This window comes from Mycoplasma sp. 2261 (assembly GCF_053851575.1).
In genome coordinates, this window is record NZ_JBSQAX010000002.1 from 1 (window position 1) to 96,949 (window position 96,949).

The window sequence follows — 96,949 nt, forward strand, 5'->3', positions numbered from 1 at the left end:
AACAAACACTAAGACATATATGAATTACAAGAACTATTTTTTGTTCCAGCAATTAATTTTTCACTTTCGTATTTTTTCCCATAATTGATAATTAAATCATTACTGTAAATCTTTTTTCTATCGCCTCATTGATTGCCATGTGCTAAATTAACCTCTTTTTTGCATAATTTAGCATTTCTTAATTTTTGTTTTAATCTTTTTATGGTTGATATTGAACATTTTGCTTTTAAAGATAATTGCTTATTTGTTAAATTAGAATATGTAGTTATAACATCTAATTTTCGTTTTCTATTTAATTGAAAATAGTTTAATTCTATTTCATGCATAATAAGACCACCTATAACATTTTACTATATATGTTAGGTGGCTCATTTTTGTTGCAATTTAACGAAATAATTGTCCGCTGTAGCGATATATTTTTTAAAGAAGGGTGTTTAATAATTAACATATAATTATTGAAATTTTTATTGATAAGCTACATTGGAATAAAATTATGATATTTACAAAATAATTTATAAAAAATTATCTTTCTTAAAAACTATAATCAAAATTCTTAAAGTATTTAAAGATAAAGTCTATTTAAATTTTGCTATAGATTTTTTGTATTTCATCTTTCGGACTAAAAAAGTGTGTTTTAATTTTGTAATTAAATATATTTGTAACCTTAATATCCCCTATTGCAAAATCTACTATAAAAAAATATAAATATAAAACTTTTTTTACATCATTAATAAACTGTTAGTGTCTATAATTATTAAATATGAAAAATATTAAGCTAAGAATAAAGTCAGCAATGATTTTAGCATTAATTTTATTGCCTTTTTTATTTATAACATATTTTGGAAAAATACCAGGAAAAGTTATTGGCTTCTCCTTCTTTGCTATCATTTCTGCATGAGCAACTTATGAGATTCTTTCTCATAACATTTTAAAAAGATGGGAAAATATTCTTATAGCTATTTTAACAGTATTAGTTTGGGCTTTTCCGTTGGATTGGTTCTCGGCGCAACCAGAACATAGTAATTTTATAGGTCTCGCAAAAACAACTGGTTCAAATATATTGATAGTAACAAAACAAATAAAAAAATCAATTTTTTTTGGATATGATAGTCTATCTAAATTTAGAGCATTACAGCTATTGCTAATAATTCTCTTTATAACTTGCATATTTCTAGTAAATCTTTTTATTACTAAAACCATAAAAAGAGACTTTATTTTTTCTTATTTTATTGCTATTTTTTCAACATGATTTATTCCACTTGCTTTTAAAAGCTTGTTTATATATAATGCTGCAAATTTATATTTTGTCTTCGCCATTATTATAATACCAGTTATCACTGATACGATGGCCTATGTCGGGGGTTCTTTATTTGGAAAAAAATTAATTAAACGAGGGATGGCTCCTAAAATAAGTCCAAAGAAGTCATGAGAGGGCGCTTTTGTAGGTTTTATATTTGGATCGATTTTTGTATTTATAACAATGTATTTAGGCCATATAACACAAAACAAAACATTTTCTATTTTTACTAATTGAAAACAATTAATAGCTGGCATATTCCTTTTACCATTTATATCTATTCTAGGCGATCTTGTTTTTTCGCTAATCAAAAGATTATATAAAATAAAGGATTTTTCAAATTTAATACCAGGGCATGGTGGTTTTATGGATCGTTTTGATTCAACTTCATTTGTTGTAATCATGACTTCAATAATATTATTTATTAATTAGATTTGGAGGTAATTCATATGATGGATGAATATTTTAAACAACTATGTAAAGAGGTAAAATTTGAGCCATCTAATGAATTTGATGGTGCTAAACTTTTATTAGTACATCCTGCTATTAAAGAGGGATTTGAAAACTGAGTTTTTGATGTACAATTTGATCAACATATTAACATCAATGAATATAAGAAATTTCATAAAGCTGTCGAGTCTCGATTTCCAAAATGCCGTATTAATTTAATTATTCAAAATGTTATTTTAGATAAAAAAAACATTGCTGACTATCTAAAATATGTTATTGATAAAAGTTTTCCTTCATTGAATGACATTTCTGGTTTTATAAATTCGGCTCATATAGAAGTGACTGACAATGAAATAAATTTTCTTATTCCATTAAAAACTGCATATGAGAAATTCAAACAAAATAATAACCTAATTGTTCAAGGACTAGAAAAAATAGGATTTGAATTTCTTAAACCTATTTATAAATTAGCTGATAATTCAAATAATAGTAAGAAAAAAACCATAAACAATTTAATAAACTCCTACTCAATTCAACAAAAAGAGGAATTAAGTTTTTCACAAAAAAATCCAGATAAAAATATAGCAAATAGTAGCGGTCAAAAATATTACGCAAAACCTAAGGCTAAATTAGTTGAAATGGATATTGCTACCGCCTTAACAACATTTGAAGAACTAAGAGTTATTGTAAAAGGGGAAATTTATTTTTTAGAATGGAAATCGTTAAAAAATAACAAACGCCTTTTAACATTAAAAATTTCAGATTATAACGAAGCTATTTCTGTCAATTTTATTCAAAACGAATCAGAAGAAAAACCTTCTATCAATGAAGGCGATACGATTTATGTAACGGGTATGCTAACTGATGACAAATTTACACAAGCTAAGGTTATAATGGCATACGGTGCGCAAGCATTTACCAAAACAGAGCCAATAACTTCATTAGCTGAAGATAATGAGGTTGAAAAAAGAATAGATTTAGCCACAAGAACACACATGAGTGTTCAAGACGGAATTTCTTCCCCTAATGAATATATAAAAGCTGCCATAAAATATGGCCATGAATTTATCGCAATTACGGATTTAGATAATGTGCAAAGTTTCCCATCTTTCTATAATGCCTTAAAAAAAGAAAAAAGAATTAAACCTATATACGGAGCAACACTATCTACAATTTCAAAGAAAAATTTAATTTTTAAAGGATATGAAAAATTTAAGGATTTTAATTTAAAGGAAGCTGAGTACGTTGTTTTTGACCTCGAAACTACAGGACTATCATGCCGCTTTGACGATATTATTGAGTTTGGAGCTACAATAATTAAAAATGGCATAATAGTAGAAAAAATTCAGTTTTTTATCAAAACAAAAAAGACACTAAGCCAAAAAATCAAAGAACTAACCAAAATAAATGAACAGCTTTTAGAAGGGGGGCTATCCCCTGAAGAGGGAATTAAAAAAATCCATTCTATTTTAAACGGGCGCATTGGTGTAGCGCACAATGCTGCGTTTGATATAAATATGTGTATGGAAAAATTTAGACAATTAGGTCTTGATACAAGCAATCTAATTTGTGTTGACTCCTTGTGGGTTTCATATTTTTTAGATAAAAGTGAAGCAAGGCATAAAATGAATTATGTATGTAAGAGACATAATGTTATTTATACATTTAGCGACGCTCATAGGGCTGATTATGATGCTCATGCTTTGGCTCAAGTCTGATTAAAAATGATCACAAGATTAGCCATTGAAAAAAACATCTTTAGTGCATCCGAGCTGTTAAATGTTGATGCTACACAATGATCAAACAGAATAATGTCTTCCGAAATAAGAGTATTAGCAAAAAACCAAAGAGGCCTTAAAGAGTTATTCAATATTCTATCTTCATCACTAACAAAAAATTATAATGACGGTCCAAAGTTTTACATTGAGGATAAAATAAAATACAATAATATTTTGTTTGGTTCGGGGACACATCGCTCAAAATTATGGGACAAAATAATCCTGGGTACAAATGAATCAATAGAAAAAGAAATCATTAACTTTGATTATATTGAATTGCCACCGATTTCATCTTTTGTGTATTTAGTAGAGGGTGAGGAACTTATCTCATGAGAAAATCTTAAATTCGCATATCATGACTTAATCGAAAAATGCAAAAAGCTTAACAAAATGTGTGTTGCAACATCTGATTCAAGATATGTTTATGATTTTCAAAAAACTATTCATGCCATTTACATTAACGCTCCTTCGCTTGGCGGTGGGGTACATTGATTAAAAAGAAAAACACAACCAAAGTTGCAATATCTAACAACTAGACAAATGTTAGATGAATTTGCTTTTTTAGGTGATGAAAAATTAATTAAAGATATTGTTATTTATAATCCCAAAAAAATTGCTAATCAAATTGAGAACATACAAGTTATTAAAGATAAATTGTATGTTCCAACCTTTGATGATTCACCAACTAAATTGCGTAATTTAGTATATGAAAATCTTTATAAAAAATATGGAAAAAGTCCTGATCCAATAATCATTGAAAGAATAGAAAAAGAGTTAAACCCTATTATTAAGTATGGTTACTCAGTAATTTATTGAATTAGCCATAAATTAGTTAAACGTTCAAATGAAGATGGTTATCAAGTGGGTAGTCGTGGCTCGGTAGGTTCCTCGATAGTGGCTAACCTATCAGAAATATCAGAAGTCAATCCACTTGAACCACATTATTTATGTTTGGAATGCAAATATTTTGAATGAAATAATGATCCCAATATATATTCAGGGTGGGATCTCCCTAATAAGAATTGTCCAAATTGCAATAAAAAACTCTCAAAAGATGGGCATAATATACCTTTCGAAACCTTTTTAGGTTTTGAAGCTAACAAAGTTCCGGACATTGATTTAAATTTCAGTGGTGATTATCAACCAAAAATTCACAATTTAGTTAAGGAATTATTTGGTGAAAATCATTCATTCAGGGCCGGAACTATATCTAAAATTGCCTTAAAAACCGCGTATGGTTTTTGCCGAAAATATATGGAAGAAGTGCGATTAAGTGAAACACCGTGATCAAGAACTTTTCTTGATTTCTTAGCAAATAAATCGGCCGGGGTTAAAAGAACAACAGGGCAACACCCGGGAGGAATTATTATTATTCCCAAGGAATTTGATGTTGAGGACTTTACACCTGTTAATTATCCCGCAAATGATGTTAATAGTTCATGAAAAACTACACACCTTAATTTTGAATCCATTCATGATAATGTTTTAAAACTTGATTTACTAGGTCATGATGATCCAACAACAATAAAAATGCTTGAAGATTTAACAAAAACAAATGCCAAAGACATACCAAAATCTGATCCAGAAGTTATGAAGTTATTCTATACAACTGAATCGCTAAAAATCGATCCAAAAATGATTGATGGTGAAACTACAGGTGCTTATGGTTTGCCAGAGTTTGGAACAGGTTTTGTTAGAAACATGTTAAGAGAAGCGCAACCACGCACATTTAATGATTTAATCTTATTAAGTGGTCTAAGTCACGGAACTAATGTGTGGGCCGGAAATGCTGAAGAGTTAGTCAAAAAAGGGTTTAAATTAAAAGATTGTGTATGTTGTCGTGATGATATTATGCAAGAATTAATAAGAAAAAATATCGAGCCATTAAAAGCTTTTGAAATAATGGAAAAAGTCCGTAAGGGTAAGGGCTTATCCGCAGAGCAAGAGGAACTATTAATAAAAAATAATGTTCCAGACTGATACATTAATTCACTAAAAAAAATTGAATATATGTTTCCTAAGGCTCATGCAACGGCTTATGTTATTATGGCCTGAAGAATTGCTTGGTATAAACTTTATTATCCTCTACAATTTTACGCTTCATATTTTTCAATAAGACCAGATGCAATTGATATTGAAACAATGTCAAAAGGGTATACTAGCGTTGATATAAAACTAATGAATTTAAAAAAGAGAAAGAACGATATAAGTAATGCGCTTTCAACAAAAGAGTCAGCATTAATTACCACATTTGAAATAACAAAGGAAATGTATGCTCGAGGGTTTAAAATCCAAAACGTTTCTTTATCAATATCTCATTCCAAAGATTGAATTGTTGATGAAAAAACCAAATCCTTAATACCGCCATTTATTGTTGTTGATGGACTAGGTGATACCGTTGCAGAACAAATAGTTAATGCTCGAAATCAGCAAGAATTTTTATCTATCGAAGATCTTTGCCAGAGAGGAAAAGTAAATTCTAAGATTTGTTCCGAACTAAAAAAACTAGGTATATTAGATAATTTAAATGATACAAATCAAGTTGAATTATTTTAACAAAATAACCTTAATTATAATTAAAAAACGTCTTGTATGTATTCAACATAAAAGACGTTTTTATTTATTTTCTTCTTAATTTTTTCAGCGCATTAATTGCGGCATTGGTTTCGGCTTCTTTTTTAGATTTACCATAACCCTCGCCATATCTTTGAGATTCATGCAACACAATAGAACCAAATTCATTGTTAGGAAGCATTTCGGTAACATACTCAATTCTAGAATGACTAAATTGTTGTAGCAATTCTTGCAACTCGCTTTTAGGATGCACATGGGTCTTGTTACATTGCAAATTAAATGATTCTCATAATGTTAGGTCAGTAATTTTCTTTACCCCCTCAATACCATAAACCAAATATATAGCACCTATAAATGCTTCATAAAGATTAGATTTTGTTTTGATATTAGTTCCATTGGAAAATGCAGAATTACCATATCTTAATCATTTAAATAATGAGTACTTTTCAACAATTTTGGCAAGGTTATTTTTATCTACTATACTACTTCTTAATTTACTTGCTAAACCTGCCTCATATTGCGGAAATTTATTGGCAATTCAACTTGTTACAACAAATTGTAATACACCATCTCCAATGAATTCAAGATATTCATTATGAGGTCTTGTCTTATGTTCATTCGTAAAAGATTTATGTGTAAATGCAGTTATTAAAATAAACAAATGTTCATCACTTAATTCTTTTGTTTTTACTCCCAATTGTTTTAAAAAGGGCAAGACACTATCTAGGATTTTTAAATCACTACCATTAAATTTCATTATTTTCAATATCCCCCAATTGCTTTGAAAGGTTCTTTATAAAATCTTCCTTTTCTAGCAAAAGCTTAATTTGGTTTAATGCGTTTTCAAATGCTAATTCATCAGAACCGCCGTGAGCTTTAACAACAATTTTTTCTAAACCAATTATATATGCACCGCCAATATTTCGGTAGTCAAATTTTTCTTTAAATTTTTTCAAATCATTTTTCAAAAAAAGACCCCCTATCTTTGTTTTTATATTTTTATAAATTATTTTCTTGAGAAGTTTCCCAAAATTAATAAATGAAGATTCAAGAGTTTTTAGAAATATATTTCCTTGTTGTCCTTCAGCTAAAATAATATCAACCTTTCCGGCAATAGCATCGTTAGGCTCAATAAATCCATAAAAATTAATTTTCTTATTTTCCTTTAATAGCGTGTAAGCGTTTTTGATATTTTGGCTACCCTTATATTCCTCGGTGCCAACATTTAACAATCCAATACTTGGGTTAAATTTTTTAAAAATTAATTCAAAATATTTACTAGCTACAATAGCTCAGTTGTTAATATATTGAGCTGGTGTATCAATATTTGCGCCGGCATCTAATAACAGGGAAAAATGGTCAGACATTGTAGGCAATATAGGCATAAAAGCAGGCCTAAAAACGTTTGGTAATCTTTTTGTTTTTAGGGTTGCTAATGAAATAAAAGACCCGCTATCACCACTGCTCAAGATTGCATCAAAATCATTCTCATTTAAATAATTAAAAGCATCCAACATTGATGATGGCTTTTTTAAAACGTCTCTTATCGAAGAATTGATGGTTGCTAAATTGGGCGAATCAATAATTATAAAATCTTCTTTTTTTATTAAATAAGTATTGTTTTTAATTTCTTTTTCAATAAGTTTTTTATCGCCAACTAAGGCAATTTGATAATCCTTATTTTTACTCATAAAGGCTAATGCGCCTTGGATTGCTTCTTTATAGCCATTATCATTATTCATTACATCGAAAACTATTTTTTTCATTTCAATTCTCCTATTCCGCTGAAATTAAATAAGGATAAATACTTTGACCACCATTGTGTATTTCGATATCTACATCAAAATTTATTTCAATATAATTTTGTAATTCATCTATATCTGACTCAGTAACATCTTGGCCATAAAAAATGTTAACTAATTGCGTTTCGGGAGTAATTAATTCATGAAGTAATTTTATTGCTGCACCATTAAATGTTGAATCTGTATCTTTCAATCTTCCTTCTTTTATAGCCATAAAATCACCGGCTTTAACCTTAATACCGTTGAGTTTAGTGGTTTTAATTGAAGGTGAAACCTCGCCATAATGAATATTTAAAAGAGCATCATTCATTAGCTGTTGATTATCAGAAACACTATTTTCCTCACTATAGTTAAATAAAATACTTAGTGTTTGGGCCTGTGATTTTGTTGGAATTACTATAATTTCTTTATCTTGCACGATAGTTGAGGCTTGTTGGGCTGAGAGGATAATATTTTTATTATTTGGAAGAATAAAAATAGTTTCAGCTCTTACGGCGTTAATAGCGGATACAATGTCATTTATTGATGGGTTATTAGTTTGCCCACCTTCAACAATATACGAGACACCATTTTCTTTCAAAAGATCAATAATGCCAGTTCCAGAATTGCACGAGATTACAGCAGTCTTTTTTATTGGACCGCAATCATGTTGATTATCGTCACAACATTGATCATTACTATTATTATCATTTTTATTTCTTTTACTATCATTAGCTTGTAAGGTCATATTTTCAATCTTAATTTTTATAAATTGTCCCAAGCTGTTGGCAATATTTAAAACATCACCAGGTCTAGTGACATGAATATGAACCTTTAAAAATGAGTCATCCTGCACAAGAACCATTGAACTACCATGTTTCTCTAATTTCGAAATTAATAAATCCTTTTTGAATTTTTTCTTATTTTTTAATTCGACAATAAACTCGGTGCAATAACCAAACTCACCATCAAAAACTTCATTATCAGATATAAATTTATTTACCTCAGTTTGTTTTTCCAAAAGCGTAATAGGTTGACCTTGAAAGTATAAATGCATTCCCTCAAGAATAGCATACAAACCTTCACCTCCTGAATCAGTAACCTCAACTTCTTTTAAAACCGGTAATAGATCAGGTGTATGATCGCAACTTATTCTAGCAAGTTCCACGGCAACACGTGAAACGTCAGTAATATCACTATCAATAAGAATTTTTTCTTTCAACCCTTCTGATGTTTGTCTAATAACAGTTAATATTGTCCCCTCAACAGGTTTTAAAACAGCTTTGTAAGCGTATTTATAAGCTTCCTCAAACCCTTTTACCAAATCATAAGAATTTATCTCTTTTTTATCCTTGAAAGCAACTGCGAAACCTTTAAAAATTTGGCTTAAAATTACCCCAGAGTTACCTCTGGCTGAAAATAATAATGATTGACCTATTTGACTGGAAATATCAGAAATATTGTTAAATTCATCTGCCTTAATATTTTCAACTGCAATAATTGTTGATGTCATATTCGACCCTGTATCACCATCAGGCACAGGGAAAACATTCAATGCATTAATAAGATTTTGTTTGTTGCTTAAATTATAAGCACCAGACAAAATAGCGCCCAGCCATTGTTTTCCGTTAATTTTTTTCATTACTTATTCCTTTTATAAAAACACAAAGTTTTGATAATTTTATATTTTCGCTTTTTAGTTTGTAGGTTAAGATTTGGTATATTTCTTCCACTAGGTTTTTTGCATTTAAGTTTATCAAAATTATTAATCCAATAGTTACAGAAATTCCGTTTTTTTGTTTCGGCATCTTTTCCACAACTATTCCCGTATTAGCAAAATTAACCATATTTGTTTCATCCAAAGCCTTAAAATCAACTACGCCAGCAATTGAACCAATTCAGTTCTTAATATCTGTTTCTAATTTTTCTAACATTGAAACCTCTAACATTAATTTTTGATGTAACTTCTTTTTATTGGAAACATATTAGTTAGTTTAGCTACTTCTTTTTTAATAACTGTTTTTAAATTCTCATTATTTGGATCTCTTAACAACTTATCCATTAGGTTAGCTAAAATGATAAATTCATCTTCGCCAAAACCACGAGAAGTCATGGCGGCCGATCCTAATCTAATGCCGCTAGATACTAATGGTGTTTCTGTATCGTTCGGTATTGAATTCTTATTAACGGTGATATTGCATTCTTGTAATACTCTTGATGCTTCTTTGCCAGTTAAACCATATGTACTTTTAACATCAATCATAAAAAGATGATTTGCTGTCAAACCAGAAATAACTTTCGCCCCTTTATTCATAAAAGTTTGACAAAAAACTTTTGAATTAATCAATAACTGTTTTTGATAATCAATAAATTCAGGTTGAAGCGCTTCATAAAAAGAAACAGCTTTACCAGCAATTTGATGAAACAAGGCTCCACCTTGGCAACCAGGAAAAACTGCCTTATCAATCTTTTTAGCCAATTCTTCATCATTTGTTAGAATAATTGCACCTCTTGTCCCTCTTAGTGTTTTATGAGTTGTTGTCATAATCACATCGGCATAACCTACTGGTGATGGATGCAATTTTGCTATCACTAACCCCGAGATATGCGATATGTCTGCAAATAAATATGCACCTACTTCATCTGCAATATCTCGAAATCTATCAAATTCTACAATTTGCGAATAGGCTGAGTATCCGCATATAATCATCTTAGGTTTAACCTTTTTAGCTATTTTTAAGACTTCATCAAAGTCTATTACTCCATTTTCGTCAACTGAATAAGTATATGATTCATAAAAAATTCCGCTAAAAGAGATTTTGTAACCATGAGTCAAATGACCTCCCGAATCAAGAGAAAGACCTAATACTCTATCGCCTGGTTTTAACAAGGCCATATAAACAGCGGCGTTAGCAACTGATCCTGAATATGGTTGAACATTTGCAAATTTAGTACCAAAGAGTTTTTTTGCTCTTTCCTGTGCTAATGTTTCAATTTGGTCAATAAATTCGCAACCTCCATAGTATCTTTTATTAGGGTATCCTTCACCATATTTATTTGTCAAACACGATCCAACAGCATTTAGTACTTGCTCAGAAACGTAATTTTCTGAGGCAATTAATTCAATATGGTCAGTTTGTCTCTTTGCTTCATTATTGATTATTTCTGCAACTTCTTTATCAATTAGCGAAATTTTCTTATACATATAATCTCCTTGGAAAGTAAATATTTTATTTTGGCTTAATTTAAAACTAATTTAGATATAAAATAAAAAACTAAACTTAATTTAGTCTAGTAATGTTCTTTTTGCTCTTTCTTCTTGTTCAAACTGTAATTTTTGTTTTTCTTTTTTCTTTTTTTCAATATGTTTAAACACAAGCAATATTGGCAACGATAAAAATGCAAGACCAACAGCTGGCATGACTCTGTAAGGCCACTCTTCAACGCCTGATGAAACTAAGAACGAAGCCATAGCAATTGCAAATGGAACTAAAAAAACGAATGAACTACTGCTATAAACCTTAAATTTAAAAACTATTAAAGAAACAACTGCAGTTTGAATAATAACAATACCAATAGCAATAGGCAAGAGCATAGACCATCTTTCCATTTTTTTTGTTATTTCAAATGCCCATCCGTCTCGGCCGAGCAAAATAAATAAAATAAATGAAGGAATTGCTACTAGGAATAAACCAGTTAAAGCTATCCTTCAAGAGCTAGATAATGCTTTTCTTTGCTTTTGAACCTCAAGTGTTCTATAGTTATTAATGTTAATTTTTTTATTTTTTCATTTTTTATTATTGGACATATTGGTACCTCAATACTAATAAAGCTTTATTTTTATTAATTTTATCAAAATTAAAAAAATATTTAACTATAAGGCTTTTTACAATAAACTTACACTTCTTTTAAAAACTAATTTTATATGTTTTAAGGATTAATTTTTATTCTTATTTTTACTCTTAAGATTTTAATAAAAATCACTAACAAACTTGTATTGTAAAATGAATAATCATGCTTAAAATAAAATGAAAACAATTTATTAATTCATTATAAATTTATTATCAAAAATGGCTTTTATAACAACAACATTGAAAAAAATATTTTTTGCTAAGCCTTTTTAAAAATAGTTATTATAATAATTTATATTATTATTTTTAAGTCTTCATTGAAAAACGGAAAGGAAAATAATGAAATTAATTCAAGTTGAATCACATGGTTTTAAATCCTTTGCTGATAAGGTTACATTAAAATTCGACGGCGGTGTTGTTGCAATTATTGGACCAAATGGCTCAGGTAAATCAAACATTAATGATGCTATCAGATGAGTTTTGGGTGAAACTAGTTCAAAAGTTTTACGTGGTGATAATATGGAGGACGTAATTTTTGCGGGCTCAAAAACAGAAAAGGAAATGAATCGCGCAGAAGTCATACTTACTTTTGATAATCGTGATCGTGCCGCTAATATTCCCCATGATTTTTTTACAATTTCTCGTGTCTTAAATAGAGGAAAAGGTGCCAATGAGTACTATATAAATGGCGAAGTAGCAAGACAAAAGGACATTAAAGAAATTGCTATGCAAAGTGGCATTTCAAAATCATCATTAGCAATTATAGGGCAAGGAACTATTTCTGATATCGCTGAGGCAACACCTGAAAGAAGAAGAGAAATTTTTGAGGAAGCATCTGGAACATCGATGTATCGCTCAAAAAAACAAGAAGCATTGCGCAAATTAGAAAGAACGCAAGAAGCCTTAGATCAAATAGCAATTGTTGTACAGGAATTAGAAAAACAAATAAAACCTTTGCAAAAACAGGCTGAGAAAGCAAAGAAATATAAAATAATGAGCGAACAACTTAAAGAAGTTGAAGTCTCATTGTTAGTTCACGATTTTATGGCTCATTCAGAAAAGTTAGATGAACTAAACGCTAATTCAATGATTTATAGTCAAAAAAAAGAGGATCTTGAAATAAAAATCAAACTTTACAATGATATAACAAAGCAAAAAAACGATCTCATGGTTGAACTCGATGCTGCGATTATTAATCTAACTTCTCGCATTGATGAAATAAGTAGAGAAATTAATGATTTAGAAATAAGATCTGCTAGGGAATCAAAACAACGTGAAATGCTTATTAGTGGAAGTATTGAAGCAAACGTAGAGCAAAAAAGAGAAGCCCTAAAAGACGAATTAAGTAGCCTAAATACAAAAATTTCACTTTCTAAAAATTTTATTAAACAACAAAAAGAAAAAATCAACACCATTAATCAATCTATCTTAAATATATCAGCTCAAAAAAATGACCTTAAAAGGGAATTAGATAACGACAAAGAAAAGCTACAAAAAATAAATTCAAAATTAGATTATATTCATGAAGTAAAGCAAAGCAAAAGCAATTTACAAAAAGGGACAAAAAATATTGTTGAAAACTCGCATTTATTTAAAGGATATAAGGCTCTAGTTTCAGAAATTATAAGCGTTGATGCTAAATTTGGCCTAGCTATTGAAACAATTCTAGCAGGAGCCTTACAACATATAGTTGTTGATAATTCTGAAACAGCTGTTAATGCTATTGAATTCCTAAAAGAAAATAATGGTGGTAGAGCAACTTTCATTCCATTAGCATCCATAAATCCTAAATACGTTTCGGAACATCATATTGTTGTAGCCCAAACTCAAAAAGGGTTTTTAGGTATTGCATCAGAGTTAGTTTATACTGAACGTGAGTTTGATATTTTAAGAAAATTTTTATTAGGCAATATCTTGATTGCGGATAATATTGAAAATGCTAATAGATTATCACAACTACTTGAAAAACGCTATATGGTTGTCACTCTTGAAGGAGACATAATTAGAGTTGGTGGTGTTTTAAGTGGGGGGCAAAAAAGCGACAACATATCAGCATTTGGCCTTGATGAGCAAATAAAAAAGATTGAATCACTGAAACCAGAACTGTTAAAAATAATTTCTGAACGACAAACAAAATTAAATGATCTAGAACAAGAAATTCAAAAATTACTTAGTTTATTCTCAAACTTAAGCCTTAATTTATCAAAACAAGAGCTTATACAAAACGATGATTTGGCAAAATTTGATGAATTAAGAATTCAATATGAAAATATATCAAAAGAAAAAATAGAAGAGCTAGAGACTGTTAACATTGCATATGAAATTCAAAAACTAGTACTTGAAAGAAGCCATCTTTTAACAAACAAAACTTCTCAAAATGAATTATTACAAGTTGCTAAAAAAGAGTTTGCAGAAGCAAACGCAAAACAAAGCGCGGCTAATAATGATTTAAATAAACTCATTAGTGAAAATGCTATCCAAATAGCAGAAAAAGCAAAATCAGAAGCAGCTATTAATTATGCAAAACAAAGACTTTCAGAACAATATAATATGCTTTTTGAGACAGCAAAAGAGTTTTATATAGCAGATTTAGATTTCGAAATAGCAAGAAAAATTGTTTCTGATTTAAAAAATGATATAAAAGATCTTGGCCATGTAAGTTTAGACTCAATCGAACAGCTCAAAGAAACAGAGGATAGATACGATGAAGTCAAAAAGCAAGAAAAAGATATTGTTGAAGCAAAAACAACAATTGAAGAAGTTATTAGCGAAATGGATAAGATAATAATTGAAAGAATAACCAACACCGTTGATCTTGCGAATAAGGAAATAAAGTTTGTTTTCTCAAAAATGTTCGGTGGTGGAATGGCAGAAATTAGATACACAGATCCAGAGAATCTTTTAGATAGTGGAATTGATGTTGTGGCACAGCCACCTGGCAAATCTATCAAAAATTTAAAACTTTTTTCTGGCGGTGAGAAAGCACTTATTGCAATTTCACTATTATTCTCCCTATTAAAAGCAAAGCCATTGCCATTATGTATATTAGATGAAGTAGAAGCCGCACTTGATGAAGCAAATGTAATCCGTTTTGCAGAATTCTTACAAAATCTTAAAGAAAAAACACAATTTATCGTTATCACTCATCGCCAAGGCACAATGGAAAGGGTTGATAAACTTTATGGTGCAACAATGCAGAAAAGAGGTGTTACAACTTTCTTTAGCGTAAACCTAGCCGAAGCATCAAGATTAATTGAAAAGAATTAAATTAAGCAATTAAAAAAGATGCAATATAGGTTTGTTATGTACAAAAATAGCAAGATAAAAAAGTAGACATTCCTCTTATGAGGGTGTCTACTTTTTCCTATGTTTTCTAATTAAATCTTAAACTTTTTGTGGTTTTTTAACTAAAACAAGTTTATATTGATTTTTCGGTCCCGTAGATAATTTTTATTTATTTTTATTTTGCGTTTTAGGCATTTTTAGAAATCCAAGATGACCAACACCTGTTCGATGAAGAAATGTATATTTTATTAAAAATTCATCTGTTTCTTTATTGTCAAACGTTATTTTGGTTAAAAGAAAAATTCCTGGTTTAGTTTGGTTTTTGTATTTATGAACTCAAGCCTTAAATTCCAAAATATAATTTTTATTTCTATCTCATCTTGTATTTTTTTCTTTTGGGTCAAAAATATTTGTAAAATGTTTATCTTTATATTGAGCATAAAAGGCAGCTTCTGTTTGTTTTTTTGTTTCAGGTTTTTTTAGCATTTCAATAACTTGATCTTCAGTGTACATGGTTGTTTCTAATTTTGTTTTATCTATTTTTATTAGATTAGCACCATTTTTTAGCTCATCAATAAATGTTCACAATTGTGTTAATGCAATATTGTAATCGTGCATTTTATGAATATCTAAATTTGTTGACAAGGTATAGTAAGCATCATTTTGGTTTTGTAACCAAGTTTTATATGTGATTTTTTCTCCTAATTTTTTAATAGCGTTTTTACGATATTGAATTAATTTGCCAAAATCTCCGTGAGTGATTTTTCTTTCATCTATTTGTTGTTTGGTTATAAATTTATTTTGTTGAAAAAGTGGAAATTTTTCTCCGAATTCTTTAAGATCTGCAAAACTAAATAGCAAAATGTTTAACGTTCTAAAATAATTATTAACATCTTTTTTGTCTTGTAATAATTGTCTTATTGTTCTTTTTGATAGATCAATTTGTTTGTAATAGTTATTTATGCTATTTTTAATACCATTAGCAGCGACACCGTTAGACGTAAATAAAGACTCATCATAAATATTATTCATCTTTTGTCATTCTTTATTTATATATTCTTCAAAAGTATCTAGGATTTGTTTTTGCTTTTGTTTTTCAAATGAAGATATTAAAACCTTACTATATTTTTCACTTAAATATGTTTTACTGTTATTTTTTAAGGCAAAAACTATCTCGTCTGCTAATGAGTTTAAATGTTTTTGTTTGTTTTCGTCTACCTTAATCTTATTTACATTAATATCTTTATTAAAGATATATTCTTGCCCTTCTAATGAAAAAGAAAATCTAATTCCCTTTTCCTCTTTTGATGGGTCGTATTTTTGGTATAGATATTGATTATAATAATTATTAACTATCTTTTGAATTTGTTCATTTGAAGGCTCATTATAATCAAAAATAATATCTGGAGCAATGTTTTTGAAAGCATTCTCGTCTAACTTTATAGATGGTTTATGAGGTTTTTTATCATCTGTTGAAGGATTCGTTTGTTTTTGTGAATTTTGTTTTCCTATTTGTCTATTAAAATCCTCTTCTGTAATCGATTTATCGATAGAAGGCTTATTTAATTCTTCTTTATCAAAACCTAACAGTTCAATTGATGAAGGTGTTTGGGGTGTCTTTTTTGGTTTTTGAGAATCTTGCGGATTAACTGGATTTGATGGGTTATTTGGTTTATTTGGTTCTTTTTTTGTAGCACAAGATATTGTCATAATAGGAACTAATAATGCAGATGAAGTTCCTAAAAGAAAAAGTTTAGATTTTTTTGTCATCTTATTACTCCTTAATATAAAAAATATTTATTGTAATATTATATATATATATATATATATATGTTGCATTTTTATGCAATTTTGATACGTAAGACATAACAAATAAAAACAATTCATTTTTTAAAAAGATTTTAAAGTCAATAATCAATTATTAAAAATATATTCTTATCTATATTTTTTTAACAAAAACCCATATTTATTGAAGCTATTTCCATGATTTACTTTGCGTTAATATTTTTTTAAAAATTAATAAAAATAAAAAAAACTTGAATTCAATAAAACTTTCAAGTCTTTTGTTTCATCAGGTTTTTTAATTTTCTTATTAATTTTTAAATTTAATAAGAAGTAACTACTTTTTTAAGGGTATATTTTTAAGGGTAATGGTGGTATAATTAAATATATATTTTTTACATTATAGAGGTATATATGTACGGTCTTGTTTTTTATCTAAAAAAAGAATTATTAATTAGAGAATATGGAGTCGGCGAAGAAAATTATAAACAAGCATATGAAGAAATAAGGGATATTTTAAGACACTATGGTTTTCACTGATTGTCAAACAGCTTTTATTTCTCGCGTTCAATAAATAATTTATTACAAATTACAAAAGCCTTACAACATATAAAAACTATTCCTTGATTTAAAAAATCACTCGTTTCGCTTCATGTTTTTAAAATGGAAGACTTATCAAACTTTACTGAATATATAATTGATGAAAAGTAAGTTTTTAACTTACTTTTTTAAATTTAAATTTTATTAAGATTTCTTTTCTAGTAAAACTAGAGTTTCAATATGTTGAGTTTGTGGAAACATATCGTAAGGCTGTACTTCTATTAATTCATATCCGAAACTTGTTATATTCTGTAGATCACGAACTAATGTTTTAGGCTCACAACTTAAATATATTATTTTCTTAATATCAGAATCCTTAATTGATTTAATAGTTTCTGAATCTAAACCTTCTCGAGGCGGATCAAAAATCACTAGATCAATTTTTTCTTTATTTAAAATAAGCCACTTATTTGCATCATCATTTATTACTTCGATATTAGAAATTTTATTTTCTTTAATATTTTCAATAGCCATTAATGATGATTTTTTGTTTATCTCAACCGAATAAACCTTACGACATTTATGCGCAATAAAGCAAGCGATTGTACCAACTCCACCAAAAGCATCCAAAACGTTCAATTCATTACTAGGTATTCAATCACTTATCTTTTTATATATATTATTCATAACTGTTTCGTTTATTTGATAAAAAGTATCATTAACAACATTAAACACTAATTTTCCAAGTTCATATTTTATACCATTATGATTTAGCAAATTAATCCACTTATTAGAAGTTGTATTAAAGAAAGTTACTTTATAGCTTAGATTGTCCTTTAATAAGGCTTCAAATAATTTTATATTTTCAGGACTTAAATCTTCCTTAATATGAAGAATGATTTCAATACAACAAAATGAGCTTTTTGGCGATCTTAAAGTAATTTTAAATGGTTTAACCTGAAATATAAGATTTTTAAAATCTTTTTCAAAATCTGTTTTTGGACTAATTAGCACTTTTTTATAAAATTCCCTAATTGCAACAACCGCAAGTTCCATTTCTGTTTGCTCAACTAGATCATGGCTATATTTTTTAAAAAAACCTATTTTTGGACCTTTTTCATCATATTTTATTTGCAACGAAATTTTATTGCGGTAAAACCATTGGCAATTTGATTCAAGTATAGGTAAAACTTTTGTGTAATTTAAATTTCTTTCAAATAAATTCTTAATAATATATTGCTTAAATTTTAACTGGTTTTCATAATTAATCCCAGCTAGTGGAGTAGAACCTGTTTCATACAACAAAACTCTCGAAGGTTCCATTTTTTCTCTCAATAATGAACAAGTTCTATATTTTTTTACTTTTGCAAAACAACATTTTTTAGAGCAATATGTTATTTCGATATCGGCTTCTTCATCAGGCAGTAAATTATAAACAAATATAGGAACTTTAAAATCTCTTATTATCCCTAAACCTTCATATGAAAGGCCTAAATAAAAGGGTTTTGATTCATTTTTAACCCATTTCAATATTTGGCCTTCTTTTAGTTCGACTTTTCTGCTATAACCCATTTTTCACCTTTTTTTTACTTTCCTAAACAAAATTTATTAAACATATTATCCAATAGAGATTCGTTATCATGCTCTTTGTTTAAAATTTCTCTAAGTAGTGACCACGCTTTATTAATATCTAGTATTACAATCTCAGGGCCGAAACCTTTATCCATGCTTAAAATCGCATTATTTAATTCAATATAGCATTGCTTTAACAAACCTAATCTTCTAGTATTATAAATTAATTCCCTGTCATTATAATCAAGATTTAAATAGTTTTTTACCAAACTATTCTTTAACTCTCAAATATTTTTATTTTTTGCTGATGTTAATATATAATCAGATGAAACTTTATCATTTAATAAATCACTTTTATTCAATACTGGAATATATATTTTTCCTTTTGACATTTCTTTTATTAATTCATCTTCTTTGTTTTCTTTTTGACCTGGGTTAAATAAATGGACAATAATTTTTGCTTCTTTAATTGCATTTAATGAACGATCTATTCCGATTGATTCTATTTTATCTTGAGTTTTTCTAATTCCTGCAGTATCTATTATTTTAAAAGGAATGCCATTTATTTCATAATCACCTTCAATAATATCTCTTGTTGTTCCTTCGATATCTGTGACAATTGCTTTTTCTTTATTTAATAATAAATTTAAAATTGAAGATTTCCCGGTATTAGGTCTTCCGACGATAGCCACTTTTATTCCATTATATACATCAGTTGCAAATTCTGATTTTTTTATTATTATTTCAATATATTGTTTTAAATTTGTTATTAACTTTAAAAGTTTTGTTTTATCCATTTGTTCAATATCATTATATTCTGAGTAGTCAATATTTATTTCTATAATTGAAATAATATTAATTAGTTGTTCTTCTAATTTATTAATTAATTCATTATCTTTATCTTCAAATTGATTAATAGCAATTTCTGCTTGTATATTAGTTTTTGCATGTATAAGAGAATTTATAGCTTCTGCTTTTTCAAGACTAATTTTGCCATTTATGAATGCTCGTCTTGTAAACTCACCGCGAGTTGCTAATCTTGCTCCATTCGAAATTATTAAATTTAAAATTTTATTCGTAACAATTATCCCGCCATGAGCATTTATTTCAATCGTATCTTCTCCTACATAGTTTTTATTACCGATAAAAAAACTAACTAATACTTCATCTATTTTTTTATTGGTTATTGGATCTATTATAAATCCATAAGTTATTGTTTTATCTTTCCCGATTTTTCCTGTATAAATTTTTTTAATTATATTTATTGCCTCAGGTCCCGATATTCTTATAATTGATATGGCTTGATTAATATTGCCAGAAGAAATAGCTGCTATAGTATCATTATAATAATTAATATTCATAGAATTTTAATTATATTAAAATTATCAGAAAATAATTTAAAATAAAAAAATATATGTTTATTCTTTTGTTTAATTAATAATAAAAATAATAAATGTCGATAAGTAGAAAAATATAAAAAAACCTTAATTTTAAAAGAAAAAAAGTTTTTTTAGTGTCAATTGTTTTGTTTTTAATTTACTATTTAATAACATTTCTATTCTTTGTTACTTTATTGCTAAAAAACAGAATTATTTTTTTAAAAAGCATTTTGTTAATTAATGCTATACTAATATAAGCAATGTGAAAAAAATGTAAATATTTTTTGTATGTTTTTTTGATAATAAGTATTATGCTATTTATCTTAAGTTTTTCGATTATGTTGCCAATAATTATTAAACCTTTTTACTATTATCATTTATCTAATCTGGATTACAAAAATATCAAATTTAATAATGGTGAACTAAATTATGATCAACTTAAATTAGCATATAACGAACTTTTTGATTATTTAGTTTTATTTAAGAAATTTGGAACTGGGAAATTAGATTACTCATCTTTAGGGATGGCGCATTTCGCAGATGTGAAAAGACTGATTTTAATAGATTTTATTATTTTGGGTTTTTCTTTATTTACAATTCTTTTAGTTTTTTTAATATCAAAATTTACAAAAATAAGAATAAAAATTATTAAATCTTGTTTTATTGCTTCGACAATTTTACTAGGGGTGCTGATTATTGTTATAGGGTTGGTAATTAGTAATTATGATGTTGCTTTTCGTAAGTTTCATGAATTATTTTTTGCTGGTAAAACAAATTGAATATTTGAACCTTCAAAAGATGAAATTATTAAAATTTTACCTTCTACTTTTTTTAAGAACAGCGCTATTTTTATAGCATCAGTAATTATTTTTTGAATTTCGCTTTTTGTTTTTTTACAATTGATTTTATTTTTAAAACGAAAAAGAAAACAATCCGTTTTGTTGCATTAAAAAAACCTCCTTCTTTTTTAAAATACAAGAAGGGGGTTTTAATTATCAAATTTTTACTCTTTTTTTCGGGCTTAGGAACATTTGGTCAGACTCTGATATTTTAAAAGTCTTATAAAAATCGTCAGAGTTTTGTACCTGAATGTTTGTTCTCAATATAGCAGGAGCATGAACATCAGAAGCTAATAGTAATTTTTGAAGTTCAGGTCTTTGTTTAGATCTTCAGGTGATAGCATAGTTTATGTAAAAATGTTTTGGGTTGTAATCTTTTTCGCTTTTTGCTGCTTCAAGGGCACATAATAACCCACCTGCATCTGCGATGTTTTCGGATACTGTTAGTCTTCCGTCACATTTACCAACTTCTGTTTTTTTATTATCAAATAATTTAACCATTTTTTCAGCTCTTTTGTTAAATTCTTTTTTATCATCTTCGGTTCACCAATTTACCATATTACCTACTTCATCAAAGTTAGCCCCATTATTATCAAAGGCATGTGATATTTCATGAGCAATAACTGCCCCTATACCACCGTAGTTTGAAGAAGAGGATTGTTTTGAACTATAAAATGGAGATTGTAAAATGCCTGCTGGGAAAACTATTTTATTACTTGAAGGGTTATAATAAGCATTAATTATAGCCGGAGACATTGACCAAAGATTAATATCTTTCTTTTTACCATATTCAGCAAATTTGGCTTTTTGAACAGCCATTGTGAAATTAAGGGCATTTGTTATTAGATCATCATAGCCATTATACTTTTGAACAATAAATTCCTTATAAAAATCTTCAATAATTTCTGGGTAGCCTACATAAACGCCGATTTTAGAAAGTTTTAATATAGCTTTGTCTTTTGTTTGTTTTGATAGTCAGGTGTTTTCTTTTAGGCGGTCCTCGTATATTTTGACCATTTTATGAATCATTTGCTCGACATTCTTTTTGTTTTGGGGACCAAAATATGTTTCACCGTAATATTTACCAAAAGGCATAGAAAAAACATTATCAACAACAAATTTTACGGCTATTTTTTTCTTGCTAAAAGGTTTTCTTTGACCACTTAAAGCTCTTGAAAATTCCCCAGAAATTACTAAGCTTTCATAATCTAATAAGCGAGATAATTCAATTAATGATGAAATATATAGAAAAGCTTTATAAAGTTCAAAATTTTCTTTTGTTAATAATTTCGAATAATTGTCAACTAAATCTTTCGAAACGCAAATAACTTCACTAATGCTATCATTGATTAATGAATTTAAAATATTAGATAAATTTATTTCTTTTATTTTTTTATTGAAATCATCAACTTTTCTAGGGTGATAAATGTTAGTTATAATTGCTCATTCTTGTGCTGAAAGAATATATTTTGATGCCTCGTTATCTCATAGGAGAGCTTTGTTAACTAAATCATTTGCTCATTTTTCATCATTATTTACTTTTAACAGCATTTTTTTAACCATATTAACTCAAATTCTATAAAATGAGTTCTTTTTTTCTTCATCATTATAATAACTTTTTTCTGGAAGGATAACAGAAGGGGTCGAAACAAAAAGGGTTTGTTTTTCGTGGTTTTTAAAATCTGTGTGTATAAAAAAAGGAATAGGAACTTCAAAATTTCTTAAGCATAAGCTAGTATAGTTATTTTCAATATCATTTCATGATTGATATGACTCTATTTCTTTTAGTATTGGAATAATAGGTTTTATTGAGTGTTTTTTTCTATCGTTTCAATTATTAACTAAATTATAAAATTTAACCATTTCTAGAAGAATTTTATTTTCAGTTATTTCAGATGAGTCGATTGATCATTTTGTTATAAGTTTAGTTTTTAATCTTGTTAAACTTTCATCTAATCTTTCAAACGTGCCGACTGAGGTTTTGTTATCAGCAATTTTATGCTTATTTAATCATTCTCCATTAATTGCCTCAAAAAAATTTTCTTTAATCTTAGCTTTATTCATAATTTACCTTTCAAATTTAATGTTATTTTTTTCTTTCGCTTGAGTAAAACATTTTAATTTTTTTGTTAAATAAAACTTTTTTATAGTTTTTGAAATCTAAATTCTCAAAAACAATTGAGATTTTTAAATGCTCTGCCTTTTTGAGTATAAGACCAATATATAACATTGTTTCTGGGTTATTAAGCATTTTAGTAAGCGACTTATCAAATCATATAATTCCCACTCATTTACCAATTAGTGAAATAATATCATTATTGATTTCGGTTAATTTTATTCCTATAGCCGCCTTTGGATAGTTTTCTTTAATTTGTTCTATTTTTTTCTTAACTCTTAACATACTTTTTTTTGAATTAAGTGAAACTAATTGAACAAAGGAACGATCAATTTTAATAGAATTTTCAATACTTTTATTATCAATATAATTAAAAATAAAATCTTGTATATTTAAAACTTTTCCATGAATATCTTGTGATTTGATGTTTTCATATATTTGCATAAAAAAATTTTTATAAATGTCTAAGGAAGCTATGATATTCTCATCTTTTATATTTAAAATTTCAAATTTTCTTTTAATTAATAATAAATTGAGTTTAGTGTTTTCATCGCCAAAATTATTTATAGACACAGTTTTAAAATCAATATTATTGCTTTGTTTTATTTCGTCAAGTGTATATTCATATTTTTCTTTAAAAATTTTAAAATCTTTGTTATCTTCTATGTTATTTGGAATTCAATAATCAACCATAGGTGTAAGTGTTTTGACAAAGTCAAAGACCGTTTCATAATACAATTGATTTTTGTTGGTTAAAAGCTCATTGTTAAATGAAAAAAAGGTAGAGTAAAGATTTTTGTAAAGAGTAGCAGTGTTTGCAAAGATTTTAGTTGCATAGTAAGAATGACCGCTTTGAAATTTATCAGAGGGAAAGACGAAAAAGATCTTATTTCAATCAAGAAAAACTTTGACGCCTTTTATTTGATTATAAACGCAACTATCTTGGAAAAGCTTTATAAAGTTATTAATACTATTAATATTTTTTATATTTAAAATGAAACCACATGCTATATATTTGTTGTTTGGCAAAAAAAGGTAAGAAATGTTGGTGTTTAAAGCCTCGAAAACTTCATTTTTAATAGTATCATTTCTGTTTCAATTAACTGTCATAAAAGCTTTTTGATCATTTATGAAATTTATTTCAAAACTAACCTTTGTTTTGAATGTTGAATGCTTGTTATGTGTTGTTTCAAAACTAATAATCGTATTCTCTTTATTTTTTAAAGCACTTAAAAAAAGAAGTTTATATTTTTTTTCTAAAATCTCACATAAGTCATCTAATTTTCTTCATTTATTATTTAGAAGGTTTAATTTTTTTATAAATGTGGGTTCATTTGAAATGTTGGGAATACCATTCAGATGTTTAATTCTATTTTGTTTCAAATCAATTTCTAAACAGAGGAAACCACTTTCGTTTTTAATATTATTTTGTGTTCTTATTAAAAATAAAATAAATCAAAAAGAAAAAATGAATATTATGGAAGAGAATGCAATAATTCAGATTAGCAAATTAAATTAACTCCTTAGTCATTAAGGTCACCATCTCATTTTTTAATTGAGTGATGCGATTTTTCAAATTGTTTTGTGGTTTTTTGTTGTGGAAAGGTTACAGTAATTATTGAGTCAACCATATCAATGATTTCACCGCGTCCATAGATTTTATGCATTATATAATCTCCGACAACTAAATGGCTATTGTTTTGGTGATTTTCTTCAGCAATAGAAAAATCATTTGCAAGTGTTACAGAACCATTTTGTTCTTTTATACCTGCCTCTGATAAAAACCTGCTACGTTTAGTAAAACCAGATCTATTAATTGCAAATGAAAGGAAAAGCTTTTTCTTAGCTCTTGTAATTGCAACGTATGCAAGCCGTCTTTCTTCTTCAAGACCTTCAATATTTTCTTCATGTGTATTTGAATTAGTTAAAAATGTAAAATCTTTACTTGGTGAAATAGAAATTGCTCTTTTTAGAGGGAATAAACCTTCAGCAAGCCCACAAATAAAAACATAATCAAATTCTAATCCCTTAGCATTGTGCACTGTCATCAATGAAACAAAACTTGTTGCATCGTTTTCGACGTCTCTATCTGTTATTAGTGTAATTTCTTGTAGATATTCATCTATAGTACCGTGGGAATTGTTTTTTTCCCATAACTCAATAGCGTTTATTAAACTTTGAAAATTTTCTTGTTTTGATTCATAATCTTCTTCGGAAATTTTAAATGTATCAAAATAGTTTATTTTTTTATACATAAACTCTTTGAGCGTGCTGCTTATTGAATTAGTTTTTAAGGCTGCTCTCGCTCACCGAATATCATTAATTAGTGAAGCTAATTTTTGAAGTGTAGTTGTTGAAATACTTAAAGTTTCTTGCAGCTCATCAATATGTGCTTCAATTGCATTGAATAATGTTGTACCCTTATTTCTTGCAAATTCAATTAACTTATCAACGGTTACCTCCCCAATTTTTCTTGAAGGTTTATTTATGATACGTAGAAGCATAATTTCACTACCATCATGAATAACTCTTAAGTATGCTAAAGCATCTTTAATTTCTTCGCGTTGATAAAATTTGATTGAGCCAAAAAGCTTGTATATTGTACTTTCTCTAATCAAAGCTTCTTCAATTGCTCTTGAGTAGCTATTGGTTCTAAATAAAATAGCAATATTTTTTAATTGCACTCTCGAACGTTTTAATTCTGAAATTTTTCGCGCTATTCACCGGGCTTCAGCTTCTTCGCTATGACCACAGTAAAATTCAACATCTTCTCCTTCTTCATTTTCTGTGTATAAGTTTTTTTCTAGTCTTAATTTATTTTTAATGATTAATTTATTTGCGTAATAAAGAATTTTTTTAGTTGATCGATAATTTTCTTCAAGTTTAATTGTGATAGCATCTGGATAATCCTTGTGAAAATTAATAATTATATTGATATCAGCATTTCTTCAACTATAGATTGTTTGGTCGGGATCTCCTACAATTGTTAATTTATTTGTTGAACAAAGTTTTTGTAGTATTTTGTATTGAATAATGCTTGTGTCTTGAAATTCATCAATTAATAAATAGTCATATCGTTTAGCCCATTTGTTGGCTATATGCTCATATTTTGGGTCATAAAAAAGTTTGTAAACAAAAACTAGTAAGTCATCAAAATCAAGCGCTTTTGATCGTTGCAATCTTTCTTGATAATGCTTGTAAATCAATTCCTTTGTTTCGATAGCTTTTCTTTCTTGTAGAGATAAAGATGTGTCAATATTTTCGTTTTCAATATTTAAAAATTCAAATAATGAATTCTTTTTGTTTTGAATGAATGAAATGATTGAACTATAACTGAATTCATTATTAGATATTTCCAATTCATTATAGACTGATTTAAGGATTGCTTTTTGGTCTATTTCATCAATAATTTGGAAATCGTTTTCATAACCTAGCAAATGAATTTCATATCTTAATATTTTTGCACAAATAGCATGGAAAGTACTTATGACAGGAAGTTGTTCAGGATTATTCACCATTGTGATAACACGTTGTTTCATTTCATTAGCTGCTTTGTTTGAAAAAGTTAGAGCTAAAACGCGTGAAGGTTTTATTCCCAATTCATCAATTAAATATGATATTTTATATGTTAAAACTCTTGTTTTTCCTGAACCTGCACCAGCAATTATACGAAGTGGTCCGTCATTGTATTCTACTGCTTCTCGTTGTTGTTTATTTAGTTTTTCTAGTTCTATCATCTTCACCCCTTATAATTAAATATACTTTATAATTATAACCTAATTAAACCTATTAATATTTAGTAATAAAAAATAGCCTTAATTTTTGGCTATTTTGTGATATTGATTTTAGGAAGTTCACGTTTTTTTGGTTTAATTTTAAACGTTAAATTTTCATCTTCAATAATATCTTCATATCTATTTTTTCAAACGGTTTTTGTTCGCGATAATTTATCATTTCAACTTAGTCTTGTTGATGAAATACCAGAAATAATTAGCAGTATTTGAAGATTTATAGAAATCGTAGCTAGTGCTGTTGGTAATATAACAACAAGCTTTTCAACATTATTTAATTTTCCACCGCGAGCAGCTTTTAAAAATGCATCAGTAGACATTAACATGAAACTCATAAAAACAAAAATTCATAAGAATGCAAATAGTCTTTGCCGATCAAAAATAAATTTGGAAGTTCTTCTTTTTTCTTCATCGGAAAGAATTTTGATTTTACATATTAACATTCCAATTGTTTGGCCTTTTAGTATTGTTGGAATAACAATGTATTCAAATATACATAAAAAAATCATCAATAATAATCAAAGGCGAAAGTATATTTCTTTCAGTGTGGTACTTTGTGTGCGAAATTCAGCTTTTTTGTAATTGAATATTATAAAAGAAGTCGCTACAATTAAAACTATGAAAATAAGAAGATCAATTAATGTAGCTAATAATCTTATTCAAAAATTAGCCTTAACATTTTGCTTTACGGTCATATAAATTTTTTAATAATGTGGTCTCATTTTTTACTAAAACCAGACGTTAAATCATAAAGTTTTTGAATATTAAATTCTTTAAAAAAATGATTTGCTTGGAGTTGCTCTACTCAAAAGGGTCTTAGTATTGAAATTTCTTGAATAAGAGAGTTTTTAATGCTAATTAGTGTTTTTTCATCTAATGGATTCTTATTATGTTTTAATGAGCCGACAATTGCAGCAATATAATAGCAATAATTTAGACATTTAGCCAATTCGAGAGCATTTTTAGTTTCAATATCTATTGTATTAAAGGAATTGAATATATTATTTCAATTGCGAGTCAAGGATTTAGGGTTAAAAATTAGTGGATTATCATTATTATTAATGATTCATGTGTCTTCAAAAAAAGCATATGTTTTTGAATAAAGAAGGCTTTGAAAAACAGGATTGGGTGAATATTCTAGATTGAGATCCTTTGTTTTAGGTAAGAAAAAAACTTTCTTTAAAATATTTGTCTTAACAATTGAATTGAACATAAAAGGACTGGTTAATATAAAAGGTAGTTTATTGGTTTCTAAATTGACTAAACCTAACATTGGTAAGTGGGCTGACTTGAATAATAATTTGTTTATTACTTGGTTATATCCGGGAACTTGTATGAAATCTGCTTTTTTGGGCGAAGATTTAATAAAATTATCAAATCTTTGAATAAACTCATTTTTTAAATTGGCATATGAGTAAAGAATGAACGTATAAGGGGTTTCAATAAGATCTAAAGCTTGTTTTATTACAACATCAAAATGTTGATGGCCCGAATTAAAGATAATTTTTAATCTTTCGCCTAGCTTTGATTGTAGTTTATCAATTTCTATATAATCCTTTTCTTTCGGTCTATCAAAGGTCAAAATGATATTAAAATTTTGTGATTTTTGTTTATAGATATTGTAAAAAATTTCATTTAGAGGTATTTTTACGTTGTAAATAGGAATAATTATAGTTAGATTTTTTTTCATTAATATCCTTGTTACATTTTAATTTGTCCAGCAACTCTTGGGAAGGGGATGACGTCCTTAATGTTAGCAATACCTGTCACATACATCACCAGTCTTTCAAAACCAATGCCAAAACCACTTGATGGTGCATATCCAAATCTACGCAAGTCTATGTATCATTGTAAGGGTTCTTGTGAAATTTTTAAGTCATGCATTCTTTGAACAAGTTTGCTATATCTTGATTCTCTTTGACTACCGCCAATTAATTCCCCTATCCCTGGAACTAATAAATCAAAAGCTGCAACAGTTTTGTTGTCATCATTTTGGTACATATAAAAAGCTTTAATATCTTTTGGATAATTTGTAACAGCGACTGGCCCATTTACAATTTTTTCAGAAAGGAATTTTTCATGTTCTGAAGCTAGATCCATACCAAAAAAAATGTTTTTTTCTTCAAATTGGTCGCTAAAAGGTTTAAGTTTTTCAACCACATCTTTATAATCAATAACTGTTAGTTTGTTATCAAGAAATCTGTTTAATGTTTCTAGTAGATCAGGATTGTAAGATTGCAATACCTTCATTTCATCTAAATGTTTGCTTATGGTGTTTTTAATGACAGTTTTTAATAAATCATCTGCAAGGTTAATAATATCCTTTAATTCATAAAAAGCAACCTCAGGTTCAATCATTCAAAACTCAGCTAAATGGCGTGATGTGTGCGAATTTTCGGCTCGAAATGTAGGCCCAAAGGTATAAACCTTCTTAAAACTAGCCGCATATGCTTCAGCATGAAGCTGTCCTGTAACTCCTAGGAATGCTTTTTGCTTGAAAAAGTACTCTTTTGTTTCATCATCAACCAACAAAGTTTCGCCAGCTCCTTCACCATCATTTGAAGTGATAATCGGTGATGCCATGTAAAGAAATTCGTGTTCTTGAAAATATTTGTGGATTTCAAAAGAAAGAGTATTTCTTATTAACATTATACTTTTGAATAAGCTTGTTCTATTTCTTAAGTGAGGAATTTCTCTTAAAAAATCAAGTGAAGTTTCTTTTTTTTGTATAGGAAAATCGTTGTCAACTTGATTGATAACAATTAATGTTTCTAAAATAAGTTCAAGCGGTTGTTGGGCATCTGGTGTGAGGTGAATAATTCCTCTAGCAATTAATGAGGTTCCTAGTGAAATTTGCGCGACATTGAGTTTTTGAATCATTTCTCCTTTAACTACTATTTGTAATGTTGCAACAGTACTCCCATCATTAATAGTTAAGAATCTAATTTTTTCATTTCCTCTGTTAGAAACTAATCAACCTTTAACCTCAAACTTTTCATTTTCTCTTATTGTTTCAATGTTTTGTAATAACTTTTTAATTGTCATAACATTGCTCCTAACCAATTCTTTTAATCTAATTTATAATTTATAATTATACTTAAATTTTGTTACTATTTAATTTTTGATAACATTATTAAATGTTTAAATGTTTTTATTCTTAAATTTAAAAGAAAAAATAGGATTAACCTATTTATGATTTTGTTGCTTCGAAATAGTAGGCTGCAATCTTTGTTCGCAGGTTGTTTTCGATAATTGGATATGTGAATAAATGATAATTCTCATTTGTCGAGGGTTGCTTGAAAATAGATTTGGCAATTTCATCATTTCCAAAATACCATTCATCTAAAAATTTATATGTTAAAAGATCTGTTGGTGTATATGAAATATATTCAAAGTTTATTAGTTCACCTAAGTCGCTTTTAGTAAAAACTTCTTCAAAACTATCTGAAAAAATATCTGTTCCCTTATCAGAATTATTTCTTATAATTCGTAAAAATTCAATATTATCCTCAGTAATTTCACTTTTAAAACTTCTTAAGAATTTTTTTCAATTTTCCAGATTGTTTCAATCAATACTTTTTAATTTTTGTGATTTTGAAAGAAGTTTGATAATTTCTTGTCTGCTATCACTGTTGAAAATTAACGTTAAAGTATCGATGGAACTATTTAGGTCTTCATTGGTCAGGAATTTTTTTAATGTTTCAAAGAAACGCTTTTCTAGTAATTTCAATCTTTTTTCAATGCTCTCGGCCGATCTGATAATAACGTTGTTGTTATTATATATCAAAGAGCTAATGCTATCTAAAAATTTGGAAGTGTCTTCATCACTTAGTTTATGGGATATAATTCAACCATCAACAAGGTAATAATTGTTTTTAGGGCGCACAAATCTAATTGTTCCTTCTTCAACTGAAGCAAAATTATCTTCTGAATAATAAGCATCTAAGGCATCGCCATTATAAATAACCGATGAATCTGAACGTCCTTGTTTTGGTTCAATAAGGTAGTTAAGCAATTCTAATCCATCGCCACTTAGGTGATTATATGCTGTGTTTTTAATATCATAACCAGAAGAATTTTTGACAAATTCTACGAAAGAATCAATTGCTAGCTTGTAATTATTCTCGTTAAAGTCAAAGAGCTTTCCTTCTCCATTGAAGGTGAATAATTGTTTTCAATTTTTGTTGTCTTGCGATTTATAATTAATGGCCCCAATCATTAAGTTATCAACAAACGCATTAGTTCAACCAATGTGTTGATATTTATTTTCTTTTAGGGTATCAAAAATTTGATTTCAATCGAGTTGCATTGATTTGTTTTCTAATTCTTGAATTGAGGAATTGTTTAGTGTTAAATTAGGTCTACTATTTTTATTAACATTATATGCAACTCCTTTGTCTTGCGCATAATACGGTATAAAGAAGTCATAAAAATGTTCTCATTGGGTGCTAGTATTACTTTTTCAAAGTTTTTTATTTTTGTCTAAAATAAAACCTTTTGAATCTAATTCGCGTTTAGGCAGGTTTACTAGCTTATTGTATATTAGATTATCAAAGTTTTCAAGGTGTTTTCTAACATTTTCTGTGTAAAAAAACTTTCTAACATTTCAGTCATTGGCATCACTTTTTCCGTATAATCTAGCAAAATCAACTTTTCTGACTTTTTTTTCTATAATGAGTTGTGCTGTTTGAAAATCACTTCCAACACCAGCAATCGCTTTGTCTTGGGTTAATGCTTGGGTAAATTCGTTGATTTCCTTGAATTCTTTATAGTTGTAGTCTTTTTTTAGTTTTTCTTTTATAGAAGGCGCTAAATAAGATTCGTAATTATAAATACTTGGTCGGTACTTATTTGAAAGTTTAATTGAGATTGCAAAAATAAAAATTATGGTTATAACAAAAAAGGAAAGTATAAATATTAAGACCTTAAAAATTCTTTTGTTCAATTTATAAGACCTCCTTATAAAAATCCTTTTGTGCTTGTTTTTTACTTAAAACTAGGGATTTTTTAGCTAATTTATTTTGTGTTCCTTTAAAAATAATATATAGTGTATTTATAAATATTACTATTAGAAGCGATATTGCACCAATAGCCAGCGATCATGCCTGAAATTGACCTTCATACAATTGTGTTCCTAACGTTTCCGTATTAGAAACAATTCTTGTAATAATAAAATCATCAAATGACAAAGTCATAGTCATAACAAATGTAAAAATTATAGATCCTAGCATATAAATAAAATATGTTTTAAATCATGTTCTAAATTTTGAATATCCTAAATCCTGACTTGCTTCAAAAATATTTTTGGAAAATTTATCACTTTTAGGTAGCATTATTAAAATTCCGTATGGAAGACACATAACAGTATGTCCAATAATAGATCTAAAAAAACCTTCACTCGTTGCTTTTAGGGTTCCAAAAAATAAGAAGTTTAGAACAATAGCAAGTGTCAATCCTGTAATAACATCAGGATTTATCATAGGCACATTTGAGGTTGCTTGCACAAAAGATCTTGCCCCTTTATTCTTGTGTCTTCATAGAGCAAAAACAGTTAGTAAGGAGATACTAATAACAAGGACAGAAGTTGCGATCCCAAGAAGAAATGAGTTAACAAATGCTAGACTATGTGATTTAGAAAACAGTTCCTTGTATGCATCAAAAGAAGTTCTATTTCAAGTTGTTACTGAAAAAATTCCTTTATCTGAAGGAGAATTAAAACTGTAAATCGTTCCAAAAATTATTGGTATATAAAGAAAAGCAAGAATCACAAAAACATATGAATATTTTAAAAAGTTTTTAAATTTAGTCATAATTTCCTCCTTGTCTTTTTTTTCTAATTAAGAATGGTATTCCATAAATGATTGCATATATTGATAATAGGACTGCAAGAGTGATAATAACTAATGTTGAAGAATTTGCTAAATCAAACGGGTTGGCTGTGTTGGCAAACTGGTTTATTAGGTTACCAATTAGTTGTTTTTGACTGCCATTTGGTAGGAGTTTGTCTGAAATAATAATAGAGGTTGCAGATATCATTAAAACAATTCCGAAACCACTTAGTATTGCTTTGGATGTGTAAGGAATTATAACTTTAAAAACTGTTTTAAATTTTGAATACCCTAAATCCTCCGAGGCTTCCAAAATGTTATTTGGCATATCTTTAATAACCTGGTACAATGGTAGAACCATGAATGGTAGATAAAGATAAACCATACCAAAAACAATAAAGAAATTGTTATTTAACTGATTTTCATCGAAAATTGCCGAGAATAAACCTCTAACTGCTAAAGCTTTTGATATTGTAAAAATAGCTAAGGGACTAAGAATTAGAGTTAAACCCAATATTTTAATAATCTTATATTTAGATCTTGAAACAATATATGCATACGGGAAACCGATTATTAGCGATACAGTTGCAGCAAATAATCCAGTCAGCAGAGACCTTCCTATTATTACCCATGTTGAAGGTTTTAGAGCAATTTCTCAATTTTCTAGTTTTGTTTGTCCTTCTAACGGTTTAAATGCATAAATGCATACAAACACCATAGGTAGGATAATAAATAAAACTGCAAAAACAACATATGGAACTATAAATGTAAATTGCAATTTTGACATCGGTGAAGAAAGTTTTTTGATTTTTTTTACATTTCTTGTACTAGACTTCATTTGTTTGACCTAATTCATTTTCTAATAATTCAAGTTTTTTATCTTTCTTCATTAGGTGGATAGCATCAATATCCCAATCTAAAAATACCTCTTTGCCTACAGCGTATTTTGAAGAAGTTTCTACATAAATAATTTTATCCTTACATTGAATCTCATAATTATAGTAGCTGCCTCCGTAGGTTGATTTTATAATTTCTCCCGTTAGCTTAGCTTTTGATTTTATTCTTGTTATAATAATATCTTCTGGTCTTATTAGGGCATCCAAACTTTCCCCGGGCTCAAATTCGTCATGAATAGTGTCAAAAGTCTTTGACATAAATTTTACCTTGTTTGCTTTTATGAAAGTAGCGTTAAAAAAGTTTGAATCTCCAATAAAGTTTGCTACTCATTTATTAACTGGAAAATCATAAAGTTCCTTCGGAGTGGTAAATTGTTCTACTTTTCCATCACGAATAACAGCAATTCTATCGCTCAGTTGCAGTGCTTCATTTCGGTCATGAGTTACAAAAATAAAAGTAAGTTTCAGCTTTTGTTGAATGTCCCTTAAAAGAGTTTGCATTTTTTCTCTTATTTTAGCATCAAGAGCACTTAACGGTTCGTCTAATAAAAGAATTTCAGGTTCAATAACTAGTGATCTTGCGAGTGCTACTCTTTGTTTCATACCACCTGATAAAAAGTTAACGTTTTTCTTTTCGTTGCCGCTTAAGCCAACGAGATCCATAATTTGTTTAACTTCTTTGTCCATTTCTTCATTAGTAATTTTTCTAGTTAGGTATCTTTTTTCAAATGCCTCAGTTTTTAAGTCAACATAGTTTTCTCAATATGAATATTTAAAATCCATATCATCAATTCATTGTTGGTATTTTTGTTTCTTTCTTTTTGAAAGCGATGAATTATTATTTAATTCTCTTTCATATAATTCGAATTCTTTGTCGAGATTTTTCATTTTTTGATCGGCAAATTTTCTTCATTTTCTTCTTTGCAGTGTTAATTTATTATGAAATGATTTTGGAAGATTTTCTTTGTTAATTCTCTTAAGTCTTAGACCATATTTAATATTGTTTTCAACATTTAAGTGTGGAAATAGAGCATAGTCTTGGAATATAGTAGAAACATCCCTTTTATGTGGGGAAAGGTCCTTAATATCTTTGCCATGAAGTTTAACTTCTCCACGAGTAACCCATTCAAAACCACCAATAATTCTTAAAATGGTAGTTTTGCCAGATCCAGAAGGTCCTAAAAGAGTAATAAATTCACCTTTTTCGATACTAAGATTGACATTGTCTAAAACTAGTTTGTCTTCAAACTCTTTAACAACATCAACAAGTTCAATGATTGCTGAGTTTGTCTTTTTAACTTTCTTTTTTTCCATAATTATTCCTTTCACCATTATGATTTGGTTATTTGATAATAGTAATCAATCATTTTTGTTCTCAATTCAGGATTGAGCGGCTGATATGGTCTAAAATTTATGTCTTTGTTTTCTTTTATATCAAAAATAGAAATTGCTTTTTGATCTTGATTTTTATTGCTATCAATGAAATAAGTTTCTAATAAAAAGAACTTTATAGTCTTAAAACTAGGTGTGTAATTTATTACATCAAAGTTTGCAACATTTTGTAAATTTTCGTTTGAAAAGGCATTTCTAAAAAATCTATAGTATTTTTTATAAAATGATAAATCAATGTCTTTTAATGATTTGGCAATTTTATTTTTATCTTTTTTGTTAAAAAGATTTTTTTCTATTTCTTCTTCTGAAATCCCACTATTTTTAATTTCTTTATAAACATTATTTATGTATTTATTATATATTTGTTGGTAGCTTAAACTAACATCCCCAAAAACAAGATTTTTTAGTGTTTCTAGAAGAGCGTCTGATTCTTTATCATCTGTGTCTTGTGAAATGATTCATGCATCAATATTTTTATATGTATTTTTAGGCCGAACAAACGATATATTATTACTTTGATTTAAATTTGCAAAGTTATCCTTTCCATAATAAGCATCAAGTGCATCGCCATTATACATTATTGCAACATCAGCTTTTCCATGTGCTGGCTCAATTATGCCCGATACAATTTCCTGTCCATCAGTTATAAGTTTATTTCTTTTTGTGTCTTTTATATTGTTGCCAGTTGAAACATTGACAAATTTTGCAAAGTGATCAATAATATTTTTGTAGTTCTCTTTGTTTAAATCTTTTCATTTTCCGAATGAGTTTTTTTGGCTTCCATTGTCAATTAGATTTTTATAAAATTGACCAATCATGGCATTGTCAAGAAATCAATCAGTTCAGTAAAATTTTGGATTTTTATATTTTTTTGATAATGAATTTATTAGATCAAATCAATTTTTTCCGTCTTTAATATCACTAAAATCAGCATTTTCCTTAATATTATTTCTTGTAGATTTTGAAATTTCTGAATTTTCAGGATTATAGGCTATACCTTTGTCAAGAGTAAAATAAGGAATTAAAAATTCATAAAAATGGTCCATACCTTCTTTATTATCTGCTTCAAAGCCAATAACTTCTTTATCTCTATAATAAAGAAAAGGTTTAAAGTTTAACTTGTCAATTTTATTATTTGGATTAATTCTCTTTATTTCCTTTATTATTCAACTATCAAAAAAATCAAATTGTTTTTTTACGTCATTAGTATAAAGATTTAATATGATCTCTTTTTTATTTTTTGCATCATAATTAACATCAAAAACTTTTTTAAAATTAATCTTTTTTAATTTGTTTTCAACGATAAGTTGAGCTATTTGATAATCAGAATTTACCCCTGCTACAGCTTTTTTATTTTTTATTGCTCTTGTAAATTCATCAAGATTCTTAAATGTATGATATGAATAGTTTTTTTTGATCTTGTTAATAGTATTTTTATTAAGGTATGATTCATAGTTATAAATACTTATTTTATAAGGGTTGCTTATTTTTAAAAAAAGTATAATAATAAAAACTACAAAAATAATGCTGATTAAAATAAAGAGGAGTGAAAGCTTTAATTTATGAGTTATTTGAATTTTCATTTTAATATCCAGCTTTCTTAATTTTTTCCTCTTTATCCACTCAATCCTCGTCAACTTTAACTCTTAAAAACAAATTAATAGGATGTTTTAAAACACTGGCGATTTTTTCTCTTGAGGACATTGAAATTGTTTTTATTTTTTGTGCCCCTTTACCAATTACAATACCTTTTTGTGATTCGCTTTTTACATAAATAGTAGCTGAAATTGTATACGGAATTGTTTCGCTATCATTTTCTTTAAATTCATCAATTAGCACAGCGATTGAATGCGGCACTTCATGATATAAATTTTTAATTGCATATTCTCTAATAATTTCTTTAGCTATAAATCTAAGAGAGACATCGCTTAATTGATCTTCCTCAAAAGGCAAATCATCTTCATAAGAATATTTTTTAATTTCATCAATTAAATCAATATAGGATTGCTTATAATCTTTGCCAATACCCAAAACGGTATTAATTCCCAAACTTTTTAATTCATGAGCTTTTTCATCTAATTTTATTTTGTTATCAATTAAATCAATTTTAGTTATTATTGCTATTATTTCGCTATCTGTTGTTTCCTTAATTTTGTTAATAATAAATTTATCGCCTTTTCCTATTTCTTCATTAGCTGGCGTTAAAAATAAGACAATATCAACAGCTTTCATTGTTTCATAACTTTTTTGATTTAGCTTTTCTGATAATAAGAATTCTGCCTTGTGGACTCCAGGGGTATCAATAAAAATTATTTGGACTTCATCATCATTGTATATACCTTTAATATTATCTCTTGTTGTTTGGGCAACATTGGAAACTATTGCTAACTCAAAATCTAAAATGTTATTTATTAGCGTACTTTTTCCTACATTTGGTCTTCCTACTAGACCAACATAACAAATTTTTTTCATTTATAAACCTCATAAAAATTTTATTAATATCTAGTGATGTTTAAACGTTTCATAATGTTTTCTACATGTGTATTCATAACTAAAGTTTCTGCTTCTGTTTGGTGGTCAAAACCAAAAAGGTGTGCAACTCCATGGGCAAAAATATAGCAATATTCTCTTTTTAAACTATGATTAAATTTTTTTGCTTGTTTTTTAATTTTTCATGGCGAAATAATTATTTGACCAAGCTCTAAATTTTCAAGAAAATCTAACTCATTAGCTGCTTCTAGTGGGAAGCTTAAAATATCAGTTGTATAGTTTTTGTTTCTATGCAAATTATTAAGTTTTTTCATTTTGAATCTATTAACAAAAAGAAGGTCAACAGACAAATCTTTTGTACTATTAAACTCTACCTTTGCTTCATTGAGTATATTGCAAAAATCTTTCTCAAATTTAAACGTGCTAAAACTGTTATTTTTAATGGTTAATTTATTCATAAAAATAATTATAAATTAACACAAAAAAAATGAAAAAAATTGAATTTTATTTTTTTAGAAAAATAGTTGGGGAATTTTTCAGTAAAAATCTTTTATTATGGCTTGTTTCAATAATAATGCAATTTTCTTGTTTTTTACATATTAATCTAGATATAAGTTCAAACATTTGCTGTGATAAAAATTCAAAACTTTCATCTAGCAAAACCAATTGATATTTTTTTATTAATAGAGGCAATAATTTTATAATTTGTTTTTGCCCCATAGAAAACTTATTTGAGTTTAAAAGTAGATTAGAAAATATATTTATATTTAGCGAATTTATAACACTGATGAAATCTGTATCTTTTAATATTTTTTCTTTTTCCTTATTATTAACATCTGAAAATAAATATGTATATAAATCAATGTTTGGCATATTAAATTCATTACCTGAAAAATAAATTTTTTCCTTAAATCAAGACTTATTTATCTCTTTGATTTCAATATTATTAAAAATAATTGACCCTTTGTAATTTAAATAAAAACCACTTAATAATTTAAACAAAGTACTTTTTCCGGAACCGTTTGGTCCTTGCAATTTCGCACCTTTATCAATAATAAAATTTAAATCATTAATTATATTGCGATGTTCAAATCCAAAGCAAAGCCCTTTGAATTTAATTGTTTTTAAATCTATTATATTATTAATAGAATTTCTTAATCTTGATTGTGGAATATTGATTATAAAATTTAATCTAGTTGAACCGTTCTTAAAAATTTTTCATCCTATAAAAAATTCTTGAAGATTATTGCTTGGTTCAGAAATAATTGTTTGTATTTGCAATATGAAAAATAATTGGCTTAGGTTAGATGTTTTTTGTAATAAAAAAAAGCAATAAATTATTATTGTTGTCATCAAATTTAAAAACCTTAAAATTAAATTTTTTATTGAACTTAATTTATTAATATTAAGATCAACATTTTTATAACTTTTTATATTGTTTAAAAAACTTTGTTTTTCAAGATTTTCTCACAGCATTAGTCCATAAGAATCTTCATTTTTTACTATAAACGAAAGTTTATTTATTTCTTCAACGCTTTTCTGTGTTAGCTTTTTTGATAAAAGGCTAATTTTATTGTTTATAAAATAGCTAACCAAGGTCTTGATTATATTAACAAGTATTACTATTAATATGAATTTTATTTTTATAAAAAATAATAAAGGTATAACTAAGATAATAGAAAATAAAAAGGAAGAGATAAAAGAAATCATAAACGATAAAAAACCGGCTATTGATTCAATTGATAGATATCTTAAGAGAATTTCATTCTTACTAATTTTTAAAATTTGTTTGTATTCCGCTCCTTCAATGCTATTTATAAATTGTTCTTTTATTGTTGCTGATATTAAATTTTTTAATTTTGTTAATAAAAAATTATTTAATAAGGAAACAACAAGCAAAACCATTGAAATTCAAAAGAAAAACATTATTGTTTTTTGTCCTTCTGATATTTTTATTTGTTGAATACTTGCAAATATATTTTTATTAATAAATGAAAGTAAAAAATTTAAAAAGATAGTAATGAAACTAAATAGGACGCCAATGACTAATGACTTTAAATTAAGTTTAAATTTAAAAGAAAAAAACTTTTCATAAATATTTTTTTGATTACATTCTTGCTGTTTTTTAACTATTATAATTAGGCCAGTAAATTGTTTTTTAAATTGCTTAATCTCTATTTTTCTTTTTCCTTTTGTTGAATCTAAAGTAAATACAAAATTATCACTTATGTTTTCAATAATTACATAATGTAGAAAATTGTCTATCTTTGAAATAGCAATTAATGGAAAAGAAGTTTTGAGTTTTAATATTTCTTCTCATTCAATTTTAAATGCTTCTGTATGGAGGCCAATTTTACTAGCCAACAAACAAAGATTGGTAATATTAATTCCATCCTCAGAATAGGTTGATTCATATTTTAAAAAATTTATATCAACTCATTTTTTTCAATAAAATTTGTGTAATGATTGTAATACATAAAGTCCACAATCTTTAATATCTTCTTGGAACCGAATTTTCATATATTCAATTGTTTCATTATTTAATTTTAACTATGTCTAAATAAAGAAAAAAAGAGAAATTCTAATTACTTAACAACATTAAAATTTTAAATTTTAGTAAAATTAATAATTATGAAAAAATCTAAAATTAAAAGAAAAATGTTAATTTTTTCTTTATTAGGATCATTGGGCGCGATCTTAGCTCCCTCTGTTTTATCAGCGGCTTGCACGTTTGATTTACCGGTTATATCAATTGTTGATGATCCAAATTTTGTTAGCATAAATGAAAAAGGAGAAAAAATAATTAAAAAACGTAGTGCTAGTTCATTTTACGAATTAAATTCAAAACGTTTATTCAATCCAATTAGCCAGTTTGATGATAAATATAGGCTATTCACAAATGATAGGAAATTAAATAATACACATGATACATCTCATGTTTATAAGATTAAACCTGATTTTCAGTTTTTAAAATTTGCTAATTTATCCGGTCAATATGATTATCGCCTTTTTTCATTTAGATATGATGAATTAGTCGCAAACATTCCTGGCGCTGCTATTCCCAAATATTCTCAATATAAACATAACCCTAAGGCAGTTTTTATTATGTTGTATTGAATTAGAAAAAATGTTGAAGCAGCACCTAATTTTATTAATGATGTTATTAGTCCATCAAAATCTCGATTTCCAGAATCTCGCCCTGAAATCGAAGAAGCACCATGAGCTTTTGTTAGAAATACTTCACCTTCGTTAAAAGGTTTTTGACAAGATGTTACTGAACCATTAGTTTTACTTTTTGAAGAGGAATAATTATGAAAACAATAAGAACAAGATACGCCCCAAGTCCAACAGGTTATTTACATATTGGCGGTGCTAGAACCGCTCTATTTAATTATTTATTTGCGAAACATTTTAATGGAACTTTTATTTTTAGATTAGAAGATACTGATGTTGCCAGAAATGTCGAGGGTGGGGAAGAGAGTCAGCTTGAAAACCTTGCTTGACTGGGTATAATACCAGATGAAAGCCCGCTAAAACCTAATAAAAAATACGGCAATTATCGACAATCTGAAAAATTAGCAATTTATAGAGACATTGCTAATAAGTTAATTGCCAAAGGTTTCGCTTATAAGGCATATGATAATTCGCAGGAATTAGAGCAACAGCATAAAGAACAAGAAGAAGCTAAAATTGCTTCGTTTAGATATGACCCTAATTGATTGAAAATTTCTGATGAAGAAAAGAAACGCAGGGATGAGAATAATGAATATTCAATAAGGCTAAGATTGAAAAAAAATACTATTTATGGATGAAGCGATTTAGTTAGAGGTTGAATAGAAGTTAATAGCGATGATATTGGTGATTTTGTTATTATTAAGAGCGATGGTTATCCGACATACAACTTTGCTGTTGTCGTCGATGATCACCAAATGGAAATTAGCCATGTTCTAAGAGGCGAAGAACATATAACAAATACTCCTAAGCAATTAGCAATATATGAGTCTTTAAATTGAACTCCTCCTGTATTCGGACATTTAACCATTATTACTAATATGGAAGGTAAAAAACTTTCAAAAAGAGATAAAACTTTGAAGCAATTTATTGAAGATTATAAGAATGAGGGATATAACAGCCATGCAATTTTTAACTTTTTATCTTTATTAGGTTGAACTTCAAAAGATAGCCAGGAAATAATGAGTCATGAGGAATTAATTGAAAAATTTGATCCAGAAAGGTTATCTAAATCACCTTCTAAATTTGATATAGTTAAGATGGATTGATTTTCAAAACAATATATGAAAAAAGTGGAAAACCAAGAAATTATAAAATTAATTAATTCACCATTTTCTGACGAATGAAACAATTTATTTGTTGAAACTTACAAGCAATCAGCGTCAACAATCGATGAGATCAAAAATAATTTAAAAATATATACCAAGCCAAAAGATAATACTACATTGGTGATATCTAATATAGATGTTGTAAAAACATTTAGTAAATTATTACATCAAAATGATTTTGATATTCAAAACATTCAAATGTGTATTGAACACACAAAGCAGGAATTAAATGTAAAAGGTAAGGATTTATTTATGCCTATTAGAATTGCTGCAACATATGAGGAGCATGGACCAGAATTAGCTAAGGCTATCTATCTTTTTGGCAAAGACATTGTATTTGAAAGACTAAAAAAATGAAGCTAAAATATATTTTAATTTCAGAACAAGAAGGCGAAATATTAAGCAAAGTGGAGACTGATTTTGTCGATTTTAAAGAAAGTAATAGCACTGAATTTACACATATTGAATTTACTGATGAAAAAGTTATGGACTGTATTTTAGATATTAAAAATGATGAAGTAAGAATCTCATATGCCGGTCAATATTTAGAAATGAAGCAGAATGAATTTGTGCCCAATAAACTTATTGTTTCATTTGATCCAAAGAATAAGACAAATAACATTCAGCAAATTCATATTGATATATATTTAATTGAAACAAAAATATCTAATAAAGAAATATCATTTATGTATGACATTTTACAATCAAAAAAAATTCTTGTAAGAAACACTGTTAAACTAGTCTTTGAATAAACAAAAAATCTAATCGATAATTCCGATTAGATTTTTATTTTTTTATACTTAAAGTGGGAAACACAGGAATAAATTAAATGTGATTCCTAATAATTAGGGTTAATTTTAGAAATTCTACAATATCTTAAGAATTTGAAAATTAAAAACCTTGATTTTGATGATAGTTTTAAAAAGTTTATAAGGGGGATTTTGTATTTTTTTGATAATCCTTATGTAAAAAGAAACTATACACCGTTTTCAAATAAAACCGTTTTATTAAAACCTTTAAAGAAATCATCTTGTTCAGATAAAATTTTAAGATTTTGTCTGAAAGATTTTTCTTGGTTTGGATATAACTCTTTATTACTTCCATCTATTAAATTATGTTTTGGTCCATAGAATAAATCATTTGAATTTTGAACTAAGAAAGTAAAGGCGCCTCATTTTGTTGTATCTTTAATGTTAGGGGTTAGTGCTGAAAGAGATGAATATATTCCAACAGGCATTCCAAATTCATTTACAGCAAGAGAACCACTTGCCCCATAATATAAACTGCTATTTAGAACTTGTGCCTGTACACCGATGCCATATGATATGGTTTTTTCAGATAATAGATTTTCAACTGGCGCACTACTTAAGAAGCTTTTATTTGTGAAAGTGTAATCTTCAATTTTTATGTTCTTAGGATAGTTTTTTCAGAAGTATTGATTATTTCCACTATCATTATCAGAAGGAAAGCCTGCTATATATATTCTTTTTGCATTTGGACTTAAAATTTCATTTTCGCTATCAAAGTTTTTATATTGTTCCTTGTGAAGATAGGCTGAGTAGTAGTCATATGCAATATAGGGAACTTTTGATTTATCATGGTTAGGATATTGCTTTGATGAAAATAATGTTACATCATTATTAATGCTGTTGATGCCTTTATTAATATGTTCTAGTAATTTCTTTAAATCTTGATTTGTTTCGGCTTGTTTTTTAAGTTCGTTGAATTTAATTTTTATAGCAAATACAGCAAAGTCTTTTCCAATTCTTTGGGTTTTATTGATATTAGGTTGATAGTTTGGATGCTTCTTTAATATTTCTTCATTTGTTTTCTTATCAAAGAAGTCCGTTGCGACAAAAACAGTTTTTGGATTTGAAAAAATTTGATCTCCAACAAGTTTTACATCTCTTACATCTTTTTTATATTTTTGATCATTTGAATTTATAAAATAGCTAACAATATTTTCATTGCCTTCGTGTTTTCCTGACTCGATAGGTTCTAAATTAGCATCACCCAAAGGTATGCCAATACCAAATGAAACAACTCTAGCATCTTTTTGCTCTTCGCTAGTAAAATATTCCGGAAACGTTTCTTTTAATTTATTGTCTAATGCATTGTATGCATATTGATATACATGAGCATTTGTTGCTATATATAACATTAGTTCTTCAGAATTTTCAACTCCATTTTTTCAAGCATAATCAAGTATTCAACCAGTTCCAGTTGATAAGAAAGGAATTTCATCTTTATCTCTTTTTCCATCATCAAGACTTTGTGTAATGGTATTAAATGAAATAGCAAAAGATCTGTCTAATATTTTTCTATATGCTTCAGTTTGTTTTATCTCTAACTCCGGTTTATTAATTGCTGGTTTTGGTTTTTGCAATCCTGGGAAGTTTGGCGGTATTATAGGGAATTGAGGCAATTGCGGGGTGCTATTGTCTTTTTTACTATGCGGATTTAATGGATTTTCCGGCGAAGATTGCTCTTTAGAAATTTCGGGTTGCTTAGGTGTTGGCAACGGTAACGGAATTGGCTCTTGGTTTTCTGACTTTTTGTTTGAATTTATAGAATCAGTATTTGTATTATCATTATTTTCTTTTTTATTATCATCTTCAGACTTCGGTTCATGGTTTGGTTGTTTAGTTTCGATACATGAAGTGGTTAACAGTGCTAATGTAGGAATTCAACTAAGTAATAATAATTTCTTTTTCATATTGCTCCTATTTTTACTTATTATTTTTTACAATAATTTTATATTATTTTTTCTAATAAAATAATTTAGGTTTCCTTAATTTGGTCAATCTTGTTTTTTTACACAATAATTGATAAAAATATTTTAGTATTTAAAAATTATTTAAATAAAAACATAAGTTGCTCTTTTTTAAAAAAATAAAACATAATTTTTTGTTGTATTAAAATATGTGTTATGAAATCAATAATAAGAAAATCTTTATTTAATAAAAAATTAAGTTTTTTATCGATCGGGTTATGCATAGCAATTAGTCCTGTTTTGATATCATGTGCTAATTCTAATAAAATAGATGATAGTCAGCGACAAAAACCTATGTTACTCAATGCTTCGCAACTATCAAGCATTAGAAATGAATTTGTTTTTAAGTTATCTGATGAAGCACAAAAAGAATATAATGCCGAGCAAGATAATGCAATGGCGAGATTTATTCAAGTAATAGAAAAGCTTAACAAAAAATACAATAATAAGAAACATGATGATGGTGATAAGATTGCTAATGATGTTGAATTTAAAAAGTATTTTTTTCTTCATAAACCCGATATAACAAAAGTTAGCAAATCTCATCGGATTGATATTAGATTTAAGGTTGATACTATTACGAGACAGATCGATTTATTTTATGATGTAATTTGTTTTGATTTACGTGTTAACGAGGTAGTTAATGCAAAAATCCCAATGGAAATTGATTAAGTTTTTTCTCTTAAGTTTTTTATTTATTTTAATAGCTTGTAGTCAATTGGACTACAAGCTATATTTAATAAATTTTTTTTAAACCTATAGTAGAAGTTAAAAGAATTCTTGTTGGTTGTTTTCTTCAAGATTAGAAATTATTAAATCAATATTAACGTCAAGATTTACATGGTTGATATTGTCATAAATGAAAATTTTTGCCTTGTGATATTCATTTAAGAAGTTTTTAAGTTCTTGTTTCTTTATCATGGTTGATATTTGCGCTAGTTTTTCTTTTAAGGCAATCATTAAATTTTTAATTGGTATTTTTTTAGCTGCGTAAATGTTATCAGCAAAATCCTTGTTATAGATATATTGTTTAAAATCATCATCTAGTTTGCTAGTATATTGGTCTTTTGTTAGTTTTTTTAAGTTATCATTATCAAATTTGAATTGTTCTAAATAAAAATTAAGATTTGATAGAGATTTAATAGCTGAATTAAAAAGATTGTAAAAATCATCAAGTAGCCTTGAAAAATCATTGAGTAATTTAGGATTTTTGTTATGTCAAAAAGAATTGTAATATTTTGTTAGCCCATCCTTATTTTGACTTATACTTTGCTCTTCAATTAATTCTTTTAGTTTATCCTTGACTATATCATAGTTTTCAAAAAAGGTATAGTAAGCATAATTAAAAGTCCGCATTGTTTTTTTTATTTCTAAAGCAGTTTTTGTTATTTTTTTATCAAATTGCATTTCTAAGGGATTGAGATCTTCATTTGCCTTAAAACCTTGTACATTTTTTGATGATTTTATTTCGATGCTGCTTGTTGCGTTGCATGAGATAGTTAGTAACCCGATTGAAGGAATTAAAAGGGAAGCTAAAATATTATATTTTTTCATTATAGTGTCCTTTAGAAACAATTGTAAAAACTGGTGTTTCGTTACTAAACTCAAATAAATTTTTTACTTTTATATCTATATAATAAAAAGGTTTCTCGCCCTTGTTTTTGTAAAGAAAATCTTTTTCTGAGTTAAATTTGTAAAAATAAAATTTTAAAGTAGTTTCATCTCCAACGGTTTCATTTTTGGCTAATTCTATCTTTTTGATTCCGCTATTAAGATTTGAATTTTGAATTTCGAGAGCATATGCAAGAAGGTAATTGTTTAAATAAGCAGTTAAGAGTTTTAATTGATCCTGTGTATTGCTATTCGGATTAACAATGTGTTTTTTTCAATTTATTAAGGCATAATTTATTAGCAAATTAAATAAGGGGTTATTAACAAAATCATCTAGTTTTATGCCGTTGAAGGTTGGTTTTTTTTCTTTTCTATATATTGCATAGTCGCTACTTTCTAATTTATCAACAGCTGCCAGCTTAGTTGATATAGCCTTTAAAAAGTGTCCATGGTCGTCAAAGTTTGAACTTAATAATACATAGTCTTTTGTTGTTTTATCTTTTTTAAAAACTCTAATAATCATTTTGATTAATTGGCTAGTTTCATAGTAATTTGTAAATTGAATATCTATTACTTTATATTTTTCATCAATATTTTTATATATGTCTGGAATATCGAATTCTAGGTAATCTTTAAAATTAGAAAATAAATATACCAAACCTCTCGAGTTTCAATAATCGATGCTATTATAGCCTTTGATAAATGAATTTATATCCTTTCCAAAGTTTATGTTTTCATTTTGTTTTATGATTAAAAATGGATTTTTTACATAATCATTAAATAAAGGTAGTGTTTCGCTAAGGCCATTATTGCCAACACCGAACTTTTGTTCAGTGGCATAATTTCTAAAACCATTAATATAAAAGGTTTTATTTTTAATTGCATTATTTACAATGCTTTTATCATCAAAATCAATAATGTCTTCAATTTGAAAACTAATAAAACTTTGGTTTGAAAAATCATTTTCCTGAACTCTTGCCTTTGTTCAATCTATGTTAATTTTTTTAATATTAAGATCAAATTTATTTAAATATAAAATAAGAAAATTAATAAATGTATTTCTAAAAATTTCATTTTCAGGCCTTAATCAAGAACTGGCTTGAATGAATTCATTGTTAAAAATATTACGCGTAATAAAGGCTTCACCTGCTTTATTTAAAAGGGAATTTTTATTCATTAATCCACTGTTTGTTTTTATATCGTTAACAAGGCGAAATATTACTGTTTGAAAATCAAAAAAATATGGATCATAAACGCGGTAATAATCTGTATCTTTGTTTTTGTTAGCAAGATAATAAAATCAAAGGTTAGAATATCCTCCTGCTTTTCTTATTTCCTTAAAGTCATATTGAGTAAATAAGTCATCAAAATTTTTAAAAGCAGAGTTATTTGTCCGTTCTATTTTGTAATTATCATATTTGGTTCTTATTTGTTTTCACGATTTTTGCAATTTGAATTCTGGTTTAAATTTGAGAGTGGGGTTAAACTCTAATTCATTGTTATTTGTAACCTTTTTAACTTGACCCAAATATTTTAAATAAGTTTTGCTAGATTGGTTTTGATTAATAAAAATGGGTTCAAAATTGTGCAGTGATGCTAGTTGTTGAGCGTTTAGTTTTGATAAGTATTTAGTGTTAATTTTTGATTCATCAATTAGAATTTTTTGTTGTCTTGCGCATGATATAGAAATAATTGGAAGCGCTAAACTTCCAATTATTCCGGCAAGTATTAATTTACTTGTTTTCATATTATTTATCAATAGGTAGTGTTAAATCTACAAAACCATGCCCTTCAGTTTGCTTTCCATCCAAACATTTAATTTTAAAGAAGTAAAAAATATTTCTTTTTTCGCTATTATAACCGAAGTAGCATTTTACATTATGGTTTCCAGCAAAATATTCTAAATTAGGAATATAAACTTTTATGTATTCATTAAAATCTGCGTTACGTAAGTCTTCAGGTGTAAAAAAGAATTTATCTTTATCATCTGAATCTTGATTTTTAGAGAATCATTTTATAATTTTTTCTCATAAACCATTAATATATTCATCTCTTGCAATATCATCAGTAAGATTGCTATACTCATCCCTAGCCTTGTCAGTCATAGTGAAGTTAGCGTTAGCAATTGTATCATTTACTTTAGCTCGCAATTCTTCCCCAATTAAAGAACCATCGCGATTAATAGAAGCATCAATGCTATTGCTTTGTTGAACGCCGCTATCTTTTTCTTGTTTATTTGTAGTTTGACTGCAGCTAGTTAGCAAAATAGCTCCTGTAATAATGGGCGTTGCAGATAAAAAAAGTTTCAATATAGTCTTCTTCTTTTTAAATGTTTTCATAATTTAATACCTCTTTTAACATAATTATAAACTTTTTAGAAAAGATATATAAAAAAATAAAACACTGAAATTTTGGAAAATATGCATTATTTATTAAAGCGTAACTAGATTATATTTGTCAAACTGTTAATATTTTTATTATGTAAATCTTATATCAGGAAACGAATATTGCTTAATTCGATTAAGAAATTTGTATCATGCTTTTTTTAAAAGATATCTTAATTTTAATTGAAAAATTGTTATTATTAATATATTTATTATAAATATTTTTTTGTTTAATCTGGTCGATTTTGTGTATAAAAAAATAATATAGTTTAAAATATATTTATATTTTACAAATTGCTGAATGTTATTTTGTACAAATATAAAACAATTTAAGAAAGGAAATAGTTTATGAAACGTTCAATTAAGGGACTAATTGCCATGGGGGGGGCACTAACTGGCATTGCACTACCAATAATGGCAATCTCATGTTCAAATCCAAATAATCCAAAATCCACTGATGAAGTAGGGCTAAGAAATACATTTACAAATTTCTTGACTACTGTTCATGGTAGAAAAGCAGGAGATGATAATAACTTTAAAAAAACGTCATTAGCGACAACAACTCTTAAGTACAGCCCTAAAAAACTTTTGAATGATGGAATAAAGTTAGAAAAAGATAAAAGATTAACAACAGAAATAGTTGAAAAGAATTTACTATACAAATTTGGCGAAAAAGTAGATCAAAAAGTTAATAATTATGGTAGCTATTATGCATATAAATATTTAGTTAAAGAAATCGCAGATATGGGTTATACTAATTACACTCCAAATGGAATCACATATCCTGAATATGCTCATGCAAGAACTGTGCAATACGATGAAACCAAAGATAAAGCAATAGTTGATTCCATGAAGCAAAATTTAAAGAATGATGGCTTCTTTACACAAGGTTTTTTATTTGCAAATAATGGATACAATAATGTGGGTAATAATATTGTGGTAACAATTAACCCAAGTGCCAAATTAACTGATAATGGTAAAAGAAATATTAAAGATTTTTACATTGTTTCTCACTACGACTCAATGAATAATGTAGGACCAAAAGGCGTTTCATGAGGTGCAACCGATAATGCTACCGGTGTTACTGTTAATTTAAATTTATTAAAGTATTTCTCAGATCCTAAAAATAGAGATAATTTAAGTGTTAGATTACATTTAATTTTTGTTGATGGTGAAGAGCTTGGAAAACTAGGTTCAGAAGCATTCGTAAAACAATTCTTAACTGGCGAAAAAAATGAATTACGTGATAATTCATTAGGAATGATTAATATGGATACAGTTGCAGGCGGTGATTATATGTATATTCACTCTCCTAATACTGTTGATGCTCTGAATGACAATGGCGAGGTTAAAAAGAATGAATGAAATTTATCTCCATTACTACGTAACCACATCAACATGCTTTCAAAAGAAAGAGCTAACAAAATAAAGGATGCTGATCAAGAATTAAAAATTCATCCGCAATTTGTTAAAACGGAATATAAAGAAGGCGAAACTGGAGACTGATCAGACCATGCTCCATTCTATCAAATCGCTAAATTACCAGTGGCTTATGTTGAATCAACAAACTTTGCAATTAAGGCAAAATCAGGTTTATATGATGGTTATGCTCAAACTATTAATCCTAAGGCTTGAGTATTAAAAAACGGTAAAACAATAGAAAAATTAAAAGAAAGAAAATTGGAAAATGGCCAAATTGTTCATGATTGACCTGATGGATTAAAGAAAGAAGATTTTGCGATCCTTGGAGATATTTGACACAGTGATTTAGATACTCTAAAATGGGTTAATGATAACATTGGTCCAAAATTTTATAAACAACTAGATACTGTATTTCAAACTTTAAAGGCAACAGTAACATCATTACATAAAATTGAAGGAAATAACTTTAGTTACATTAAGCTATAAGCTAAAAATCTTTGTTTTCAAAAAACATTGCCTAATTACTAAGCAGGTAATGTTTTTTGTTTAATTTTTTGGTGTATACTTGTCTTAATTTTGAATAATGATTTACTAAAATAATGTATTATTTTATTTATGTTCAATTGAAAATACGTGTGAGTTAATTTAATAATTTTAATACTAGGCTACTTAATTGGCTCGATTAATATTAGCATAATTATTTCAAAAAGAAAAAAACGTGATATTAGAAATTTTGGTTCAAAAAATGCAGGTGCGACAAATGCTTTAAGAGTCTTTGGTTTTAAATTTGCATTACTTGTTTTTTGCTTTGATATTTTTAAGTCTTTTATTCCCACAATCATTGTTTTTGCTATCAAAAAAGGGGTAAATAGTAATTTTATAATTCCTTTATTTGCAGGTTTGGGAGCATTGATTGGGCATATTTTTCCTTGTTACTTTAATTTTAAAGGTGGCAAAGGTGTTGCTTCATTTTTTGGAATGATTTTGGCATTTGATTTTCCAACATTTTTATTGCTTGTACTGGTTTATATAACCTTAGTTTTAATCATAAGATATATTTCGATTTCATCCGTGGTTATATCAATTATTTTTGCTTTTTATTCATTTATTCCTTATTTTTATACATCTTGAATTCTTTCGTTTATAAACCATAATATTCCATTATGATCACATAGCTACATTTTAGTTTTTGCTTCTATATTAATTTTGTTGAAACACATTCCAAATTACATTAGATTATCAAATAAAGAAGAAAAGAAACTTAACTTATTTAGTAGTAAAATTAGCAATTAACTTTATAAAGTGCTAAAATAGTGCTAAAATATATATTATTAAATTTTAAGGAGGTGTTTTTTGTTTTATGGAATTAAAGGCACGCCACATAGAAATTTTTAAGATGATTGTTGAAAAATTTTTTGAGACAGGAGAACCTGTTGGATCTAAAAAATTAGTTGAATCAAAACACTTGACTTCTTCATCTGCAACTATTAGAAATATTATGTCTGATCTTGAAAAGATTGGTTTTCTAGAAAAACCGCATGTATCCGGTGGAAGAATACCTTCAACTAAAGGCCTTGAATACTATACGAAATATATTGCATATAATCCAAAAAAGTTTTTTAATAAAAGTTTGAGTGATATTCTTGTAAAGAAAAGATTGAGTGTAGATTCTACATTAGATGAAGCTGCTAATTTGATTAGTAAAATGGCACATTTTACTGTTGTTGCAACTTCCAATAATAAAGATGAAAAATTAAAAAGTATTCAATTGACACCTCTTGATACGTCTTCAGCAGTTATTGTTATTGTTACCAGCAGTGGTAATGTGCAAAATAAAATTTTTGATTTTAGCGATGATATTGCTTTAAATGATTTGAGAATTGCCGTGAGACTATTTAAAGAAAGACTAATTGATACGCCTTTAATTGAATTGGCCGAAAGAGCTAAGGCTTTGTTACCTTTATTTAAAGAAAGAATAGGCAATTATGAAAAAATATTAGAAAAGTTTGTAAAAACTATTTTCGTTTTTGAAGAAAAGATTCAAAATAAAACCTATAACAAAAACGCAATGATTTTATCAAAAGATATATCTCGTGAGGAATTGGTTGACTTATTAGATCTCATCGAAAAACATTCGGTATGATCAATGATTGAAAATAATTTGGATGAAGACAATAAAATTAAGCTTGATTTTTCAAGAGAAAATTTAAATATTATTAGTAAAAAAATTGACTTTGAGAACGATAAAAATATTAAGGAAATCTCAATTATGGGGCCTAAGAATATTGATATTGATGAATCATTAGAAACGTTAGACATATTGGCAAAAATAGTGCAAAAAGGAGATAAATAATGTGAGATTTTAAAAAATACGAAAAAGTAAATTTTGAGCTATGTGAGAAAGAAAATCACAAAGAAAAAATAACACACTTTTCATACGTTTGAGATTATGATGATGTTGATCCTATTATTAATGAAATATTAAACAAAGGTAAGAGTGAAGCTGATGATTTACTTAGTTATAGGATTAAGAAAAAAAGTTATGTTCTTAAATTGGTTTCAGTCGTTGGTCTAGATGATTGAACAAAAAAAGTAATTGAAAAAAATGCCATTCTTACAAATGAACTTTCAGAAAAAAAAGATAGAATTAAATCTTTGGAAGAAACTATCGAAAAAATTAACAACGAAAAAGAGGAGTTAAGAGTTAAATCAATAATCGAAGCTAATAAATTTAAGGATGAGGTTATTGCAATTCAAAAGAAGGCCCAAGACTTAATTAGTGATCATAAACAAAAAAATAATGATCATCAAGAAAAACAAATTGCTGAAGCAAAGAAATATGCACTTCAATCTTTTATGGAAAATATAATTCAACCTATAAATAATTTTGAAAAAGCAATTCTTGCTGCTAAAAAAATTGATAATGATACATTGAAAAATTTTATCGTCGGATTTCATATGTTATATAATCAGGTTGAAAATATTCTGTTTGATTTTGGATTGAATAAAATTATTCCAAATGTTGGTGATAAGTTTGATTCTAATATTCATCAAGTTTATGAATTGGTTGCATCAGATTTAGAAAAAGATACAATTTTAGAAGTAAAAAATATTGGTTATAAGCTAAATGATAGAACTATTAAACCGGCATTAGTTATTGTTTCAAAATAATTCGCTATTTTTTCCTAAATTAGCAAATAAAAATAATAACGTAAATAGAATTTAATAAAATGAAATGAGGAAAAAAATGCAATTACCTTTTATACCAGTTAAGAAGCAGATAATACTGCCACAATCAATGGATGAAATAAGAGTGGGAAAGAAAAATTCGGTTCTTGCCTTACAAAGTGCATTGGATAGTAAGGAATCTAATAATAAGATATTAATAACTTTTATTAAGGAGCAATATATAAATGCCGAAGTAATTACCTCTTCGTCAATGCTAGAAGATTATGGCATTGTAGCTCTTATCAAAGAATCATCGGAAAATAAAGGTGTTTATAAAATAAGCCTTGATGCAGATAAAATTGTTAAAATCAATGAAATTCATTCGTCTGATACCAACCCGGAAGCACCGCTAATATATGCTTCATTTGAATACAAAAACGAAAAAGGGCAAAAGGTCGATATTGAAAAAATAAAAAATTCTATTGAATACTTAAATAATTTTGTTTTAAAACTTGAACCGCAAACAGATAAAAATTTTTCGTCAATTTCTAAACAGGTATTTAACTTTGAAAAGGTCAAAGATTTTGCAATGCAAATGAATTCACTGGTTAAATATAACAAGGAAGAAAAAATCGATGAATTGATATGAAAAAATTTCGCAATTATTAGAGAAGCCTTTACCCGAGATGAACTATTAGGTTTTTTGTCTTTAGATATTTACGATCTTATTAAAAATATCGCCGATAGATTAGCTTGAAAAAAAGAGTCAACAAATATTGACATAGAAATAACTAAGAAATTAAATGAAGAAATGGAAAGCTCACAAAGAGATTTTCTTCTTCGTGAAAAGATGAAGCAGTTAAGACAAATGCTTAATGATGAATCACAAAATAATGCCGAAAATATGGAAAAAGACCCAGAAACTAGCCGCAAGTTTCCTAAATATGTAATTGAAGCATTAAAGACTGAACAAGCTCGCTTGGCTGCCATGATGGCTTCGAGCCCAGAGGCAAATATCTCTAAAACATACATTGATTTAATTTTAGCATTACCATGAAGAAAAGTAAGTAAAGAATTAATTGATATAAATCATGTTAGAGAAGTTTTAAATAAACACCATTTTGGACTTGAAAAACCAAAAAAGAGAATTTTAGAATTTATTTCAGTTCTTACTCACAAACAAAATCAAAAAGAAACTGGTGATTATTTGCCTATTAAAAATGATTCTGACCATTTTATTGATACAAAATTATTCGTTCATAAAACTGGTGATACCTTGAATAATCCAGTTAATAATATTCCTATTTTAACCTTGATTGGTCCTCCAGGAACAGGAAAAACCACATTAGCAAAATCCATTGCAGAAGCCTTAAAAAGAAAATTTATCAAGGTATCGCTTGGTGGTGTAAAAGATGAAAGTGAAATTAGAGGGCATAGAAAAACCTATGTTGGGGCAATGCCTGGGAAAATTATCTCCGCTATTAAAAAGGCAGGTGTTTCTAACCCAGTTATTCTTCTTGACGAAATAGACAAAATGTCTTCTGATTTTAGAGGCGACCCAACTAGCGCTATGTTGGAGGTTCTTGACCCTGAACAAAATGCTAATTTTCAAGATCATTATCTTGACCTTGAATATGATTTATCAAAGGTTTTATTTATAGCTACTGCCAACTATTTTGATTCGATCCCACCTGCATTAGTTGATCGTGTTGAATTACTAGAATTGTCAACATATACCACTGCCGAAAAATTAGAAATAGCTAAAGCACACTTAATGCCCAAAGTTTTAGAACAGAATTCGCTTAAGGAATCGCAAATCCAAATTGATGATGAGGTTATAAAATTTATAATTCTTTCATATACAAGAGAAAGCGGTGTCCGTGAGCTTAAACGTTTATTAGATAATATAGCTCGTAAAATAGTTGTGAAAATATTAGATAATGAAATTAAGGATGAATTTAGAGTTTCTAAAGATGTTGTTGTTGATTTCTTGGGCCCAATTAGATTCGAAGATGATGAAAACGAAAATAGAGATCAAATCGGTGTTGTTAATGGCCTTGCATACACAAGCTTTGGTGGTTCTACACTAGCCATTGAGGTTACTACATTTCCGGGCAAAGACGGGATAAAATTAACCGGTCATTTAAAGGAAGTTATGAAGGAATCTGCACAAATTGCCTTAGGTTATGTGAGAGCAAATGCTGAAAAATTTGGAATTAATTTTGATTTTGATAATAAGGCAATTCACATTCACGTACCAGCGGGCGCTATTCCAAAAGACGGACCATCAGCAGGTGTTACATTTACTACTTCTATAATTAGTGCGCTAACTAGAAAACCAGTTCCCGCAAACATTGGTATGACTGGCGAGATAACGTTGAGAGGTAAAGTATTACCAATTGGTGGACTGAAAGAGAAATCATTAGCTGCATGTCAATTTGGAATTAAAAAAATATTTATTCCATATGACAATATTAAAAATTTAGTTGATGTACCAGAGGAAGTTAAAAAAGAAGTTACTTTTGTACCTGTGAAGTATTATGAAGAAATATTTGATGATATCTTTAAGACAAAATAATTAGAAAAAAAACCTGCTTTAAAGCAGGTTTTTTATTGTTTATTTTATGTTAACTAAATGCTTTAATGTTCTTATATATTGATTAACAAACGACGATTCGTTATCATATCATGCATAAACTTTGTATAATTTTTTGCCATCAACTTCTAATGCTTGAGTTAATTGAGCATCAAATATTGAACCAGCGGTTGAACCAATAATATCACTAGAAACAATAGGATCTTCAGTATAGAAAAAAGATTCTGAACTTGCATTTTTCATTGCCTTATTAATTTCCTCGACAGTTGTATCTCTTTTAAGCTCAACAGTAACATCGATAATTGACCCTGTAATAGTTGGAACTCTTAAAGCAATACCATTCATTTTACCCTTTAGCGTTGGGATAACCTTACCTATCGATTTAGCCGCACCTGTTGTGGTTGGAATCATATTTGAGGAAGCAGCTCTCGCTCTTCTTAAATCTGGATGAGGTGCATCTTGTAATCTTTGGTCCGCAGTGAATGAGTGTACAGTGGTCATGAAGCCTTTTTCAATACCGAATTCATTTTCTAAAACATTTAGAACAGGTGCTAGACAGTTTGTTGTACATGAGGCCCCAGAAACAACAACATCGTCTTTTGTTAAAATATTTTCATTAACTGAATAAACTATAGTTTTTACATCCGCACTTTTTGAAGGGGCCGTAATTAAAACTTTTTTTGCTCCAGCATTAATATGTAGTTGGGCTAGTTCAGTTGTTAAGAATCTACCTGTACCTTCAACAACCACATCGACTGCCAATTGTTTTCAAGGGAGTTGAGCAGGATCTTTTTCACTAAATATTGGAAACTCTTTACCCTCCACAATTATTGATTTTTCAGTGTTTGAAACACTAAATGGAAACACGCCATGAGCTGTATCGTATTTTAATAAGTGTGCTAATGTTTTAGCATCAGTTAGGTCGTTGATTCCAACAATTTCAACATCTGCATCATTTCATATTTTTCTAAAGATTAAACGGCCTATTCTACCAAAGCCGTTAATTGCTATTTTTGCCTTCATTTTATTTATACTCCATAAAATAATAAAATAATTAATTTAATATTAATAATTATAATTCTAAATAATTCTAAAATAACTTAAAAAAACAAAATATTAGGGATTTTTATAATATAGATAATTCCTTAAATTGTGTTATATTCTTAAACATTAAAATTTAACAAAATTAGCAATTTTGTCTTAAAAATTATAAATTCTATATTTTAAAAGAAAAAAATATTTTGTTTTTTGTTATTAAGTATTTTATTATTACAAATAATTATTTTTCAACTTAAATTAAGCTCTAAAAAAAAAAAAAAAAACATTTTTTAACCCAAAAATTAATTATTTTTTTAAAAAAAGCGCTTAAAATAAGCAAAAAAATGCGAACTTAAATAAGTATTTATTTAAAAAATATGTTTTTTAGTTTAAACTATTAAATGAATTTACAAAAATTTTATTGTATTCAATAACAGTTAAATTTTCAATTTAAATAATGGAGGAGGGCAAAATTATGGACAATGTAAAGCCTGTTCATTTAGCAAGCGGAAAAGCCATAAATCGAAAAATAAAGGTATCAATAATCATTGGAACAATTTTTATTCTTTTATTTCTTGCTTTGTTAAGTGTAGCAATAGCATATTTAGCAGATTACTTGGTTTACATGAATACAGATAGTGATGGGCTATTATGAACCGTAGCACAACGCAGTAAAGGTTTATTTAACTTGTTTGGTTAAATAATAAAGGAGGAAACATGAATGAAAGAAATTTAGATTTAGAAAAGAAGCATAGAAAAGTAAAAAAAGGTGTTATTGTAACTTCTTTATTAACTGCAATACCGGCTATTACCTTAGCTGCTATTGTTCCTTTTCTTCACAATACTGAATATAAGTCAATAGATACAAAAGCTCATGATGACTTGGTTCAAGAGCAAAAGAAGGCTAGAATATTTTTAAATAAGTATGATGAAATGCTTTCGGAGCAATCAAAAAATAAATTACAAACAGCAATTAACTATGCAAATCAATTAATCGCAAATAAAATTAGCAATCAAACAGCTGATGCTGTCTCGGCCATTAGAAATATGCTTGATCAAAGAAATATTTTAAGAAGAATGGTAAGCAGTTTAATGCTTGTTGATTCAAACAGTACAAAAGTAGCGCGTGATGCTATAGAACAACTAGGCAATTTAGTTAAGTCACCAGATTTAAAAAATGAGTTTAATAAACAACTAGACATCTATAATGCTAGTCAGCAAACTTATGATGATAAACAAAAATTTGTTGATGAGGTTGAAAAAATAATTGCTAAGCAAGACAAGATAGCATTTGATCTAGAATTAAAAATGAATGTTTTTGTCTTAAAGAATATTCAAAAAACAGATAGACTTAATATCAGTATTAAGAATGTTAAGGTTCTAAAATTAATTGATTTTATCAACGGCAAACTTGAACAAAATGTTTTATCTAGGGATAGTGTTGTTGATGTCTTGGATACATTGTTCACAACACAAAGTAATGATTTATTTAAAGATGAATCAATTAATAATGAAGCTGAAATTCAAAAAATTTATTCACAAATTGTTGAGGCAAAAAACCAAGTTGCAACAATGGATTTAGACCAGACAATAAAACAAATCATTTATGATGAACTAGATGCTATTAAGAAGTTTGTAATAGAAAATAAAGGAAATCTATCATTTGAAGTTATAGGACTGCAAGATTCAAAAAAAATAACGGCTTCACAAGTTATAAGTGACTATATATCAACAATAATCAACAAAACATCAGACTATTTTGGCAGTGATGAAACTACCTTAAACAAGGTAAAAGACTTAATTGCACAAGCAGATAAAATTAAACAACAGGTTGATAGCAAGTTTATTGGTGCTATTGATTTTGCTATTATTCAAGCAAATAATAAGGTTAAAGATACAGACCCTTCAACCAACAAATTAAAAACTCCAGCATATAAAATTCATTCCGATTTGTATAGGGCGTTAAATGAAATAGCTATTGCGAATAAATTACTTAATGATGCGAAGGAAGAAATTAATAAAATTCAAGATGCAAATTTTAAACAAGAGCTTATTGACAAAATTGAAAATCAAGAATTCAAAAGTAGTGCTGGTTTCTTTGAATATGTTTCAACTATAAATCAGATATTAAGTGATATTGACACTAATAATACCCTTAAAAATTTCTATAAAGAACAATTCAACATATTATCTAAACAGTTGAAATTTACATCTGGAAAAAATAGATACAACAAAATTTTTGTAAATGATGATTCTACGCTTTTAAATGTGCAACAAGCACTTTTAGCTATTAATGAAATTGACTTTGAGAATACTGCTCTTGCCGATTTAAGTAGTAAATTTGAGGAATATAGCGAATATGAAAGAATTGCCAACAAGAAGGAAATTGAAACTATTATTGAAGGAATCGAAGGCGAAGTTTCAAAAATCGTTAATATAAATAAATATTATCCAACCATCAAAAAAACATATGATAGTTTAAAAACTAAATTATTAGGATTCGCTTCAATTTATTCAACTGCAACACGTAAGGAAATGTCTGTTTTTGAAGATGAAAAGGCTATTTTACCTAATGGTCAAAAAGCGATAGCGGGTGGTTTAATCAAGGAAGCTCTTGATTTCTTTGATGTTTCTAAACTTTCACATCAATCAAGCCCAATTTTTGAAGATAATAATAAATTATTAGATGATATAAAAAATGAATGAAAGGATAATCCTGATTCTCCTGTTGCAAAGGATCTTGCTTTTAAAACGGCCCGCATTTCTGCCGATATTAAGCTAGTGACGGAAGATGATAAGCTAACATTAGAACAAAAAGAAGCAGAAATTACTAAATTAAAGAAGTTACAAGATGAATATGCAAAGAAGGTTGTAAGTGCAAAAAAATTGGAAAATACCAAAGATGAAACTGCTCAAATTTTAGCAATTGTGAAAAATAAGGAAAAGGTTAAAACTTATCTTGGTAAGGAATTAAATGAAATTCAAAAACTTAAAAGATTATCTGATGAAGCACTAAAAAATCCGACAGAATATGATTTGGATGATATTCAAACCAAATTATCAATAGCATTAAAAGATTTTGAAAATAAGCGTTCAATTTTAGAATCATCAACACAATCCTCAATTATTGCACAGTTAATTGATGACACATTTTCATCTCGTCGCGAAGAAGGCAAAACAACTCCTGTTGAAGCTAAATTTTTAGCCAAATTAGCTGATTTGCAAGCTGAGGTAGATGCTATTAAAAACGAAAAGAATTTATCGGAAAAAGAAAAGAGCGATAAACGTCAACTTTTAGCTAATAAGTTTGATGTTTTGCGTGAATCAATTGAAGTTGCGGCAACATTTGAGCTAGCTATTAAACAACTTGAAATTGAAAATAAAGAATCTAAGAAAGTTTATCAATCTTTAAAAGTCGATTCAACTAATGATAACTTGTTTAAAACTATAGAGGCTAGAGATCAAATTAGAACCATTGTTGCTAAACTTGGGGTTTTAAATACGGAAACTGATGGATTAATTGGAAAATATCACAATATTGTTGATAAGGAATTATACAATCCAGAAATACATAATAAGACATGATTAGCAAAACAAAATATAGATATCGCTGGTCGCACGCAAAAGATTAAATTAGAAGTTGCTAAGGATAAATTAATTAAAGAAAAAATATTATTAGCAAACAATAAACTTGCAGACGCAGAATTATCTAATAATTTAAAAATTAATAATGATCCATTTGCATTAATAAATGGTGATATTGAAATATTTGAAAAAGCTAGTCAAGATGGACTTAATAACATTGATAAGGTTCAAAAAAGTATTGATGAAATGAGTGCAAGCATTACATCTATTCAAGATGAACTTAAAGTATTGTATAGTGATTTGATTAAAGAATCAGATGAAGAAAAAGTTAAAGATATTAGAAGCAAAATTGAATCAAAAAATTTCCAAATTGAAGGTATTTCGCAACGCATTACCTTTGCTTATCAAAATATTATTAACGATACAAATCGAACGGTTGCAAAAATTGCTTCACAACATGATTTACACGAAAAAACTAAATCATCAGCAATTGAATTATCAAAAGTTGATAAAAACAAATATTTGGAACTATATACAGCTTTTACACAAGTTATCAATGTTAATAGAGGTTCGCTAAATGATGCATTAGCAGAAATTAATGATAAGATTATTGCCTTAAATGAGATAAATGCAAAAATAGAAATTTCTAAAGAAGTTAAAGATGCTATTGTTCGCCTGCAAGCCGTAAGAGATAATCAATATAAAAATGAAGCAAATGATAAGTCACAAAGATATATTTTTGAAAAAATAGATAAAGAAATTGAAGAGGAAATTATTCAATTTAGTACCTATATTTCTAATTATCGAACCACCAAAGCAGATCTACTCAATCAAAAACAAAGAATTGAATATTTAATTAATCAACATACTGTTAAGAAACAAGAAATTCATAGTCAATTTGAAGATGCTAAGGCTCGTTTAGAAAGACAAATCAATAAGTTCCTAAATGATGAACAAACTGAAAAATTTTCAGTTTTGGTTTCAAATCCTAGCCTAAATAGTGGCTCAGAAATTCAAAAGTTAAAATTTAAATTTGATGAATTAGTTAATAAAACAAAACCTATTCCATCAGATCAAACAAGTAAATCTAATTATGATAAAGCCAAATTTGAAGACTTAAAAGCATTATCTTCGAAAGTAGATATTAGTTTTAGAAAAGATGAATTTAAACATACCAAGTCATTAGTAGATAGCAAACTAGATAATTTAAAAAATAAGATGAATGAATCGCCAACTATAACTCTACAAAATAACATAACTATTGAGAATTTTATTTCAAATATTAATGAAACTATTCTTCATGCTGATAATGAGGTAACACCGAGAGTTAATGCTATTGATGTGAATGATGTCTTATCTGAAACTCGTAGAATTGAAACCTTAGGAAACTTGATTGATGAACAATTAGCTGTTTCAAAAAGATTATTAGAACTAAAAAATAATAGAAGTACTGATGCATACAATCGTTTAGTAAGTGCGCTTGTTAAGTCAATTCCTGGACAAAGTGACTCGACAGCACTAATTGAGGATAAAATAACAGAATTGCGTAATGCTTTTGTTGAGTCCGTACCTTTTGAACAATTAAAACAAAATCAAAAGGAAAGATTTGATGCATTTAAAAAGGAAGTAGAAAGCAAGGTTAATACACAAATTCACGATGTTAAAGTAAAAGAATCATTAGTTGGGACTGATGGTTTAATTTCGAAATATGTTAAAGAACTTGAAGCAATTACATACGTAGATGATAAGGCCAAATATATTGGAGAAGTTAATGAAGTTAATAAAAAAATGCAAATTGTAAGAACTAATTTTAAAGCAATTTTATCATTAGCTGAATCCGTAAAAGAAAATGAAGATAAGGTAGCAAAATTAATAGTAGCAGATGGTCCGATTAAGGATGTATTTGATAACCTAAAAGAACAGTTTAAGAAGCAAATTGATGATGCCAAAGCTTCATATAATGATCCTACAAAATATTCAATTTTAAGTCAAAAGAAAGCCGATATATCTTCATTGGTTGTAAGACTAGAAAAGGTTATTGAATTAAATAATAATATTAAAACCTTAAAAACAGAATCAACTCAAATGGCCTATAGAGAAGGTAGAAATACTAATGGTGCTGCTGCTGCTAAGGAAAAGCTAACTAGATATGTAGGAAAATTAGAATCATATGCAAAAGATGCAAAGGTAAATAGTGATTTAAACCAAATGCAAATTTTGGATGAAATAGTTACTAAATTCAAGAGATTAATTGCAAAACAAAAAGACATTTTATCAAAATATGATTCACTTGGTGAATGAAATTTTGACAGTCAAAAATATGGCTATGATATTGATCAAAAGAATCTAGGTCAAATTGTAATTGAATCAATTCCAGAAATACCACAAGATACATTTGCTCCAATAACTATAACTTCAAAAATTGATAATGCAACCAAAGTACTTGAAAGCCAACACCTTGCCTATCAATCACTTTATAATACAAGAAAATCTGCATATGAAGAAATTAAAAAGGCTTTTGATAATGAAAATAATATGCTAACAACTTCTTATAAGTATAAAAATCAAGATCAGAAAATATTTGATGAACTTAAAAAAGATAGAACGCAAAGATTTAAAGAAAGATTATTAACCATTTCCCAAATAATGAATGCCACTGATATTAATGCAATTGATAATATAAAATCAGAGGTTTTATCATCACACTCTTTATTTGATAAATATGCTGATTTAGCTGTTGTTGTTGCACAAGCTAAAAAACAAGTAGAAACTGGCCAAAAAGCCACAAATAAATCTGATGCTTTAAATAAGGCAATTCAAGTATTGGAACATGAGTTTAATATTGTGGAAAAAACATCAGCTACGCAATCAAAGGATAATTTTTACTTTGGCGTTTTAATCGCATTAGAAATTGAGGCAAAGCACAAATTAATTGAAAGTAATGCTAAAAAGATAGATATTTTAATTTCTTATTCTGATAAATTGAGTAAATTGAATAGCACAAGCGAAATTAGTGAGGAAGCTAAAAAACCATTAAAGAAAATTCTAGATGATTTGTTAGTTGAATTAGGTAACCGGGATGCTATTGATGTACGTGGTTTAGAAGCATTAAAAGAAACATATTTAGATGTTGGAAAAAATAGCTTTGAAATTAGTTTAAAAAATAGTATCGAACTAAAAAAAGCTATCACCTCTGCTGAAGCATTTATTCCTACAAACGGTGATAATGATTATAAAACTAAGGAATCGCAAGCGATGCGTAATTTATATCAAGCATTGCAACAAGCTGTTGATGAAGCTAAAAGTAATATAAAAGCTGAACATCATAATGAAGAAAATAAATTAGCTTCTATATTTAAACTTACTAATCAAACGGAAAGTGTAATTCAAAAACTTAAAGATCAAAAACGTGAAGAATTACGAGAATTAAAGGCGCAAATAGATGAAGCAAATAATTTTATAACATCATCATATTCTAATGCAGGTAGCGATAAAACAAAAACTCCTTTACAAGATACATTTACAAAGGATGCTGTTTCATTATCGGTCGATATTACTTTAGATACACTAGACAATATTAAAGATGCTAATAAAAAATTATTAAAGGCCAAAAAAGCTCTTGAAGATCAAATTAAGGCAATTGTTAAATATGAAAAAAATCATCTAACTCTTGTTAAAGATAGATTAGATTTATATGTTAAATTATTTAAGTCACAACAAGTTTCGATAGATAATTCAAATAATAAGCAATTAACCCAAGAGCAATCAAAAAAACTTAGTGTTCTATTTAATCTTGATAAACTAATTGATAGCTTTGAACGTAATGTTCAAAAAGCTGGCCAAATTCTAAGCAAGGATACTTCAAACTATAAGCTAATTTCACAAGAATTAAGAAATACAACTAATACCCTCGAAAATGATTATCAAACAATTAAGACTTTAACCAAAAGTGCATCCGAACAATTAAAAACGCAAATTAACTCATTTAACGAGGAAATGAATCAAAATAGTTCAAATACGAATAATGTCTTTGGAATTGTTAAATTATTAGATGAAAAATTAAATACCTCAAGTAGTGATAATATTAATGGCATTAATGAAATAAAACAAAATATTCAAAAAGTCGAAGAAGCAAATAGCGCACTTCCTGCTAACTTTAATGATCTTGCAGTTCAACAATTGAACATTAATTTTAATAATGATATTAATAGTTCGAATAATACAACAATAAAAGATGATTTTAAAAAATACTATGAGGCTATTGAAAAATTAATCAAGGCTTTAGAAGCTATTGATACATTGATTTATGGTTCAAGTGATTTAAATACAGCCAAGAGCTCACAAGGTAATTTAATTAACTTTTACACAGAAGTGGTATCAAAATCAGATTTTAAAAATATGCTAAGTTTAATTGCTGGAGAACATTTTAAACAGAATAATTCATCAAATACTGTATTTGCCAATATTATTAATTCATACAATACCATTCATAATTCCGCTAAGACACAAATGCAAATTACTGATACTGCTTTAACCAATAAAAATGCCTCTATATCCTTAAAACAAGAAGCATTAAAAGGTATTTTTGCAAATTTAAATAATTTAAATACGTGAATAAATGATCAAGGAAATAATATTTTCTTATTTGATTATATCAACCGCAATGGTGAAGAAAAAATTAGAGAAGTAGAACCTAAATCTACAACATTATATGAAGATTTTATTGAACAAATTAATAAAATTAGTAATCATTCTAGTGCCATGGAACTTGATATAACACAAAATAATAACCTATTAGGTTTATTTGATAAATTTGGAATTTTAAAAAATATCGGCGATTTACCTTATAACACAACTAACGTTAGAGTATATATTACTAGGGCTGCCACATCAAACTCATGAGCTCCTGAATTCTTGCAAACCGATACTTCAACAAAAAAGACAAAAATCAATTTAAAAGTTGTATATAAAAAGCCAACATCACATTCAATGCAGAACTTCTTTAATGATGTAGCAGATAGAACGCTTACATATAATGATGTTTGAATTACATTTAAGACACTATCTTTATTTAGAGTTACTAAAAACGATTTGGGAAGTGAAACTAAAACAAAAGAACAAAACAAACAATTTATTAATAGCCACAAAATATTCGAGGCCAAAAAAGCCGGATGAAATAATAGAAATATGAATGTTAACTTAATGAATGCTATTGCGGAGGGAGCAAATAAACATTTAATTAACCACGATATTAAGTATATTCGCGAGGATGTCACTTTTACTGGTCAACAATGAGATGATTCATTATTTAACAAAGTACAAAAACCAGAAAATCTAGATTTATATAAACTTTCATTAGAAGATGCTATGAAAAAAGAATATGCAAATTTCGATCTTTCGAATTCGCATCCTAATGTCAAGTATAAGATTAAACTTGATAATTCAAAAGGGTTAACTTTTGCAGCTAATGGCATGGGCAGAAAATTTAAACATGCTATGTTGCCAAACGGAAAAATGTTCTCGTATTGAACACAAACAGGTGCTGACCTAGATTTTACATCCGATTATTTTAGAAACTGGATACCATTTGGTTATACAATACCAGTTGTCTTTGAAGAAAATGGAAAAATGGACTTTGGTGTATTACATACTTGATACGAATTAAAAATTGATAATAACATAAACCAAACCGATGCCTCATTTAAGATGACGTTATCCGGTACTGCAAAATGGCATTTTTATCCTCCAAAAGATAATACTGAGGAAGAGCAAATTAATATGAATTCATTGGTTAAGGCAAACCCCAATGATGCAAATATTAAGGCTTATGTTTTTGCTGAAATGTTTGCAGCAAAATGAACTGATAAAACTAGACAAGCAAACAATATACAAAACCATGGTTATAGAGATTATAACAATAATAATCCTAATGGTAAACGTGGTGGCACTGAATGAAATGAGCCACAAATTATTAATGCATATGATCATTTTGATTTCATGGTAAGGATTCATGAGGATAAAGAAGGGGATAAATAATGAATAGAAGAACAAAAAAAAGAACAACCGCCGTTGTTATGGCTACAATTGCCACGGCATCGACATTAGCTGCGGTATTTTTAACCAAGCATCATAATGATTTTGTGGCCTCAGAAACCAATAATAGATTATTAAAACAATTTGAAAAAAGTAATTCACTTTTTGAAAAAGTTGTCAAAAAACTTTCTCCAAGTCCAAAACAAATGAAGGAACTTGACAAATTAATTGATGCGGTAAAATTAACATTATCTAACCCTAACTCAACTGCTGTTGAAAAATTTATTGCCCTAGACGACATAAAAAATGTGCAGAAAGATTACATTATTAAGTATGTTAAAAGACTAATAAGCAATAATGAAATCAATAAATATAGTATGAAAGAAATTGAGGAATTATTAAAGGATCAGGCATCAAGAATTAGAGAAATAGACATTAAAAATCAATTTGATTCAATTGATCTTACTGATTTAAAAATCGGTCTTTCTTCTTTTGCAAAATTAAACAAAGAACAACAATTTAATTGAATTAATAGATACAGTGAAACATTAACGATTAAAATTGAATTACAAAGAAGTTTGATCGAAAAATATCTTTTAATACCAAGCAATAGCTTTGATGAAAATATTGTTGAATTAAAAAAGATGCTTCCTACAAAAGCATTACGTGGTGATATTGAACAGGTTATTAATCAAATTGAAAATGACTTGTTATTTAATGATTTTAGAATTAATGATATAGCTATTAATAAACAATTAGTTGAAAATAAAATAATGGATACAAGAAGTACAACTAAGCATGGAGAATTCAATGATTTTTATCAAAAAACAATTAAAGATATTGAAAAAAGTATTGATGCAAACATTTTATTTATAACTTCTGAAATTCTTAAAAAATCTATTAATAGACAAACTGACAAAGATTTATCTGAGCAGTTAGAGCTATTAAGTAACAAAATACTGTTAACTAATTCTGTTTTGCAAAATAAAAATGTTTTTGATCAAATGATTACATTTGTTATAAAAAATAAAATGATTTTGCAAGAAGAATTAAATGAAATACTTAATTATCAAGTAACCAAAAATTATATTAACTTGGTTGAATATTACAACAATATAGTTGCAATCAAAATTGATAGTTCATTAACCATAGCTGATTTGCGATTAGCAAAAGCTAATTTTGATATTTATGAAAAAGCCTTAAATGATCAACAATTATCATCGGAACAAATTATTAATGAATTTAAGCTTTTTGTTGAATATGTAAAAAATGTAAATATCAATAATTTAGGCAATCATTTTGGAGCAATTCTGAATGAAAAGGACTATAAGGTTTTAGTTAATACAAATAACTTTGAAAAAAATAATAAACAAGAAATTATTAATAAAGTTATTGATTTCATGAATCGAATTAATCATATTCAATATTTGGATAGTTATATCACAAATATTATTAATGAATATTCACAAGTACATAAAAACAATCCTAGATTATTAAATGAACAAGAATTAAATATTGTTTTAAATCAATTAGCAGAGGTAGATAATGCTAATATTAATGATGTCCAAGATAAAATATCAAATATTAATGATTCGGTTTCTACATTAGTTGAAACTAGATTGGAACTTGCAAATATCGCCAAAGAAATTGATGATACTATTATTAATATCAACGGATTTAATAGTAAGAATAAAGAAAAATATTTAAGCAAAGATGTATTGCAAAAAGCAACGGATTTAAAAAATCAGATATTAAGCGAAAATATTATTGCTAATTTAACAACACAACAAATTATTGAAAAAAAATATAGTATAAGAGAACAACTAAGAACCCTACAAAAGGCTCAGTTAGATTATTTGCAAAAAGCGACATCACTTGAAATTGCAAGATTAAAGGATTATGATTTATTAAGTATTACACAGTTAACTAGTGATAAACTGAATCAAGTAAAATCGCAAAAAGTTGATATTACCTTACTTGCTAAAATATTTGATAAATTAAACATTGAATCTAAAAAAATTACATCAATTAATTACAATCCAATAATTTCAAAAGATATCCTTAATCAAATTCAAAAATATAAATTAATTGCTATCCTCGAAACGACGTATCTGCAAAATAATGCTGCTCAATCACGTATGGATGTTGAAGATTATACATTATTAACATTTAACCCAACTAATGAGCACCCGCATATTTATACTGATTATGAACAAACACAACTGGATAAATTAAGCAAAACTAAACAGGATCTTACTGATCGAGCTACAGAAATTAATAATTTATTAAAAGAACTATCAAATGGTAATAGTGTCGATACACAAAAAATAAACTCATTTAGTAATACTAAATGAGTTGAAGATGTTATTGAAATAACAAGTAATATTCAAGAAAGTGCCAAAATAATCAGAAAAGTTAATTCCACTCTCAATGATCTTGATAAGCTCATTGATGAAATTAATGGTGATGATGATATTAAACATCAATTTGTGCAGGATTTTGCAGAAATCGAACAAATTAAAGCAGATATTAAAAAAGCGCTATCTGCTACACCAGTTGATTTTGCTTTGGTTAATAGATTAAGCCAGGAAGCTGATAAAAAACTTGTAAACCTAAGAGACAAGCGAAAAGATAGTAGTCTTGAATCGCAAATTAAAAGTATTGAAAAATTAATTAATAAAAATTATCCACACCAGGATGCATCGGAACCTGTTTCCGAGGGAGAATCATCGCTACGTTATGCCTATAATGAACTGTTAAATCAGTCACGTCAACAAGGTTTAACAAAATCGGAAAAAGATGAGATTCTAGATAAGGCTAATAAAATTAAAGCAATGATTCCTTATGTAAAGGGTATTGAAAATAATATTGCAAGATATGAAAAAATATCAGATGAATATAATGCCCATATTGATAAACGATCACGTGTTCCTCAAACAATCGCTTCCGCAGAAGGAACCAAAAATGAAATTGATTTGGTAATTAGACAAATTGCTAACATTAATAATTTACCTGATGTTGCAAAAGTAGCTGATTCGGCAAGACTATCAAAATCTATTAATGATGACCTCGATCTCGCTTTTCATAAAGATCAAATTCGTGCACGAAACGAAGCTATTCAAGCCAAAACATATCCGATATCTGCTAATTTAAAACCAATTGAAACAAAAATAAATGATGCTATTAAACAATTGGATGCATATGCTAAAAGCAAGGAAACTACAACATCAGATGTCACTGCACTTGATGCTGTAAAAGTCTTAACAGGACAATCTGAACTTGTTGATATTACTAAACGTGCTATTTTAGAAGCTGATAAAATCAAAAATTCACCTTCATTAGTGGAAACAGAATCAGCTAAGGATGCAAATGCTTTATTAGATGAAATTGAAAAAAATTTACCTGATCATTCTGACACAATTGAATTAATCGGAAAGAAAAAGAAAGCTATTGAGGATGCTATTGTTATTGCACAATCAAAACACGAATTACGTAAGATTGTAATTAATGATTTAGTTAATGTTTTAAGTGAAGATCAACAAAAGTATAGAATCCTTGAAGTCGTTAAGAATAAAGTTAATGCTGCTAAGGAAATATATGAAAAAATTCTTTCGGTCAATTCTTCATCAGGGGGTGAAGCTTATACTCCCGAAAGTCTTGCGTTGAAAGTTGAAGAACTAAATGAATTAGTTAAGAAACTTGCTATCGAACGTGATGATCTCATTAATAAATATAAGGAAGAAAAAGCAAGAATTGAACTCGAGGTTATTCAGTATGATAAAAAGTCATATCATAATCTAGCTAAGCCCGATGCCTTAACAACCTTTGATAATTATGAAAAAGCCCGTCAAAAATATGTAATGGATATTAATGATCCTATTAACTCAACCATTGAATCAATTAGAGAAAATGAAAGAATGATGGCTGCGGGTTATCATAAGGATATAGTTTTAATCACTCTGGAAAAATATAAAAATTTTGTAAAAACAAATGTAGACGCCCTTCATTCTTCATCGGAAAAGAATTTTATTAAAACTTATTCTGATAGATTTTTAGCAAGAATAAATAATCAAATATCAATTGATATCGATTTTCCTATAGCTCAAAATTTAATTGTCAATATTAATGAGATGCTAAAATTCCATGTGTTGCAAATTGACGTAGCGACAGAATTAGATTTATATCAAAAGGATTTAGATTCAGATGTCAAAACACGCGCCATTGCTGAACTTAAGGCATTATTAAGCGGTGAACACGCACCATTAGAAACATTAAAAATTAAGCAGCAAAATGAATATGTTCTTAAGGAATTGACTCGTATTAAAGAAGAAGCTGGTCTAAGAGCAAGAAACAAACAAAAGGCCATTGGTTTATTGCAACACTTTGAAAACTTCCGTGCCCTTCCTGGATTGAATAATGGCCAAAATCAAAATCGTGTTTTAGTCAATGAAATTGCTAAGCAAATTTTTGGCACTAAAATAATTGAACTGGGAGATCTAGCTGATAATAGCCTAGCAACAAATTCTAAGGAAGCTATTGATCAAATACTATCATCAAACTTGCAATCAACGACTAAGGCTCAACTTTTGCAAGTTAAAAATCGAATTGAAACTATTGAAAAAATCAAGGAATATTATGACATACTCGCTTTAATTATTGGTTCTGCCGAAACAATAATTAGCGCTGCAGGTTCTGCGATTAATGATACTGTTAATTCATATATAACGCAAGATTTAAATCCTTTATTATCACAAGCGAGAGATTTATTTAAAACAGTAAGTACAGATAATACAAAAACATCAGATGAATTGGCTGAAATAAATAAACAAAAATTTGTTGATTTAATTAAAAAAATTCAAGTATCAAAAGAACGTATTTTAGATGTTATCGAAGTCACAGAAAAGATTATCGGTAAGATTAAAGATATTAATAGTGATCTTACATTTTATGATCTTGAATCAATCAGTGGAACAAGAAATAATGACAAAATTGACAGTTGATTGAACTCATTATTGGCCGAAGCTGCTAACAATCTATCTGAAACAACGGATTTACAAAAGTCTCAAAGAATTCAAAAAGTTAAATCAAAAAGTGAAGAGACATTAAAATTAGTTCAATTGTTAAAACAAGTATCTCAAACAGTGGGAATATGAAGACTTGAACGCCAAGGTTCATCAAATTACGATGCAACGCAATTTGATGAAAATAAATTAATCCAATTTATGTGAAATGCCTTGCCTAATATTGGACAAAATCCTGAAAAAGAACAGATTACTAAATATATTAATGAATTAACTACTAAGGTTAATGAACAAACGAAAATACGTCAAACTCGTAAAGACTTATTTGATGCTATTAATAACATTAAGGGTTCTGCAGTATATCAAAACGCTAAACAATATCTGCCCCTAATAACATCATTAAATAATCAAATAGATGATATTATCGATGCATCAACTAATAAAGAGGAAACAAATAGCGTAGAAAAGTTAAATGAAAATCTAAATAAGGTTAATAACCTAAAAGCATTTTTATCTAAGTTAGTCGAACTCGCCTCAAAAGCAACGGAAATTGAACAGTTTGTTAGTGCTTTTGTTCCTTTGGATGTCACTGTGAATACAAATAAGGCTGAGTTAGAAAATGAATTAGCTACTGTTAAAACATTATATGAAGCCAATATTTCATCAGCAGACCAAACTGAGGAAGCATCAAATAAAATTGATAAGAAAATCAAGAAACTTGAACTTCTTAAAGCACGTTTAGAAGTTTATCAACAACTAGCAAGTGTTAAGTTAAAAATTAAGAATGATACTGTTATTATAGCGAACGAAAAAGCAGTAATTAATAAAAAAATTACAGAATTTGAAAATGAATTAAAACAAGTCCAATTAGATGAAAATACTGATCCTAATACATTTGCAAACTTAGCACAAAAGTGATTGAATGGCACTGGTAATGATTCAATTGAATATGTTTTTGCCAATGCTAAAACATTAGCATACAAATACCAAGACGCCCAAAATATTCTTTCTTATAAACAAACAGGATTAAATGAATTACTTGATTCTGATGCTGTTAAGGAAGCTTATAATCAGTTGCAGACATTAATTACAGAATCAAAGCAGTTAAACTCTAATACTAATAATGATGAATTAGCTAAATTAGCTCAGATAAAGAAGATTCAAGATAAAATTGATGGTATTGTTAATGAAAAAGTTAACTCAGCAAGATCTCTTCGTACTAAAACTAGCGAGCTTCATACTAAATTATCAAAACAAGGCCAAAACGAAGTACAAAGTGGTGTATTATTATCAACATTCGAAGCAAATGCTGTTAATTCATTAAACATTAATAATGTGAAAACCAAAGATAATACTTATTCTGAGGCAGTAGAAGCAATTAATAAAACTAATACCGCTTTGAGAAAAGCACTTGATGAATATAAGAAGCAAATTGTTGCTACCTTTGATACCCAACAAACGCTTTTAAATACCGAGTTTCAGAAGTTTGTTGATTTCAATGCAAATATAATTAATGATACATTATGGACACAAGGCGCTAAAGATAAACTAATAAATCTAAGAAAACTAAAAACCTCTATTGAAACGTTTATTAATCAAAATAAAAACTTCAAAAACACAGTTGATAGTAAATATATTTCCATCGGTTCAAAAAATTCTTTTATAAATGATTTTATAAATTTAAACCTTGAAAATATCAAACTAGCAAAAGAAGCAAAGCAAAATCTAACACAAAAAATAAAAGATGATATTTCTCAAATGATTGAAGATGGCACTGGTATTATTTCAAAGCTAACTACTACTTTTGATAAATATAATTCTCAATTTTCTAATAATGTTTCAACTAAATTGTTTGAAAAAGCAGGGTTTGAAAATTCTAAGAAATTATTTGATGAATTAAAGCCAAAATTTGAATTATTAAAACAAAAAATTTCAACAATAAAAACTACTGAATCGGCTCCTGATTTACAAACTTATGCATTTGATACAAAACAATTGATAAATGGATATGATGAATTAATTAATGAATTTAAGTTAGAATTCAGTAGCCTTTTAAATAAACGTAGAGATTTAACAGAAATTTATCAATTGTTATTCAAAACATCAGTTAAGTGAAAAAATAATAACAACAAACTTACTGCTCTTGAAACTAAATATTCACAGGATTATGAATCATTAAATAGTGAAAAAGATAATTTAGTTAAGGAAAAAAGTGGAGATATTATTAATGACTTATTCTTAGTTGAAAAAACTAATAACGCATTAAACAATATTGAATCTAAGCTAAAAGTTTTATTAGATTGAACTAATACAAATAGCAAACTATTTTATGAAACTATTTTAGGTGAAACTAATTCAAACGATCAAAATGCTAATAAAACTAAACCATATTACCAAATTTCTGCTAAACCAGGAATTACTAGGGAAGAATTTGATAAGAAACTTGAAATAATATTACCTAATAATTCATCAAATGAACTTGATATTACAAACCTTGATGGATTTCTTGAATTATTTGATACATTTGCATTTACCAAAATTGATAGTAATTCAATCTATAATCCCTTAAACTTTAAGGTTAAATTAGTCAAGGATTCATCAACTAGCAAATTTATTAAACCTGGTAGTTCAAGTATTACCGAAAAAACCAATAATCTTAAATTACGTTATGAATTTAAACCAACAAATTTAGAAGTATTTAAGGAATTTTCAGGATTTTCTGTTGAAAAAGATGTAGATATTACATTTAAGACAAAGCAAGATTTACAACTTCAAGCGAGAACCTCAGGATTATTCTTTAAAGATTATAATAAATCTAATCTAGGTAAAAATACTAAACAAGTTATTGGTAAAGCTGATGAATTAGGTTGAATGCAAACAATTGCTGAAGAAGTTAAAAAACAAACTATTAAAACATTTAAAGAAGCATTAGGCCTTGAAAATTCTAATGATGCTGTAATTATTAATTACAAAACTAAGGAAATATTTGATTATAAGAATGCCAATAATGCAGTTAGTGCCACCGTTACTAAGCGTGATGGTTGAATAGATAAAGCTAACTTTAATATTAAGTTTCAATTCCCTGAATTTGATGTTTATCAACAATCTACATCAGTAACATGAGAATCGGAAAACCAAATTTTAAGAATAAGAGTTATTAATGATAAATTAATTCAAGTGGAAGCGATATTACCTGGAAAAATATTAGTCGGACCACAAAATTATACTCAAAATCAACATACCATCGTGGACACACAAGGAAATAAAATCACAAATGCAAGCCGTCAAACCTATGATCCTTCGAAAACGATGCCTGTTGCTGCGATATATACATTAAGATTAGATGTAGATTATGATCAAGATAGTAAGGATGTTTCATTATTTATTAATCGTTATGAAAGTTTTAATGTTGCCAAAAATAAAGCATTACAAGATAGTTCAATAACACCACTTTCTACATTTACAACTAATTTTAATAATAATAAAATGGAATCTACCATGGCATATGTTTGATCAAATTATGACTTTGCCAAATGGCTGTCTACTCATCCTACAAGTTGGCAAACACCAGATAATGCTGATAGTAGTAATAAATCACCATTAGATTACCCTAATAACGGATTTAGACATAGTGTTGGCTCAAATAAGGAATGAGATCATATGTTAGGCAATGACCTTTGAGTAAAAAATACAAGATCATCAGGGACTTATATATGAACAAATAATGATCAACAACAAATAATTCAAGATAGCGAAATTGAAAAACTCGCAGTAGTTTATAACTCTGGTATTATTAATTTTGAATTTAAAGATTTAAAGAAATAATGCTTAATTTTAAACCAAAACCTATAAGCTGTAAAGGTTTTGGTTTTTTTGTTTTAACTTTGTCAATAGATCCCTAAATGTCTAAAGAAAAAAAATCAAATAAAAAAATTACACCAAAATTTGGTGTAATTATTTATGATATTTAATATTTTTCTTAATGGCTAATCCACGATAAATTTGTTCAATTAACATGATTCTAAATAACTGATGTGGGAATGTCATTCTGGAAAAACAAATTTTATTTTTAAATTTTGTTTCATCTACGCCATTCGACCCACCAATAATAAAAGTTAAATTATCTTCAATAAGTATATTAGAAAATTCCTCACTACTCATTTGTTTTCCTTGTAATGAAAGATAAAAAACTTTTGAATTTTTTGGTATTTTTGTTAATATTGCTTCAGTTTCCTTTGCAATTTTAATATCAATATTATCATTAATAATTTCTTTAATTTCAATTAAATTAATTGTTGCTAAAAAGTTTATTTTTTTTAAATATGAATCATAAATTTTCTTAATATCTGAATTTAAAGAACCAACTGCAATTAAGTTTATTTTCATTTTTATTTTTTATTTTTTTCGGTTATTTAGATAGAACATTAGCATTTGTATGTCGGAAGGGTTAATTCCACTAATTCTTGTTGCTTGTCCAATAGTTGAGGGTCTAATTTTTTCAAGTTTTTGTCTTGCTTCTGTAGCAAGATTATCTACCAAGGAATAATTTATATTTTCAGGGATTTTTAGATTTTCCAGGCGAATCATTTTTTCAGCAGCTGTTTCTTGTTTTTTAAGATACCCAAATAGTCTTACTTGAATTGTTAATTCTTCAATGAAGGGAAAATCATTTCCTAAGATATCTATTGGGTCTGTCTCAGGATTGGCAAGTAACTTAAGGTAAGATTGGCCATTGATAACGTTATATTTAATGCCTAATTCGCTCTTTGAAGATACATATTTATTTTTAAGTTCTTCAATTGTTGTTTGAATAAGATTATATTTATTAACAATTTTTTGATATTCTTCTTCATTTATCATTTTATTGTCATAAGCATATTGGCATAATCTTTCATCAACATTGTCATTTCTTAATAATAATCGATATTCTGAACGACTTGTTAACATACGATATGGCTCTGTGGTACCTTTGGTAACGATATCATCAATTAAGACACCGATATAGGCATCGCTTCTTTTGATTTCCATAGAAGGCATATTTTGAATCTTATTTGCCGCATTAATTCCGGCTATTAAGCCTTGGGCCGCCGCTTCTTCGTAACCACTTGTCCCATTAGGTTGTCCGGCCGAAAAAAAGTTTTCTAATATTTTAGATTCTAGCGATTTATATAAGTTAAGTGGATTAATAGCATCATATTCAATGGCGTATCCATATTTTTGAATTCTGCAATTTTCTAATCCAGGTACTGATCTAATCATTTCATCTTGGACATCGACAGACATTGAAGTAGATAAGCCGTTAATGTACATAATGTCACCTTTTTTAGTTTCTGGTTCAAAAAATATGTGGTGTGTTTCCTTGTCTTGAAATCTAACAATTTTGTCTTCAATGCTAGGGCAATATCTTGGTCCGATACCAATAATTATTCCAGAATATAATGAGCTTTTATCAAGGTTTTTTAGTACTATTTCTTTAGTTTTGGCTGTTGTATGAGTTAGAAAACAAGAAGTTTGTTCATCTAATTTTATATTACTTCGCTTGGAAAAACAAAGTTCAGTTTTATCTAGAATTTCTCTTTCTACTTTTGTAAAATCAATACTATCAGTATAAATACGACAAGGAGTTCCGGTTTTTAATCTTTGGATTTCAAAACCATATTTAGCTAAATTTTTGGATAGAGTTGAACTATTTTTTTCGCCATCAGGACCATCGTTTTTAATATCGGTGCCTCGTAGGATGCGTGAGTTCATATAGACACCGGTTGTCATAATTGTGACTTGTGAGTGTATATCGCCGTGTTTTAAAGTTTTAACACCAACACATTTTTTGTCAACTATGATTAGATCAGAAACTTCATCTTCAATTAAAACAATATTATTTTCTTTTTTTACAGCATTTAGAATTATTTGTGAATATTTATCTTTGTCTATTTGGGCTCTAAGCGATCAAACAGCTGGACCTTTTGAAGTATTTAACATTTTAATTTGGATCATGGATAGGTCGGCAAAAAAGCCCTGAACTCCTCCTAGGGCATCGATTTCACGAGTAATAATTCCTTTTGCCGATCCACCAATCGATGGATTACAAGGTAGCATTGCTAAGCGGTTAGTATTTAGAGTTATTAAGGCTACTTTTAGATTTCTTTTTGCTAGTGCAAAAGTTGCTTCGATTCCGGCATGACCACCACCTATTACGATAGCATCATACTGATTGTTCATTTATTAAGTACTATTCTTTAATATCTTTAAGTATTTTTTCAATTCTTGCAGCTTCAGGCTCAACTTTATCAATTAAAAATACTAGTTCTGGTAATTTTTTATATTTTCAACTTTTAGCTACAACTGAACGAATAAATGGCGCCATTGAAGTCACTTTGTCAAAGTATCTTTCCTTGTCTTTAAATAAGGTTATATATACTTTAGCATGTGATCCATCATTTGATAAAATTACGTCGTTAATTGAGATGTTTGTTACATCAAAATCTTTTAATTCAAAAAAACTATTTCCAATTAATTCTAATAATAATTGAGTTTTTCTTTCATGCATAATTGCGTTCATATTATACTAATACATCCTCATAAAATTTTAATTCATCATCTATATCTATTTTATCAAAATCTTTAATATGGGTACCAAAATCAAAGCCTTTTTCGACAACTTTAACATCATTTTTTTCTCTTTTTAAGGAGCTTATTGAGCCCTTAAAGATACTTTTGCCTTTTCTAATTACTTCAACTTTGCAAAGTTCTTTCGCTTGTCCTTCAAACATCATGCAACCTGCAATTGTTCCTACTTTCGAGTAGAAAAAAAGTTTTATAACAACAGCCTGTCCAATTAATTTTTCTTCATAAACCGGTTCTTTTAAGGTATTGATAATTGCTTCTATTTCCTCAACAATTTTATAAATAATGTTATGAGAAACAATTTTTATTTTTTTAGTTTCAGCTAGTTTTTTAATTTCGCTTGATGTGCTAATGTTAAATAGATAAATTCTTGAATTAGATGCTTCAGCTAAGAGTAAGTCCGCTTTAGTTAGTTCTCCCGCTGTTGCTCTAATAACATTAACAGAGATTTCATCATTTTTTAGTTTAGATAGCGTTTGCTTAATTGCTTCAGAAGTCCCCTGCACATCAGTTTTAATAATTATGTTTAAGGTTTTTTGTCCATCTTTTATAGTGAAGGAATTTCTTTCGCTTAATTCTTTTTGTTTATTAATAAAAGATTTTTCCTCTGCTAGCTTCTTAGCGAATTTTTCATCACTAATTACAATAAATCTATCACCTGATGAGGGATTCTTATTGAGACCTGTAATTATGCAAGGTGTGCCTGGTAAGACTTTTTGCAATGGTTTTCCCTCGGTTGAGGTTAAGCTTCTAATGTTTCCATATTGACCACCAGCGACAATAAAATCTCGAGGCATAAGAGTACCATTTTCAACAATAACCGTTGACACTACCCCTCTACCTTTATCAATCTTTGATTCAATAATAGTTCCAAAAGGATCGCGATTCAGATTTGCCTTTAGGTCTAGTAAATCAGCTTGAAGAAAAATAGATTCTAATAAAGCATCAATATTATTATTCATCATTGCTGAACCATAAATGAATTGGTTTTCGCCTCCTCATTCTTCACAAATAATATTATGCTCACTTAGTTGGCTTTTAATTTTCTCAGGGTCTGCATTTGACTTATCCATCTTATTAACAAAGATAATAATTGGCACATTGGCAGCTTTCGCATGATCGATGGCTTCAATAGTTTGCGGTTTAACTCCGTCATCTGCAGCTACAACAATAATAACAATATCAGTTACCCTAGCCCCTCTCGAACGCATTTCAGTAAACGCTTCGTGTCCAGGGGTGTCAAGAAAGGTAATTTTTCTACCATTATATTCAACTTGATATGCACCAGTATGTTGGGTAATCCCACCAAATTCTGTTGAAAGAATGTTACTTTTTCTAATTTGGTCAATTAGTGTTGTTTTACCGTGGTCAACATGGCCCATAATTGTCACAATGGGAGGGCGTGTTGAAAGGTCGTTTGGATCATTAATAACTTCAAGTTTATCAAATAAATTTTCAGCATCAACTGATTCTTCTTTTTGAAAATCAAGATTATAATGTAAACATATTTCCGCAATTTCTTCTTCATTTAAGAAGGTGTTAATATTTTTCATTATTCCTTTTTTAAAGAAGTAGGTTAAAATTTGCGCAGCAGTTTGGTTAATTTTTTGGCTAAATTCACAAACTGTTAGTGGACCTGTAAAAATAAATACACCATTTTTGACTTTTGCCTCTACAACGTTTAATTTTTCTTTAATATTGTCTACATTTGAAATTCTTTTGTTACATTTTTGCTTAGCCATATATTCACCTCGTTTCATAATTTTTTATAAATACAATCATCAATATTTTGTCTAAATGCTTTATTTAGTAAATGCTTTTTAAAAAGGGTTTCGATTTGTTCCTCATTATCTAAACAGTATGTTCCTCGACCACCTAGTTCAATGTTTGGGTCAAAATAAAATTCATTATTAATTTTTGCAAATCTAACTAAGTTTTTTATAGGATAAATTTTTCCATCAACAATAGATTTACGACTATATTTTTTATCAATCTTCATCATTTAAATCACCTAAATCTAAATTCTCTAAACCAGCACTTAGGTCATCATCTTTTTTGAAGTCCTTCATTTTTGTTTGAGTTATTTTTTCATAGTCGGCTTCGATTTTTGCTTTGTCTTTAATTTCATTTTGTTTAGTGTTACCTGAGTATACATCTAAATCTTCCATTTCTTCGCTTTCTAATTCATTTTGCATATCAATTCATGTTCTTTCTATTTCCTCATCAGAAATAGATTCATATAATTGTTTTTCAAAAATATGATCTGTTTGTTGTGCTTTTTGTCTAAGCTCAGCTAGGTCTTGGTCAAATTCTGATATATTGAATGTATTATCAAAGAATGATTCATTGGATTTCTTAGAATTTCTATGATTACTAATTGGTTTTAGATTTAACTTTTGACCTACATATTTTAATTTAGCTTCTTCTTCAGTAATATTTGCATTTTTAAATGAATATTTTATTTGGAGTTGGTCGGCTTGCGCTTGGCTAATTATGTCCAAGCGGCTTCTTGTTAATTCTGAGGCAAGTCGAACATTTTGCCCTTTTTTACCAATTGCTAAAGTATGTTGAGCATTAGGAACAATAACAATAAAACTATTGAACTGTGGAGTTGAATCTTCTTTTTCGACAATATCAATAACTCTTGAAGGACTAACGGCATTCATTACAAATTTCTTTTTGTCCTCATCATATAATACAACATCAATTTTTTCGTGGTTTAGTTGTTTCGAAATAGCTTCAATTCTAGCTGAATCTGTTCCGATTACTGTGCCTAATTCTTCGAGAGCAAAAGGCGCTTTTTCTGTTTTTCTTATAGCAACTTTTGCTCTTTCCCCTGGTATTCTAACAACCTTAATAATTTCAATAAATCCCTCAGCAATTTCTGGTATTTCTTGTTCGAATAATTTATTTATTAATTTAGATTCAACTGAGGATACTAATATTTGTGCATTTTTAGATTCAGGTTTTACTTCTTCAATATAAACATCTAACAAATCGCCGGCTTTTAGATTGGATAATAATCTTAAATTGCTTGTAGATGGTGGCATATAAGCAACAGTTCCATCACGAAATTCCATGAGTGTACCAGTTTTGGTAATATTTGTTATTTTAGCTTTAACTATAGTACCTATTAAGCTACTATATTTATTAAAGGTTAATTGTTTTTCCAATTCTCTAATTTGTTGGTTGAAGATACTTAGAATTTTTTGATAATCACGTTTATGGAATAATTCAAAATCTATTTCCTCGGCAATGATATCTCCCTCCTTAATATCTGCATTAATTTTTTTAGCATCGCTTAAAGCGATTTCAATGCAAGGGCAAAAATTATCTTTGTCTTCATATGTTATAGGGTCATTAGTAACGATTTTTGTATGGTTTATTATTTTAAACTGTTTCTTATCTTTATCAATGATAAATTCTAATTCAGCATCAGGATCATATTGACTAAAAATCACTTGTTCAACAGCTTTTTTAAATAAATCAACTACTGCTTCTTCATCAATATTTTTGATCTGTGAAACATTATATATAGCACTAAAAATTTGTGTTGCTTTTAGTTCCGAATCAAAAGTTTTGGTATTCATTTTTATCTCCTTTTTTATATCTTATAATTACAAAAAGGATCGGCCTATGGCCAACCCTTTTTAATCTTAATTAAAAACAGTATAATAAAATTTTAATACATTAATTTATTTTCAAATAATTTTTCCTTGAATTTTTGAGTTTACTTTATCAATATCAATAATTTTTATATTTATGTTATCGCCAATTGAAACTAGTTCATTAGGATGGTTGATATATTGGGAATTTTCCTTCTTCATATTGCGAATATGAATCAAAACATTTTCCTTTAGGCCAATATAGGCAAATACACCGAAGTTGGTAATATTTTGAACCTGGCCAATAATTTCTTGGCCCAGTTGGATATCACTAAATTTTAAAATTTTGTCATTAACAATATATCCTGGTTTATCATCCCTTATATCCTTTCCGGGTGCTAATAAAGAATCAATAATTAGGTCAATGTCATATTGATTTGCGCCTAGGTTTTTAGCTAATTCATCCTTATTAGTTGAAAGCAATATTTCCTTATCGATATTTTTTAAATCAATAGCTAATTCTTTTATTATTCTATCGGCAAGTTCGTATAAGTCAGGGTGTATATTTGTCTTATCATAAAATACATTAGAATCATAAATTCGTAGAAAACCAACTGATTGTTCATAAGCTTTAGGGCCTAAACCTTTAACTTTTTTAAGATCAGTTCTTGATTTAAATAAGCCGTTCTCATTACGATAATCAACAATATTTTGTGCTAATGATTTCGAAAGGCCAGAAACATACTCTAATATATATTTGGTTGCGGTGTTTAAATCAATTCCAACCATATTGACTGCCTTTCCGACTTTGAATGCTAATTTTAAAGATAATTCTTTTTGATTAACATCATGTTGATACTGACCTACCCCAAGAGATTTTGGTTCAATTTTAATTAGCTCATTCAAAGGATCTTGAAATTTTCTGCCTATATTAATTGCTGATCTAAATTCTAGTTCTAAATCAGGAAATTCCTCTTGCGCAATTTTTGAAGCCGAGTATACAGAAGCGCCTACTTCGCTAACAATGGCAAATTTAGTGTTTTTGTTTAATTCTTTTTCTCTTCTTATTTTTAATAATTTATCAATAAATTCTTCTGTTTCACGGCTAGCGGTTCCATTTCCAATAACAATTAGATCAATCTCATATTTGTTAAGTATTTCATGCATCTTTTTGACTGCATTTAGAAATTCTTCTTTTGAGTTAGTGTGTGGATGGATAACAAAACCTTCTAAATATTTTCCATTACCGTCTAGCATTGCACATTTGCAGCCGTTAGTATATCCAGGATCGATAGATAAAATATTTTTATTTTTTGTGGCTGGAGAAAGTAATAAATCTTCAAGATTTTGAGCAAAAATTTCAATAGCTTCTTTTTCGGCACGCTCAAATAAATCTGTCTTTATTTCTCTTATTATCGATGGAAATATTAAACGATCTAGTGAATCCTTTATTGCTTCATTAACAATCTTAGCTGTTCTTTTGTTGATGAAAAATTTGTTGTTTAGATAATAAATGATAACTTTTTCATTGAATTCAATTGTATATGAAATGATTTTTTTGTCTTCGCCACGAGTAATAGCTAATACACGATGGTTAGGGATATTTTTAACCTTCTCGCTATAGTCATAATATTGTTTGAATGTTTCTTTTTCGTCATCCACACTTTTCTTTTTTGTTACGATAACACCGTAGTTTATAAGTTGATTTTTAACATATTCGCGAACTGAAATATCTTGTGAAATATTTTGAGCAATTATATATTTAGCCTGTTCTAAAACTTGTTCAACATCTTTTAATGTATCTCCATTAATATATTTCGAAGCTTCTTTAAAAACATTAAATTTTTCATCCTTATTTGTCATAATAAGCTCAGCAAGTGGCCCTAATCCTAATGCAAGAGCTTCGGTGGCTTTTGTTTTTTTGCCTACCTTAAAAGGTTCATATATATTTTCAACTTCCTGCTTAGTTATTGCATCATCAATTTTTTTCGATATTTCAACATCAAGTAGCTTTTTTTCTTCAAGAATTTTTTTAACATATTCTTTCCTTTTTTGAAGTTCTACATCATATTCATAAAATTCGCTAATATTTGCAACTTGTTCTTCGTCAAGACCACCGGTCACATCTTTTCTATAACGTGAAATAAAGGGAATTGTAGCGCCTTCTTTTAATAATTTAAGGGTTTCACTAACCTGCTCGTTACGTATATTCAATCTTTTTGCAACATTTTTTATTGATAAATCAATCATAATTTCTCCAATTTTTATTTATTATCTTTAGTACATTAATTATAAAGAAATTATTTTTTAATAGGTCTTTTTAGATTTTTTTTAAAGCAAATTAATTTATAATTTTTAAGAATTATTGAATTGTAGGAAGAATAAATTTATGTTAAAAATTGGCATTATTGCAGAATATAATCCATTTCATAATGGTCATATATACTTAATTAATAAAATTAAAGAAAGATATCCAAATTCGAAAATTATTGTTGCCTTGTCCTCTAATTTTACCCAACGTGGTGAGATTGCTTGCGCTCCTTTTGCAAAAAGAAAAAAAATATGTATGAAATATGGCGTTGATAAGGTTGTTAAGCTAGATTTTGAAACTTCAACACAGGCAGCACACTTTTTTGCAAAAGGCTCAATTGATATGTTAGATAAACAAAAAATTGATATTCTTTTTTTTGGAACATCCGATAGCGATGAAATAAAAAAATATATAAGTGCTGCAAGGTTATTGGATGAAAATGCGGATTTATATAACAAAAATGTTAAGTTGCTTTTAAAACAAGGAAAATCCTTTATTTTATCCTGTTATGAATCGTTAAAACTATTCTTAAAAGAAGAAGAAATTCCGCAGGATATTTTGGGCTTTGAATACACTAAATACATATTAAAAAATAAACCTCATATTAAACTTGATTGTATAAAAAGGTCAATTTCACATCATTCCGGGGAAACAAGTTCAATTTATGCATCAGGAACAAAATTAAGAGAAATGATAAAAAATAATGAGGATATTTCAAATTTTTCTCCACTAAAAATTAAAAGAGTTAAGAGGATTGAAGATACATATAAAAAATTCCAAAGAATAATAAGACATTGGTCACCACAAAGAATTGCCAAAATTAAACTTGTTAGTGAAGGGATGGAAAATTTATTTAAGAAAAACATTGATGCTTTATCCTACGATGAATTTATTGATTCTTGTACATCAAAAAGATATACAAAATCACGTATTAAGCGAACTTATTTGTATGTCTTAAAGAAGTGATTTGCTAAAAAAAACTAGTATATTTTTAATTTTAAATTAAAGCGCAATTGAGGAAAAAAGTTAATTCTAAATTGGATGCAGCAAGTTATTAATACCTCTAGGTATTATTTTTTCATTATTATTGTTTATCAGGGTAATCATAGGCACTTCAGGCGCTTAGAAGGTAAAAAGATACTGAAATAAAGATACATATTTTTTTATAAATCATAATTTAGTTTATTAAGCTAAATATTCAAAAAAATATAATAGGTTATAGATTTTTATAGATTTGAAATTTAAAGGATTTATTTATGAGTGACTGGCTATTTTGATGAAGCAACACTTGTGCGAAACAAAAAAGTCTAAACAAGGTCATTTTGTTTCATTTGATCTAGCACTGGCATTATTTTTTACTTTTATTGTTGTTGTAATGTCAATATATAAATTTGTTGCAATATAGCTAATGTTGGTCCAGGTTTTGCGTCAATTATTTTAATTATAATCTAGCATCTATAGACCTACAATTATTATATTATTAATATTTTATGATAATGCTCTTAGTGAAATTAACAATGAAATCGTCACTATTTCTGAATTTCAATAATATAGACATTGAAGCAAAGTATTATTGTTTATGTTTGAATATAAACTCTTTATTTTTGTTAATAATTGTTGGCTTGATCTTGCTAATATTAACACTTGCAGGTTTTATTATCTTTTTTTATTTTAGCTTCAAAAGCTTAAAAAAATTTGATTCAATTTATTTAAAATATTTTTTTGAATCTAATCTGGATGAAAAACTTAAATGAGATTTTGTAAAAAAAACATTCAGGTGTATTTTCTGAATGTTTTTTGCCTTCAAAGTCTATGAATTATTTATTGCAAATTTTTAAATTCTTCTGTAGCATTAACTAGTGCTTCTGCAATCTTTTCTTCTTTTGAGGAATGGCCTGCAATAACAAAATTTAACTTTGATTTGTTTAGATTTTTATGTAAAAGGTAAGCGCCTTCTGGTCTGCAATCCATATCAAATCTACCGTGAATAATTATTGTTGGAATATTTTGAATTTTGTCAATATTTTTTAATATATAGTTATCTTCTAAAAAAATATGATTAATAAAATAATGATTTTCAAGTCTAGCTAATTCTAAATTGCTTTTCTGATTAGATAAAATTTCTTCTATTTCTGTTAGTGGATTCATCGTTATAAGCCCGAGTTCTCATTTAGCTCAATGGTATGCTGCATTGTATGCTAATTCAATATTTGGGCTATTTAGATACTTGTGGTATGCCTTGATTAAATTATGTCTTTCTTCAATTGGAATAAAGTTGGAAAATTCTTCATATGCTTCAGGAAAATAGAAAGAAGCACCTTGCTGATAAAGGTAATAATCGTCTTCTTGGCGCCCTAAGAATACACCTCGCAAAATCATACCCAATACATTTTGAGGGTAATTAATGGCATAAATAAGTGACAAACAGGATCCTCATGAACCACCAAAAAGTATCCATTTATCAATATTTAAGTTTTTTCGCAACTCTTCAATATCGCTAATTAAGTTTAGTGTAGTATTTTCTTTTATTTCGGCAGATGGCATAGATTTGCCGCAACCTCTTTGGTCGAATAAAATAATTCGGTAATGACTTGGATCAAAATATTGGCGATTTGATTCAGAAATCCCCCCTCCTGGACCACCATGTATAAATAAAATTGGTTGACCATTTGGGTTACCTACTTCTTCATAATATATAGAGTGAATATCGCTTACTTTTAAAAAACCAGTTTTATATGGTTCAATTGGTTCAAACATAACAATTTCCTTTTAGATAAAATATTAGTACTTAAAATTATATTTTAATATTTTAAAAAGTTAGAGGTTTAATGCACCCCTAACTCTTATTTTTTATATTAAATAATGTTTGTTTATAAAGTTAACTATTTCTTGCAATTTATTTAAATCCTGTTGAATAAATCCAGATGAGTTTAAGTGCCCACCGCCTAAAAAATAGTTTGCAACTTTTGATACATCATAAGTAGTTTTTGATCTAATTTCACAGCGATAATCACCCTGTTTTCGTTTTAATAATGCTAGTGAAACTTCGGTGTTAGATACTTCTGCAAATTTAGCAACAAGAGGTCTTGCGATATCATTTGAAACAATTTGATCAACAATCATATATGTAACTATTCCTTCTTTTTGGGAATTGTTTATTGCATTAAAAATGAATCTGTTTTCTTCCGCATTAAGTTGCATTTTTTTAAGTAAAAGATTATAATCTAGACCTTCCTTTAATAAAAATTCCATACATTTAAAAGTTTCTTGAGTAACATTTCTCTCTTTGAAAAATTCAGTATCAGTAATGATTGCCACAGCAAGGCCTTCGAGAACTTTTTTGTCTGTTTTTAAATTTAGTTCCATAACAAGTTTAGTCATTACTTGTCCGGTTGCAGGTCAAAAATCACCACCAATTTCAAATAATCATTCGCCTTCCAAAGGATGATGGTCAATTTTAATTGATTCTTCGGTTTTGACTCTTTGATCAAAGATTCTATTCTTTGTAGATGTATCAACAACCACCTTTAGTGAGTTATTAAAAAAGTCATTATCAACTAATGAAATTTTTTCATCTTCCAAGAATAATAGGTTTCTTGGATAATCGCCGCCAGAAATTCTTACATTCTTATTTTTTAGGTTTATTTTTATAAGATGCTTGAGAGCGACTGCAGATCCTAGGGTATCACCATCTGGTTCAACATGAGTACATAATGTTATATTATTTGCGTTTTCTAGATATTCTCAAAATTTAATAAATTTTTGCTTCATATTTTCCATAATTTAGGCCACCGTTAATGAATAATTGTCAAAATAATGATCAACCGCAATTTTGGCGGATTTTTTAGCTATTTTAGATTTCTTGAATCAGTTTTTCATATTTGCTAGATCTTGAATTGTTCGCATATATGTTGTTTTATAAACATTTTTAACATCATTTTTAATTTTAACTAATATTTTTTTATATTGATTTAAATAGTCTATTTTATTTGTCATTAGCCTTTTATAATTTTTTTCATCTGGAATTAAATCATTTTTTAATCAATAATTGTATATAAATAATTGATCCTTCTTGTGTTTTGCAATCATATATTTTGCATATCTTGTTTCATTTTTGAATTCCTCATTGTTCACAAGAGCGACGGCAAGCGACTTAATAATCATATTTTGCTTAATCAGTTTTTTAAACCAAACATCTTGGCCAAAGAAGTATCCAGTTGTTAGTTTTGAGCGAATGATATTTGAAATCTGTTCAATTGTCAATAATACAATAATGGTAAAAATTAGGTATGATGAAAGCTTGTCTCAGTCTTCAGTTTTGGATGAGTATGTACTGATTTGGAAACCAAAATCACTAGCTCCTACGGCGCCAATTACTACTGTACTTTTGAAGTTAATTTCAACTCTATATAAGAAGTTAGACAGAGATTGCGGTAATATTGATTTAATAACAATAAATTTGACTTTTTGAAATCATGTCGCGCCTAGTGAGTCTAAGGATTGAAACACCTTGTGTGGAATTTTTTCAACTGACTCCATAATTAGTTTTCCAAGCATACCAATTGAATGTATCCCCAGTGCCAAGACCCCGGCGAATAGTTTTGAGTCTTTTGACAAGATTATAAAAAGAATGGCAAAAGTGAATGCTGGTATAGCACGAATAACAATAATAATCAATTTAAATGGGTAAGAAAAATACTTATTAATATTTTTTGCGGCAAGAATTCCTAATATTAGTGCAAAAAACAAACCAATGACTGAGGAAGCTATTGCCACTAGTAGAGCCGAAGCCCCTAATGGTATAACACTTGTTTTTGATGTTTTTCAATTGCCACCAAACAATGATCAATCCGGATTGAAAAGCTTATTAATTCCATCTTTGAATTGGCTAATTTTTATACTATTTCCAATTTTTCATTCAATTTGTGTTAGCGAAGCAAGGATAAGCGCAAACACAAGAATAATGACAAAAATCTTGAATATATATATTTTTGACTTTTGCTTTTTAAGCTGTTCTAATTGTTTTGCAAATGGAAGTTTTTCATCAATTTGAGGGTGCTTTTGAGAATATTCTAAAATGAATTTTTTAATCATATAGTTTAATGCTTCGATTACTATCATCAAGGCAATTAACACTCATAAAACAATTGACATATGCGATAGGTTATCTGTTATGGCGTATTGGTCAGAAAGAAGTTGTCCAATTGTTGATATTCCAACAATTGATAAAATAGCTGCAAATCTAACAACCATTTCAAATGAGTAGAATCCATATGATACAATTCTCTTTATTAAATAAGGTAAAATTGCGCTTTTAAAGGCAAGAGTTTTATTATTTCCAATCGCTTGCGCTCCCTGAAATGCACTTGTATCATAGGTGTCTAAGTCTTCATATAATCATTTTGTCATTAATGAGCTAACAAATATAGCAATTGAAAACATTGCCGCTAATGATTTTGAAAATAAGAAGAAAAAGATAAATGCGAATACAACTGGGGGGACTGCTCTAATTATCGACATTATTATTCTAAAGGGAAGATAAATTAATTTATCTTTAATAATATTTTTAGAGCTTAATAATGCTAGTGGTACTGATATAAAAATACCAAGTATAGTGCCTAATATTGAGTATGAAATAGTGGTCCATAAATAGGATAAGCTGCGCAAGAAGGTTGCATAAGGCGTGAACTCTGCAGCTCCGATTTGCGCTTTTTTATTAGTCTCAAAAAAGTGTGAAATATGATTTCAAAAAGCTTTTCAGTTTTGAAAATCAGGTTTAATAGCAGCGATTATTATTACAACCAAAATAAAGATTAATGCACCACCCAAGATTTTGAACCAAGGGAACTTTTTAGTTACCTTTTGGCCATTGATGTCAACGAATTTAGGATTAAAATAATTTGTTACTGATTCACTAAATAATTTTAGTTTGCTTTTATATTCAATAGAACCGCTAGATTTGCTTTGTTGTTTATCCATTTCTAGATTTCCAATTTTTTAATTTTTTCTTTAATTTCATTTTGAATAATTAGTCTTTTTCTACGGTTTTCATTGAATTGTTCTTCATCAAATTGTTCCAATTTTTTTCCATATATTTCTTTTAATTGTTCTAAATTAACTTTATCTCAACTATCATTAAAAATAATTTTGCCTTTTTTTACGCCTATTATTCGATCTGCATATTGTAGGGCTAGATCAACATGATGGAGATTTGCAATTATGGTAATTTTTTCAGATTTGTTAGCTATTAAAAAACCATCCATAACACTTTTAGCCATAATCGGATCAAGTGCCCCTACAGGTTCATCTGCAAGAATAATTTTTGGTTTTTGGGCTAGAGTACGTGCTAAGGCCACACGCTGCATCTGACCGCCTGATAAATCTTTTGCTAAATCATAAGCATTTTCTAGAATATTAACTTTTGCTAAACATTGATATGCTAGTTCAATATCGCTTTTACTATAAATTCCAAAAAACGCTCTAAATAAATTCATTTGTGGTAATCTTGCCGAGAGAACATTTTGTAGTACAGTGATGTTTTCCACTAGATTATAATTTTGAAAGATAATTCCAATTTTTGTTCTAAATTGTCTTAATTTTTTTCCTTTTAATTCATTAACATTGTAAGGCCCAACCGTTAATTTTCCTGAGGTAATGGTATTTATTTTGTTTACTGTTTTAATTAGTGTGGTTTTTCCGGCTCCCGATAGACCAATAATTGCAACAAACTCGCCTTGATTAATTGAAAGATTTACATCAATTAAGCCCTTAGTTCCATTAGGATATGTTTTTGATACATTATCTCAGTTTATATTTCAATTATTATTAGTATTTTGTTGTATGTTGCTAATACTTTTTATTTTTAGATTTTTATTCATAATTAAGTTTTATATTAAATTAAGTTTTTGTATTATTCTAAGAAAGATTTAAAGCCTTCAAAATGTTTTTTAAATCATTGTTCAGGGTATATATATGAGGCAGCTGATGTTGTTGAAGTATAACCATAAATTACATAATCCCTTACTTCCGATCATTTTAGTTTTCAATTAGAACCTTGTTCTTTTAGGGCTTTAATAACAATTTTGTAAATTTCAGAATCTTTGCGAACATAAATATATGAACGATAGAAGCCAACGGTTGGAAGTTCTTCTCCTGTTGCCAACGAATCAATATGTGTTTTTAATTCATCGTTGTATCCGTTTGCAGTTGAATTTGGATTTTTAGATGGTTCCTTGTTGATATAAAGATTATTTTTATTGAATATTTTGTAGTTATTAAATGCTTCAACTAGTAGTTTTTCATCATTAAATTTAGGTGTTGATGGATTCTGCTTGCTTATATATGGGTCAATAATTTGGACATTTCTACCAGCTTGAATAATAAAGCTAGAATCTCCGGATAGCTTAGCTCATGTATCGACGGGTAGAAAGGCGACATCGATCGATTTAGCTTTCAAAGCTGTTGCAGCACTATTGTAATCACTTGAAACACTAATTTCAATATTTTTGATTCCTTTTTCCTTTATTCATAATTGTAGTTTCTCTGTTGCTTTTTGTACTAATGCGGCATCAGAAGAAGGAATGAATTGAATTTTAAGGTTTTTCTTTTCATCAACAGTTGTGAATTTACTTGTTTTTTCATCAAAGGAAATATATTCACTATCGCCCTTAGGAATAACTTCATAGGCTTTTTTTGAATCTCCATTTATGTTGTAAACGATATTTGCATCAAATCCAACTGGAGCATAGCCATCATGGTTGTATATTTTGAATATACTTTGGATCTTGTTATTTTTATCTAAGTAAGTTAAATTGCTTTCTTTGTTAGAATCTTTATTATCTTTTACTTGTTTGTTTGATTCTTTTATTGCAGCAATTAAAAGTTGTTGAAGAGCCTTAATATCGCCAAGCTTTAAGTCAGATCTCGCCTGAACACCATCATTTGAAATGTGAGATGTAGCTCCAATAACTTCTAGATCATTAGCATGGTCTTTAGCATAAAAACGAGCGTCTGATCATGCCCCGGCAACAGTGATTGATTTGTTAGCTAGTTTTTGCATAGCATCAGCATAGCCCTGGGTTTTTATTGCTTCGACATTGGAATCTGTTGTACATTGTGAAGAAATTAGACCTATAGCCATCGGAAGTATAGAAGCACTAGTTATAACTGAAGGTAGTAAGAACTTTCTGATTGATTTTTTCATTTGTTTTCCTTTTTGTGTGGATTTTCTTTAATATAAAGTATTTAAATTTACAAACGAAATTATATTAAAAACTCAAGGAGCAATAAAAAAACACTTATTAGAAGAGTTTTTTTAAAAAAATTAACAAGTATGAAAAAAAATAAATTTTTTGTGGTGAAAAATTATATTATAAAATTAGTTTTTTTATGAAATTACAATTTTTTCATTTTGCTGCAATTTAACGTAAATGTTAAAAAAAGTTATTTTATAAATTTTATGTAATCTCATTTGGTTCGAAAATTTAAGATAAAAGTTTAGTGTATTAAAATTGCAATATTAGCAATAATAAAATCTTCAAATTTTCGCTAAATTTTAATGATAAAAATAAATATTTATATTTGTAATTTATAATAAATATGTTTTTTAGAATGGAGAATTCATGGAAGATAATAAAAAAATTGAGGTTTCATTAGGCCTAGATTTAGGGATTGGTTCAGTAGGCTGGTCACTTGTTAATAATGAAACTAACGAAGTTATTGCGCTAGGTTCTAGATTGTTTGATGAACCTAATTTAGCTGAAGATAGAAGAGCACACAGATCTCTTAGAAGAAGCATAAGAAGAAAAGCTTTAAAGAAAAATGCTTATGCAAAATTAGTTATTAAATATAGCAAAATGTTTAATTTAGATTTAAAATCCGTCGAAGATGTTTTAAATATTTATTTAAAATTTTCACAAAAACACCCACATATTATAGATTTAAAATATAAAGCATTATCAAAAGAAATTTTATCAGAAGAATTAATCTGAATATTACACGATTATTTAAAAAATCGTGGTGTATTTTATGAAATAGAAGAAGAAACCAAAGATAAGAAAGGCGGCGATAAGAATAACAGTTCATTTTCCGAATTTAAAGACGATTCAAAATATCCAAGCGAAATTGAAAAAAAATACTTTGATAGATTCGGATTTGTCAAAAACATTGAAGCAAATACAGGCAATTTATTTACTAATAAAAGATGAGTTGCCGAACTTGAAAAACTTTTCGAAGTTCAGTCTAAAAAATATGATCAAAAATTATTTAAAGAATTTAGTGATAATTATCTAAATTTATTTAAATATATACGTTCATTTGAACAAGGGCCTGGCAATATAAAAAGTCCGAGTGAATACGGAATTTTTCAAAGAGATGAAAATGGTGAAGTTATTCAAAAATATACTGTAATATGAGAAAAAACCACTGGAAAATGTAGCGTGTTTAAAAAAGACAATAGAGCGCCTATTAATACGCCAAGTGCAGAAATGTTTAATTTATTACACAATTTAAACAATACAACTTTTTATATTGACGAAAATTCACAAAATAAAATAAATCTAGACAATCAAGTTAAAAAAGATCTAATTTTAAATTGATTTAATTCATTTAAAAACGATAAAAAAGTTAAAAACATAGATAAAAAATCAATTATTAAAGAAATGAAAAAAATTAATAATGATTTAACTACAAATAGTTTTACCAATGAAGATATCAATTATCAAAATCTAAATATAACAAATGAAATTTTAAATATATTTGTAAAAAATAATTGTATTGCTTCAATGTTTGACAGTGAAAATTTATTCAATGTAATAAGAGACTTAGATAAGCTATATCAACCAATATTTTATAATAGAAGTATTGATGACCGTATCAACAAGTTAAACGATAAAGAATGTATTAAAGTATTCAATAAATATTTATTAAATGACAGTGATATTCAGAACACGATAAAAGATATTGCTCAAAGTTCTAAATTAAAAGGAAATAAAACACATTCACTTTCATACCGTGTTTTTGAACATACGTTGCAGGCATTGTTTGATGAAATTACCAATCTAGAGTCATTAAAATGAAATAAAGAAAGTGATTTATATAAAGCAGTTAGTGAATATAATAAAGAAAATGAAATTAAACTAATTTCAAAAGAACAAACTGGCAAATATTTACAAGCCAATTTTTTAGACGATTTAATTGTTTCTCCAGCAGTTAAAAGTTCAATTAGAGAAAGCGTTAAGGTATTTAACCAAATTATCAAAGAATTTGGAAAAAAATATTTAATCACAAAAGTTGGCCTAGAAATGCCAAGGGATAAAAACGGTGAAGAAGAAGCTAAAAAAATCAGTGCTCAAAATAAACACAATAAAAAAGTTAATGATCTAATTGAAGTGGCAGTAAAAGAAAGAACTATGGATAATTCATTCAGTATTTCAAATTGCTCAGATCATACAAAATTAAAGTTATTGCTATGATTACAACAGGACGGAATTGATTTATATTCTCTTCAAGATATTGATTTAAGAAAAGTTTATAAAGATCCAGGATATACAGATATTGATCATATTCTTCCTCAAAGCAAAAGTTTTGACGATTCAATCAGAAACAAGGTTTTGGTACTAAAAGAGTCAAATAGGCAAAAGAAAAATAAGGTTCCTAAAGACTTTTTATCAACCGAAAAATTTGAAGAGCTAAAAAAATGGTTATATGTACATTGAAGATCAAAAGCCGATAAATATACTTCTAAAAAAGATAAAATCAAAGATTTACCTTGATTTAAAACATACGATGAATTAATTGCAAAGTGCAACAATTTATTGCATGACACACTTTCTCAAAGCGATGAAATAGAATTTGCTTCTAGAAATTTAAACGACACGCGTTATGCATGTAAAGAATTTTTAAGTATTTTAGCAAACTATGCTAAAAATCATGACAATCAATTCACAATAAAACCTATTAGAGGTAAATTTACAAGCATAATTAGAAAATTAGCGAAGTTGGATAAAAAGAACCGTGATGAATTTGATCACCATGCTATCGATGCTTCAATATTGGCAATTGCAGCAAACAATATGAAAATGAACCATAATAAATGAGCAATTTTGGAAAACTACTACATTGACAAAGACAACAACATTATTGATAAAGAAACTGGTGAATTTATTTGTAAGCGTTCTGATTTAACTGTCAATACCCAGGATATAACAGATAAAGTAAAAAAATCGATAGGTGAAAATAGACAACAAGAAATTAAATCTAAAGTAAGATTTACAAGAAAATTAACGAAAGATCATAATATCGAACTATTTAATGCAACTTTATACTCTTCTATCAAAGATCCAGATGATGAAAATATAATTTATAAAGTTGAACGTAAAAGTGTCTATGATATGAAAGATTACTTCGAAAAAGAAGATAAACACGATAATGTATTAATGTTCAGAAGTCACCCTCAAGAGTTTAATAAACTTAAGAATATATATCTAGAATATAAAGGTGAAAAAAGTCCTTTTGAAGTTTATATGAATGATTTACAAAAAGAATATAGTGAATTAATTTCAGAAGAGTATAAAGATTTCTGTAAAAATAATCAAATTTTATTACTCGTTGAAAACAATAAAGTCAAAATGGTTAAAAAATTGAAAATAGTTAGTGATAAAAAAGATATTAACAATGTAGCTTTAAATAAAAATGATAGCAAGTCATTTAAAGAATCATTTAATTGGGTTGCGCTATTGATTTATAAAACAAGAAAAGATAAATATGCTTATATCCCGGTAAATGCAAAAATCTATACATTTGATAACAATAAAAAATCTGATTTTTCTTTAGAAGAAATTTACAATCAAAAAGAATTAAATAGAATTAAAAAAACATTAGACATTCCAGAGGAAAAAAAAATAATTGATGTCTGATATAAAAATACGTTGTTTAAGAACGCAATCGATAATCAAGTCTATTATTTATGCGGCGCAGTTTATAGTTCTCAAACTATTGAGGTTAAATACATTTCAAAAAGAAATGTAATAAAAAATGGAGAAAAATTAGAAGAAAAAAGGCTAAGAATTAAAATTTCTTCTTTTTTCTCGAATTCAATAAAAACAAAAAATAGAATAATTTAAATTTAAAGGTACTGTAGATAATTTTGTGTAAAAATCTCCAAACGCAAATATTTTAAGTTTGAATATTTGCGTTTGGAGATTTTTTTAATATGCCAAAAAAGATATTAAAATGCTAAGTGCAAAAGAATTATATGATAAATATAAATTAGCAACTCAGGAAGAGGTTTGCGAAATTATTAAGCAAAATACTAAGGATCTTATTCAAACAATGCTAGAAGAAGAGATGAAAAAACACCTTGGTTACGATAGATATGAGCATGGAAAAGCGATAAAAGATAACTATCGAAATGGTAGTTATTCTAAAAATCTAAGATTAAATTTAGGTGAAATTTAACTTCAAGTTCCGAGGGATAGAAACTCTGAATTTGAACCAACAATAGTTCCAAAATACCAGTATGATATTTCCAAGATTGAAAGCCAAATTATGGTCTTTATTCAAAAGGAATTTCAACGAGAGATATCTTTCAAACTCTTAAGGAAATGTACGGAGTTGAAGTTGATGCTACTTTCGTTAGCAGAGTAACTAATAAGATAATTCCACACATAACAGAGCGAAGAAATAGACCTTTAGAAAAAAACTTATGCCATGGTTTTTATTTATGGAATAAGGTTAAAGTTAAAGAAGAAAATAAACTTGTTAAAAAGTCAGTTTACATAGTTATGAGATACTCTTTG

Annotated in this window: 63 protein-coding genes; 22 read left to right on the forward strand and 41 right to left on the reverse strand. The window is 27.8% G+C overall.

The annotated features are described in order from the left end of the window. Window positions 1–8 precede the first annotated feature (8 nt). On the reverse strand, window positions 9–326 hold the full coding sequence (locus tag ACWXVM_RS00450; RefSeq protein WP_455993706.1) for a hypothetical protein: 318 nt from the start codon (window positions 324–326) through the stop codon (window positions 9–11). Between the two features lie 434 nt (window positions 327–760). Between ACWXVM_RS00450 and ACWXVM_RS00455 the strand changes: the two genes are divergently transcribed. Both ACWXVM_RS00455 and ACWXVM_RS00460 read left to right on the forward strand, forming a co-directional pair. Then, window positions 761–1,729 carry a phosphatidate cytidylyltransferase gene (locus ACWXVM_RS00455; RefSeq protein ID WP_455993708.1) on the forward strand — a complete coding sequence of 323 codons (969 nt, stop codon included), beginning with the start codon at window positions 761–763 and terminating at the stop codon, window positions 1,727–1,729. A gap of 17 nt (window positions 1,730–1,746) precedes the next feature. Next, window positions 1,747–6,081 carry a PolC-type DNA polymerase III gene (locus tag ACWXVM_RS00460; RefSeq protein ID WP_455993710.1) on the forward strand — a complete coding sequence of 1,445 codons (4,335 nt, stop codon included), beginning with the start codon at window positions 1,747–1,749 and terminating at the stop codon, window positions 6,079–6,081. 64 nt (window positions 6,082–6,145) lie between these two features. On the opposite strand, the gene rnc is transcribed toward ACWXVM_RS00460, so the two are convergent. From rnc to ACWXVM_RS00490, 6 genes are all read right to left on the reverse strand, one after another. After that, window positions 6,146–6,856, reverse strand: a complete 711-nt coding sequence (gene rnc / locus ACWXVM_RS00465; RefSeq protein ID WP_455993712.1) for a ribonuclease III — start codon at window positions 6,854–6,856, stop codon at window positions 6,146–6,148. Then, window positions 6,846–7,865, reverse strand: coding sequence for a phosphate acyltransferase PlsX (gene plsX, locus ACWXVM_RS00470; protein WP_455993714.1), 1,020 nt, complete (start codon window positions 7,863–7,865; stop codon window positions 6,846–6,848). Before plsX ends, rnc begins: the two co-directional genes overlap by 11 nt. A 10-nt stretch (window positions 7,866–7,875) precedes the next feature. Next, complete coding sequence (locus ACWXVM_RS00475) at window positions 7,876–9,522, reverse strand: DAK2 domain-containing protein (protein WP_455993716.1); 1,647 nt, start codon at window positions 9,520–9,522, stop codon at window positions 7,876–7,878. After that, the gene (locus tag ACWXVM_RS00480; RefSeq protein ID WP_438340502.1) at window positions 9,509–9,814 is read right to left on the reverse strand and encodes a hypothetical protein; all 306 of its coding nucleotides are present in this window, start codon (window positions 9,812–9,814) and stop codon (window positions 9,509–9,511) included. The genes ACWXVM_RS00475 and ACWXVM_RS00480 overlap by 14 nt, the downstream gene beginning before the upstream one ends. A gap of 14 nt (window positions 9,815–9,828) precedes the next feature. Then, on the reverse strand, window positions 9,829–11,085 hold the full coding sequence (gene glyA, locus ACWXVM_RS00485; RefSeq protein WP_438340501.1) for a serine hydroxymethyltransferase: 1,257 nt from the start codon (window positions 11,083–11,085) through the stop codon (window positions 9,829–9,831). An 81-nt stretch (window positions 11,086–11,166) separates the two neighbouring features. Then, window positions 11,167–11,688, reverse strand: a complete 522-nt coding sequence (locus ACWXVM_RS00490; protein ID WP_455993718.1) for a hypothetical protein — start codon at window positions 11,686–11,688, stop codon at window positions 11,167–11,169. A gap of 382 nt (window positions 11,689–12,070) precedes the next feature. Between ACWXVM_RS00490 and ACWXVM_RS00495 the strand changes: the two genes are divergently transcribed. Further along, a complete protein-coding gene (locus ACWXVM_RS00495; protein WP_455993720.1) occupies window positions 12,071–14,998 on the forward strand; it encodes an AAA family ATPase in 2,928 nt (975 codons plus the stop codon). A gap of 183 nt (window positions 14,999–15,181) precedes the next feature. On the opposite strand, the gene ACWXVM_RS00500 is transcribed toward ACWXVM_RS00495, so the two are convergent. After that, the gene (locus tag ACWXVM_RS00500; RefSeq protein ID WP_455993722.1) at window positions 15,182–16,786 is read right to left on the reverse strand and encodes a hypothetical protein; all 1,605 of its coding nucleotides are present in this window, start codon (window positions 16,784–16,786) and stop codon (window positions 15,182–15,184) included. Between the two features lie 426 nt (window positions 16,787–17,212). Here ACWXVM_RS00500 and ACWXVM_RS00505 point away from each other — a divergent pair, with 426 nt between their 5' ends. Continuing rightward, a complete protein-coding gene (locus ACWXVM_RS00505) occupies window positions 17,213–17,509 on the forward strand; it encodes a hypothetical protein (protein WP_438340497.1) in 297 nt (98 codons plus the stop codon). Between the two features lie 33 nt (window positions 17,510–17,542). On the opposite strand, the gene rlmD is transcribed toward ACWXVM_RS00505, so the two are convergent. Together rlmD and mnmE are read right to left on the reverse strand one after the other, a co-directional pair. Next, a complete protein-coding gene (gene rlmD / locus ACWXVM_RS00510; RefSeq protein ID WP_455993724.1) occupies window positions 17,543–18,910 on the reverse strand; it encodes a 23S rRNA (uracil(1939)-C(5))-methyltransferase RlmD in 1,368 nt (455 codons plus the stop codon). A 14-nt stretch (window positions 18,911–18,924) separates the two neighbouring features. Continuing rightward, window positions 18,925–20,271, reverse strand: a complete 1,347-nt coding sequence (mnmE, locus tag ACWXVM_RS00515) for a tRNA uridine-5-carboxymethylaminomethyl(34) synthesis GTPase MnmE (protein ID WP_455993726.1) — start codon at window positions 20,269–20,271, stop codon at window positions 18,925–18,927. 278 nt (window positions 20,272–20,549) lie between these two features. On the opposite strand from mnmE, the gene ACWXVM_RS00520 reads away from it, so the two are divergent. Next, entirely contained in the window at window positions 20,550–21,239 is a 690-nt protein-coding gene (locus ACWXVM_RS00520) for a TIGR01906 family membrane protein (protein WP_455993728.1), read from the forward strand. Window positions 21,240–21,281: 42 nt separating this feature from the next. Here ACWXVM_RS00520 and ACWXVM_RS00525 read toward each other — a convergent pair whose 3' ends face one another. From ACWXVM_RS00525 to ACWXVM_RS00590, 14 genes are all read right to left on the reverse strand, one after another. Beyond that, a complete protein-coding gene (locus tag ACWXVM_RS00525) occupies window positions 21,282–23,192 on the reverse strand; it encodes a M13 family metallopeptidase (protein WP_455993730.1) in 1,911 nt (636 codons plus the stop codon). 22 nt (window positions 23,193–23,214) lie between these two features. Beyond that, window positions 23,215–24,753 (reverse strand): MHO_4530 family protein, encoded by a 1,539-nt coding sequence (locus ACWXVM_RS00530; protein WP_455993732.1) that lies wholly within the window; start codon window positions 24,751–24,753, stop codon window positions 23,215–23,217. Between the two features lie 14 nt (window positions 24,754–24,767). After that, on the reverse strand, window positions 24,768–26,981 hold the full coding sequence (locus tag ACWXVM_RS00535; protein WP_444704888.1) for an ATP-dependent helicase: 2,214 nt from the start codon (window positions 26,979–26,981) through the stop codon (window positions 24,768–24,770). 89 nt (window positions 26,982–27,070) lie between these two features. Beyond that, the gene (locus ACWXVM_RS00540) at window positions 27,071–27,730 is read right to left on the reverse strand and encodes an RDD family protein (protein ID WP_455993734.1); all 660 of its coding nucleotides are present in this window, start codon (window positions 27,728–27,730) and stop codon (window positions 27,071–27,073) included. Further along, on the reverse strand, window positions 27,721–28,725 hold the full coding sequence (locus tag ACWXVM_RS00545; RefSeq protein ID WP_455993736.1) for a hypothetical protein: 1,005 nt from the start codon (window positions 28,723–28,725) through the stop codon (window positions 27,721–27,723). The genes ACWXVM_RS00540 and ACWXVM_RS00545 overlap by 10 nt, the downstream gene beginning before the upstream one ends. A gap of 11 nt (window positions 28,726–28,736) precedes the next feature. Next, window positions 28,737–30,080, reverse strand: coding sequence for an asparagine--tRNA ligase (gene asnS / locus ACWXVM_RS00550; protein WP_444704885.1), 1,344 nt, complete (start codon window positions 30,078–30,080; stop codon window positions 28,737–28,739). Window positions 30,081–30,225: 145 nt separating this feature from the next. Then, the gene (locus ACWXVM_RS00555; protein WP_455993738.1) at window positions 30,226–31,980 is read right to left on the reverse strand and encodes a hypothetical protein; all 1,755 of its coding nucleotides are present in this window, start codon (window positions 31,978–31,980) and stop codon (window positions 30,226–30,228) included. Window position 31,981: 1 nt separating this feature from the next. Next, a complete protein-coding gene (locus tag ACWXVM_RS00560) occupies window positions 31,982–32,845 on the reverse strand; it encodes an ABC transporter permease subunit (protein WP_438340486.1) in 864 nt (287 codons plus the stop codon). Continuing rightward, window positions 32,838–33,701, reverse strand: a complete 864-nt coding sequence (locus ACWXVM_RS00565; RefSeq protein ID WP_444704883.1) for an ABC transporter permease — start codon at window positions 33,699–33,701, stop codon at window positions 32,838–32,840. Before ACWXVM_RS00565 ends, ACWXVM_RS00560 begins: the two co-directional genes overlap by 8 nt. Beyond that, on the reverse strand, window positions 33,691–35,073 hold the full coding sequence (locus ACWXVM_RS00570; RefSeq protein WP_455993740.1) for an ABC transporter ATP-binding protein: 1,383 nt from the start codon (window positions 35,071–35,073) through the stop codon (window positions 33,691–33,693). Before ACWXVM_RS00570 ends, ACWXVM_RS00565 begins: the two co-directional genes overlap by 11 nt. A 17-nt stretch (window positions 35,074–35,090) precedes the next feature. Then, the gene (locus ACWXVM_RS00575) at window positions 35,091–36,734 is read right to left on the reverse strand and encodes a hypothetical protein (RefSeq protein ID WP_455993742.1); all 1,644 of its coding nucleotides are present in this window, start codon (window positions 36,732–36,734) and stop codon (window positions 35,091–35,093) included. A gap of 1 nt (window position 36,735) precedes the next feature. Then, window positions 36,736–37,623, reverse strand: coding sequence for a GTPase Era (gene era, locus ACWXVM_RS00580; RefSeq protein ID WP_444704880.1), 888 nt, complete (start codon window positions 37,621–37,623; stop codon window positions 36,736–36,738). A 23-nt stretch (window positions 37,624–37,646) separates the two neighbouring features. Next, window positions 37,647–38,099 (reverse strand): rRNA maturation RNase YbeY, encoded by a 453-nt coding sequence (gene ybeY / locus ACWXVM_RS00585; RefSeq protein ID WP_438340481.1) that lies wholly within the window; start codon window positions 38,097–38,099, stop codon window positions 37,647–37,649. Window positions 38,100–38,145: 46 nt separating this feature from the next. Further along, entirely contained in the window at window positions 38,146–40,161 is a 2,016-nt protein-coding gene (locus tag ACWXVM_RS00590; protein ID WP_455993744.1) for an Mbov_0121 family peptidase domain-containing ABC transporter, read from the reverse strand. Between the two features lie 111 nt (window positions 40,162–40,272). On the opposite strand from ACWXVM_RS00590, the gene ACWXVM_RS00595 reads away from it, so the two are divergent. Genes ACWXVM_RS00595 through ACWXVM_RS00605 form a run of 3 tightly spaced genes read left to right on the forward strand, consistent with a single transcriptional unit; the run spans window position 40,273 to window position 42,733 of the window. Continuing rightward, window positions 40,273–40,950, forward strand: coding sequence for a hypothetical protein (locus ACWXVM_RS00595; protein ID WP_438340479.1), 678 nt, complete (start codon window positions 40,273–40,275; stop codon window positions 40,948–40,950). A 2-nt stretch (window positions 40,951–40,952) separates the two neighbouring features. Then, window positions 40,953–42,344 (forward strand): glutamate--tRNA ligase, encoded by a 1,392-nt coding sequence (gltX, locus tag ACWXVM_RS00600; RefSeq protein ID WP_455993746.1) that lies wholly within the window; start codon window positions 40,953–40,955, stop codon window positions 42,342–42,344. Beyond that, window positions 42,335–42,733: a hypothetical protein gene (locus ACWXVM_RS00605; protein ID WP_438340477.1), complete on the forward strand. Its 399-nt coding sequence runs from the start codon at window positions 42,335–42,337 to the stop codon at window positions 42,731–42,733. Before gltX ends, ACWXVM_RS00605 begins: the two co-directional genes overlap by 10 nt. A gap of 224 nt (window positions 42,734–42,957) precedes the next feature. Here ACWXVM_RS00605 and ACWXVM_RS00610 read toward each other — a convergent pair whose 3' ends face one another. Next, entirely contained in the window at window positions 42,958–44,697 is a 1,740-nt protein-coding gene (locus ACWXVM_RS00610) for an MIP family Ig-specific serine endopeptidase (protein WP_455993748.1), read from the reverse strand. A gap of 213 nt (window positions 44,698–44,910) precedes the next feature. Here ACWXVM_RS00610 and ACWXVM_RS00615 point away from each other — a divergent pair, with 213 nt between their 5' ends. Further along, entirely contained in the window at window positions 44,911–45,426 is a 516-nt protein-coding gene (locus tag ACWXVM_RS00615; protein WP_455993750.1) for a hypothetical protein, read from the forward strand. 96 nt (window positions 45,427–45,522) lie between these two features. On the opposite strand, the gene ACWXVM_RS00620 is transcribed toward ACWXVM_RS00615, so the two are convergent. Genes ACWXVM_RS00620 through ACWXVM_RS00630 form a run of 3 tightly spaced genes read right to left on the reverse strand, consistent with a single transcriptional unit; the run spans window position 45,523 to window position 48,704 of the window. Next, complete coding sequence (locus ACWXVM_RS00620) at window positions 45,523–46,308, reverse strand: hypothetical protein (protein ID WP_455993752.1); 786 nt, start codon at window positions 46,306–46,308, stop codon at window positions 45,523–45,525. Beyond that, window positions 46,295–48,112: an MAG3240 family lipoprotein gene (locus tag ACWXVM_RS00625; RefSeq protein ID WP_455993754.1), complete on the reverse strand. Its 1,818-nt coding sequence runs from the start codon at window positions 48,110–48,112 to the stop codon at window positions 46,295–46,297. The genes ACWXVM_RS00620 and ACWXVM_RS00625 overlap by 14 nt, the downstream gene beginning before the upstream one ends. Before the next feature lies 1 nt (window position 48,113). Beyond that, on the reverse strand, window positions 48,114–48,704 hold the full coding sequence (locus ACWXVM_RS00630; RefSeq protein WP_455993756.1) for a hypothetical protein: 591 nt from the start codon (window positions 48,702–48,704) through the stop codon (window positions 48,114–48,116). A gap of 393 nt (window positions 48,705–49,097) precedes the next feature. Between ACWXVM_RS00630 and ACWXVM_RS00635 the strand changes: the two genes are divergently transcribed. The 5 genes from ACWXVM_RS00635 (at window position 49,098) to lon (ending at window position 55,917) form a co-directional block, all read left to right on the forward strand. After that, on the forward strand, window positions 49,098–50,657 hold the full coding sequence (locus ACWXVM_RS00635; RefSeq protein ID WP_455993759.1) for a M28 family metallopeptidase: 1,560 nt from the start codon (window positions 49,098–49,100) through the stop codon (window positions 50,655–50,657). Between the two features lie 129 nt (window positions 50,658–50,786). Then, the gene (plsY, locus tag ACWXVM_RS00640; RefSeq protein ID WP_455965900.1) at window positions 50,787–51,464 is read left to right on the forward strand and encodes a glycerol-3-phosphate 1-O-acyltransferase PlsY; all 678 of its coding nucleotides are present in this window, start codon (window positions 50,787–50,789) and stop codon (window positions 51,462–51,464) included. 67 nt (window positions 51,465–51,531) lie between these two features. After that, window positions 51,532–52,524 (forward strand): heat-inducible transcriptional repressor HrcA, encoded by a 993-nt coding sequence (gene hrcA, locus ACWXVM_RS00645; RefSeq protein ID WP_438340469.1) that lies wholly within the window; start codon window positions 51,532–51,534, stop codon window positions 52,522–52,524. Next, a complete protein-coding gene (locus ACWXVM_RS00650) occupies window positions 52,524–53,342 on the forward strand; it encodes a nucleotide exchange factor GrpE (RefSeq protein ID WP_444704866.1) in 819 nt (272 codons plus the stop codon). The genes hrcA and ACWXVM_RS00650 overlap by 1 nt, the downstream gene beginning before the upstream one ends. 64 nt (window positions 53,343–53,406) lie before the next feature. After that, window positions 53,407–55,917, forward strand: a complete 2,511-nt coding sequence (gene lon, locus ACWXVM_RS00655) for an endopeptidase La (RefSeq protein WP_455993761.1) — start codon at window positions 53,407–53,409, stop codon at window positions 55,915–55,917. A 39-nt stretch (window positions 55,918–55,956) separates the two neighbouring features. On the opposite strand, the gene gap is transcribed toward lon, so the two are convergent. Further along, the gene (gene gap / locus ACWXVM_RS00660; protein ID WP_455993763.1) at window positions 55,957–56,958 is read right to left on the reverse strand and encodes a type I glyceraldehyde-3-phosphate dehydrogenase; all 1,002 of its coding nucleotides are present in this window, start codon (window positions 56,956–56,958) and stop codon (window positions 55,957–55,959) included. 490 nt (window positions 56,959–57,448) lie between these two features. Between gap and ACWXVM_RS00665 the strand changes: the two genes are divergently transcribed. From ACWXVM_RS00665 to ACWXVM_RS00675, 3 genes are read left to right on the forward strand one after another with little or no spacing between them, the layout of a single operon-like run. Beyond that, on the forward strand, window positions 57,449–57,673 hold the full coding sequence (locus ACWXVM_RS00665; protein ID WP_455993765.1) for a hypothetical protein: 225 nt from the start codon (window positions 57,449–57,451) through the stop codon (window positions 57,671–57,673). A 17-nt stretch (window positions 57,674–57,690) separates the two neighbouring features. Further along, window positions 57,691–66,594, forward strand: a complete 8,904-nt coding sequence (locus tag ACWXVM_RS00670; RefSeq protein ID WP_455993767.1) for a hypothetical protein — start codon at window positions 57,691–57,693, stop codon at window positions 66,592–66,594. After that, window positions 66,594–75,437 carry a hypothetical protein gene (locus ACWXVM_RS00675; RefSeq protein WP_455993769.1) on the forward strand — a complete coding sequence of 2,948 codons (8,844 nt, stop codon included), beginning with the start codon at window positions 66,594–66,596 and terminating at the stop codon, window positions 75,435–75,437. Before ACWXVM_RS00670 ends, ACWXVM_RS00675 begins: the two co-directional genes overlap by 1 nt. A 129-nt stretch (window positions 75,438–75,566) precedes the next feature. Here ACWXVM_RS00675 and ACWXVM_RS00680 read toward each other — a convergent pair whose 3' ends face one another. From ACWXVM_RS00680 to ACWXVM_RS00710, 7 genes are all read right to left on the reverse strand, one after another. After that, window positions 75,567–75,998, reverse strand: coding sequence for a 23S rRNA (pseudouridine(1915)-N(3))-methyltransferase RlmH (locus tag ACWXVM_RS00680; RefSeq protein ID WP_455993771.1), 432 nt, complete (start codon window positions 75,996–75,998; stop codon window positions 75,567–75,569). 9 nt (window positions 75,999–76,007) lie between these two features. Further along, complete coding sequence (mnmG, locus tag ACWXVM_RS00685) at window positions 76,008–77,831, reverse strand: tRNA uridine-5-carboxymethylaminomethyl(34) synthesis enzyme MnmG (RefSeq protein ID WP_455993773.1); 1,824 nt, start codon at window positions 77,829–77,831, stop codon at window positions 76,008–76,010. Between the two features lie 10 nt (window positions 77,832–77,841). Further along, window positions 77,842–78,171 (reverse strand): 30S ribosome-binding factor RbfA, encoded by a 330-nt coding sequence (rbfA, locus tag ACWXVM_RS00690; RefSeq protein WP_438340442.1) that lies wholly within the window; start codon window positions 78,169–78,171, stop codon window positions 77,842–77,844. Between the two features lies 1 nt (window position 78,172). Next, window positions 78,173–79,978, reverse strand: coding sequence for a translation initiation factor IF-2 (gene infB, locus ACWXVM_RS00695; RefSeq protein ID WP_455993775.1), 1,806 nt, complete (start codon window positions 79,976–79,978; stop codon window positions 78,173–78,175). Continuing rightward, entirely contained in the window at window positions 79,939–80,238 is a 300-nt protein-coding gene (locus ACWXVM_RS00700) for a DUF448 domain-containing protein (RefSeq protein ID WP_438340440.1), read from the reverse strand. Before ACWXVM_RS00700 ends, infB begins: the two co-directional genes overlap by 40 nt. Next, window positions 80,222–81,826: a transcription termination factor NusA gene (gene nusA / locus ACWXVM_RS00705; protein WP_455993777.1), complete on the reverse strand. Its 1,605-nt coding sequence runs from the start codon at window positions 81,824–81,826 to the stop codon at window positions 80,222–80,224. Before nusA ends, ACWXVM_RS00700 begins: the two co-directional genes overlap by 17 nt. 105 nt (window positions 81,827–81,931) lie before the next feature. Next, window positions 81,932–84,091, reverse strand: coding sequence for a helix-hairpin-helix domain-containing protein (locus tag ACWXVM_RS00710; protein WP_438340438.1), 2,160 nt, complete (start codon window positions 84,089–84,091; stop codon window positions 81,932–81,934). A gap of 139 nt (window positions 84,092–84,230) precedes the next feature. On the opposite strand from ACWXVM_RS00710, the gene ACWXVM_RS00715 reads away from it, so the two are divergent. Further along, on the forward strand, window positions 84,231–85,136 hold the full coding sequence (locus ACWXVM_RS00715; protein ID WP_455993779.1) for a nucleotidyltransferase: 906 nt from the start codon (window positions 84,231–84,233) through the stop codon (window positions 85,134–85,136). A 250-nt stretch (window positions 85,137–85,386) separates the two neighbouring features. Next, complete coding sequence (locus tag ACWXVM_RS00720) at window positions 85,387–85,557, forward strand: hypothetical protein (protein WP_455993781.1); 171 nt, start codon at window positions 85,387–85,389, stop codon at window positions 85,555–85,557. Window positions 85,558–85,973: 416 nt separating this feature from the next. Here ACWXVM_RS00720 and pip read toward each other — a convergent pair whose 3' ends face one another. The 5 genes from pip to ACWXVM_RS00745 all read right to left on the reverse strand — a co-directional run bounded on the left by pip (window position 85,974) and on the right by ACWXVM_RS00745 (window position 92,355). After that, entirely contained in the window at window positions 85,974–86,909 is a 936-nt protein-coding gene (pip, locus tag ACWXVM_RS00725) for a prolyl aminopeptidase (protein ID WP_455993783.1), read from the reverse strand. Window positions 86,910–87,002: 93 nt separating this feature from the next. Continuing rightward, the gene (locus ACWXVM_RS00730; RefSeq protein ID WP_455993785.1) at window positions 87,003–87,932 is read right to left on the reverse strand and encodes a DHH family phosphoesterase; all 930 of its coding nucleotides are present in this window, start codon (window positions 87,930–87,932) and stop codon (window positions 87,003–87,005) included. Window positions 87,933–87,935: 3 nt separating this feature from the next. Next, entirely contained in the window at window positions 87,936–90,131 is a 2,196-nt protein-coding gene (locus ACWXVM_RS00735) for a PhnE/PtxC family ABC transporter permease (protein WP_455993787.1), read from the reverse strand. A gap of 2 nt (window positions 90,132–90,133) precedes the next feature. Continuing rightward, entirely contained in the window at window positions 90,134–91,030 is an 897-nt protein-coding gene (gene phnC / locus ACWXVM_RS00740; protein WP_438340433.1) for a phosphonate ABC transporter ATP-binding protein, read from the reverse strand. 32 nt (window positions 91,031–91,062) lie between these two features. Beyond that, entirely contained in the window at window positions 91,063–92,355 is a 1,293-nt protein-coding gene (locus tag ACWXVM_RS00745; RefSeq protein ID WP_455993789.1) for a hypothetical protein, read from the reverse strand. A gap of 418 nt (window positions 92,356–92,773) precedes the next feature. Between ACWXVM_RS00745 and cas9 the strand changes: the two genes are divergently transcribed. The 3 genes from cas9 to ACWXVM_RS00760 all read left to right on the forward strand — a co-directional run. Next, window positions 92,774–96,274, forward strand: a complete 3,501-nt coding sequence (cas9, locus tag ACWXVM_RS00750) for a type II CRISPR RNA-guided endonuclease Cas9 (protein ID WP_455993791.1) — start codon at window positions 92,774–92,776, stop codon at window positions 96,272–96,274. Between the two features lie 109 nt (window positions 96,275–96,383). After that, a complete protein-coding gene (locus ACWXVM_RS00755) occupies window positions 96,384–96,608 on the forward strand; it encodes a transposase (protein ID WP_438340430.1) in 225 nt (74 codons plus the stop codon). A 53-nt stretch (window positions 96,609–96,661) separates the two neighbouring features. Continuing rightward, window positions 96,662–96,949 (forward strand): transposase (locus ACWXVM_RS00760; RefSeq protein WP_455993793.1); only part of this gene is annotated, 288 nt, incomplete at its 3' end.